The organism is Streptomyces sp. NPDC001220, assembly GCF_053597895.1.
Genome location: NZ_JBSFJE010000002.1, coordinates 401937 through 517279, shown reverse-complemented (window position 1 = coordinate 517279; position 115343 = coordinate 401937). Strand labels below are relative to the sequence as shown.

General features: G+C 71.2%; 100 protein-coding genes, 1 tRNA gene and 2 pseudogenes (1 of these 103 only partly in view). 48 read left to right on the top strand and 55 right to left on the bottom strand.

Annotation, left to right across the window (positions count from 1 at the left end; translation table 11 throughout):
* Positions 1–948, bottom strand: partial view of a hypothetical protein gene (locus tag ACWDGI_RS06880; protein WP_450756088.1) — the 5' portion only. 531 nt of this gene lie to the left of the window's left edge; 948 of the gene's 1479 nt are visible here — the first part of the coding sequence; the start codon lies at positions 946–948; its stop codon lies off the left edge, out of view.
* 255 nt (positions 949–1203) lie between these two features.
* Here ACWDGI_RS06880 and ACWDGI_RS06875 point away from each other — a divergent pair, with 255 nt between their 5' ends.
* Positions 1204–1608, top strand: coding sequence for a hypothetical protein (locus ACWDGI_RS06875; RefSeq protein ID WP_450756086.1), 405 nt, complete (start codon positions 1204–1206; stop codon positions 1606–1608).
* A gap of 36 nt (positions 1609–1644) precedes the next feature.
* Positions 1645–2517 (top strand): spermidine synthase, encoded by an 873-nt coding sequence (locus tag ACWDGI_RS06870; RefSeq protein WP_450756084.1) that lies wholly within the window; start codon positions 1645–1647, stop codon positions 2515–2517.
* An 87-nt stretch (positions 2518–2604) separates the two neighbouring features.
* Here ACWDGI_RS06870 and ACWDGI_RS06865 read toward each other — a convergent pair whose 3' ends face one another.
* Positions 2605–3123: a hypothetical protein gene (locus ACWDGI_RS06865; protein ID WP_450756082.1), complete on the bottom strand. Its 519-nt coding sequence runs from the start codon at positions 3121–3123 to the stop codon at positions 2605–2607.
* A 97-nt stretch (positions 3124–3220) separates the two neighbouring features.
* On the opposite strand from ACWDGI_RS06865, the gene ACWDGI_RS06860 reads away from it, so the two are divergent.
* From ACWDGI_RS06860 to ACWDGI_RS06850, 3 genes are all read left to right on the top strand, one after another.
* Complete coding sequence (locus tag ACWDGI_RS06860) at positions 3221–3931, top strand: response regulator transcription factor (RefSeq protein WP_362574096.1); 711 nt, start codon at positions 3221–3223, stop codon at positions 3929–3931.
* Complete coding sequence (locus tag ACWDGI_RS06855; protein WP_450756080.1) at positions 3928–5355, top strand: sensor histidine kinase; 1428 nt, start codon at positions 3928–3930, stop codon at positions 5353–5355. Before ACWDGI_RS06860 ends, ACWDGI_RS06855 begins: the two co-directional genes overlap by 4 nt.
* 130 nt (positions 5356–5485) lie before the next feature.
* On the top strand, positions 5486–6970 hold the full coding sequence (locus ACWDGI_RS06850; protein ID WP_450756078.1) for a glycoside hydrolase family 18 protein: 1485 nt from the start codon (positions 5486–5488) through the stop codon (positions 6968–6970).
* 116 nt (positions 6971–7086) lie between these two features.
* Here ACWDGI_RS06850 and ACWDGI_RS06845 read toward each other — a convergent pair whose 3' ends face one another.
* The 4 genes from ACWDGI_RS06845 to ACWDGI_RS06830 all read right to left on the bottom strand — a co-directional run bounded on the left by ACWDGI_RS06845 (position 7087) and on the right by ACWDGI_RS06830 (position 11895).
* Entirely contained in the window at positions 7087–8505 is a 1419-nt protein-coding gene (locus ACWDGI_RS06845) for a GH1 family beta-glucosidase (RefSeq protein WP_450756076.1), read from the bottom strand.
* A gap of 138 nt (positions 8506–8643) precedes the next feature.
* Positions 8644–9543 carry a carbohydrate ABC transporter permease gene (locus ACWDGI_RS06840; RefSeq protein ID WP_450756074.1) on the bottom strand — a complete coding sequence of 300 codons (900 nt, stop codon included), beginning with the start codon at positions 9541–9543 and terminating at the stop codon, positions 8644–8646.
* A gap of 10 nt (positions 9544–9553) precedes the next feature.
* Entirely contained in the window at positions 9554–10564 is a 1011-nt protein-coding gene (locus ACWDGI_RS06835) for a carbohydrate ABC transporter permease (RefSeq protein ID WP_450756511.1), read from the bottom strand.
* A gap of 5 nt (positions 10565–10569) precedes the next feature.
* Entirely contained in the window at positions 10570–11895 is a 1326-nt protein-coding gene (locus tag ACWDGI_RS06830) for an ABC transporter substrate-binding protein (RefSeq protein ID WP_450756072.1), read from the bottom strand.
* 509 nt (positions 11896–12404) lie between these two features.
* Between ACWDGI_RS06830 and ACWDGI_RS06825 the strand changes: the two genes are divergently transcribed.
* Positions 12405–13460: a LacI family DNA-binding transcriptional regulator gene (locus ACWDGI_RS06825; RefSeq protein WP_450756070.1), complete on the top strand. Its 1056-nt coding sequence runs from the start codon at positions 12405–12407 to the stop codon at positions 13458–13460.
* A 119-nt stretch (positions 13461–13579) separates the two neighbouring features.
* Here the strand turns inward: ACWDGI_RS06825 and ACWDGI_RS06820 are convergent.
* The 4 genes from ACWDGI_RS06820 to ACWDGI_RS06805 form a co-directional block, all read right to left on the bottom strand.
* A tRNA-His gene (locus ACWDGI_RS06820) sits at positions 13580–13652 on the bottom strand.
* A gap of 114 nt (positions 13653–13766) precedes the next feature.
* Entirely contained in the window at positions 13767–14369 is a 603-nt protein-coding gene (gene orn, locus ACWDGI_RS06815; protein WP_450756068.1) for an oligoribonuclease, read from the bottom strand.
* Between the two features lie 415 nt (positions 14370–14784).
* Positions 14785–15957: a helix-turn-helix domain-containing protein gene (locus tag ACWDGI_RS06810; protein ID WP_450756066.1), complete on the bottom strand. Its 1173-nt coding sequence runs from the start codon at positions 15955–15957 to the stop codon at positions 14785–14787.
* 377 nt (positions 15958–16334) lie between these two features.
* Positions 16335–16703 (bottom strand): hypothetical protein, encoded by a 369-nt coding sequence (locus tag ACWDGI_RS06805; protein WP_450756064.1) that lies wholly within the window; start codon positions 16701–16703, stop codon positions 16335–16337.
* Between the two features lie 363 nt (positions 16704–17066).
* On the opposite strand from ACWDGI_RS06805, the gene ACWDGI_RS06800 reads away from it, so the two are divergent.
* Complete coding sequence (locus tag ACWDGI_RS06800) at positions 17067–17594, top strand: universal stress protein (protein ID WP_384998628.1); 528 nt, start codon at positions 17067–17069, stop codon at positions 17592–17594.
* A 154-nt stretch (positions 17595–17748) separates the two neighbouring features.
* Positions 17749–18315 (top strand): GPR1/FUN34/YaaH family transporter, encoded by a 567-nt coding sequence (locus ACWDGI_RS06795; RefSeq protein ID WP_450756062.1) that lies wholly within the window; start codon positions 17749–17751, stop codon positions 18313–18315.
* 228 nt (positions 18316–18543) lie between these two features.
* Here the strand turns inward: ACWDGI_RS06795 and glmS are convergent, their stop codons facing one another.
* Positions 18544–20361: a glutamine--fructose-6-phosphate transaminase (isomerizing) gene (gene glmS, locus ACWDGI_RS06790; RefSeq protein WP_450756060.1), complete on the bottom strand. Its 1818-nt coding sequence runs from the start codon at positions 20359–20361 to the stop codon at positions 18544–18546.
* A 20-nt stretch (positions 20362–20381) separates the two neighbouring features.
* On the bottom strand, positions 20382–20639 hold the full coding sequence (locus ACWDGI_RS06785; RefSeq protein ID WP_362574145.1) for a hypothetical protein: 258 nt from the start codon (positions 20637–20639) through the stop codon (positions 20382–20384).
* 165 nt (positions 20640–20804) lie between these two features.
* Between ACWDGI_RS06785 and ACWDGI_RS06780 the strand changes: the two genes are divergently transcribed.
* Positions 20805–22370 (top strand): purple acid phosphatase family protein, encoded by a 1566-nt coding sequence (locus tag ACWDGI_RS06780; protein WP_450756058.1) that lies wholly within the window; start codon positions 20805–20807, stop codon positions 22368–22370.
* 22 nt (positions 22371–22392) lie between these two features.
* Here the strand turns inward: ACWDGI_RS06780 and ACWDGI_RS06775 are convergent, their stop codons facing one another.
* Positions 22393–23253: a DUF4429 domain-containing protein gene (locus tag ACWDGI_RS06775; RefSeq protein WP_450756056.1), complete on the bottom strand. Its 861-nt coding sequence runs from the start codon at positions 23251–23253 to the stop codon at positions 22393–22395.
* A 108-nt stretch (positions 23254–23361) separates the two neighbouring features.
* Here ACWDGI_RS06775 and ACWDGI_RS06770 point away from each other — a divergent pair, with 108 nt between their 5' ends.
* Positions 23362–24990: a beta-N-acetylhexosaminidase gene (locus ACWDGI_RS06770; protein WP_450756055.1), complete on the top strand. Its 1629-nt coding sequence runs from the start codon at positions 23362–23364 to the stop codon at positions 24988–24990.
* A 64-nt stretch (positions 24991–25054) separates the two neighbouring features.
* Here the strand turns inward: ACWDGI_RS06770 and ACWDGI_RS06765 are convergent, their stop codons facing one another.
* The 6 genes from ACWDGI_RS06765 to ACWDGI_RS06740 all read right to left on the bottom strand — a co-directional run bounded on the left by ACWDGI_RS06765 (position 25055) and on the right by ACWDGI_RS06740 (position 32123).
* On the bottom strand, positions 25055–26824 hold the full coding sequence (locus tag ACWDGI_RS06765; protein ID WP_450756054.1) for an IucA/IucC family protein: 1770 nt from the start codon (positions 26822–26824) through the stop codon (positions 25055–25057).
* Positions 26821–27363 (bottom strand): GNAT family N-acetyltransferase, encoded by a 543-nt coding sequence (locus tag ACWDGI_RS06760; RefSeq protein ID WP_450756052.1) that lies wholly within the window; start codon positions 27361–27363, stop codon positions 26821–26823. The genes ACWDGI_RS06765 and ACWDGI_RS06760 overlap by 4 nt, the downstream gene beginning before the upstream one ends.
* On the bottom strand, positions 27360–28637 hold the full coding sequence (locus ACWDGI_RS06755; protein WP_450756050.1) for a lysine N(6)-hydroxylase/L-ornithine N(5)-oxygenase family protein: 1278 nt from the start codon (positions 28635–28637) through the stop codon (positions 27360–27362). The genes ACWDGI_RS06760 and ACWDGI_RS06755 overlap by 4 nt, the downstream gene beginning before the upstream one ends.
* Positions 28621–30063, bottom strand: coding sequence for a lysine decarboxylase DesA (desA, locus tag ACWDGI_RS06750; RefSeq protein WP_450756048.1), 1443 nt, complete (start codon positions 30061–30063; stop codon positions 28621–28623). The genes ACWDGI_RS06755 and desA overlap by 17 nt, the downstream gene beginning before the upstream one ends.
* Positions 30064–30189: 126 nt before the next feature.
* Positions 30190–31023 (bottom strand): siderophore-interacting protein, encoded by an 834-nt coding sequence (locus tag ACWDGI_RS06745; RefSeq protein WP_450756046.1) that lies wholly within the window; start codon positions 31021–31023, stop codon positions 30190–30192.
* A 50-nt stretch (positions 31024–31073) separates the two neighbouring features.
* Positions 31074–32123, bottom strand: a complete 1050-nt coding sequence (locus tag ACWDGI_RS06740; RefSeq protein ID WP_450756044.1) for an ABC transporter substrate-binding protein — start codon at positions 32121–32123, stop codon at positions 31074–31076.
* A 190-nt stretch (positions 32124–32313) separates the two neighbouring features.
* On the opposite strand from ACWDGI_RS06740, the gene ACWDGI_RS06735 reads away from it, so the two are divergent.
* The gene (locus ACWDGI_RS06735; RefSeq protein WP_450756042.1) at positions 32314–32841 is read left to right on the top strand and encodes a tetratricopeptide repeat protein; all 528 of its coding nucleotides are present in this window, start codon (positions 32314–32316) and stop codon (positions 32839–32841) included.
* A gap of 110 nt (positions 32842–32951) precedes the next feature.
* On the opposite strand, the gene ACWDGI_RS06730 is transcribed toward ACWDGI_RS06735, so the two are convergent.
* The 6 genes from ACWDGI_RS06730 to ACWDGI_RS06705 all read right to left on the bottom strand — a co-directional run bounded on the left by ACWDGI_RS06730 (position 32952) and on the right by ACWDGI_RS06705 (position 41986).
* On the bottom strand, positions 32952–34289 hold the full coding sequence (locus ACWDGI_RS06730) for an NAD(P)/FAD-dependent oxidoreductase (protein WP_450756040.1): 1338 nt from the start codon (positions 34287–34289) through the stop codon (positions 32952–32954).
* Between the two features lie 520 nt (positions 34290–34809).
* The gene (gene snpA, locus ACWDGI_RS06725) at positions 34810–35778 is read right to left on the bottom strand and encodes a snapalysin (RefSeq protein WP_450756038.1); all 969 of its coding nucleotides are present in this window, start codon (positions 35776–35778) and stop codon (positions 34810–34812) included.
* 553 nt (positions 35779–36331) lie between these two features.
* Positions 36332–37492 carry an acyl-CoA dehydrogenase family protein gene (locus ACWDGI_RS06720; RefSeq protein WP_450756036.1) on the bottom strand — a complete coding sequence of 387 codons (1161 nt, stop codon included), beginning with the start codon at positions 37490–37492 and terminating at the stop codon, positions 36332–36334.
* 5 nt (positions 37493–37497) lie between these two features.
* Positions 37498–38442: a hydroxymethylglutaryl-CoA lyase gene (locus tag ACWDGI_RS06715; RefSeq protein WP_450756034.1), complete on the bottom strand. Its 945-nt coding sequence runs from the start codon at positions 38440–38442 to the stop codon at positions 37498–37500.
* The gene (locus ACWDGI_RS06710) at positions 38439–40358 is read right to left on the bottom strand and encodes an acetyl/propionyl/methylcrotonyl-CoA carboxylase subunit alpha (protein WP_450756032.1); all 1920 of its coding nucleotides are present in this window, start codon (positions 40356–40358) and stop codon (positions 38439–38441) included. Before ACWDGI_RS06710 ends, ACWDGI_RS06715 begins: the two co-directional genes overlap by 4 nt.
* 11 nt (positions 40359–40369) lie before the next feature.
* Complete coding sequence (locus ACWDGI_RS06705; RefSeq protein ID WP_450756030.1) at positions 40370–41986, bottom strand: carboxyl transferase domain-containing protein; 1617 nt, start codon at positions 41984–41986, stop codon at positions 40370–40372.
* An 87-nt stretch (positions 41987–42073) separates the two neighbouring features.
* Here ACWDGI_RS06705 and ACWDGI_RS06700 point away from each other — a divergent pair, with 87 nt between their 5' ends.
* From ACWDGI_RS06700 to ACWDGI_RS06680, 5 genes are all read left to right on the top strand, one after another.
* Positions 42074–42670 (top strand): SACE_7040 family transcriptional regulator, encoded by a 597-nt coding sequence (locus ACWDGI_RS06700; protein WP_450756028.1) that lies wholly within the window; start codon positions 42074–42076, stop codon positions 42668–42670.
* A 114-nt stretch (positions 42671–42784) separates the two neighbouring features.
* The gene (locus ACWDGI_RS06695; protein ID WP_450756026.1) at positions 42785–43942 is read left to right on the top strand and encodes an acyl-CoA dehydrogenase family protein; all 1158 of its coding nucleotides are present in this window, start codon (positions 42785–42787) and stop codon (positions 43940–43942) included.
* A 35-nt stretch (positions 43943–43977) separates the two neighbouring features.
* Positions 43978–44844 carry an acyl-CoA thioesterase gene (locus ACWDGI_RS06690; protein ID WP_450756024.1) on the top strand — a complete coding sequence of 289 codons (867 nt, stop codon included), beginning with the start codon at positions 43978–43980 and terminating at the stop codon, positions 44842–44844.
* A gap of 10 nt (positions 44845–44854) precedes the next feature.
* Positions 44855–45916 carry a cation diffusion facilitator family transporter gene (locus tag ACWDGI_RS06685; protein ID WP_450756022.1) on the top strand — a complete coding sequence of 354 codons (1062 nt, stop codon included), beginning with the start codon at positions 44855–44857 and terminating at the stop codon, positions 45914–45916.
* A gap of 123 nt (positions 45917–46039) precedes the next feature.
* Positions 46040–46378: a hypothetical protein gene (locus ACWDGI_RS06680; protein ID WP_450756020.1), complete on the top strand. Its 339-nt coding sequence runs from the start codon at positions 46040–46042 to the stop codon at positions 46376–46378.
* A gap of 103 nt (positions 46379–46481) precedes the next feature.
* Here the strand turns inward: ACWDGI_RS06680 and ACWDGI_RS06675 are convergent, their stop codons facing one another.
* Both ACWDGI_RS06675 and ACWDGI_RS06670 read right to left on the bottom strand, forming a co-directional pair.
* A complete protein-coding gene (locus ACWDGI_RS06675; RefSeq protein WP_450756018.1) occupies positions 46482–47270 on the bottom strand; it encodes a phosphatase in 789 nt (262 codons plus the stop codon).
* Positions 47271–47335: 65 nt separating this feature from the next.
* Positions 47336–48856, bottom strand: a complete 1521-nt coding sequence (locus tag ACWDGI_RS06670; protein WP_450756016.1) for a PucR family transcriptional regulator ligand-binding domain-containing protein — start codon at positions 48854–48856, stop codon at positions 47336–47338.
* Between the two features lie 124 nt (positions 48857–48980).
* Between ACWDGI_RS06670 and ACWDGI_RS06665 the strand changes: the two genes are divergently transcribed.
* From ACWDGI_RS06665 to ACWDGI_RS06655, 3 genes are read left to right on the top strand one after another with little or no spacing between them, the layout of a single operon-like run.
* Positions 48981–50438, top strand: a complete 1458-nt coding sequence (locus tag ACWDGI_RS06665) for a sodium:solute symporter (RefSeq protein ID WP_450756014.1) — start codon at positions 48981–48983, stop codon at positions 50436–50438.
* Between the two features lie 57 nt (positions 50439–50495).
* Positions 50496–51464 (top strand): agmatinase, encoded by a 969-nt coding sequence (gene speB, locus ACWDGI_RS06660; protein ID WP_351734961.1) that lies wholly within the window; start codon positions 50496–50498, stop codon positions 51462–51464.
* The gene (locus ACWDGI_RS06655) at positions 51461–53146 is read left to right on the top strand and encodes a thiamine pyrophosphate-binding protein (protein ID WP_450756012.1); all 1686 of its coding nucleotides are present in this window, start codon (positions 51461–51463) and stop codon (positions 53144–53146) included. The genes speB and ACWDGI_RS06655 overlap by 4 nt, the downstream gene beginning before the upstream one ends.
* Positions 53147–53205: 59 nt before the next feature.
* Here the strand turns inward: ACWDGI_RS06655 and ACWDGI_RS06650 are convergent, their stop codons facing one another.
* From ACWDGI_RS06650 to ACWDGI_RS06625, 6 genes and pseudogenes are all read right to left on the bottom strand, one after another.
* Complete coding sequence (locus ACWDGI_RS06650; RefSeq protein WP_450756010.1) at positions 53206–53562, bottom strand: peptidase inhibitor family I36 protein; 357 nt, start codon at positions 53560–53562, stop codon at positions 53206–53208.
* A 210-nt stretch (positions 53563–53772) separates the two neighbouring features.
* Positions 53773–53865 (bottom strand): annotated as a pseudogene (locus ACWDGI_RS06645) (ribonuclease); the annotation flags it as partial.
* Positions 53866–53904: 39 nt separating this feature from the next.
* Positions 53905–56214 (bottom strand): ArnT family glycosyltransferase, encoded by a 2310-nt coding sequence (locus tag ACWDGI_RS06640; protein ID WP_450756008.1) that lies wholly within the window; start codon positions 56212–56214, stop codon positions 53905–53907.
* Positions 56215–56399: 185 nt separating this feature from the next.
* A complete protein-coding gene (locus tag ACWDGI_RS06635; protein ID WP_450756006.1) occupies positions 56400–57245 on the bottom strand; it encodes a serine hydrolase in 846 nt (281 codons plus the stop codon).
* 125 nt (positions 57246–57370) lie between these two features.
* A complete protein-coding gene (locus tag ACWDGI_RS06630) occupies positions 57371–59083 on the bottom strand; it encodes an MOSC domain-containing protein (protein WP_450756004.1) in 1713 nt (570 codons plus the stop codon).
* An 87-nt stretch (positions 59084–59170) separates the two neighbouring features.
* Positions 59171–59629, bottom strand: coding sequence for a MarR family winged helix-turn-helix transcriptional regulator (locus ACWDGI_RS06625; RefSeq protein WP_450756003.1), 459 nt, complete (start codon positions 59627–59629; stop codon positions 59171–59173).
* A 219-nt stretch (positions 59630–59848) separates the two neighbouring features.
* On the opposite strand from ACWDGI_RS06625, the gene ACWDGI_RS06620 reads away from it, so the two are divergent.
* Positions 59849–63592, top strand: coding sequence for an ABC transporter ATP-binding protein (locus ACWDGI_RS06620; RefSeq protein WP_450756001.1), 3744 nt, complete (start codon positions 59849–59851; stop codon positions 63590–63592).
* Between the two features lie 146 nt (positions 63593–63738).
* Positions 63739–64131: a hypothetical protein gene (locus ACWDGI_RS06615; protein WP_450755999.1), complete on the top strand. Its 393-nt coding sequence runs from the start codon at positions 63739–63741 to the stop codon at positions 64129–64131.
* Positions 64132–64223: 92 nt separating this feature from the next.
* Here the strand turns inward: ACWDGI_RS06615 and ACWDGI_RS06610 are convergent, their stop codons facing one another.
* From ACWDGI_RS06610 to ACWDGI_RS06595, 4 genes are all read right to left on the bottom strand, one after another.
* Positions 64224–64841 carry a hypothetical protein gene (locus tag ACWDGI_RS06610; protein ID WP_450755997.1) on the bottom strand — a complete coding sequence of 206 codons (618 nt, stop codon included), beginning with the start codon at positions 64839–64841 and terminating at the stop codon, positions 64224–64226.
* Between the two features lie 101 nt (positions 64842–64942).
* Complete coding sequence (locus tag ACWDGI_RS06605) at positions 64943–66766, bottom strand: glycoside hydrolase family 3 protein (RefSeq protein WP_450755995.1); 1824 nt, start codon at positions 66764–66766, stop codon at positions 64943–64945.
* Between the two features lie 499 nt (positions 66767–67265).
* Positions 67266–68066, bottom strand: a complete 801-nt coding sequence (locus tag ACWDGI_RS06600; RefSeq protein ID WP_450755993.1) for a sugar phosphate isomerase/epimerase family protein — start codon at positions 68064–68066, stop codon at positions 67266–67268.
* Positions 68067–68083: 17 nt separating this feature from the next.
* Complete coding sequence (locus ACWDGI_RS06595; RefSeq protein ID WP_450755991.1) at positions 68084–69019, bottom strand: bifunctional helix-turn-helix transcriptional regulator/GNAT family N-acetyltransferase; 936 nt, start codon at positions 69017–69019, stop codon at positions 68084–68086.
* 361 nt (positions 69020–69380) lie between these two features.
* On the opposite strand from ACWDGI_RS06595, the gene ACWDGI_RS06590 reads away from it, so the two are divergent.
* Both ACWDGI_RS06590 and ACWDGI_RS06585 read left to right on the top strand, forming a co-directional pair.
* Positions 69381–69776 carry a hypothetical protein gene (locus ACWDGI_RS06590; protein ID WP_450755989.1) on the top strand — a complete coding sequence of 132 codons (396 nt, stop codon included), beginning with the start codon at positions 69381–69383 and terminating at the stop codon, positions 69774–69776.
* A 131-nt stretch (positions 69777–69907) separates the two neighbouring features.
* Positions 69908–71155, top strand: a complete 1248-nt coding sequence (locus ACWDGI_RS06585; protein WP_450755987.1) for an FAD-dependent monooxygenase — start codon at positions 69908–69910, stop codon at positions 71153–71155.
* Positions 71156–71762: 607 nt separating this feature from the next.
* On the opposite strand, the gene ACWDGI_RS06580 is transcribed toward ACWDGI_RS06585, so the two are convergent.
* Positions 71763–72809: a LacI family DNA-binding transcriptional regulator gene (locus tag ACWDGI_RS06580; RefSeq protein WP_450755985.1), complete on the bottom strand. Its 1047-nt coding sequence runs from the start codon at positions 72807–72809 to the stop codon at positions 71763–71765.
* 227 nt (positions 72810–73036) lie between these two features.
* On the opposite strand from ACWDGI_RS06580, the gene ACWDGI_RS06575 reads away from it, so the two are divergent.
* The 5 genes from ACWDGI_RS06575 to ACWDGI_RS06555 all read left to right on the top strand — a co-directional run bounded on the left by ACWDGI_RS06575 (position 73037) and on the right by ACWDGI_RS06555 (position 78424).
* Complete coding sequence (locus ACWDGI_RS06575; RefSeq protein WP_450755983.1) at positions 73037–74194, top strand: Gfo/Idh/MocA family protein; 1158 nt, start codon at positions 73037–73039, stop codon at positions 74192–74194.
* Positions 74191–75342, top strand: a complete 1152-nt coding sequence (locus ACWDGI_RS06570) for a dihydrodipicolinate synthase family protein (protein WP_450755981.1) — start codon at positions 74191–74193, stop codon at positions 75340–75342. The genes ACWDGI_RS06575 and ACWDGI_RS06570 overlap by 4 nt, the downstream gene beginning before the upstream one ends.
* Positions 75343–75374: 32 nt before the next feature.
* Positions 75375–76175, top strand: a complete 801-nt coding sequence (locus ACWDGI_RS06565; protein WP_450756509.1) for a sugar phosphate isomerase/epimerase family protein — start codon at positions 75375–75377, stop codon at positions 76173–76175.
* 90 nt (positions 76176–76265) lie between these two features.
* Positions 76266–77666 (top strand): AAA family ATPase, encoded by a 1401-nt coding sequence (locus ACWDGI_RS06560; protein WP_450755979.1) that lies wholly within the window; start codon positions 76266–76268, stop codon positions 77664–77666.
* Entirely contained in the window at positions 77663–78424 is a 762-nt protein-coding gene (locus ACWDGI_RS06555) for an HNH endonuclease (RefSeq protein WP_450755977.1), read from the top strand. Before ACWDGI_RS06560 ends, ACWDGI_RS06555 begins: the two co-directional genes overlap by 4 nt.
* Here the strand turns inward: ACWDGI_RS06555 and ACWDGI_RS06550 are convergent.
* Together ACWDGI_RS06550 and ACWDGI_RS06545 are read right to left on the bottom strand one after the other, a co-directional pair.
* Complete coding sequence (locus ACWDGI_RS06550; RefSeq protein ID WP_450755975.1) at positions 78414–78638, bottom strand: DUF397 domain-containing protein; 225 nt, start codon at positions 78636–78638, stop codon at positions 78414–78416. The genes ACWDGI_RS06555 and ACWDGI_RS06550 overlap by 11 nt on opposite strands.
* The gene (locus ACWDGI_RS06545) at positions 78625–79449 is read right to left on the bottom strand and encodes a helix-turn-helix domain-containing protein (protein ID WP_450755973.1); all 825 of its coding nucleotides are present in this window, start codon (positions 79447–79449) and stop codon (positions 78625–78627) included. Before ACWDGI_RS06545 ends, ACWDGI_RS06550 begins: the two co-directional genes overlap by 14 nt.
* A 129-nt stretch (positions 79450–79578) precedes the next feature.
* Between ACWDGI_RS06545 and ACWDGI_RS06540 the strand changes: the two genes are divergently transcribed.
* The 6 genes from ACWDGI_RS06540 (at position 79579) to ACWDGI_RS06515 (ending at position 83500) form a co-directional block, all read left to right on the top strand.
* Positions 79579–79782, top strand: a complete 204-nt coding sequence (locus ACWDGI_RS06540; RefSeq protein WP_450755971.1) for a hypothetical protein — start codon at positions 79579–79581, stop codon at positions 79780–79782.
* Entirely contained in the window at positions 79779–80054 is a 276-nt protein-coding gene (locus ACWDGI_RS06535) for a hypothetical protein (RefSeq protein ID WP_390632651.1), read from the top strand. Before ACWDGI_RS06540 ends, ACWDGI_RS06535 begins: the two co-directional genes overlap by 4 nt.
* Positions 80055–80114: 60 nt before the next feature.
* A complete protein-coding gene (locus ACWDGI_RS06530) occupies positions 80115–81197 on the top strand; it encodes a DNA polymerase III subunit beta family protein (RefSeq protein WP_450755969.1) in 1083 nt (360 codons plus the stop codon).
* 83 nt (positions 81198–81280) lie between these two features.
* Entirely contained in the window at positions 81281–81517 is a 237-nt protein-coding gene (locus ACWDGI_RS06525) for a hypothetical protein (protein WP_450755967.1), read from the top strand.
* Positions 81518–81572: 55 nt separating this feature from the next.
* Positions 81573–81983, top strand: coding sequence for a DUF7878 domain-containing protein (locus tag ACWDGI_RS06520; protein WP_450755965.1), 411 nt, complete (start codon positions 81573–81575; stop codon positions 81981–81983).
* Positions 81984–82504: 521 nt separating this feature from the next.
* A complete protein-coding gene (locus tag ACWDGI_RS06515) occupies positions 82505–83500 on the top strand; it encodes a DUF5937 family protein (RefSeq protein ID WP_450755963.1) in 996 nt (331 codons plus the stop codon).
* Here ACWDGI_RS06515 and ACWDGI_RS06510 read toward each other — a convergent pair.
* The 10 genes from ACWDGI_RS06510 to ACWDGI_RS06465 all read right to left on the bottom strand — a co-directional run bounded on the left by ACWDGI_RS06510 (position 83489) and on the right by ACWDGI_RS06465 (position 94476).
* Positions 83489–84475, bottom strand: a complete 987-nt coding sequence (locus tag ACWDGI_RS06510) for a hypothetical protein (protein WP_450755961.1) — start codon at positions 84473–84475, stop codon at positions 83489–83491. The two genes, ACWDGI_RS06515 and ACWDGI_RS06510, sit on opposite strands and share 12 nt — an antisense overlap.
* Before the next feature lie 39 nt (positions 84476–84514).
* Positions 84515–85033 carry a peptidase inhibitor family I36 protein gene (locus ACWDGI_RS06505; protein WP_450755959.1) on the bottom strand — a complete coding sequence of 173 codons (519 nt, stop codon included), beginning with the start codon at positions 85031–85033 and terminating at the stop codon, positions 84515–84517.
* A 130-nt stretch (positions 85034–85163) separates the two neighbouring features.
* A complete protein-coding gene (rbsD, locus tag ACWDGI_RS06500) occupies positions 85164–85553 on the bottom strand; it encodes a D-ribose pyranase (RefSeq protein WP_450755957.1) in 390 nt (129 codons plus the stop codon).
* Positions 85550–86452, bottom strand: coding sequence for a ribokinase (locus ACWDGI_RS06495; protein ID WP_450755955.1), 903 nt, complete (start codon positions 86450–86452; stop codon positions 85550–85552). The genes rbsD and ACWDGI_RS06495 overlap by 4 nt, the downstream gene beginning before the upstream one ends.
* A gap of 73 nt (positions 86453–86525) precedes the next feature.
* The gene (locus ACWDGI_RS06490; protein WP_450755952.1) at positions 86526–88472 is read right to left on the bottom strand and encodes an ABC transporter permease/substrate-binding protein; all 1947 of its coding nucleotides are present in this window, start codon (positions 88470–88472) and stop codon (positions 86526–86528) included.
* Positions 88462–89988, bottom strand: coding sequence for a sugar ABC transporter ATP-binding protein (locus tag ACWDGI_RS06485; protein WP_450755950.1), 1527 nt, complete (start codon positions 89986–89988; stop codon positions 88462–88464). The genes ACWDGI_RS06490 and ACWDGI_RS06485 overlap by 11 nt, the downstream gene beginning before the upstream one ends.
* On the bottom strand, positions 89985–91040 hold the full coding sequence (locus ACWDGI_RS06480; protein ID WP_450755948.1) for a LacI family DNA-binding transcriptional regulator: 1056 nt from the start codon (positions 91038–91040) through the stop codon (positions 89985–89987). Before ACWDGI_RS06480 ends, ACWDGI_RS06485 begins: the two co-directional genes overlap by 4 nt.
* A gap of 340 nt (positions 91041–91380) precedes the next feature.
* Positions 91381–92238 carry a PhzF family phenazine biosynthesis protein gene (locus ACWDGI_RS06475; protein ID WP_450755946.1) on the bottom strand — a complete coding sequence of 286 codons (858 nt, stop codon included), beginning with the start codon at positions 92236–92238 and terminating at the stop codon, positions 91381–91383.
* 199 nt (positions 92239–92437) lie between these two features.
* A complete protein-coding gene (locus tag ACWDGI_RS06470) occupies positions 92438–93220 on the bottom strand; it encodes a VOC family protein (protein WP_450755944.1) in 783 nt (260 codons plus the stop codon).
* A gap of 287 nt (positions 93221–93507) precedes the next feature.
* On the bottom strand, positions 93508–94476 hold the full coding sequence (locus tag ACWDGI_RS06465) for an SGNH/GDSL hydrolase family protein (protein ID WP_450755942.1): 969 nt from the start codon (positions 94474–94476) through the stop codon (positions 93508–93510).
* Positions 94477–94980: 504 nt separating this feature from the next.
* On the opposite strand from ACWDGI_RS06465, the gene ACWDGI_RS06460 reads away from it, so the two are divergent.
* Entirely contained in the window at positions 94981–95556 is a 576-nt protein-coding gene (locus ACWDGI_RS06460; RefSeq protein WP_450755940.1) for a VanZ family protein, read from the top strand.
* Positions 95557–95585: 29 nt separating this feature from the next.
* On the opposite strand, the gene ACWDGI_RS06455 is transcribed toward ACWDGI_RS06460, so the two are convergent.
* On the bottom strand, positions 95586–95990 hold the full coding sequence (locus ACWDGI_RS06455) for an ATP-binding protein (RefSeq protein WP_450755938.1): 405 nt from the start codon (positions 95988–95990) through the stop codon (positions 95586–95588).
* Between the two features lie 179 nt (positions 95991–96169).
* Between ACWDGI_RS06455 and ACWDGI_RS06450 the strand changes: the two genes are divergently transcribed.
* From ACWDGI_RS06450 to ACWDGI_RS06420, 7 genes and pseudogenes are all read left to right on the top strand, one after another.
* Positions 96170–97009, top strand: a complete 840-nt coding sequence (locus tag ACWDGI_RS06450) for a helix-turn-helix domain-containing protein (RefSeq protein ID WP_450755937.1) — start codon at positions 96170–96172, stop codon at positions 97007–97009.
* 8 nt (positions 97010–97017) lie between these two features.
* A pseudogene (locus tag ACWDGI_RS06445) lies at positions 97018–97170 on the top strand (DUF397 domain-containing protein); the annotation flags it as partial.
* Positions 97171–97371 carry a DUF397 domain-containing protein gene (locus ACWDGI_RS06440; RefSeq protein WP_450756507.1) on the top strand — a complete coding sequence of 67 codons (201 nt, stop codon included), beginning with the start codon at positions 97171–97173 and terminating at the stop codon, positions 97369–97371.
* A gap of 167 nt (positions 97372–97538) precedes the next feature.
* The gene (locus ACWDGI_RS06435) at positions 97539–98390 is read left to right on the top strand and encodes a methyltransferase domain-containing protein (RefSeq protein WP_450755935.1); all 852 of its coding nucleotides are present in this window, start codon (positions 97539–97541) and stop codon (positions 98388–98390) included.
* 173 nt (positions 98391–98563) lie between these two features.
* On the top strand, positions 98564–99112 hold the full coding sequence (locus ACWDGI_RS06430) for a hypothetical protein (RefSeq protein WP_450755933.1): 549 nt from the start codon (positions 98564–98566) through the stop codon (positions 99110–99112).
* A gap of 48 nt (positions 99113–99160) precedes the next feature.
* Complete coding sequence (gene recD2, locus ACWDGI_RS06425) at positions 99161–101419, top strand: SF1B family DNA helicase RecD2 (protein ID WP_450755931.1); 2259 nt, start codon at positions 99161–99163, stop codon at positions 101417–101419.
* A 238-nt stretch (positions 101420–101657) separates the two neighbouring features.
* Positions 101658–102947 (top strand): citrate synthase, encoded by a 1290-nt coding sequence (locus ACWDGI_RS06420; RefSeq protein ID WP_351690840.1) that lies wholly within the window; start codon positions 101658–101660, stop codon positions 102945–102947.
* Positions 102948–103610: 663 nt separating this feature from the next.
* Here ACWDGI_RS06420 and ACWDGI_RS06415 read toward each other — a convergent pair.
* From ACWDGI_RS06415 to ACWDGI_RS06405, 3 genes are all read right to left on the bottom strand, one after another.
* A complete protein-coding gene (locus tag ACWDGI_RS06415; RefSeq protein ID WP_450755929.1) occupies positions 103611–105890 on the bottom strand; it encodes a heavy metal translocating P-type ATPase in 2280 nt (759 codons plus the stop codon).
* A 130-nt stretch (positions 105891–106020) separates the two neighbouring features.
* The gene (locus tag ACWDGI_RS06410) at positions 106021–106260 is read right to left on the bottom strand and encodes a heavy-metal-associated domain-containing protein (RefSeq protein WP_450755927.1); all 240 of its coding nucleotides are present in this window, start codon (positions 106258–106260) and stop codon (positions 106021–106023) included.
* Positions 106261–106333: 73 nt separating this feature from the next.
* On the bottom strand, positions 106334–107284 hold the full coding sequence (locus ACWDGI_RS06405; protein WP_450755925.1) for a PrsW family intramembrane metalloprotease: 951 nt from the start codon (positions 107282–107284) through the stop codon (positions 106334–106336).
* Between the two features lie 224 nt (positions 107285–107508).
* Between ACWDGI_RS06405 and ACWDGI_RS06400 the strand changes: the two genes are divergently transcribed.
* Positions 107509–108552 (top strand): alcohol dehydrogenase catalytic domain-containing protein, encoded by a 1044-nt coding sequence (locus ACWDGI_RS06400; protein ID WP_450755923.1) that lies wholly within the window; start codon positions 107509–107511, stop codon positions 108550–108552.
* A gap of 19 nt (positions 108553–108571) precedes the next feature.
* Here ACWDGI_RS06400 and ACWDGI_RS06395 read toward each other — a convergent pair whose 3' ends face one another.
* Entirely contained in the window at positions 108572–108772 is a 201-nt protein-coding gene (locus tag ACWDGI_RS06395; RefSeq protein ID WP_365800935.1) for a helix-turn-helix transcriptional regulator, read from the bottom strand.
* A 388-nt stretch (positions 108773–109160) separates the two neighbouring features.
* On the opposite strand from ACWDGI_RS06395, the gene iolC reads away from it, so the two are divergent.
* Genes iolC through mmsA form a run of 5 tightly spaced genes read left to right on the top strand, consistent with a single transcriptional unit; the run spans position 109161 to position 115254 of the window.
* Positions 109161–110111, top strand: a complete 951-nt coding sequence (gene iolC / locus ACWDGI_RS06390; RefSeq protein WP_450755921.1) for a 5-dehydro-2-deoxygluconokinase — start codon at positions 109161–109163, stop codon at positions 110109–110111.
* Positions 110112–110170: 59 nt separating this feature from the next.
* Positions 110171–111046 (top strand): Cgl0159 family (beta/alpha)8-fold protein, encoded by an 876-nt coding sequence (locus tag ACWDGI_RS06385; protein WP_450756505.1) that lies wholly within the window; start codon positions 110171–110173, stop codon positions 111044–111046.
* A 7-nt stretch (positions 111047–111053) separates the two neighbouring features.
* Entirely contained in the window at positions 111054–111869 is an 816-nt protein-coding gene (gene iolB, locus ACWDGI_RS06380; protein ID WP_450755919.1) for a 5-deoxy-glucuronate isomerase, read from the top strand.
* A complete protein-coding gene (gene iolD, locus ACWDGI_RS06375; RefSeq protein WP_450755917.1) occupies positions 111866–113737 on the top strand; it encodes a 3D-(3,5/4)-trihydroxycyclohexane-1,2-dione acylhydrolase (decyclizing) in 1872 nt (623 codons plus the stop codon). Before iolB ends, iolD begins: the two co-directional genes overlap by 4 nt.
* Positions 113738–113751: 14 nt before the next feature.
* Positions 113752–115254 carry a CoA-acylating methylmalonate-semialdehyde dehydrogenase gene (gene mmsA, locus ACWDGI_RS06370; RefSeq protein WP_450755915.1) on the top strand — a complete coding sequence of 501 codons (1503 nt, stop codon included), beginning with the start codon at positions 113752–113754 and terminating at the stop codon, positions 115252–115254.
* Positions 115255–115343 lie beyond the last annotated feature (89 nt).

Genomic DNA, 115343 nt, shown 5'->3' with positions numbered 1-115343 from the left:
GGCCGCGCGCACCGCTTCCCGCGGCCGTCCCGCGTCCCGCGCCAGGAACGCCGTGTTGCAGAAGGCGTGTGCCTCCAGCCCCGGGTCTCCCGTCATCCGCGCCGTCGCCAGCGCCTCCGCGTAGTGCGAGCGGGCGTCGTCGAAGCGGCCGGAGTCATGGGCCAGCCAGCCCACCGAGATGGCCAGTTCACCGGCGCCCGAGTGCAGGCGGTCGGCGGTCGTCTGCCGGGTCGCGCCGGCGTCCAGCAGCGCGTACGCCGCGCGCAGCGGAGCCGCCGCGCGCCGGTACAGTCCGTCCGCGCCGTGCCGGTCGTCGAGCAGCCGGATCCGGCGTACGGCCTCCTCCAGGGCGGCCGCGTGCGAGGACCCGGCACGGTGTACCGGCCGGTTCGCCGCCACGGCGTCGATGGTGGACCCCAGGGGGCCCAGCGTGGCGGCGGCCACCGTGGCGCCTCCGCCGGTCATGAATAGGCGACGCAGCACGTCGCTCTCCTCGTAGTTGTCGTGCGTCTCGTACGTGTTGTGCGGGTGATGCGTGTCCTGCGGTTGAAACCTGTCCTGTGGCTGAATCCCGTCTTTCGGGTCATACGGCTCGATGGCCCCTTGCGTCTCACCTCTCACGAGTGCGAGGGGAGTGTCCTCGGGCGCTCGTGCCCCGCGTCCGCGGACGGACGAGCGGGGCGCGAAGCCGAGGTCGGCGAGTGTGCGACCGGGGAACATGTGCAGGAACACCCGTTCGTACGCATAGTTCGGGCAGCGGATCTCACCCGCCTCGACCCGGCCGATGTAGCGCGCGTCACAGCTCACCCGCTCGCCGATCTCGCGGGCGGCACGCCGTACCAGCGCGGCGAACTCGGCCGGCGAGTGCCGGCCGCGCAGCTGCCGGAAGGCGTGGTTCGGCCGTACCGGCCGCTCGGGCTGCGGAGAGGTCGTGGTTGACGACGCCATGGCCGGGTCCTCTCGTGCGAACCGTCGAACCATGCCGGACTCGTGGTGAGTTGTCCGAGTGGACCCCTGATTCCGGCGGGCAAGAACGTACCTGCTGTGTCGGACCCGTGACGCTGGGTTTAGCTACAAACCGGATATCTCATGCATGATCTGCCATGAACTGCCATCCTTTGCGGCTGACTTCCGCCGTAGCCGTTGACGCGGTGGCGCGTTGGACGTCATGGACTGCAAGAGGGCTGCGCGGTGGAGGCCGGGATGGAGACCAGCCAGAGCAACGATCCTTGTACGCCGTCGACGACTTCGGCGGCAGACGATGCGGGATGCGACCTCGTGACGGTGCCGGCCCGGCAGGGCCTGGAGGCGGTCGACATCCTGCGCCGGGGGACCGGGGACGCGGTGGGGCCGGTGCTCCACGACGACGGGGGCGGCACCCTCGGCTTCGTGGTGCCGGCCGGTACGGCGGCGGGCTGGGACGTGCCCGGCAGCACCTGCACCGGGACCGACGGGCGCGGCCTGCGGCTCAATCCCGAGCCGCCGGTCGAGGGCTCCGACTGGCTGCTGCCGCCCGGCGAGGCCGACCTCGCGACGGACCCGGCGGTGCTGCGCCGGGCGCTCGGGGAGGCGGCCCGGCTGATCGAGGTGGCCGACAGCTGCTGCTGAATTTCCGGTACGGCCGCCGCCTGCGAAAATGGCGGAATGGGCAAGTCCAGGAACTCACGGCGCCGGTCGGCTGCCGCCGCCGAGGCCGTTGTCGAGCCGGTCGACGGCGGCCTCGCCCAGCTCATACCCGACCCCGAGCGCGGCCGGGCCTGGACCCTGCTCATCGACGGCGCCCCCCAGTCGCACGTCGACCTCGACGACCCGGCGTACCTCTCCTTCGAGTACCAGCGCCGCCTCGGCCATGTGATCGACCTGGTCGCACCGCCGGGCAGGCCGGTGCAGGTGGTGCACCTCGGGGGCGGGGCGTTCACGCTGGCCCGGTATGTCGCGGCGACCCGGCCCCGGTCCACGCAGCAGATCGTCGAACGGGACGCGGCCCTCGTGCAACTGGTCCGGCGGGAGCTGCCGTTGGATCCGAACGCGCGGATACGGGTGCGCTCCGTGGACGCCCGGGAGGGGCTGGGCAAGGTGCCGGAGGGGTGGGCGGACCTGGTCATAGCGGATGTGTTCAGCGGGGCGCGCACACCCGCGCACCTGACGTCCACGGAGTTCCTGGACGAGGTCCGGAGAGTCCTGCGGCCGGGGGGTGCCTACGCGGCGAACCTCGCGGACGGGCCGCCGCTCGCGCACCTGAGGGGGCAGATCGCCACGGCGGCGGCGCGGTTCGCCGAGGTCGCGGTGGTGGCGGACGCGGGGGTGTGGCGGGGGAAGCGGTTCGGCAACGCGGTGCTGATGGCGGCCGACGTACCGCTGCCGGTCGGGGAGCTGACCCGGCGCTGTGCATCCGACTCTCACCCAGGGCGGGTCGAACACGGGCGGACGTTGCGGGACTTCACCGGTGGCGCGGTCGCCGTGACGGACGCGGTGGCCGTGGCTTCGCCCTCTCCACCGCCTTCGGTGTTTCGTTGAGTCCGCGGGCGGGTGGGGGCCGGTCGTGCCGCCGGGGCGGCACCGTGCGAGCGCCGGTGGGTGTCCCCACCCGCCCTCGGCCGACTCTCAGTACGTCTCGACCTGCACGTGCGGGGGGCCGTCGTGCCAGGTGCAGAACACCGACACCCGGTCCGTGCTCCTGCTGAACTCGATGCGGATCCAGGACTCCGTCTTCCAGACCTGCATCGACCAGCCCGTTCCCGGTGTCGCCGAGACGAGGGTCGCGCTCGTGTCGCCCAGGTCGAAGACCGCCCGGCCGCCGTCCGTGTCGTACGCCTTGACCTCGCCGGACGCGGTGGTGGACGGGGCCGGGGTGGCGGACGGGGTGCGGGAGGGCGTCGGAGTGGGGGTCGCCGACGGGCGGCGAGAGGCGGTGGGCGAGGGACTCGGTGGGCGGGACGTGGCCGGCGCCAGCGGTTTGGAACCCTGCGTCGTGGGGTCGTCGTCCGCCGCCGTGATGGGCAGGGCGCGCGGCGGGTCGTAGGCCGTGCCCGCCATCACCGTGTGGACGCCCCACCACGACAGCGTGACCGCCGCGCCCGTGGCGAGCAGCCAAGCCATTACGTGTACGAGTCCTCTGCGCATCGCGGCCATACTGCCCCAGGCGTACCGCCGTGCGCACTCGACCCGAGTTATCCACAGGCTCCGACCGGCGCCTGCCGCATGGCGTACGGTGCGGCGCATGGCAAGTGTGCTCGTGGTCGAGGACGACCAGTTCGTACGCTCGGCGCTCATCCGGCATCTCACCGACGCCTCGCACACCGTGCGCAGCGTCGGTACGGCACTGGAGGCGCTGCGCGAGGTCGCCCATTTCCGCTTCGACGTGGTCGTCCTGGACCTCGGACTGCCGGACCTGGACGGCTCCGAGGCCCTGAAGATGCTGCGCGGGATCACCGACGTGCCGGTGATCATCGCCACCGCCAGAGACGACGAGACGGAGATCGTCCGGCTGCTCAACGCCGGAGCGGACGACTACCTGACCAAGCCGTTCTCCGTCGAGCATCTGTCGGCGCGGATGTCCGCCGTGCTGCGCCGGGCGCGGTCGGGCGGGGGCGAGGTGGCGCCGTCCAGTGTGCTGCGGGTCGGCGGCCTGACCGTCGATCCGCTGCGCCGGCAGGCCGAGTTGGACGGGGCCCGGCTGGATCTCACCCGGCGCGAGTTCGATCTGCTGGCCTTCCTGGCCGGGCGGCCCGGGGTCGTCGTACCGCGCAAGGAGTTGCTGGCGGAGGTCTGGCAGCAGTCCTACGGGGACGACCAGACCATCGACGTGCATCTGTCGTGGCTGCGAAGGAAGTTGGGCGAGACGGCGGCCCGGCCGCGTTATCTGCACACACTTCGGGGAGTCGGTGTGAAGCTGGAGCCGCCGGGCGGGGAAGCGAGGCCGGTCGGATGAGATGGGCACTGGTCAAGGTCTGTCTGGCGGTCACCGCGATGGTCGTGGTCGCCTTCGCGGTGCCGCTCGGCCTGGTGGTCAAGGAGATGGCCCGGGACCGTGCCTTCTCCAACGCCGAGCGGGAGGCGGCCGCCGTCGCCCCCGCCCTGTCCATCACCACCGACCGGGACAAGCTGGAACGGGTGGTGGCCTCGGCCGGCGCCGACCGGGGCATGGCCGTGCACATACCCGCGTCCGGAGGCGGTGCCGCCGTCGACATCGGGCGGCAGCGCGCCGCCGACCGGGACATCGCGACCGTACGGAAGCTGGGGCGTGCCTCCACGACCGGGGTGGCGGGCGGCTCCACCCTGCTGCAGCCCGTGGCGCTCGGCTCCGGTGCCATCGCGGTCGTCGAGGTGTACGTCCCCGAGTCCGAGGTGACCAACGGCGTCTCCACGGCCTGGGCGGTGCTCGCCGCCGTAGGCCTGGCGCTGGTCGTCGGCTCGGTCGCCGTCGCCGACCGGCTCGGCGTACGGATGGTGCAGCCCGCCCAGCGGCTGGTCGAGGGCGCGCACGAACTGGGCGAGGGCAAGCTGGGGTCGCGGGTGCCCGAGGAAGGACCGACCGAACTGCGTCTGGCGGCGGCCGCGTTCAACTCGATGGCCGACCAGGTCGTACAACTGCTCGCGAACGAGAGGGAGCTGGCCGCCGATCTGTCGCACCGCCTGCGCACCCCGCTCACCGTGCTCCGCCTCAACGCGGCCTCGCTCGGGGACGGGCCGGCCGCCGAGCAGACCCGGGCCGCCGTCGCCCAGCTGGAGCGGGAGGTCGACACCATCATCCGGACCGCCCGGGAGGCCAAGCCGCAGACGGTGGCCGCCGGGCCGGGCGCCGGGTGCGACGCGGCCGAGGTGGTGCGGGAGCGGATGGGGTTCTGGTCGGCGCTCGCGGAGGACGAGGGGCGCAAGTGGCGGGTGGCCGGCGTCGACCGGCCGGTACGCATACCGGTGGCCCGCGCCGACCTGGCCGCGGCACTCGACGCACTGCTCGGCAATGTCTTCCGGCACACCGCCGAGGGCACCGCCTTCGCGGTCGACGTGCACAACGGGGACGACGCGGTCATCGTGCTGGTCTCCGACGCCGGGCAGGGCATCCGGGACCCGGAGGCGGCGATGGCCCGGGGGCGGGGCTCCGGGGCGGCCGGGTCGACCGGGCTCGGCCTGGACATCGTGCGCCGGCTCGCCGAGTCGACCGGCGGGGACGTACGGATCGGCTCGTCGGTGCTCGGCGGGACCGAGGTGCGGATCTGGATCCAGCTGGACGGTGGGAAGCCGGAGCGCAAGGGGCATCGGGGGTCGGTGCGCAGGCGCCGTTCACGCAGGCAGCCGGGGGAGGCGGCCAGACGAGGGAGCGGGGAGACCAAGAAAATTGGTCTCGACCTTTAATCGGTCCCGATCCCTTCCTTAAGCGCACCCTAAGATCCGCAACGCCCGTACCTATCAGGCCGTTTGTCCGAATCCCGCTCGCTAGCGTGCTGCCGCACCCCCCAATCGGCAGGCGAAGGCAGGCACGCGCATGAGCACGCACCGGCGCAGTATCAGTGGCAGGAACAAGGCGATAGGCGGTCTGGTCGCGGCGGCCGTGGTCGGTGGCGGGGCGATCCTGTTCACCGGTATCGCGCAGGCGGCCGGGGTCGGCGCCGCGTACACGAAGACCAGCGACTGGTCGACCGGGTACACCGCGCAGTACGTCGTGACGAACAACAGCGGTGCCACGGAGAAGGACTGGACGCTGGAGTTCGACCTGCCGGCCGGTGCGAAGATCAGCTCGCTGTGGAACGCCGAGTACACCGCCAGCGGTCAGCACGTCACCGTGAAGCCGCCGAAGTGGGACACGGACGGCCTCGCGGCAGACGAGTCGGTCACCGTCGGCTTCGTGGTCAACGGCAGCGGGGACCCGACCGGTTGCCGTATCGACAACGCGAGCTGTTCGGCGGACGGCACGGCGACCCCGGAGCCCAGCGGCCGCCCGACGCAGTCCACCCAGCCGACGGCGACCCCCACCGCCAAGGCCTCCGCCACCTCCACCCCCACCTCCGCCCCCACCGCGACGGCGACGGCGACCCCCACCGCGTCCCCCACCCAGAGCAGCGGCACCGGCACCACCACCGCCGCCGGCTTCGCCCCGTACGTCGACACCTCCCTCTACCCGGCGTTCGACCTCCTCGCCGCCGTCGACGCGACCGGTGTGAAGAACTACAACCTCGCCTTCGTCACCGACGGCGGCGGCTGCACGCCCAAGTGGGGCGGGGTGACGGACCTGGCAAGCGACGGCGTGGCGTCCCAGATCGGTGCCCTGCGCGCCAAGGGCGGTGACGTCCGGGTCTCCTTCGGCGGCGCCTCCGGCTCGGAACTCGCGACCACCTGCTCCTCGGCGGACGCGCTGGCCGCGGCGTACGGCAAGGCCGTGGACGCCTACAACCTGACCAAGGTCGACTTCGACGTGGAGGGCGGCGCGCTGCCCAACACCACGGCCAACACCAACCGCGCGAAGGCCATCGCCAGGCTCCAGGCGAGCCACCCGAACCTGGACGTCTCCTTCACCCTCCCGGTCATGCCCGAGGGCCTCACCCAGGACGGCGTGAACCTGCTCGCCGACGCCAAGGCCAACGGCGTGAAGATCAGCACCGTCAACATCATGGCGATGGACTACGGCCCCTCGTACAACGGCGACATGGGCACCTACGCCACCCAGGCCGCCACCGCCACCCAGGCCCAGGTCAAGAGCGTGCTCGGGCTCTCGGACCCGGCCGCCTGGAAGACGGTGGCCGTCACCCCCATGATCGGCGTCAACGACGTCTCCACCGAGGTCTTCAAGGTGGACGACGCCGGCCAGCTCGTCGACTTCGCCAAGTCCAAGGGCCTCGGCGGGCTGTCGATGTGGTCCGCCACCCGCGACAAGCAGTGCGCCGGCGGCACCAAGCCAACCGCCGACGCCACCTGCAGCTCGATCACCCAGGACAAGGACGCCTTCTCCAAGGCATTCGCAGCGATCGGCTGACGCGATCGTGAGAAGGCGAGGGGGCGCGGTACTCCCTGGACCGCGCCCCCGGTCTCAGGCCCCCGGGTCTTGAGACCCCGAGGTCTGAGGCTCTCGGATCTGAGGCCCCCCGGGTCTCAGGCCGCCGGCCGGGCCGGCGGCAGTGTGCTCGTGCGGGCCGCCTCCCCGTACCAGCGGGCGCTCGACTTCGGGGTGCGGGCGAGGGTCGCGTAGTCGACGTACACCGCGCCGAACCTCTTGCCGTAGCCGTACGCCCACTCGAAGTTGTCCATCAGGGACCACAGGTAGTAGCCGCGCACGTCCGCGCCGTCGGTGATCGCGCGGCGCACCGCCGAGAGGTGGCCGTGCAGATAGGCGATGCGCTCCGGGTCGTGGACCCGGCCGTCCGGGTCGGGCTTGTCGTCGTAGGCCGCGCCGTTCTCGGTGATGTAGAGGGGCAGGCCCGGGGCCTCGGCCGTGTACCGCATGATCAGGTCGTGCAGGCCGGTCGGGTCGATCGTCCAGCCCATCTCGGTGCGCTCGCCGGGGGTCTGGTGGAAGGCGACGTCGTCGGCGCCCGGCCAGGGGGAGTGGGTGCTCGCGCCGTGGCCGTCCGACCGCGGGCCGGTCACCGCGCCGGACGCCGCCGACACCAGGGTGGGCGTGTAGTAGTTCAGCCCGAGGGCGTCCAGCGGCTGGTGGATGGCGGCGAGGTCGCCGTCCTGGACGTACGACCAGTCGGTCACCGACGCCGTCGCCGCGAACAGCGACTGCGGGTACGAGCCGTGCAGGATCGGTCCGTGGAAGACGCCGTTGGCCAGGTCGTCGATGGTCCGCACCGCCACGAGGTCGGCCGGGTCCTGGGAAAGGGGCCGTACGACCGAGGAGTTGAGGCTGATCGCGATCTGGTTGCGGGCCGGCATCACCGAGCGCAGCGCCGAAGTGCCGAGGCCGTGCGCGAGGTTGAGGTGGTGGGCCGCGCGCAGGGTGGCCGCCGGGTCGGTACGGCCGGGGGCGTGCACCCCGGAGCCGTAGCCCAGGAAGGCGCTGCACCACGGCTCGTTGAGGGTGATCCACTGCTCGACGCGGTCGCCGAGCGCCTCGCCGAGGATCTGCGCGTACTCGGCGAACCGGTACGCCGTGTCCCGCTCCGGCCAGCCGCCCGCGTCCTCCAGCTCCTGCGGCAGGTCCCAGTGGTAGAGGGTCACGGCGGGCTTGATGCCCTTGGCCAGCAGCTCGTCGACCAGCCGGCGGTAGAAGTCCAGGCCGACCTGGACGGCCGGGCCGCGGCCGGTCGGCTGGACGCGCGACCAGGAGACCGAGAACCGGTAGGCGTTCAGCCCGAGGTCCGCCATCAGCGCGACGTCGTCGCGGTAGCGGTGGTAGTGGTCGACAGCGATGTCACCGGTCTCGCCGCCGGCCGTCTTGCCCGGCGTATGACTGAAGGTGTCCCAGATCGAGGGGGTGCGGCCGTCCTCCCGCACCGCCCCCTCGATCTGGTACGCGGAGGTCGCGGCGCCCCAGAGGAAGGCGGGAGGAAAGGTCACGGAAGTCATGGGTTCAGGCATGGAAGCGCTCCCATTGGAGGTCGTGGAGACCGACGGGTGGATCGGGTGGATGAGGAGAGAGGCAGGGGCGGGCGGGACGGGAGGGGCCGGGGCGGCGGTGGCCCGGCCCCCGTCGTCCGCGGGCGGTCAGCCCTTCACCGCGCCCTGCATGATGCCGCCCACGATCTGCTTGCCGAAGATCGCGAAGACGAGCAGCAGCGGCAGCGTGCCCAGCAGCGCGCCCGCCATGATCAGGGACTGGTCGGGGGTGTATCCGCGGCCCAGGCCCGCCAGGGCGACCTGCACGGTCGGGTTGCCGGTCTGCGTCAGGACCAGGAACGGCCACAGGAAGTCGTTCCAGGCCTGGACGAACATCAGCATGCCGAGCACCGCCATCGCCGGGCGCGCCGCGGGGAACACCACGTGCCACACCACCCGCCAGCTGCTGGCGCCGTCCACTCTGGCCGCCTCGATCAGCTCGTCCGGCAGCGCCTGGGTGAGGTACTGCCGCATGAAGAACACGCCGAACGCGCTCACCAGGGACGGGAAGATGACCGCCTGCAACTGGTCCGCCCAGTTCAGCTTGGCGACCATCATGTAGAGCGGGATGATGCTGAGCTGCGGCGGCACCATCATGGTGCCGATCACGGTCAGCATCAGGATGTTGCGGCCCCGGAAGCGCAGCTTGGCGAAGGCGAACCCGGCGATCGTCGACAGCACGACGATGGTCACCGCGGAGATCCCGGCCACGATGGTGGTGTTGAGGAACGCCTTGCCGAGGTTGGCCTCGGTCCAGGCCACGTCGAGGTTGTGGAAGAGGTTCCCGCCGAACCAGAACGGCGGCGGCGTCTCGGCCAGCCGGTTGTTGTTCCGGGACGCGGCGATCGCCGTCCACACCAGCGGGAACAGCGAGCCGATGGAGAACAGCACGAGGATCGTGTACGCGATCGGGCCCGCGTGCATGGTGCCGCCGGCGCGCGCGGACTTCGAGCGCCGCACACGCTTGGGCTCGACCACGGGAGAAGGTTTGCTCAGGGTCGTCGTCACGGCCGGTCTCCTAACTACTGGCGCGCAGCCGGCGCGAGATGACGTAGTTGACGAGCCCGATCACGATCAGGATCAGGAACATCGTCCAGGCGATGGCGGAGGCGCGGCCCAGGTGCTGGTTCACCCAGCCCTGCTCGTACAGGTACAGGCCGAGCGTCTGGAACTGGTGCTCCGCGCCGCCCGACGCCCCCTTGTTGGCGTCGAAGATCAGCGGCTCGCCGAACACCTGGCTCGCCCCGATGGTGGACACGACACAGGTGAACAGGATCGTCGGGCGCAGCTGCGGCAGCGTCACATGGAAGAACTGCTGCCAGCGCGAGGCGCCGTCCAGGGCCGCCGACTCGTACAGGTCCTGCGGGATCGCCTGCATCGCGGCCAGGTAGATCAGCGCGTTGTAGCCGGTCCAGCGCCAGATCACGATCGTCGACACCGCTATCTGGGACGGCCACTTGTCGTTCTGCCAGTCGATGCTGCCGACGCCGAAGAAGTGCAGCGCCCAGTTGATCATGCCGTAGTCCCGGCCGAACAGCAGCACGAAGACCAGGGAGGCGGCCGCGATCGACGTGGCGTACGGCGCCAGCATCACGACCCGGTAGAAGATCGAGGCTCGCAGCCTGTAGTTGAGGATGTGGGCGAGCCCCATCGCCATCAGCAGCTGCGGGACCGTCGAGATGATCCCGATGGTCAGGGTGTTCCTGGCCGCGTTCCAGAAGAAGTCGTCGCTGAAGATCCGGGTGTAGTTGTGCAGCCCCGCCCACTGCATGTCGGTGGGCGCGGTCAGCTCGACCGTGTGCAGCGAGGCCCAGCCCGTGTAGATCAGCGGGAAGAGCCCGAAGGCGACGAAGAGCAGGAAGAACGGTGAGATGAAGCCGTACGGGCTCCACTTGATGTCCCGCTGCCAGCGGCGCGAGAGACGGGCGCGGCGCCGCCGCTCCGCCTCGGTGGGAACGGCGGGCGGGCGGGCCGGGGCCGCGCCCCCCTCCTGTGCGAGGGGCGCGGCGGTGTCGTGCCGGGTGGCCATGGCGGTCACTTGTCCAGGCTGTTGTCGATGGTCTTGACGGCCGTGTTCCAGGCCTCCTCGGGCGACTTGCCCTTGGTGACGAGGACGACGCCGTTGTTGGCCAGACCGTCCTGGATGATCTGGTCCTTCGGGCCGATGACCTGCACCGGGCTGCTCTTGGCGGCCTCGGCGAAGATCGTGCCGATCGGGGCGTCACCGGTCATGTCGTTCTTGGCGCCGGTCACCGCCGCCGAGGTGTACGTCGACGGCGCGCTCGGGAAGGAGCCCTGCACGCTGAAGAGCTTGGCCTGCTGTTCGGGTGCGGTCAGCCAGGCGACCAGCTTCTCGGCCTCCGCGACGTTCTTGCCGCTCTTGGGCACGGTCAGGAAGGACCCGCCCCAGTTGCCGGCCTTCGGCGCCTGGGCCACGTCCCACTTGCCGGCCGCGTCCGCCTTCGACTGGCCCTTGATGTAGCCGAGCATCCACGGCGGGCAGGACATCGCCGCGAACTTGTTGTTGGCGATCGTGCTGTTCCAGGACGGCTGGAACTGGGTCTGCGCCTGGACCAGTCCTTCCTGCGCGGCCTTCGCGGTCTGGTCGAACGCGGTCTTCACGGCCGGGTTCGTCTTGTAGATGATCTTGCCGGAGGAGTCGTAGAACTTGGTGCTCTCACTGGACAGGATCGCGTTCAGGAGACCACCGGGGGAGTCCATGAAGGTGGTCCCGGAGGGTGCCTTCTTCTTGTACTGCTCGCCGGCCTGGACGAACTTGTCCCAGCTGCCCGCCCAGAGCTTGCTCACCGCGTCGCGGTCGGTGGGCAGGCCGGCCTTCTGGAAGAGGTCCTTCCGGTAGCAGATGCCGAGCGGACCGACGTCGGTGCCGAGTCCGATGGTCTGCCCACCGCTGGTCGTGGCCTGCTTCCACTTCCAGTCCAGCCAGTTGCTCTCCGAGACGCCGCCGACCTTGGACAGGTCCTCCAGCTTGTCCGCGAACGTGCTGGTGACCTCGGCGATGTTGCTGACTTCGACGGCCTGGACGTCCATCAGACCGCTGTTGGTGGTCAGATGGTTGACGAGTGCCGGGTAGTAGTTCGCGTTCTGCTCGACCGAGGTGTCCTTGATGACGATGTTGGGGTGGAGCTTCTCGTACTCCTTGTACAGCCCGGCCTCCTTGAAGCCGAACGTGCCGAACAGGCCGAGCGTGATCGTCGTCTTGCCCTTGCCGCCGCCGCTGGTGCCGTCACTGCCGCCACCACTGTCGTCGGCACAGCCGGCCAGCAACGCTCCTCCCAGCGACACGACTGCCGCCAGGACGACCGCCTTGCGGGAGGCGGTTCGGGTACGTGCTCGCATTACGTCCTCCTGTTGCCCTGACGTGCCGACCCCCCGGCCAACTGCATTGTTGGGCCCGTGTGTTTCTCGCTGCGGCTCGGGCGGGGAACGTGCGGGATGTGTATGTGTCAGGTACTGTGGGAGCGCTCCCACCGGTGATGTGTTGAAGGGTCGTCGGTTCGGGGCGGGGTGTCAAGGGAGTGGACGCGGAGGGATGTGTTCGGTTATCCGGCTGTTAGCTAACGGCGGTTGGAGGGCCCGGGGGACCCGGGGCGGCGGAGGCCCGACGGCCGGTCGCCACCCAGGACTCGGCCCGCGGGGTGTCCGCCGACGACCGCGTCCGGCCGCGCCCTCGGTCCGGACGGCGTCCGGTCCCGACGCCGCCCGGCCCGCCCGGTGCTGTGCGCCGAGGGCGTTCGGGCCGAAGCGGGGGGCCGGGAGAACGGCAGCCCCCGGCAGAGGTCATCCCGAAAGACGAGGCTGTTACATTCCAGGCCGGCAAGATGAACGCGGCGAGAAGGGCGGAGCCCATGGCAAGCCACGGAGCGCGGGGGCGTAGTGGTGGTCGGCCCACCCTCGAAGAAGTCGCCGCCCGGGCCGGGGTGGGGCGGGGAACCGTGTCGCGGGTGATCAACGGCTCGCCCCGGGTCAGCGACGCCACCCGGGCCGCCGTCGAGGCCGCGGTCGCCGAACTCGGCTATGTTCCGAACACCGCCGCCCGGGCCCTCGCGGCCAACCGCACCGACGCCATCGCCCTGGTGGTCCCCGAGCCGGAGACCCGGTTCTTCGCGGAACCGTACTTCTCGGACATGCTCCGCGGTGTCGGCGCCGAACTCTCCGAGACCGAGATGCAGTTGCTGCTGATCTTCGCGGGCAGCGACCGGGAGCGGGAACGGCTCGCCCAGTACCTCGCCGCCCACCGGGTGGACGGCGTCCTGCTCGTGTCCGTCCACGCCGACGACCCGCTGCCCGACCTCCTCGCCCAGCTGGAGATCCCCGCCGTGATCAGCGGCCCGCGCTCCGCCGCGGAGACGCTGACCTCGGTCGACTCCGACAACTACGGCGGCGGGCGCTCGGCGGTCGAGCACCTGCTGGCCGGCGGCCGCCGGACGATCGCGCACGTCACCGGCCGCCTGGACGTGTACGGCGCCCAGCGCCGCGTCGACGGCTACCGCGACGCTCTTCGGGACGCCGGCCGGGAGGTGGACGAACTCCTCGTCGTCCCCGGTGACTTCACCGAGGAGGGCGGCCGCCGGGCCATGTCCCTGCTGCTGGAGCGGCGCCCCGACCTGGACGCCGTCTTCGCCGGCTCGGACGTGATGGCGTCCGGCGCCCGCCAGGTGCTGCGCGAGCTGGGCCGCCGCATCCCCGACGACGTGGCGCTGGTCGGTTACGACGACTCGGCCATCGCCCGCCATATGGACCCGCCGCTCACCAGCGTCCGCCAGCCCATCGAGGAGATGGGCCGCGCGATGATCGACCTCCTCCTCGCGGAGATCGCCGACCGCCGCCCGGCCGTGTCCCGGGGCCTGGAGCGCCGGCACGCGGTACTGCCGACGGAACTGGTGACCCGGGCCTCCTCCTAGGATCTGCCCGGACGGCCACGCCCGTGCCCACGGGCGGCTGCCGGTCCGGTGTCGGTCCACCGATGACCGGAAACACCAAGGGTCGGCCTGCTTCCGCAGGCCGACCCTTGGTCGGTGAGGGTGAGTGACGGGACTCGAACCCGCGACATCCTGGACCACAACCAGGTGCTCTACCAGCTGAGCTACACCCACCACGACCGGCGGTGATTCTGTGGTTTCTCCGACCGGCCGAGAAAAAGTGTACAGGGTCCGAAGGGGTGCTCGCGCACGGCTTTACGGGAGCGCCCGCGGGGACCTCCCGAACGCCTATTCCGCAGGCAGGACGTGGCGGGCGGCGATCGTCCGCGCGGTGTCCGAGTCCGGGCCGGGCTGCGGTACGAAGATGGCCTCGCGGTAGTAGCGCAGTTCGGCGATCGACTCGCGGATGTCGGCGAGGGCGCGGTGGTTGCCGTTCTTCTCCGGGCTGTTGAAGTACGCCCGCGGGTACCAGCGCCGGGCCAGCTCCTTCACGCTGGACACGTCGACGATCCGGTAGTGGAGGTAGCCCTCCAGGTCCGGCATGTCCCGGGAGAGGAAGCCGCGGTCGGTGCCGACGGAGTTGCCGCACAGCGGGGCCTTGCCGGGTTCCTTCACGTGCTCCCGGACATAGGCCAGGACCTGCTCCTCGGCCTCGGCCAGCGTCGTGCCGCCGGCCAGCTCGTCGAGCAGGCCGGACGAGGTGTGCATCTGGCGCACCACCTCCGGCATCGTCTCCAGTGCCTTGGCCGGCGGACGGATGACGATGTCCACGCCCTCGCCGAGCACGTTCAGCTCGGAGTCGGTGACCAGTGCGGCCACCTCGATGAGCGCGTCGTCGGACAGCGAGAGGCCGGTCATCTCGCAGTCGATCCACACCATGCGATCGTTCATGCGACCACCCTAAAGCTGGCGCCGCCGTTTGGGGGCCCCGGGTGCGGCGCCGACGTCGCGGGGTCCCGGATGCGGAGCCGACGTCTGGAGCCCCCGGGTGCGGCGCCGGCGTCGCGGGGGTCCCGGGTGCGGCGCCGGCGTCACGGGGCTGCCGCCCCCGTACCTCCGCATCATCGGCCCACGGCCTCGTCCACGGACGCCGGACGGGCGGAAAGGGGTGGCCGAGCGCCGTCGCCTTCGACCGCCGGGCGGTCGGGGCGCGGTGGCTGGGCGCCGCCGTTCCTGGGCACCAGACGGCCGGAAGGGGCGGTTGAGAGCCGTCGTCGGCCCCACCCCTTGTCCTACCGGGTCGGGTGGCGGCCGGACGAAGGGCCGGGGCCTGCCCACCCGAGGGTGTCGGGTGGGCAGGCCTGCGTCAGCTGCCCGTGCGGGGCCCCGGCAGGCTGGCCGAGAGGCCTACCGCCGCTGTCCTGCGGGTCTGCATCGGGAGTACCCCCTCGGGGTACTGGACCGTCAGCGGGCCCGTCGGTGGCAACGGTGCCGGTTCCGGCGCGTCGGCACGCTCGGACTGCGGCCGCCTCGCCCGGTACGCCGCCCGGTACGCCGCCGGGGACGAACCCAGCTGGCGGCGGAAGTGACCGCGCAGGGCGACGGGGGAGCGGAAGCCGCAACGGCCCGCCACCTCGTCCACCGAGTAGTCGGACGTCTCCAGGAGACGCTGCGCCTGGAGGACCCGTTGCGTGATCAGCCACTGCAGCGGGGCACTGCCCGTCAGCGAGCGGAAGCGCCGGTCGAAGGTCCGGCGGCTCATGTACGCGCGTGCCGCCAGCGTCTCCACGTCGAACTGCTCGTGGAGGTGCTCCAGCGCCCAGGCGACGACCTCGGCGAGCGGGTCGGCGCCGATCTCCTCTGGTAAAGATCGATCGAGGTAGCGCTCCTGACCGCCCGAGCGGCGCGGGGGAACCACCAGGCGGCGGGCGAGCGCGCCGGCCGCCTCGTTGCCGTGGTCCGTCCGCACGATGTGGAGACAGAGGTCGATTCCGGCCGCCGTACCGGCGGACGTCAGGACGTCGCCGTCGTCCACGAAGAGTTCGCGTGGGTCGACGTGCACCGACGGATAGCGCTTGGCCAGCGTCGGCGCGTACATCCAGTGGGTGGTGGCCGGGCGGCCGTCCAGCAGTCCGGCGGCGGCCAGTACGAACGCGCCGGTGCACAGCCCGACTATGCGGGCCCCTTCTTCATGGGCGCGGCGCAGCGCGTCCAGTGCCTCTTCGGGCGGTGGCGCGGTGATCGATCGCCAGGCCGGTACGACGACCGTGCCGGCGCGTGAGATCGCCTCCAGGCCATGTGGCGCGGTGAGTTCCAGGCCCCCTGTGGTCCGCAGCGGGCCTTCCTCGCCTCCGCACACCAGTAGTCGGTAGCGCGGTACGCCGGCGTCCTGGCGGTCTATCCCGAACACCGACAGCGGTATGGAACTCTCGAAGATGGGGCCGCCGCTGAACAGCAGCACCGCGACGATCTCCTTGCGGCGTCGCCCGGAGAGTTTCCGGGCCGCGGCTTCCGGCGCGGCAGTGGAGTCGTGGCTCATACTGCTAAGCCCCCCTCGGTGGTCGCGGCTCCTCGGTTGTGTCGCTCCTGCACGTTTCCCCTCGGTCCTGCACGAGTCCCCCGCCGTAAGACGTCAAGATCGAATCTACTGGTTCCCGCGGTCTCGCGGTGACCAGTTCGACACGCCGTAGATTGTCGACATGACAACTTGGCGTGAAGCATTCGATCACGAAGCGTTGCACTCACGGGCCGTGCAGGGAAGTACGCCTCGTGGCAGTGGCCAAACCGCGTAGGGTGCGCAGGGTCCCCCGGACCCTTTCCGTGCAGGTGGAACGGGGGTTGGGGGGTGGTCGGGGCCCCTCTTGCACAGGGTCGGGAAGTTGGCTGAAAAGAAGCGTTCCCGTGCGCGGAAACCGGTCAGTCGACCGGTGTACCGCCCCTAGTGTGACGTCCGCCTCCCCGGACCGCTCCGCGGGGGGCCCGGTGCGGCGCCCGATGGGGGGCCCGGTGGGGCGCCCGGTGCGGTGTTCCGTGGGATTTGCCGGGGGGTTTTCCATGGGGTTTTCCATGGGGTGCCGTCCCGTGCTCCGAGCGGCGCAGCAGGTACCGGCAGGCGGCGGTGACGGCGGCCAGGCCGAGGGCGGTGCCGCCGGCGCCGGCCGGCGAGGTGCCGGACCAGAGGAGCACCACGGGGACGAGGACGCAGGAGAACGCGGCCCAGCGGACGACGTCACCCGCGGCGTCCTGGGTGGGGTGCGGGTCGGGTTTCGGGCGCGGTCCGGACATGTGCGTGTCTCCCTGGTCTCCCGGGCGGTGTGCCCCTGCCGCGGCTCCGTGGTGGTGCTGCCGCCGGGTTCAACGCGTGTTCGAGCGGTCGGTCACCGTGCGTGGACCCCGGGCCTGTCCGAATCCTGTGCAAACCGCCTGTACGGGGCAGCAACCATTGCGTTACGGGCGCGGCTCGTGCATGCTCCCTGGAACTCCTAACCGACTCCGGGGAAGGCCCCCTACGGAGCGTGCGCGGGATCTGGGCTGAGGAGGCGTGCCGCCGTACCCTTGGGGGTATGGGGTTGGGAAGATGTTTCCCGGACACAGCTCCGCCGCACACTGTCGTCCCCTCCCACAAAGGATCACAACTCCGAGACAGCCATGGCCGGTCACGAATTCTTCGATCCAGCGGACCGCAAGCGGCCGGTTGCCGACCCCACGGCGGCCGATGCGCTGGCGGCGGAAGAGCCACGCCCTTCCTGCGATCCCGCCTTCAAGCACGGAGTGGTCGTCGGCTTCGACGGCTCCACCTCCAGTGAGCGCGCCCTCGCCTATGCGATCGGGATGGCACATCGCTCCCGCGCCGGGCTGATCATCGTCCACGTCGCCAACCGACTGCCGACCACTGTGTGGGCCGGCTGCGAGCCACCCGTCTTCGTCGACGTGCCGGACCACCGCACCGAGGTGCTCGGTCTCGAACTCGCCTGCGCCGACTACCTGGCCGAGGTGCCCTGGATCCTCGTCGAGCGCGGCGGTGACATCTGCCACGAACTCGAAGAGGTGGGGCGGGAGTACGAGGCCGACGCGATCGTCGTGGGGTCGACCCACGGGATCGTCGGGCGGATCTTCGGCTCTGTCGCGGGCAGACTCGCCAAGCGGGCCAAGCGGCCCGTCGTTGTCATTCCGTAACTCCGCGTTCTCCCAGGTGAGATGCGCCGTGGGTACGGCTCGGCTCCCTTTGTGCGATGCGTAAATCTACTCGTGCGTAGAGGTGTTTGTGCCCTTGTGAAGGGCATATACCGGTCACCGCGCACAACTGCACAAAGCATGAAGGGAGCCCGCCGTGGACAACGACGTCTCTGCGGGAAGCGGAACCACTACCGTGGCCGGCCGACTCGCCCTGGGGATCACCCTGTTGGCGTTCGGCATCGGCACCACCGGCGTGATCGACGACGTCACCACGTCCGACGCCGTGTCAGTCGCCCACTATGTGGGCGGAGTCGCCCTCTTCCTCGTCGGCCTGCTGGCCTTCCGTGACCGTGACACCGTGAACGGCACGGGCTATGTGGCCCTCGGTGCCCTCTGGTTCACCTGGGCCGTCTCGACCGGCTCCAACGCCTCGGCCAACGCGACCGGGCTCTTCCTGCTCCTCTTCGCCCTGGTGGCACTGTCGTTGACCCTCGCGGGCGGTGACACGCTCGGACAGGGCATGCACGCGCTGCTGTTCCTGTCGATGCTGCTGCTCGCTGTCGCGAACTTCGCCGACAGCTCCTCGCTGGTCAAGGTGGGCGGCTGGGTCGCCGTGGCGGCGGGGGCGGTGGCCTGGTACGCCGCGACGGCCGCGCTCGCGCACTGGCCGACGGTTCTTCCGAGGCGGGCTGCCGGCCGGGGGGTGACGGCCACCGGCTGATAGGGCAGCCGACGCCGGGGAGTTGGGCGTCCCCGGCGACATATAGAGCGGACCCCCCGTGGCTTGGTGGCACACGCGGGGGTCCGTTCGGTTTCGTCGGCCCGTGCGGCTGCGTGGGGGTTGCTCGCGCAGTTCCCCGCGCCCCTGAAAAGACCAGGGGCAGGCGCCCCTTTAGAGGCGCGGGGAACTGCGCGACCAGCCCCCACCGGCCCGTGCGGGCAAACGGACCTACTCCACCGTCACCGACTTCGCCAGGTTGCGCGGCTTGTCGATGTCGCGGCCCAGCGCCTTCGCCGTGTGGTAGGCGAGGAGTTGGAGGGGGATGCCCATCAGGATGGGGTCGAGCTCGTCCTCGTTCTTCGGGACGACGATCGTGCGGTCCGCCTTCTCCTGGTGCTGGTGGGCCACCGCCAGGATCTTGCCGCTGCGGGCCTTGATCTCCTCCAGGGCCGCGCGGTTCTTCTCCAGGAGGTCGTCGTCGGGGACGATCGCCACCGTGGGGAGCGCCGGCTCGATCAGGGCCAGCGGGCCGTGCTTCAGCTCGGACGCCGGGTAGGCCTCCGCGTGGATGTAGGAGACCTCCTTGAGCTTCAGGGACGCCTCGCGGGCCACCGGATAGCCCCGGACGCGGCCGATGAAGAGCATCGAGCGGGCGTCGGCGTACTCCGCGGCCAGCTTCTCGATCTCCGCCTCCTGGGCGAGGATCTCCGAGATCTGGCCCGGCAGCTTGCGCAGACCGTCGATGATCCGCTTGCCGTCGCGGACCGAGAGGTCACGGGTGCGGCCCAGGTGCAGCGCCAGCAACGCGAACGCGACCGTCGTGTTCGTGAAGCACTTCGTCGAGACCACGCAGACCTCCGGCCCGGCGTGCACGTACATGCCGCCGTCCGCCTCGCGGGCGATCGCCGAGCCGACCACGTTCACCACGCCCAGCACCCGCGCGCCCTTGCGCTTCAGCTCCTGGACGGCGGCGAGCACGTCGTAGGTCTCACCGGACTGGGAGACCGCGATGTACAGGGTGTCGGGGTCGACGACCGGGTTGCGGTAGCGGAACTCGGAGGCCGGTTCGGCGTCCGCGGGGATCCGGGCCAGCTCCTCGATCATCTGGGCGCCGATCATGCCCGCGTGGTACGAGGTGCCGCAGCCGAGGATCTTCACCCTGCGCACGGCACGCGCGTCCCGGGCGTCGAGGTTGAGGCCGCCGAGGTGCACGGTGGAGAAGCGGTCGTCGATCCGGCCGCGCAGCACGCGGTCGACCGCGTCGGGCTGCTCGGAGATCTCCTTGTGCATGTAGGTGTCGTGGCCGCCCATGTCGTACGACTCGGCCTCCCACTCCACGGTGGTCGGCTCGGCGGTCGTGCGGGTGCCCTCGGTGGTGTAGGTCCGGAAGTCGTCGGCCTTGAGGGTGGCCATCTCGCCGTCGTCCAGGGTCACTATCTGGCGGGTGTGGGTGACCAGGGCCGCGATGTCGGAGGCGACGAACATCTCCTTGTCGCCGATGCCGAGGACGACCGGGGAGCCGTTGCGGGCCACCACGATGCGCTCGGGGAAGTCGGCGTGCATCACGGCGATGCCGTAGGTGCCCTCGATCAGGCGCAGCGCCTGGCGGACCCGCTCCTCCAGGGTCTCCGCCTGGGAGCGGGCGATGAGGTGGACGAGGACCTCGGTGTCGGTCTCGGAGAGGAACTCGACGCCGTCCGCCTCCAGCTTGCGGCGCAGGTCGGCGGCGTTGTCGATGATGCCGTTGTGGACGAGGGCGACCTTCTGGTCGGCGGACATGTGCGGGTGGGCGTTCACGTCGGAGGGCGCGCCGTGGGTGGCCCAGCGGGTGTGGGCGATACCGGCGGTGCCCTTGAAGCGCGCCGGGACCTTTGCCTCCAGGTCCCGGACCCGGCCCTTGGCCTTGACCATCTTCAGGCCGGCCGCCTTCGGGGAGGTGACGACGATGCCCGCCGAGTCGTAGCCGCGGTATTCCAGCCGCTGCAGACCCTCCAGGAGGAGGGGGGCCACGTCACGCTTACCGATGTATCCGACAATTCCGCACATATATAGGTGTTCCGTATTCCTCAGCCGTAGACCATGCGGCGCAGCTGCCGGAGCGTGAGCTCCGGCGGGGCGACCGCCCTGTACTTCAGATCCGCCTCGATCCGTTCGAAGATCTCCGCGTTCACCAGGCCCTCTGCCTGCAGTTCGCGGTGGCGGCGCCGGACGTAGTCCCCGGCCGTCTCGTCGAAGTAGGCGAGCACGTCCTGTATCACCCGCAGCGCCTCGCCCCGGCTCAGGGGCGTGGACCGCGTCAGATGATCAACAAGTTCGTCGTGCACCCGTAGATCCTGGAGTACGGGATGCTGGTTTAGCAAGAATCCTGCCCGATTCCGGGCAACGGCCTGTTGAATCTCTTATGGGGTTCTGTTCGCAGCCTGTCCATCCTGTGTCTTGCGCCACGTCGCTTGTGGAGACGAGTTTCAGACGCCATGGACATTCCTCGTATGGGCGTACCCGATGAGCTCGCCGAGCGCATGAGCATGGCCGAGCAGCACGAGTACCTCCGCGCCAGATTCTCCCGGCGCTCGATGATCAGAGGCGGCGCCGTGACGGTCGGCGCCGTCACGGGCGGCTCGTTCGTGCTGGGCGGTACCGCGCAGGCGGCCGTCCCCACCCAGTCCTCCGCCCCCGCCACCCAGTACGTCGACGGCGCCTACGTGGCGCCGTTCGGCCGGCACCTGGCCTTCGGCAACGACGCCAGCACGGAGATGACGATCTCCTGGCAGGTCCCGGTCGCGGTCAAGAAGCCCTTTGTCCGGATCGGCACCCACGCCTCGCACCTCTCGGTCAAGATCCCGGCCGAGATCCGCACCCTGTACACCCCGGCCGGCGTCGGCGCCAGCGGCGACCACACCCAGTACTACGTGCACGCGAAGCTGGCCAACCTCAAGCCGGGCCGCACCTACTTCTACGGCGTCGGCCACGAGGGCTTCGACCCGGCCGCCCCGCAGTACGCCAGCACCATCGGCACCTTCACCACCGCCCCCCGCAACAAGGAGGCGTTCACCTTCACGGCCTTCGGCGACCAGGGCGTCAGCTACCACGGCCTGGCCAACGACAGCCTGATCCTCGGCCAGAACCCCAGCTTCCACCTGCACGCCGGCGACATCGCCTACGCCGACCCGTCCGGCGCCGGCAAGACCGCCGACACCGGCTTCGACTCCCGCGTGTGGGACCAGTTCCTGGCCCAGACCGAGTCGGTCGCCAAGTCGGTGCCGTGGATGGTGTCCTACGGCAACCACGACATGGAGGCCTGGTACTCGCCGAACGGCTACGGCGGCGAGGAAGCCCGCTTCACCCTGCCCGACAACGGGCCGGACAAGAAGAACCTGCCGGGCGTCTACTCCTTCGTCCACGGCAACACGGCGATCATCTCGCTGGACCCGAACGACGTCTCCTTCGAGATCCCGGCGAACCTCGGCATCTCGGGCGGCACCCAGACCAAGTGGTTCGAGGCGCAGCTCAAGAAGTTCCGCGCCTCGAAGGACATCGACTTCATCGTCGTGTTCTTCCACCACTGCGCCTACTGCACCTCCACGGCGCACGCCTCGGAGGGGGGCGTGCGACAGGAGTGGGTGCCGCTGTTCGAGAAGTACACGGTGGACCTGGTCATCAACGGCCACAACCACCAGTACGAGCGCACCGACGTCATCAAGGGCGACAAGGTCGTCAAGAAGCTCCCGATCGGCGAGACGGCCTACTCCGAGACCGAGGGTGTCGTCTACGTCACGGCGGGCGCCGCGGGCCGCAGCCTGTACGCGTTCACCGCGCCGGACTCCTACGAGGGCCACCTGAACGAGGTCGACTCCGTCGCCTCCTTCATCAACACCAAGGACGGCAAGGTCAACGAGACCGTCGCCTGGTCCCGGGTGCGCTACCTCAACTACTCGTTCCTGCGCGTGGACGTCGAGCCGGCGCCGCGCGGCCAGTACGCCAAGCTGAAGGTGTCGGGCATCGCCGAGACCGGCGACCGCATCGACCACTTCACGGTGGCGCGCAAGGCCAAGTAGGCGGTCACCGGGCAGGCGGTCCTCACATGCGTTTGAGGACCGCCTGTTTGGCCAGTGCGAACTCCTCGTCCGTGAGCACGCCCTCGCGACGCAGCTCACCCAGCTCGCGCAGCCGGCGCAGCAGCGCGTCGTGATCGGCCTCGGGCTCCTGCGCCGCCTTGGACACCCCGGGCAGGGCCGCCGTCGACGGATGCGGCAGCCGCGCCTGCACCGCCGCCGCGACCAGTGCCATCAGCGGATCCCGCTTGAACCCCCACAGCTCCACCGCGTCGGGGTCGTACTTGGCCCGCGCCTTGGCCGGCGCACCCCGCACCCGGAACCGCAGATGGCCGTTCTCCAGTCCGGCGGACGGCTGCCACTCCACGGCCAGGATGTCCGCCAGGGCCAGCGTGCGGGGGCCGGCGGCGGCCTTCACGTCCTCCGCCTTCCAGTTCCACTCCAGGCGCACCCGCTCGCCGTCGAAGGCGGCCGTGCCGTCCCCGGCGGAGACCGACAGCGGCAGCTGCGGACCCGGCAGCAGATACCCGGTCACCGGCGTGCCCGGGACCTGCTCCAGCAGCAGCGCGTCGCGCACCTGGTCCGTGAAGTACTCGGCGACGCCGCACCGGTTGGGCTCCACGGTCAGCCGGTAGGGGTCGTGGGTCTCGGCGAGACGGCCGCCGGTGGCGTGCAGCAGCGGATCGGCGCCGTCCCGCAGCCGCAGCCTCAACCGCCCCGACCTGCGGCCCTGCTCGAACGAGACCCCCGCCAACGCGGCCAGCGGGACGACCAGTTCACCCAGCGTCCGGCGCAGCACACTGACGTTCCTGTCCCGCCCGGGAGTCAGCCGTAAGGCGTCTCCGTCGAAGGCCCAGGTGGCGTCCTTCTGGATGATTTCCGCCATGGGGGGATTGTTCCACCGGAAGTACGGCCGGGTGGTCTCGACCAATCCCGGTCGGTGGTGCATCCTCAGCCGAGTCCCCTGCACCGAGTTCCGCCGAAGGGAGCGCATGTGCGACCGCACCACAGAACGACTCCCCGTACTTTCCGTAGTCCCCGTACTCCCCGCCTGGCCCGCGTCCTCGGGTCCCTGCTGCTGGTCGCGGCGGCCGGCGCCTTCACGGTCGGCGCCACCCCGCCCACGCCGGGGCCCGTTCCGGCCCCGCTCGACCGGGTCGTCCCGGCGCCCGCCTCCGTCAAGGCCGGCGGAGCGCCGTACCGCATCACCCGTGACACCGCCATCCGCGTCGACGGCTCCCGGGAGGCCCGCCGGGTCGCCGAGTACCTCGCGGACCTGCTGCGGCCGTCCACCGGCTACCGGCTGCCCCTGACCACGCACGGCACCTCGGGTATCCGACTCCGCCTCGCCAAGGGCCCGTTCGGCGCCGAGGGGTACCGCCTCGACAGCGGCCGCGACGGCGTCACCATCACCGCCGCCGAACCCGCCGGCCTCTTCCACGGCGTCCAGACCCTGCGTCAGCTGCTCCCGGCGGCCGTCGAGAAGGACACCGCGCAGCCCGGCCCCTGGCTGGTCGCGGGCGGCACCATCACCGACCGCCCGCGCTACGCCTACCGGGGCGCGATGCTCGACGTCTCCCGGCACTTCTTCACCGTGGCCCAGGTCAAGCGGTACATCGACGAGCTGGCCCTCTACAAGATCAACGAACTGCATCTGCACCTCAGCGACGACCAGGGCTGGCGCATCGCCATCGACTCCTGGCCGCGGCTGGCGACCTACGGCGGCTCCACCCAGGTCGGCGGCGGCCCGGGCGGCCACTACACCAAGGCCCAGTACCAGGAGATCGTCCGGTACGCGGCCTCCCGCTACCTCGAGGTCGTCCCCGAGATCGACATGCCCGGCCACACCAACGCGGCCCTCGCCTCCTACGCCGACCTCAACTGCGACGGCACCGCACCGCCGCTGTACACCGGCACGGACGTCGGCTTCAGCTCGCTGTGCGTGTCGAAGCAGGTGACGTACGACTTCGTGGACGACGTCATCCGCGAGCTGGCCGCCCTCACCCCGGGCCGCTATCTCCACATCGGCGGCGACGAGGCCCACTCCACCAGCCACGAGGACTACGTGGCGTTCATGGACCGGGTGCAGCCGATCGTCGCGAAGTACGGCAAGACGGTGATCGGCTGGCACCAGCTGACCGGCGCGCATCCGGTACCGGGGGCGATCGCCCAGTACTGGGGGCTGGACGACACCGGCGCGGACGAGAAGGCCCAGGTGGCCAAGGCCGCGCAGAACGGCACCGGGCTGATCCTGTCGCCCGCCGACCGGCTCTACCTCGACATGAAGTACACCGAGGACACCCCGCTCGGCCAGGACTGGGCCGGTCTCGTGGAGGTGAAGCGGTCCTACGACTGGGATCCGGGCGACTACCTGCCGGGCGCGCCGAGTTCGGCGGTCCGCGGGGTCGAGGCGCCGCTGTGGTCCGAGACCCTCGTGACCAGCGCCGACATCGACTACATGGCCTTCCCGCGGCTGCCCGGGGTGGCGGAGCTGGGCTGGTCGCCGGCGTCCACGCACGACTGGGACGCCTACAAGGTGCGGCTCGCCGCGCAGGCGCCCCGCTGGGACGCCCTGGGCATCGGCTACTACCGCTCGCCGCAGGTGCCCTGGCCTGCGAAGTGAGCTGAACCGGAAAGACCGACGGGCTCCCCCGAGGACCGTACTCGGGGGAGCCCGTCCGCCTGGATCAGAACCCCGCGACGGGATTCTTCAGGGTTCCGACCAGCTGGAGGGCGCCCGACGGGTCCGCCAGGTCCACCATCTGCCTGTTGTTGCGCAGCTGGAGCCGGTTGAGGCAGGACAGCGCGAACTCGGGCGCGAACATGTCGTACTGCGCGAACCGGTCGGCGAGTTCGGGCGCCGACTCCTGGTACTCACGGGTGACCTCGGCGACCGTCCGCCAGAAGTCGTCCTCCGTGAGGACCCCTTCGGCCGCGAGGTTCGCGGCGAGGAAGCGGAAGAAGCAGTCGAAGACGTCCGTGAAGATCGACAGCAGCTTCTTGTCCTCGGGGACCTCGACGCGCAGCCGTTCGACCGCCGGCGGCAGCACCGCGTCCGGGTCCATGACCGCGATCTCCTCGGCGATGTCCTTGTAGACCGCCCGCTGCACCACGCCGTCCTTGAGGACCAGGACGACGTTCTCGCCGTGCGGCATGAACACCAGGTCGTAGGCGTAGAAGCTGTGCAGGAGCGGGGTGAAGTAGGCCTTCAGATAGGCCCGCAGCCAGTCCTTCGGGGTCAGTCCGCTCCGCTCGATCAGCGCGGTGGCGAAGGACGCGCCCTCGTGGTCCACGTGGACCAGGGAGGCCATCGTCGCGAGCGACTCGCCCTCCCGGAGGGACGGCACCGGGCTCTCCCGCCAGAGCGCGGCCAGCATCTTCCGGTACGGCGAGTAGCGGTCGGTCGCCTGCTCGTACTCCAGGTGCCGGTAGCCGACGGCCGCCCGCTCCCGGATGATCGACAGGCCGGTGGACTTCAGCACCGGGTCGTTGTCGATGAGCTGGGCCAGCCAGTCGTTGATCGCCGGGGTGGCTTCCATGTAGGCGGCCGAAAGACCGCGCATGAAGCCCATGTTGAGCACCGACAGGGCGGTCTTGACGTAGTGCTTCTCGGGGTGGGAGCTGTTGAAGAAGGTCCGGATGGACTGCTGGGCCAGGTACTCGTCGTCGCCCTCGCCCAGGCAGACGAGGTACCCGCGGGCGACCTCGGCGGCGAAGGTGACGGTGAGCTTGTTCCACCACTGCCAGGGGTGGACCGGGACGAAGAGGTAGTCGGCGGGGTCCAGGCCCTTCTCGCGCAGGACGCCGTGGAATCGCTCGACGGTCTGCTCGCCCAGTTCGTCCCGTACGAAGGACTCGTAGTCGATGCCCACGCCCGCCGTGAACGCGGCGCGGGACCTGTGGGCCGCCAGCCAGACCAGCCGGACCGGGCTCGCGGTCTCGGGGGCGTACGACAGGTACTCGTGGATGCCGAAGCCGAGCCGGCCGTTGTTGGCGACGAAACAGGGGTGGCCCTCGGTCATCCCGGTCTCGATCGCCTGGAAGCCGGCCCGGGCCAGCTCGGCGGCCGGGAGCTGCGGCTTGGTGAGCTTGTAGCAGGTGCCGGAGAGGGTGGCGGAGATCTCCTCCAGGTAGACCGGCAGGATCTCGTCGCTCAGGCCCAGCGAGTCCTTCAGCTCGATGAAGAAGTCGAGCGCGGTGAGCGGGAGTTCGGCGCCGTCGCGGACCCGGCCGATGGAGTCGGCGTCCACCTGCCAGTGGTCCAGCGCGCGGCGGACGGCGCTGAAGCGGTACCGGGTGAGCCCGTCGTCGCTGCGGACGACGTACGCCTGCCCGTCCTGCTCGGGGGTGATCAGGCGCTCGTGGGCGAACTCGGCGAGCGCCTTGCGTATCAGGAGCCGGTTGGCCTTCTCCCAGCGCTCGGGGGAGAGATGGGCGACCGCGTCCGCGAGGGTCATTCGGACACCGCCTTCTCGAACCGCTCCCGGGTGCAGAAGCTCAGCAACGCCGTTTTCTCCGGCTTCTGGATCTCGCCCACGGGCACGAACCCGACGGCCTCGTTCAGCGCGTGCACGGCCGTGTTGCGCACGTCCGGCTCGACGACGATCCGGCGGGCCGCCGGGTCCTCGAAGAGCTGCGCGACCACGGCGGTGATGACGGCCCTGGTGAACCCGTGCACGGGCGTGTCGGTCGCCGGGGTCAGGAAGTGCATCCCGACGTCCCCCGGCTCGGGCTCGTACAGCCCGACCAGCTCGCGGTGGGCGGGGTCGTACCTCTCCATGAGGAAGGCGGGCTCACCGTCCTCGCCGAGCCCCAGCAGCGCGTGGTGGTGCTCGTCGGCGGCGATCTCCATGTAGGCCCGCTCGACGTCCTCCAGTCTCGCGTCCTGCATCATCCAGTAGGCCGCCTTGGGGTGGGTCACCCAGCGGTGCAGCAGTTCGGCGTCCTCGAGCGGGTCGAGGGGCCGGAAGGTGAACGTCGTGGTCATCGTGGTCATACCGCAAACTCCTGGAAGGCGATCGTCTTCTCCACCGGGTAGTACTCCGAGCCGAGCAGCTCGCGGATGATGTACGCGTTCCGGTAGGGGCCCATGCCCAGGTCGGGGCTGGTGATGCTGTGGGTGTGGACGCCGGCGTTCTGCAGGAACACACCCCGGCCGGTGACGTCGACGGCGTAGTTGCGGGCCACGTCGAAGTTGCCGTGCGAGTCGTAGCGCAGCCGGTCCCGGACGGGCCTGAGGAACTCGGGCTCGGTGTACCGGTAGCCGGTGGCCAGGACCAGGCCCTGGGTCTCCAGCTGGTAGTCCTTGCCCTGTTCCTCCTGGCGCAGGGAGAGGGTGTAGGTGCCGTTGTCGTGGGCAGCCGCGTTCAGGCTGGAGTTGGTGAGCAGCCGGGTGGGGACCGGGCCGCCGAGGCTCTTCTGGTAGAGCAGGTCGAAGATCTCGTTGATCAGGTCGCCGTCGATCCCCTTGAACAAACCCTTCTGCTCGGCGGTGAGCCGGTAGCGGGTCTGCTCGGGCAGGGCGTGGTAGTAGTCGACGTACTCGGGGCTGGTCATCTCCAATGTGAGCTTGGTGTATTCGAGGGGGAAGAAGCGCGGGGAGCGGGTCACCCAGTTCAGGCGGTAGCCGTGGACGTCGATCTCGCCGAGCAGGTCGTGGTAGATCTCGGCGGCGGACTGGCCGCTGCCGACCAGCGTGATCGACTCCTTGGACTGGAGTTCCTGCTTGTGCCTCAGGTAGCGCGAGTTGTGGATGAAGTCCCCGCCGAGGCCCTGGCAGGCCTCCGGGACGTACGGCGGGGTGCCGGTGCCGAGGACCAGCCGGCGGGCGCGGTAGGTGTCGCCGGCGGCCGTGGCGACGACGTACAGCCCGTCGTCGTAGCGCACTTCCGTCACCGTGGTGCCGAAGCGGACGTTGGTCAGCTTGTTCGCGGCCCAGCGGCAGTAGTCGTCGTACTCCACCCGCAGCGGATAGAAGTTCTCGCGGATGTAGAACGAGTACAGCCGGCCTCTCTCCTTCAGGTAGTTGAGGAAGGAGTACGGCGAGGTGGGGTCGGCCAGGGTGACCAGGTCCGACATGAACGGGGTCTGCAGGTGGGCGCCGTCCAGGAACATGCCGGCGTGCCACTCGAAGTCGGGCTTCGAGTCCAGGAAGACGCCGTCCAGTTCGGCGATCGGCTCGGTCAGGCAGGCGAGGCCGAGGTTGAAGGGCCCGAGCCCGATCCCCACGAAGTCATGGGTCTTGGTCGGGTTTTCAGGACGCGCGGTCAAGGGGCTCTCCCAGGTACTGCTCGGCGTGGCCGGCGATCAGATCGAGGACGGCGGCGATGTCGGCCGTCGTGGTCTCGGGGTTGAGCAGGGTGAACTTGAGGTAGTGGCGGCCGCCCACCTTGGTGCCCGCGACCACCGCGTCGCCGGAGGCGAACAGGGCCTTGCGGGCGTACAGGTTGGCGCGGTCGATCTCGGCCGGGTCGGTGACGGCCGCCGGGATGTGGCGGAAGACGAGGGTGGACAGGGTCGGCTGGACGACGACGTCGAAGCGGGGGTCGGCGGCGAGCAGCCGCCAGCCCTCCGCGGCCAGGTCGCAGACCTCGTCGAAGAGCTGCCCGATGCCGTCGGCGCCCATGGTGCGCAGCGTCATCCACAGCTTGAGGGCGTCGAAGCGGCGGGTGGTCTGCAGGGACTTGTCGACCTGGTTGGGGATGCGCTCCTCGACCGTCCGGCGTGGGTTGAGGTACTCCGCGTGGTAGGTGGCGTGGCGCAGGGTCGCGGCGTCCCGGACCAGCACGGCGGACGAACTGACCGGCTGGAAGAAGGACTTGTGGTAGTCGACGGTGACCGAGTCGGCGCGCTCGATCCCGGCGATCCGGTCCCGGTGCTTCAGGGAGGCGAGCAGACCGCAGCCGTAGGCCGCGTCCACGTGCATCCAGACGCCGTACTGCTCGCACAGCTCGGCGATCTCCGGCAGCGGGTCGATGGAGCCGAAGTCGGTGGTGCCGGCGGTGGCGACGACCGCCATGGGCGCCAGGCCGTCGCTCTTGCAGCGTTCCAGCTCGCGGGCGAGGGCGACGGTCTGCATCCGCTTGTCCTGGCCGACGGGGACGGAGACCACCGCGTCCTGGCCGAGGCCGAGCAGTTTCGCCGACTTCTGCACGCTGAAGTGGCTGACCTCGGAGGCGAAGATCCGCAGTCGGGACAGGGCGTCGGTCTTCGCCTCCTCCCGGGCCAGCAGCAGCGCCTGGAGGTTGGACTGGGTGCCGCCCGAGGTGAACACGCCGTCGGCGGCCTCGCCGAGGCCGATGCGGGCGGTCGTCCAGTCGATCAGTTTCCGCTCGATGAGGGTGCCGCCGGCCGACTGGTCCCAGGTGTCCAGGGAGGAGTTGACGGCGGTGAGCACCGCTTCGCCGAGCACCGCCGGGATGACCACCGGGCAGTTGAGGTGGGCGAGGTAGCGGGGGTGGTGGAAGTAGACGGCGTCCCGGAGGTAGACGTCCTCCAGCTCGTCCAGGACCGCGGTGGTGTCGTGCAGCGGCCGGTCGAGGTCGATGCCGTCGATGAGAGGCGCGAGGGCGTCGACGGTGACACCCGTGAACGGCCGGTCGGTGGTGGCGAGTTTGGCCGCCACCCGCTCTACTCCTTCGGTCACGGAGCGGCGGTAGTGCTCCGCGGTCAGGTCATTGAGCAGGTGCGAGCGCATGTGGGGGTCCTCCGGGGACGATCCGAGCGGGGGAGGGAGCGATCCGCTCCACTTAGGTTAGCCTAACCTAAGTAACGCGAGGGGGGTGCTGCCCATCCCGTGACGGACGTCACTTCGGCTTCGTGACTACTCGCCCGCTTCCCGGAGCTGTTCCTCCGTCAGGCCCTGCCGCCAGTAGCCGACGAAGGTGACCCGGCGCCGGTCCACGCCCCGCTCCCCGACGAAGTGCCGGCGCAGTTCCCTGACCCGCCCGGACTCACCGGCGAGCCACGCGTACGGCCGCTCCGCCGACGGGAACCGGGCGCCGCGGACGGCCTCGGTGGCCGTGCCTCCCACCACCCAGTCGATCTCGGCGTCGGCGCGGGTCGCCACGTCCTGGACGTCCCCGGCGTCCGGCACCTCCAGCCAGGCCCGGACCCGGGTGCCGGCGGGGAGGGACTCGAGGATGGCGGTCGCCGCGGGTACGGCGGTCTCGTCGCCCCAGATCAGCACCAGATCGGTGTCCTCGGGCGGCCGGAAGCGGATCGCCCGGTTGTCGGCGACCGCGGGGCCGAGCAGGATCACCCGGTCGCCGGCGGCGGCCCGGGAGGCCCACCGGGAGGCGGGTCCGGCCGGGGTGGCGGGCCCCGGTCCGACCCCGTGCAGCACGAAGTCGATGTCGATCTCGTCCGGGCTGCGGCGCAGCTCCCGGAGCGTGTACGAGCGCATCACGGCCCGTACGTCGTCGGGGAGTTCACGCCAGCCCTGCCACCAGCCCTCGCCGAGCTCGATGGGCACGGCGGGTTCGGTGCGGCCCTCGGCCGGGATGAACAGGGAGAGGGACTGGTCGCGTCCGTCGGAGTGGAAGTGCGCCAGATCGGCGCCGGTGAAGGTGACCCGGACCAGAGACGGACCGAGCCGCCTCGTCCGTACGACCTGGAGGGAGAAGAAACGGAACGGGGCGGCTACGGCCGTCGTCATATGAGCTCCTGAGACTCAGGAAGTTGTGCGGGTGTGCTGCTCGGGCGGGGTCAGCTGACCTTCTTCGCCGTCTCCAGCGCCTTGGCGAGGTTCTCCACCATCGCGACGCACTTGTCGTAGGAGAAGATCGGCTCGGGGGAGCGGGCGATGACCTGGCCGGCCTTGACCGCGGGGAGCTTCTTCCAGGTGGCCTGGGTGATGTCGGCGGGCTGGATGGTCGCCGAGCGGTCGTCCATCATGATCACGTCGGCCTGGTACTTGTCGACGTTCTCCCAGCTCAAGTCCTCGTACCAGCCGCCGCTCTTCTTCAGTACGGACGCCGACGGTTCGACGAAGTTCACCCCGAGGGCCTTGAAGTACTCCAGGTCCACCGAGAGGTTGGTGCCGGAGACGTAGAACAGGTCCTGGGCGGCCGAGCCGGCCAGCACCTTGATGTCGGGGTGCGCCTTGGCGGCGGCGCGCAGCCGGGAGGAGGCCTCCTCGAAGCGCTTCTTGGCGTCCGTGACCTTGCTCGCCGTCATGTCCGCGCCGAGCGACTCGGCGAGGGCCCAGACGCGCTGGAGCGGGACGGTCAGCTGGCGGTCGTAGGCCGAGATGCCGACGCTCGGGGCGAGCTTGGCGATCTTGTCCTTGGACTCGTCCGGGACGTACCAGAGGGTGCCGGCGCCGTCGAACATCGTGGTGATGAGGGCCTGGGGGGCGAGGGCCGCGTACTTCTCGACGTTGAACTGGCCCCAGGTGTTGCCGAGGACGGTCACCTTGCTGATGTCCATGTCGCCGGCCTGGACGTCGGCCTTGCCGTCCTTGGTCTGCGTCGGGCCGAACACGCCCTTGACGTCGATGCCGTAGTCGTACAGCGCGGCGGCGACGCCGACGAAGGCGACGATGTCGGCCGGGACCTTGTCCAGCTTCACCGTGGTCCCGCGGTCGTCCTTGAAGGTCCAGGGGCCGGACCTGGCGGCCGTCGTCTCCTTGTCGGAGGAACCACCGCTTTTCGCGTCGTCGTCCCCGCAGGCGGCGAGCACGGCACCGAGGCCGAGGGCGCCACCGGCGGCGAGGATGCCGCGGCGAGTGAGGTGGGCTGCTCTGACGTTGGACATAGGTGTGGCTGCTTTCGGACGTGCGGAAACACCGCCGGACAAGTCGTTTCTTAGGTTAGCCTAACCTCAGATCTTGTCCTGGGCCACCCCTCGGACCTCCCGCGCGAGCCGGGTTCGCACATTCCAACTCGCGGACGAGCAACTGTCCTTGACCCTTGATGCCCGGTGGCCGACGTGCTGACCTTGTGCGGTGACCTACGGCTGGAGCAGGCGCTCGCTCGTGTCCCTCTTCGTCGTCTCGGCGGGGGTTCCGGTGGCGCTCGTCCTCGGAGCCGCCACGGGCTGGAGCCGTTCGGCGATCGGCACACCGGCCTGGGCGGCGTGGACGATCGCGGCCCTGGCGATCTGCGTCGGCTTCCCGCTCGCCTGGTTCTCCACCCCGCTGGGTACCAGAAGCGCCACCAGCCTTCTGCTCAAGGCCTATCGCCGCGAGGGGCTGGAGACCGCCGAACGGCAGCACCTGTCCAGGTTGAGTCCTTACCGGGCCGGGATCCAGTTGTGCAATCTCGGACTCGCCCTGGAGAAAGCGGGCGACCAGGACGGCGCCCTCGCCGTCTACCGGCGCGCGGCGGACCACGGGTCTCCGCCGGCCATGATCAATCTGGCGATCGGCCTGAGCCGGCGTGGTGAGGAGGAGGAGGCGCGGGAGTGGTACCGCCGTGCGGTGGAGGCCGGGTACACGCCTGTTCGCAAGCCGAGGCAGGTGGACGGTGAGTAGGAGACGGTGCGTTGCCGGATCGGGCCTCGCCCTCGCCCTCACCACCGCCTTCGCCGAGGCGGAGGCCACTGGTCCTCCGCTCGGCGTCTGCCGCGGTCCGGTGGGAGTGCTCAGCGTCCGCCGTGTCGCAAGGCCGAGAAGAGGACCGACGGAGCGAAGAGCCGCGTCGGCGGGGCACAGAGCGCCAGGACGTCCAGGAGGGCGTAATTGGCCGTCACGTCGGCCGTCGCCGCCCGTTGGACGCGGTCAAGGTAGGCGTGTTGCAGCCGGTGCAGCGGTGTCCGGTGCCCGCCCCTGGTCCCGGGATGCCGGAGGTCCTCGGCCTCTGCGATCTTCCACGGACCGGTGGCCTCCGCCGCGACAGCACGCTGCACACGCCTGGTGAAGCCGGGGCCCGTGCCATGGTCCGTGAGAACGCCACGTAGCGCCAGCGCCTGGCGCACCGCGACCGTCATCCCCTGCCCGTAGACGGGGTTGAAGGTGCACATGGCGTCGCCGACCACGACGAACCCCTCGGGCCTGCGGGCGGTCTGGTCGAAACGCCGGCGTCTGCTCCCCGGCGGGCGGAAGCCGCGCAGCGGCGAGTCGGCGACAGCACTCGCGAGGAACCCGGCAAGTGCAGGTGACGCAAGGGTGGCGGCGAACGCGGCGAAGCCCTCCTGATCCGTGGGGGGTTCGTGTCCGCGCAGGCCGCCGACCGCGACGATCCACCGGTCGCCCTCCACCGGCAGCGCGATGCCGAAGCGAGGCAGACTCGTGCCTGACACCTGGAGGTACACGCCCCTGGCAAGCCCGGGCACCGGGGCGGTCCGCCGGAAGAGGCCCGTGGTGTAGGCGATGGCAGCGTCCACCGTTTCCTCGGCGGGCGCCGGGAACCCGGCGTCGACCAGCCATGCGGGCGCCGCGGACGAGCGTCCCGAGGCATCCACGACCAGGGCGGCGGGGATCACTTCACTGGTGTCACCGCAGCGCAGTCGCAGTCCGGTGACCGCGCCCGCCGACGTCTCCAGTCCGATGGCACGGGCGCCCTCGCGGAACGAGATCCGCGGATCTCGCGACACCCTGCGTCGCACCGTCCAGTCGAGCACAGGCCGCGTGCAGCTGAGGACGGTGCGCCGTGAGGGGAAGCGTGGAATCACTCCCGCGGGGCCCACCCACTCCAGGTCGCCGGGGAGCCCGAGCGACACGGCGCCGGCCTCGCGAAGCTCGGACCGGATGCCGGGCAGCAGCTCCTCGACCCCGGTTTCGCCTTGCTCGAACAGCAGATGGGTGTGGTGGGCCTGAGGTATGCCGGGCCGGGCGTCGGGTCCGGCCGGAAGACGATCGCGTTCGACGACGGTGACGTCGTAATCGGCGCCGGCGAGTACCGAGGCGGCCAGCGAACCCGCCAGCCCGGCTCCCACGACGACGGCGTTGCGCGGTGTCGCTGAGCTGTCTTCCCCGCTCAAATGTCTTTCCCTCCCCGCCTCGTGGGCAGCCCGGCCCCCGGCTGGGCGCGCCTCGGCCATGCCGAGAACGATGCGTCCGGCTGGTCGACCGCGCGTCATGGCACCCGTCGAGCCCGCTTCTGTTGATTGGACCAGCCTCCCAGAAGTCGTTGTCCTTCCGGACGATCTGTCGGACAACGCCCGCGTGCCGACGGCCATCGAGGCGTGACCGAGCCCGGACGTGACGGAACGGCCCCGCTCTCCCGGAGGAGGGCGGGGCCGCGTGTTGTTCTACGGCTTCCGGCTTCCGGCTTCCGGCTTCCGGCAGGAGGCAGGAGGCAGGCGGCCGGCGGTCGGCGGAGGTCGTGGCGAGTGTGGCGCGGCCGAGTAGGCCGGTGGGGGCGGAGCCGGGGTCCGGTGCGCCGTCCCGCCGGCTGACGAGGGCGTCTGGGGCCCAGCTGGGTGCCTGGAGGTCGTAGCCGTCCGGGCGGCTGGGTCCGGCCGTCCTCGACGGCGAGCCGCTTCCCCCGTGGGAACGTGATCAGCTCCAGGGCGCGCCGGGAAGCGAACGCCACGGAATCTGGCCCGGTATCGCGGGTATAGCGGGCATTCCGGGCATTCCGGGCTGTGCCGGCATCCCGGGCTGCGCGGGCACTCCAGGCTGCGCGGGCATCCCGGGCTGCGCGGGCATCCCGGGCTGCGCGGGCATCCCGGGCTGTGCCGGCATCCCGGGCTGTGCCGGCATCCCGGGCTGCACCGGCTGGGTGGCTCCCGGCTGTGTGGCTCCCGGCTGGGTGGTGCCCGGCTGGGTGGCGGGCTGTTCCGCGGTGCCCGGGGCCTGTGCCGCGCCGTTGGCCCACAGCTGGTCGACGCGCGAGCGTTCGGCGGCGTCCGGCTGGCGGTTCTTGCAGGACGGGCCGGGGCCGCCGCCCGACATCAGCTCGCTGCACGGGCCGCTGTAGTCGTCCGGCAGGCCCAGCACGTGCCCGGTCTCGTGGGTGACGACGCGGATCGAGTCGTTCTGCCGGGCCTGCGTGTAGTCGATGAAGATGTAGCCGCTTCCGTGGCCGTTGGTGGAGGCGTGGGAGCCGCGCTGGTCGTTGCCCTCGTAGTAGGAGAAGTCTGCGCCGCTCGACGCCTTCTGGAGCTTGACGTTGGTCTCGGCGCTGTTCCAGATCGAGGCCGCGCTCGCTATCTGCGAACGGAAGCTCGGCGCGTGGGAGTCGTCGTAGGTGACGGTCACCGCCTGCGCGCCGGACTGGGCGGCGCCCTTCGCGGCGACCGACTTGAGCACGGCCGCGAAGAACGCCTTGTTGCCCGCGGACTCCTGGGCCGACCCGTCGTACCGGGCCGTGGAGGTGCCGGCGGCGGCCGGATCGGCGGCCGGGTCGCCGGCGGGGGCGGCGGCCGGTTCGGCACTCGCCGGCACCGCCGCGCTCAGCACGCCGGAGGCCAGGCCCAGGCCGAGAGCGAGGGTGAGGAGTCTCGCGGACGTTCGGGACGACTTCATGTGGGGGGGCTCCAAACTCACTCGGTGACGCCGAGCGCCCGGTGCGTTGTCGACTCTGCGAAAACACCGGTTCCGAGCTGCGGCGACGTCCTTGTGGGTCGACATTCTTAGAAGGGCCCCACAGAGAGCGCAAAGGGTCGCAAAGGGGTCCCGCCACTAAGCCGCTTCGTAGGTCCCGGGACCGCGCCGGGGCGGTGCGCGGGGCTCCGGTCCGCGGGCGGCGGCGGTCGGGAAAGCTGGCGAGGCGTCAGAAGCCTTGCGCCACAGGAAGTCGGGCATGCCAGCGGGCGGCCGAAATTCCGCGGCGCACGCCGGGATCGGCATTCCTCTCAAGACGGACAAACGGCCAAATGTCCACCGTGCTGCGTCTACTAAGCGCGACGGCGAAATGCCGACGATCTGTGAGGGACGTCATAGGGCGCCGGCGGAATCAGCTGTCCCGGACGCACCGCCCGGGCCTCCGCGCCCCGCACGCCGAGGCGCCCGCCCCGGTCGTCGGGACGGGCGCCTTCGTGCCGTACGGGAGGCCGCGGCTCGGAGGCCGCGGCTGGGGTCAGCCGACCAGCCCCAGCTCTCGTGCGATCAGCATCCGCTGGACCTCGCTCGTGCCCTCGCCGATCTCCAGGATCTTGGAGTCGCGCCACATGCGGGCCACCGGGTACTCGTTCATGAAGCCGTAGCCGCCGTGCACCTGGGTGGCGTCGCGGGCGTTGTCCACGGCGACGGTGGAGGAGTAGAGCTTGGCGAGGGCCGCCTCCTTCTTGAAGGGTTCCCCGGCGACCAGCCGCGAGGCCGCGTCGCGCCAGGCCAGGCGGGCCGTGTGGGCCTTCATCTCCATGTCGGCGATCTTGAACTGGATGGCCTGGTTGGCGCCGATCGGGCGGCCGAAGGCGTGCCGTTCCTTCGCGTACCGCACCGACTCGTCCACGCACCCCTGGGCCAGGCCGGTGCCCAGTGCCGCGATGGCGATGCGGCCCTCGTCCAGGATGCGGAGGAACTGGGCGTAGCCGCGGCCCGCCTCCCCGAGGAGGTTGGCGGCGGGGACCCGGACGTCGGCGAAGGACAGCTCACGGGTGTCGGAGGCGTTCCAGCCGACCTTGGAGTAGGGCGCGGCGACCGTGAAGCCGGGGGTGCCCGACGGGACGATGATCGAGGAGATCAGCGGCTTGCCGTCGGGCTTGCGGCCGGTGACCGCGGTGACGGTGACCAGGCCCGTGATGTCCGTGCCCGAGTTGGTGATGAAGCACTTGGTGCCGTTGATCACCCATTCGCCGGTGGCCTCGTCCAGCCGGGCCGTCGTACGGGTCGCGCCCGCGTCGCTGCCGCCGTCGGGTTCGGTGAGGCCGAACGCGCCGAGGATCTCGCCGGAGCAGAGGCGGGGCAGCCACTCGCGCTTCTGCTCCTCCGTGCCGAAGAGGTGGATGGGCATGGCGCCCAGGGAGACCCCGGCTTCGAGGGTGATCGCCACCGACGAGTCGACGCGGGCCAGTTCCTCCAGGGCGATGCCGAGCGCGAGGTAGTCGCCGCCCATTCCGCCGTACTCCTCGGGGAACGGCAGTCCGAACAGGCCCATGCGGCCCATCTCGCGGACGATCTCGTACGGGAACTCGTGCCGTTCGTAGAAGTCGCCGATCTTCGGCGCCACGACGTCGTGGGCGAACTCCTCCACCGTGCGGCGGAGTTCGTCCAGTTCGGGGGAGAGGCGGTGGTCCATGGTCGTCACTCCTGGTGGGAGAGGGCGCGGACGGTACGGGACGGGCTGGGTCGGCCCAGTTGTTCGGCCATCCACACGCTGGTGGCGGTGAGTCTGCCGAGGTCGACTCCGGTCTCGATGCCGAGGCCCTGGAGCATCCAGACCAGGTCCTCGGTGGCGAGGTTGCCGGTGGCGGACTTGGCGTACGGGCAGCCGCCGAGCCCGCCGGCGGACGCGTCGACCGTCGTCACGCCGTGTTCCAGGGCCGCGTACGTGTTCGCGAGCGCCTGGCCGTAGGTGTCGTGGAAGTGCACGCCGATGACGTTCGTCGGCACGCCTTCCTCGTTCAGCAGGGAGAGCAGTTCGAGGACGTGGCCGGGGGTGGCCACGCCGATCGTGTCGCCGAGGCTCAGCTCGTCGCAGCCCATGTCCCGCAGCGCCTGGCAGACCCGGACCACCTGGTGGAGCGGGACAGCGCCCTCCCAGGGGTCGCCGAAGCACATCGAGACGTAACCGCGGACATGGGCGCCGGCGTCCTTCGCCTGCCGGACGACCGGGTCGAAGACGGCCAGTGACTCGTCCACCGTGCGGTTGAGGTTGGCCTTGGCGAAGGACTCGGTGGCGCTGGCGAAGACGGCGACCCGGCGGGCGCCGAGGGCCAGCGCCCGGTCCAGGCCGCGCTGGTTGGGCACCAGGACCGGGAGGTCGGCCCCGAGATCGGTGACGAGGGGGAACAGGTCCTCAGCGTCGGCCAGTTGGGGCACCCACTTGGGGTGCACGAAGCTGGTCGCCTCGATCGTCGTCAGGCCCGCGTCGGCCAGGCGGCGGATGAACTCGGCCTTGACCTCCGTGGGGACCGTCGACTTCTCGTTCTGCAGCCCGTCGCGTGCGCCGACCTCGTGGATCCGGACGCGGGCGGGCAGGTCGGTCGCCGGTACGACCATGGGGAGGGCGCTCTCCGGGGTGGTCATGCGGTCTCCTCCTCGTGCGGGGCGATCACGGCCAGCACCTGGTCCATGGCGACCGTGGCGCCCGGTTTCACGTCGAGCTCGGCGACCGTGCCGGCGTGCGGGGCGGAGATGACGTGCTCCATCTTCATCGCCTCCACCACCAGCAGGCTCTGCCCTGCGGTGACGTCGTCCCCGACCGCGACCTTCACGACCGTCACCGTGCCCGGCATGGGTGCGGTGAGGGAGTCGGCTCCGGCGTGCGCGGTCCGGCTCAGGGACGCGGCGACCGGGTCGTGGTCGCGGACCTGCCAGGCGTCGCCGTCCCGGCCGATCCAGTCGGCGGTGTGCAGGAAGGTGTGGCGGACGCCGTCCAGGGTGACCGACACGCGGTCGGGGGCGACGGCGTGCGTGCCCTGCGGGACGTACTCCACCGGGTCCTGCACCCGCAGGTGGAAGCCGACCGGCCTGGCGGTACCGCCGAGCCGCCAGCCGCTCGGCACCGAGAACGGATCCGTCCACCCCGCACCGGCGGCGGGCTTCAGCGCCTCCAGCCGTACGGCCGCCGCCGCCTCGTACACCTCGTCCGGTACGTCGGTGGAGACCAGCTCGTCCACCACCCGCTCGACCAGGCCCGTGTCCAACTCGCCCGCCACCACGGCCGGATGGGCGAGGAGCCGGCGCAGGAACCCGGCGTTGGTCCCCACGCCCAGCGTGACCGTCTCCGCGAGGGCCCCGCGCAGCTTCCGGAGCGCGGTCTCCCGGTCCGGTCCGTACGCGATCACCTTGGACAGCATCGGGTCGTAGAGGCTGCCGACCTCGGTGCCCTCGCTGAGCCCGGAATCGGTGCGGACACCGTCCCCCGACGGCTCGTGCAGCAGCAGCACCGTGCCGCCGGTGGGCAGGAAGCCGCGCGCCGGGTCCTCGGCGCAGATCCGGGCCTCCACCGCGTGCCCGGTCAGCCGGACGTCCTGCTGCGCGAACCCGAGCCGCTCCCCGGCCGCCACCCGCAGCTGCCATTCCACCAGGTCGAGTCCGGTGACGAGTTCGGTCACCGGGTGCTCCACCTGGAGGCGGGTGTTCATCTCCATGAAGTAGTACGACGAAGGGTCGCCGCCCGGCACGATGAACTCCACCGTCCCCGCGCCCCGGTACCCGCAGGAGCGTGCCGCCTGCACCGCCGCCTCGCCCATCGCGGCCCGCGTCTGTTCGTCCAGCAGGACCGACGGCGCCTCCTCGATCACCTTCTGGTGCCGGCGCTGGAGCGAGCACTCGCGCTCGGCCAGGTGCACCACGTTCCCGTGGCCGTCGGCCAGTACCTGGATCTCGATGTGCCGGGGGCGGTCGACCCACCGCTCGACCAGGAGCGTGTCGTCGCCGAAGGAGGCGCGGGCCTCGCGGCGGGCGGCGGCGATCTCCTCGTCGAGCAGCGTCAGGTCCCGCACCAGCCGCATGCCCTTGCCGCCGCCGCCCGCGGAGGGCTTGAGCAGCACCGGTGCGCCCAGCGCGCGGGCGGCCTCGGCGAGTTCGGGATCACGGCCGCCGGGCACCACCGGCACCCCGGCCGCGCTCACCGTCTCCTTCGCGCGGATCTTGTCGCCCATCAGCGCGATCGCGTCGGCCGGCGGGCCGATGAACACCAGCCCCGCCTCCTCGCAGGCGCGCGCGAAGGCGGCGTTCTCGGCGAGGAAGCCGTACCCGGGGTGGACCGCCTGGGCACCGCTCACGGCGGCCGCCTTCAGCAGCCGCTCCACGGACAGATAGCTCTCGCCGGCCGGTGCCGGACCGAGCCGTACCGCCGTGTCGGCCTCCCGGACGTGCCGCGCGTCCGCGTCGGCGTCGGAGTACACCGCCACCGAGCGCACGCCCAGCGACCGCAGCGTACGGATGACCCGGACGGCGATCTCGCCCCGGTTGGCCACGAGTACGGTGTCGAACACGAGTCCCCTCCTCACATCCGGAAGACGCCGAACTGGGGGTCACCCAGCGGCGCGTTGCCACAGGCCGTCAGGGCCAGACCGAGCACCTGCCGGGTTTCGAGGGGGTCGATGACCCCGTCGTCCCAGAGCCGGGCGGTCGCGTAGTAGGCGTTCCCCTGGCGCTCGTACTGCGCGCGGACGGGCGCCCGGAAGGCCTCTTCGTCCTCGGCCGGCCAGTCCTCGCCGCGTGCCTCCAGCTGGTCCCGCTTCACCGTCGCGAGGACCGACGCGGCCTGTTCGCCGCCCATCACCGAGATCTTGGCGTTCGGCCACATCCACAGGAAGCGGGGGGAATAGGCCCGGCCGCACATGGAGTAGTTCCCGGCGCCGTACGAGCCGCCGACGACGACGGTCAGCTTCGGGACGCGGGTGCAGGCCACGGCCGTCACCATCTTCGCGCCGTGCTTGGCGATGCCGCCGGCCTCGTAGTCCTTGCCCACCATGAAGCCGGAGATGTTCTGCAGGAACACCAGCGGGATCCCGCGCTGGTCGCACAGCTCGATGAAGTGGGCGCCCTTCTGGGCGGACTCGGAGAAGAGGATGCCGTTGTTGCCGATGATCCCGACCGGGTGGCCGTGGATCCGGGCGAAGCCGGTGACCAGGGTCTGCCCGAACTCGCTCTTGAACTCGGCGAACCGGGAACCGTCGACGATCCGGGCGATGATCTCGCGGACGTCGTAGGGGGTGCGGGAGTCGACCGGGACGGCGCCGTAGAGGCCGTGGGGATCGACCTTCGGCTCGACGACCGGGGCGGCCTCCCAGGGCAGGTCGCGCCGGGCGGGGAGGGTGGCGACGATGTTCCGGACGATCCGCAGCGCGTGCGCGTCGTCCTCGGCGAGATGGTCGGTGACCCCGGAGACCCGGGAGTGCACCTCGCCGCCGCCCAGCTCCTCCGCCGTGACGACCTCACCGGTGGCGGCCTTCACCAGCGGCGGGCCGCCGAGGAAGATCGTGCCCTGGTTGCGGACGATCACCGCCTCGTCGCTCATCGCCGGTACGTACGCGCCGCCGGCGGTGCACGAACCGAGGACGGCGGCGATCTGCGGGATCCCCGCCCCCGACATCCGGGCCTGGTTGTAGAAGATCCGCCCGAAGTGGTCGCGGTCCGGGAAGACCTCGTCCTGCATGGGCAGGAAGGCGCCGCCGGAGTCCACCAGGTAGAGACAGGGGAGCCGGTTGTCGAGGGCCACCTCCTGGGCCCGCAGGTGCTTCTTCACGGTCATCGGGTAGTACGTGCCGCCCTTGACCGTGGCGTCGTTGGCGACGATCACGCACTCGCGCCCGCTGACCCGCCCGATCCCGGCGATCACACCGGCCGCCGGGGCCGCCCCCTCGTACATCCCCTCGGCGGCCAGCGGGGCCAGCTCCAGGAACGGCGAGCCGGGGTCAAGGAGCGTGTCCACCCGGTCCCTGGGCAGCAGTTTGCCGCGCGCGGTGTGCCGGGCCCGCGCCTTCTCGCCGCCGCCCAGCGCGGCCGCGGCGAGCTTGGCGTGCAGCTCCTCGACGAGGGCGCGGTGCGCCGCCTCGTTGGCCCGCCAGGCCTCCGACGCGGGGTCCGCCGCGCTCGTCAGCTCCGGTGCCTGGTCCATGCCCGCGATCCCCTCACTTTGTTAATGAGCGTTAACGCATTTCCTCCAGGTTAACGACCGCTAACCTCCCTGTCTAGAATTGCCCTCATGGTCACGAGAACCGATGCCCCGACCCGTCGCGAGCAGATCCTCAAGGAGGCCGCCCGGCTCTTCGCCGAGCGCGGCTTCCACGGTGTCGGCGTGGACGAGATAGGCGCCGCGGTCGGCATCAGCGGGCCCGGTCTCTACCGGCACTTCCCGGGCAAGGACGCGATGCTCGCGGAGCTGCTGGTGGGGATCAGCGGACAGCTGCTGACGGGCGCGAAGCGGCGGCTGGCGGAGGCCGACGGGGAGGGCGCGCCGTCGGCGGTCCTGGACTCCCTCATCGAGGGCCACATCGACTTCGCCCTCGACGACCGCCCGCTGATCACCCTGCACGACAGGGAGCTGGACCGGCTGCGCGACAGCGACCGCAAGCTGGTGCGCCAGCTCCAGCGCCAGTACGTCGAACTGTGGGTGGAGGTCCTCCGCGAGGTCTACCCGGCCCTGCCGGAACCCGCGGCCCGCTCGGCGGTCCACTCGGTCTTCGGCCTGCTGAACTCGACCCCGCACCTGGGCCGGCCGGGTTCCCTGCCGGGGCGCGGGACGACGGCGGTTCTCCTGCACCGGATGGCGAGGGGCGCCTTCGAGGCCGCGGCGGCGTGATGAGCGTTACCCCGGTCCCCCCGGCTCCGGCCCTGGACCCATCCGCCTACCCACCGGTACGGTGAAGTCTGAGCAAGCGCTTAGACATATGAACCGTGCCTGGAGGTGGCGGCCGTGCGCCGTACGTTGTTCAACGAGGATCACGAGGCGTTCCGGGAGACCCTCCGCGCCTTCATCGAGGCCGAGGTCGTACCCGCGTACGACGAGTGGTTCGCGGCCGGCCAGGCGCCCCGCGACTTCTACTACAAGCTCGCCGAGCTGGGCGTCTTCGGTATCCGCGTCGACGAGGAGTACGGCGGCGCCGGCATCGACTCCTACAAGTTCGAGGCCGTCCTGTACGAGGAGACCGCCCGCGCCGGTGTCTCCTTCGGCGGTTCCGGTGTGCACGTGCTGCTCGGCCTGCCGTACATAAAGCTGCTCGCCACCGACGAGCAGAAGAAGAAGTACCTGCCGAAGTTCGTCTCCGGCGAGGAGATGTGGGCCATCGCGATGACCGAGCCGGGCACCGGCTCCGACCTCGCGGGCATGAAGACCACCGCCAAGCTCTCCGAGGACGGCACCCACTACGTCCTCAACGGCGCCAAGACCTTCATCACCGGCGGTGTGCACGCCGACCGCATGATCGTCTGCGCCCGCACCTCCGCGCCCACCAAGGAGGACCGCCGCCACGGCATCTCCCTCTTCGTGGTCGACACCAAGGCCGAGGGCTACTCGGTCGGCCGCAAGCTCGACAAGCTGGGCCTGAAGACCTCCGACACCGCCGAGCTGGCGTTCGTCGACGTCAAGGTCCCCGTCGAGGACCTCCTCGGCGAGGAGAACAAGGGCTTCTACTACCTGGGCCACAACCTCGCCTCCGAGCGCTGGGGCATCGCCTTCGGCGCCTACGCGCAGGCCAAGGCCGCCGTCCGGTTCGCCAAGCAGTACGTGCAGGAGCGGGTGGTCTTCGGCCAGCCCGTCGCCGCCTTCCAGAACACCAAGTTCGAGCTCGCCGCCTGCCAGGCCGAGGTGGACGCGGCCGAGGCCGTCGTCGACCGCGCCACGGAGGCCCTCGACGCCGGTGAGCTGACCCCGGCCGAGGCCGCCAGCGCCAAGCTGTTCACCACCGAGGTCGCCCACCGCGTGATCGACCGCTGCCTCCAGCTGCACGGCGGCTACGGCTTCATGAACGAGTACCCGATCGCCCGCCTGTACGCGGACAACCGTGTCAACCGCATCTACGGTGGCACCAGCGAGATCATGAAGACGATCATCGCGAAGGACATGGGCCTGTAAGGTCCCCGCAATTACCGGCCAGTAGAAAAGGTGCCATGAACGAGGCACTGAACGATCTCCTCGATCTGCTCGACCTGGAGCAGATCGAGGAGAACATCTTCCGAGGCCAGTCCCGGTCCGCCGTGGTCCCGCGCGTGTTCGGCGGGCAGGTCGCGGCCCAGGCGCTGGTCGCCGCCGGGCGCACCGTCCCGGCGGACCGGCACGCCCACTCGCTGCACGCGTACTTCCTGCGCGCCGGCGACCCCGGCGCGCCCATCGTCTACAACGTCGAGCGGATCCGTGACGGCCGCTCGTTCACCACCCGGCGCGCGGTCGCCGTCCAGCACGGCAGGCCGATCTTCGCCCTGTCCGCCTCCTTCCAGGTGTACGAGGACGGCCTCGACCACCAGACCCCGATGCCGCCCGCGCCGGACCCGGAGACCCTGCCCACCTCGGCGCAGCGGCTGCGCGGCTACGACCACCTGCCCTCCACCGTGGTGGAGAAGTTCCTCGAGGCCCGCGAGGCGATCGACCTGCGGTACGTCGACGAGCCGCCGTTCGGGAAGTTCGGCGAGCCGCGCGAGCCGCACAGCCAGGTCTGGTTCCGGACCAACGGCAAACTCGACGACGATCCGCTGCTGCACGTCGTCCTCGCCACCTATGTCTCCGACATGACCCTGCTCGACTCGGTGCTGCTCGCACATGGCCGTGGCGGCTGGGCCGTCGGGGACGTGGTGGGGGCCTCGCTGGACCACGCCATGTGGTTCCACCGGCCGTTCCGCGCCGACGAGTGGCTGCTGTACGACCAGGAGTCCCCGTCGGCGTACGGCGGCCGCGGGCTCGGGCAGGCCCGGATCTACACCCAGGACGGTTCCCTGGCCATTTCCGTGATCCAGGAGGGTGTCGTCCGCGTCCCCAGGTAGAACTGGGGGCATGTCCGAAGCCGAACAGAGTGGCGGAGCCGACCAGAGCGCCGTAGCCGAGCAGGACGGCGGAGCCGACCGGAGCGGCGGGGTCGACAAGGGTGGCGGGGCCGACAAGGGTGGTGGGGCCGACAAGGGCGGTGGCGAGAGCACCGTCACGGTGCTCGTCGCCGCCGTCGCCAACCTCGGGATCGCCCTCGCCAAGGCGGTCGCCGGGGTGCTCAGCGGGTCCAGCGCGATGCTCTCCGAGGCGGCGCACTCGGTCGCCGACACCGTCACCGAGCTGCTGCTGCTCACCGCGCTCAAACGCAGCGAGAAACCCGCCGACGAGGAGCACCCGTTCGGATACGGCCCCGAGCGGTACATCTGGGCCATGCTGGCCGCCGTCGCCACCTTCGTCGGCGGCGCGGTCTTCTCCCTCTACGACGGCGTCCACACCCTGACCGCGGGCGAGGAGCTGGGCAACCCGCTGGTGTCGTACATCGTCCTCGCGGTCGCCTTCGTCCTGGAGGGGTTCTCCCTGCGTACGGGACTGAAGCAGGCGTACGGCGAGGCGGCCCGGTTCCGGGTGTCGTTCAAGCTGTATCTCCGGCGCACCCCCGACACCGCCGTGAAGGCCGTGGTGATGGAGGACTCGGCCGCGCTCGTCGGCCTGGTGCTCGCGGCCGGCGGCCTGCTCGGCGGGCAGCTCACCGGCTCCGGCGTCTGGGACGGCCTCGCCTCCCTGCTCATCGGCCTGCTGCTGCTGTACGTCGCCTGGGTGCTCGGCCGCTCGAACGCCGAGTTCCTCGTCGGGCGGCCGCTGCCGAAGGCGGTGCGGGAGCGGATCAGGGCGGAGCTGCTGGAGTCCGAGCACATCGTGGCCGTACTGGAGCTGACCACCCTGGTGCAGGGCCCGAACGAGGCGCTGGTCGCGGCCAAGGTGGACTTCCGGGACGTGTCGACGGCGGCCCAGATCGAGTGGGCCTGCGAACGGGCCGAACAGCGGCTGCGGGCCGCGTTCCCCATGATCGGCCGGGTCTACCTGGACCCCACTCCGGGGCCCGCGACCTCGGGCGATCACGGGCGGTGAGCGCCCGAAGTGCCGGGCGACTTGTCCGAGATTAAGCTCTATGAGTGAAATGCCGCACAGTGCATGTGCCGCATAGCGGACGTGCCGCGTAGCGGACGTAAGTCCGGCAGAAAGGTATTTCCCATGCGAGTACAGCGCGCGAGGCGCATCGCCGCGATGTCCGCCGCCGGCCTGATGCTGGCCGGTGGGGCCGCGATCGGCGCCGCGGGCACCGCCTCGGCGGCCCCCGCCTCCACTCACCAGAGCGTGGTCACCGGCGGCTTCGGCTGCAACTCCCGCTTCGGCGGCGGATTCAACAACTGCCGTGGTTACGGCGGCTACGGCTACGGCGGCTATGGCGGCTACGGCTACGCCCCCGTCGCGGTCGTCCCCGTCGTGGTCGTCCCCACCGTCGGGTACGGCGTCAGTGGCTTCGGCGGCTTCGGCTACGGCGGCTTCGGCTACGGCGGGCTCGGGTTCTGAGCCGACAGGACGCGAACAGACACCAAGCCAATACAGGATCTAGGCCAGGCCACGAGGTGCGGTTCCCGTGCGCGGGGGCCGCACCTCGCCCGGTCCGGTGCGGTTACGCCAGTCCCGCCTCCGAGAGCAGGTACGCGGTCATCGGGTCGTAGTACCGCGGGCTGAGCACGTGGTCGTCGAGCGGTACGGCCACCTGGAGGGTGCCCTCCGCCTCGGCGAGGAACAGCGCCGGGTCGTTGCAGTCGGCGTAACCGACGGAGTCCAGGCCCACCTGCGCCGCGTACCCCGCCCAGCCGTGGTCGGCGACGACCAGGTCGGGCGCCGGCCGCCCCGCGCGCTCGAGCCCGCCCAGGATCGCCTTCATCGGCTCACCGGAATGCGTGTGCCACAGCGTCGCCCCGTGCTCCAGGACGGCCACGTCGGCGAACTGCATGACATACCCCTCGTCCGTCTGCAGCCCGTCCGGGATGACCACCACCTCGCAGCCGGCGGCGCGCAGCGCGGCCGCCGTCGCCCGGTGCACGTCCAGCAGGCCGCCCGGGTGCCCGGTGGCGAACAGCACCCGCTGCCGCCCCTCGGCCGCCTTGCGCAGCCGCGCCGCCAGCCGGTTCAGGCCGTCCACGGTCAGCTCGGGGTCGATGGTGTCCTGGCCGTACCGGTACTCGGGGTCGTCGTTCACCCCGACCCGCTCGGCCATCACGGCCAGCACGTCCTGCTCGTCGGTCCAGCGGTCGCCGAGTTCCAGTCCGAGCCACCAGTTGCGCTCGCCGTTGGCCAGCTTGCGGTAGTGGAGCAGGTTGTTCTCGCGGGGCGTGGCGACATCGCCCGCGATACGGGTCTTCACAAGGTGCTCGACGAGCTCGACGCGGCTCGGTGTCCCGGGTATCGGCATGGCCCCATTGTGAAGCAGGGCGCTGCGCGATTCCCCTGCGTATCGCCCGCTGGGACGTGCGTCACTCACTCCTGCCGCAGCGCGAACCACAGCTCCATCCGGACGTCCGGGTCGTCGAGTTCGGTGTCGAGGAGCGCCGCGCAGCGGGCGATGCGCTGGCGCACGGTGTTGCGGTGCACGGAGAGGGCCACCGCCGTGCGGTCCCAACTGCCGTGCAGGGAGAGCCAGGTGCGCAGGGTCTCGGTGAGGGCGGGGTGCTCCGCGAGGGGGCCGAGGAGGGCGTGGGCGTGGGCCTGGGCCTCTTCCCTCGGGATCAGTTCGTCGAGGGCGGGGCGGGTGCTGTGGCCGACCAGGGGGGTGCGGGTCGCCCGGGCGCGGGCCAGGGCGCGGGTCGCTTGCGCGGCGGCGGCCGGGAGTTGGTGTGCGGGTGCGGGGGCGCTGACGCCGAGGGTCCAGCCGGGTTGTTGTGCGGGTTCTCGGTTGCTGGGGAGCAGGATGCGGATGACCTCCCCTAGGGGGTCGATGAGAGTCGAGCCGAGTGAGGCGCCTAGTGCGGTGGCGGCGAGGAGGTCGGGCGGGTGCGGGTGCTTCGTGGCTGGTCGCGCAGTTCCCCGCGCCCCTGGGTGGGGACGGTCGCGTTGGTCGTTAGTACAGGCATCTACGACGAACCAGATGTCGCCCCCGTCCAGCAGTGGCGCCACCTCCTCCGCCGTACCACCCACCAGGAGGCGCACGAGTGCCGCGTTGCGGGCTGCGCCCGAGCCGCTGTGCTGTTCGCCGGTGAGGAGGGTGAGGAGGACCGCGGCCACCGAGGCGATGGTGTGGTCGCCCGGTTCGCGGGCCGGGGTGGCCACTCCGAGGACGAAGCCGGTGCTGAGGGTGTAGGCCGCGAGGTGGGTGCCCGCCGTGGCGTGGGTCGCCGAGGTGGGGGTGCCGGGGCCGGACGGTCGTACCACCTCCGTCAGTTCGGCCAGCGAGCCGCGTACCGGTGTCTCCGGCTCCCGCCCCGCCGAGGCGGTCTCCGTCCCCTCCGGGCCGTACAGGGCCGTCCAGCCGCCCACCCGCTGGGCCAGCTGGCGCAGCACCGAGGGGACCGGGTCGGGACGGGCGGCGGCCGCCGCGAGGCTCTGCTGGGCCTCGGTGACCCGGCGCAGCTCGGCGAGGCGGGCCTGGGCCATCAGCTGCCAGACCGCGCGGGCGACGGCGGAGAAGGTGGTTCCCGGCGGGACCTCGAGCAGCGGGAGGTCGTACGCCTCGCAGGCCGCCACCAGGGCGCGCGGGACGGTGTCGTGGACGGGGGCCAGCCCGAAGCCGAGGGCCGCGCCGCCCGCCGCGACGATCCGGGACACGTAGTCGTCGAAGTAGGTGCCCGAGCCGGCCGCCTCCGGGATGTGCACCCCGGCGGTCAGCAGCAGCTCCCCGCCCAGCAGGTAGGGGTACGGGTCGGCCATCTCCGAGGTGTGCGCCCAGTGGACCACCAGCGACGGGTCGGACGGCCCGGCGATCTGGCGCAGGGCGAGGTCCTCGCGGGCCAGCAGGGCGGCGAGGGGCACCGGGGGCGTGGGGGGAACAGCGGGATCCGGCATGGTGTGCGTTCCCTCCGTCCAGCGGGCCTCGAATGGATGAAACGTACACTTCGCAGTCGCTTTCCGGCCACCTAGTGTCGATGACCGTCACCCAACGGCGAGACCCCCGGCGAAGGAGGGCCCTGTGGCCGTCGACTACGCAGTGATCGTGATCTATCTGGCCGGCATGCTGGCCATGGGCTGGTGGGGCATGCGCCGTGCCAGGTCCAAGAGCGACTTCCTGGTGGCGGGCCGCCGCCTGGGCCCCGCCATGTACTCCGGCACCATGGCCGCGATCGTCCTGGGCGGCGCGTCCACCATCGGCGGCGTGGGGCTCGGCTACCAGTACGGCCTCTCGGGTGCCTGGATGGTCTTCACCATCGGCCTCGGGCTGCTGGCCCTGTCGGTCTTCTTCTCGGCCCGGATCGCCCGCCTCAGGGTGTACACGGTCTCCGAGATGCTGGACCTGCGGTACGGCGGCCGGGCGGGCGTGATCTCCGGTGTCGTGATGTGGGCGTACACCCTGATGCTGGCCGTCACCTCGACCATCGCGTACGCCACGATCTTCGACGTCCTCTTCGACATGAACCGGACGCTCGCGATCGTCATCGGCGGCTCGATCGTCGTCGCCTACTCGACGCTCGGCGGCATGTGGTCGATCACGCTGACGGACATGGTGCAGTTCGTCGTCAAGACCATCGGCGTGCTGCTCCTGCTGCTGCCCATCGCCGTGGTCAAGGCCGGCGGCTTCGCCGAGATGAAGGCCAAGCTGCCCACGGCGTACTTCGACCCGCTGGGCATCGGCGGCGAGACGATCTTCACCTACGTGCTGATCTACACGTTCGGGATGCTCATCGGCCAGGACATCTGGCAGCGCGTGTTCACGGCCCGGGGCGACCGGACGGCGAAGTGGGGCGGCACCGTCGCCGGCACCTACTGCCTGGTGTACGCCCTCGCCGGTGCCGTGATCGGTACCGCCGCCAAGGTGCTGTACCCGAAGCTGGGCAGCCCGGACGACGCCTTCGCGACCATCGTCAAGGACGAACTCCCCATCGGGGTGCGGGGGCTGGTGCTGGCCGCCGCGCTGGCCGCGGTCATGTCGACCTCCTCCGGCGCGCTGATCGCCTGTGCGACCGTCGCCAACAACGACATCTGGTCGCGGATCCGGGGGAAGGCGAGGTCCGGTGACCACGACGAGGTGCGGGGCAACCGCGTCTTCATCCTGATCATGGGCGTCGGGGTGATCGGCACGGCCATCGCGCTCAACAACGTCGTCGAGGCACTGACGGTGGCCTACAACCTGCTGGTCGGCGGCCTCCTGGTGCCGATCCTCGGCGGACTGCTGTGGAAGCGCGGCACGGTCCAGGGCGCCCTCGCCGCCGTGACCGTCGGCGGCCTCGCGGTGATCGGCCTGATGGCGGGTTACGGCATCCTCGCCAACGAGCCCGTCTACTACGGGCTCCTCGCCTCCCTGGCCGCGTATGTCGCGGTCTCCCTGGCGACCAGGCCGACGGACGCGGCCGTGCTGGCCAACTGGCGGGAGCGGCTCGCGGGCCGTGCGGCTCCCGAACTCGTGTCCGAACCGGTCCCGGCCGCCCAGTAAAGTCGTAGACAGAAGCAGTACATACGCGACGAAGCGTAGGAAAGAAGGCTTGACCTCATGAGCAGCAACGAGACACCCCGCGGCCCCGTCGACTCCTCCCGCATCCCGCGGTACGCCGGTCCCGCGACCTTCGCCCGGCTGCCCCGCCTCGACGAGGTCGGCACCGCCGACGTCGCGGTGGTGGGCGTGCCGTTCGACTCCGGTGTCTCGTACCGGCCGGGCGCCCGCTTCGGCGGCAACGCGATCCGCGAGGCGTCCCGGCTGCTGCGCCCCTACAACCCGGCGCAGGACGCGTCCCCCTTCGCCCTGGCGCAGGTCGCGGACGGCGGGGACATCGCGGTGAACCCGTTCAACATCAACGAGGCCGTCGAGACCATCGAGGCCGCCGCCGACCAGCTGCTCGGCACCGGCGCCCGGCTGATGACCCTGGGCGGTGACCACACCATCGCGCTGCCCCTGCTCCGCTCGGTGGCCAGGAAGCACGGCCCGGTCGCGCTCCTCCACTTCGACGCCCACCTGGACACCTGGGACACCTACTTCGGCGCCGAGTACACCCACGGCACCCCGTTCCGGCGGGCGGTCGAGGAGGGCATCCTCGACACCTCGGCCCTCTCGCACGTCGGCACCCGCGGCCCGCTGTACGGCAAGCAGGACCTGACCGACGACGAGAAGATGGGCTTCGGCATCGTGACCTCGGCGGACATCTACCGCCGGGGCGCCGACGAGGTGGCCGACCAGCTCCGCCAGCGCATCGGCGACCGCCCGCTGTACATCTCGATCGACATCGACTGTCTGGACCCCGCTCACGCCCCGGGCACCGGCACGCCCGAGGCCGGTGGTATGACGTCCAGGGAACTGCTGGAGATCCTGCGCGGACTCTCCTCCTGCAACCTGGTGTCGGCGGACGTCGTCGAGGTGGCCCCCGCGTACGACCACGCGGAGATCACGTCGGTGGCGGCCTCGCACACCGCCTACGAACTGACCACGATCATGACCCGCCAGATTGCCGAGGCTCGTTCGAAGTGACCCACGACCACGACCTGGTACTCCGCCCGACGCAGGCGCAGACGGCCGCAGCCCTCGACCCGCCCGCCGGCCGCAACGGCGGGGACCTGGTCGTGGAGACGCTGGCCGGGCTCGGCGCGACGACGGTCTTCGGGCTGCCCGGCCAGCACGCCCTCGGCATGTTCGACGCCCTGCGCCGCTCGTCGCTGCGCTACGTCGGCCTGCGGGTGGAGAACAACGCGGGCTTCGCGGCGGACGCGTACGGCAGGATCACCGGCGAGGCCGCCCCGCTGCTGCTGTCGACCGGCCCCGGCGCGCTGACCTCACTGGCCGCGCTCCAGGAGGCGGCCTCGGCCTCCGCGCCCGTGCTGGCGATCAGCAGCCAGATCCCGACGGCCGGCCTCGGCGGCGGCCGCCACGGCTACCTGCACGAACTCCCGGACCAGTCGGCCTCCTTCCGGGGCGTGGTGAAGTCGGTGCACACCGTCCGCACCCAGTCGCAGATCCCGTCCGCGCTCGCGGCGGCCTGGAAGTCGGCCCTCTCCGCCCCCCACGGCCCGGTGTGGGTGGAGATCCCGCAGGACGTGCTGCTGGCTCCGACCCCGCTCCCGGTGGTGACGGCGATGGACGCCACCCCGGACGAGCTGCCGCCGCGTCCCGAACTGACCGCGGTGGCGGCCGACCTGCTGTCCCGCGCGGCCCGTCCGGCGATCATCGCGGGCGGCGGAGTGGTACGGGCGGACGCCTCGGGCAAGCTGCGGCAGCTGGCCGAGACGCTGAACGCGCCGGTCGTCACCACCTTCGGCGGCAAGGGCGCCTTCCCCTGGAACCACCCGCTCTCCCTCCAGTCCTGGCTGGAGGACCGCCACACCACGGACTTCCTGGAGGACGCGGACGTCCTGCTGGTCGTGGGCTCGGGCCTGGGCGAACTCTCCTCGAACTACCACACGTTCAAGCCCCGGGGCCGGGTCGTCCAGATCGAGGCGGACCTCGGCAAGCTGGAGTCCAACCACCCGGCGCTCGGCATCCACGCGGACGCCAGGCTCGGGCTCCAGGCGCTGCTGGAGACGGTGTCGCCGCGCGCGGACGACACGGCCGCAGGCCGGGTACGGGACGTGCTGTCCCGGGTCTCGGAGCGCATCGCCGCCCAGGAACTCACCCTGGAACAGGACGTGTTGGCGGCGGTCCGCCGGGCCCTCCCGCGGACGTCCCCCTCCTTCTGGGACATGACGATCCTGGCCTACTGGGCGTGGTCGGCGTTCGACCCGCAGGGCACGAACCTCATGCACTCGGCCCAGGGCGCCGGCGGTCTCGGCTACGGCTTCCCGGCGGCGCTCGGCGCGGCCGCGGCCGACCCGACCCGACCGGTCCTCGCGGTGTCCGGCGACGGCGGCGCCCTCTACTCCATCGCGGAACTGGCGACGGCGAGGCAGCACGACCTCCCGGTCACCTGGCTCATCGTGGACGACGGCGGCTACGGCATCCTGCGCGAGTACATGGCGGACTCCTTCGGCGAGGCCACGGCGACGGAACTGGCCCGCCCCGACTACGTGGCCCTGGCGGAGTCCTTCGGCGTCCCCGGCGTCCGCACGAACCCCGAGACCCTGGAGACGGACCTGGCGAAGGCCCTGTCCACCCCCGGGCCCTCGGTGGTCGTGCTGCCGGCGCTGCTGCGGATGTTCGCGCCGACACACCTGGGCTGAGCGCGAAGGACCCCGGGCAGGCAGGCCGCCCTGCCGGCCGGCCCGGGGCGATGACCGGTTCAGCAGGCGCCCGCGCCCACCCCGTCGATACGGCCGCCGAAGTCGCCGAGGTACTGGGAGCGCCAGTCGCCGTTGAAGACGTCGCGCTTCTCGGTCGGGGACCAGTTGACGAGGCAGGCGCGGGTGGAGGCGACGAAGGAGCCGACGTGGTCGTGGAGGTTCGGCGGCATGTCGCGGTAGCCGCTGCGGGCCGTCCACTCCCAGTAGTCGCCGCCGAAGCCCTCCCCGCTCCAGAAGCACACCGAGCCGTCGGGACAGGAGGGGGCGGCGGCCGCGTGCGCGGAGGCACTCTGCGCGGGCACCACCAGCGCGGTCAGCGCGAGCGCGGCGGCGAGGGACCAGGTGCGAAGCTTCACGGGACTCTCCGTAAAAGGGAGTTGGGGACACCCCGGCGGAACTGCCGGGGCGCCCCCATGCTCCTGGGCGGTCACACGGACACGCCCGAGCCCAAGATCGACTTCACCTGTGTGAGGTAAGTAGTACGACCGGCTCGCCTACCAGATCCCGTCCACCCACTCCGGGTGGTCGATGAACGGGTTCCGGTTGTGCCGGCAGGTGCTGCGCGAGATGCCCGAGTACGACAGCTTGGTGACGTTCGCGCTGATGATCGTGTGCAGGGACGACTTGAGGCTCGTCCCCGTCTTGCCGAGAGACCCCCGACCATGTGGTCGGGGGTCTCTCCGGGTGTCGGGGTTACGTCAGCCGACGTCCGACGGGTCCAGCCGGTAGAGCGTCGAGGTCGACGAAGCAGACGAAGAAGAGGACGAGTTGGAGGTCGAGGTCGAACTCTCCGTAGTGCTCTTGCTGTACGCGCTCTCCTTCACCGCCGTCCCGTTCTTCTGCACCCAGCTGGTCACCTCGGAGCTGAGCGTGTTGTTGCCGCCCATGCCCATACCGCCGCCGACCTGGATGTAGTGCAGCTTGCCCGCCTTCACCAGTTCCTTCAGCTTGGCGACGGTCATCGCCTTGTCGGATCCGGTGAAGCCCCACATGGAGATCACGGGTTCCTTGGCGCTCAGCTCGATCTGGGCCGCGGACTGGGAGTTGGAGACCGCGAGCAGCCAGGTGGCGCCGTCCATGTGCTTCTTCAGGTAGGCGATCAGGTCGCTGCTCACGCCGCCGCCCATACCGCCGCCCATGCCACCGCCGCCGAAGCCGCCGCGCTGACCGGTGCCGCCGGCCGCCTCGCCGGTGCCGTTCGGCGGGGTGCCGCCCGCCCCGCCGGTGCCACCGGTGCCGCCGGCCGCGCCGCCCGGCAGCTCGCCGTTCGTGCCGCCGGGGAAGCCGCCGCCCTGCTGAGTGCCGCCGGGCGCCTGGCCGTTGGTACCGCCAGGACCGCCGGTGCCGCCGGTCGCGCCCGTACCGCCGCCCGGCGCCTCGCCGTTCGTGCCGCCGGGGAAGCCGCCGCCCATCTCGCCGCCGGCCTCGGCGTTCTGCCTGCCCGGGAAGCCGCCCCGGCCCCCGCCGGCTCCGCCGCCGAAGCCGCCGCTGCCGGTCGAGGGGCCGGCCGTCGGGTTCGTACCGCCCATGCCACCGCCGCCGGAGCCGCCGAGCGGATCCGCCGCCGCATACGCCGTCGGGCCGGCCAGCGCCGCGATCACGGCCGTCGCCACCGAGGCCGTGAGGAGGCGGGCCCGGTTGCCGGACCGGAAGAGGATCATGCCCACGATGCCGGCCACCGTCAGGACGCCGATCGTCGGCCACAGCCAGGTGTTCCAGCCGGAGGCGCGGCGGAGCAGGACGACCGCCCAGATGCCGGTGACGCCGAAGGCGGCCGGGAGGACCCAGATCCACCGCCTGTCGGTGCGGAACGCGTGCAGCAGCATCACGCCACCGCCGCCGCACAGCGCCGCGATGCCCGGGGCCAGCGCGGTCGTGTAGTACGGGTGCATGGTGCCCTGCGCGGTCGCGAAGATCACGTAGTGCAGGAGGGTCCAGCCGCCCCACAGGACCAGCGCCATCCGGCGCAGGTCGGTGCGGGGAGCGCGGCCGCACAGCACCAGGCCGCCGATCAGGGCGATCGCGGAGAAGGGCAGCAGCCAGGAGATCTGGCCGCCGAGGATGTCGTTGAACATGCGGCCGAGACCGGCGGAGCCGGAGAAGCCGCCGCCGCCGCCCCCGCCGCCGGCGCCGTTGCCCTCGCCGCCGAAGACGCGGCCGAGGCCGTCGTACCCCATGATCAGGTCCCAGGCCGAGCCGTCCGTGGAGCCGCCGATGTACGGGCGGTCGGAGGCCGGGACCAGGGAGACGGCGATCGCCCACCAGAAGCTGGAGACGGCCAGCACGACCGCGGCGAGCGCCAGGTTGACGACCCGCTTCAGCCACGGGGCCTTCGACGCGTACAGGTAGAGCGCGAAGACGGCCGGGAGCGCGATCCAGCCCGCGAGCAGCTTGGTGTTGAAGGCGAGGCCGAAGCAGGCCGCCGAGCCGAGCAGCGGGAGCAGCCTCTCGTCACGGGTGGCGCGGAACGCCAGCGCCGCGCCCGCGACCATCAGGAAGACCAGGATCGTGTCGGGGTTGTTGTCACGGTTGATCGCGACGGTGATCGGGGTCAGGGCGAGCACCAGCGCGGCGACGGTCGCCGCGCCGTGGCCCCAGATCCGCTTCAGGTTGGCGTGCAGGATCCAGATCGTGCCGAGGCCGGCCGCGACCTGCGGAACCATCATCTGCCAGGTGCCGAAGCCGAAGATCCGGCAGGACAGGCTCATGACCATGGTCGCGAACGGCGGTTTGTCGACGGTCAGGAAGTTGCCCGGGTCCAGCGAACCGAAGAACCAGGCCTTCCAGCTCTTCGTACCGGCCCAGATGGCGCCGCTGTAGAAGGTGTTCATGCTGGAACCGGAGAGGCTCCAGGAGTAGAGCACCGCCGCCAGGATCAGGATCGCGATCAGCGCGGGCAGCGACCAGCGCGGTGCCTTGTCCGGCAGGGGAGCCGCGGGGGTCGCCGTGGGCGGCGCCCAGTCGGGGGACACGGTCGTGGGGGGAATGGGATCGGTGGCAGATGTCACCAGCCCACCATGCAGACGGCCGATGGGTGAGGGCTGTGCCGATCCTGGGCGCAGGCTGTGGGTGCGTGAGATATGGGTAAGAGGCGGACGGTGTTGCCGACGCCGGAGGTGAACCCGCGCTCCAGGACGAGGAGGCGGCGGTCGGGTCATGGCCGGAGCGCGCTCCCGCCATGGCCCGAGCGGGCTCAACTCGCCGCCAGGTCCTTGTGGATGACCTTCGCGATGCCCTGGATCGTGGTGATCCCGTAGTTCATGGTGCTGTTGTCGTGGGTCAGCACGGTCATCATGTAGTCGTGGCCGCCGCCCTTGAAGGTGCCGAGGCTGTGGACCCGCCAGCCGTGCGTGGAGCGTGACAGCCAGCCGTTCTTGACGTGCACGGAGACGCCGGAGGGGACGCCGTACGGGGTGCCCCAGCGCTGGGACGAGATGACCTGCCCCATCAACTTCTGGATGTAGGCCCGTGAGTTGTCGCTCAGGACCGTGTTCTTGGCGGTGATCAGGGTGAGCAGCCGCTGCTCGTCGTGGACGTCGATCTGGGTGAGACCCCAGTAGCCGTTGGCGCCCGGGGTGGTCTGGGTCATCCCGGCGGCGGTGAGGAACCCCTTGATCTTCGTCAGGCCGAGCTGCTTCCACAGTTTCGTGGTCGCGTCGTTGTCCGACTTGGTGATCATGGCCTTGGTCAGCGAGGCCTCGGTGCTCGTCAGATAGCGGTTGTGCTTCTTGGCGTCCCACAGCAGCGTGGCCAGCACGGTCACCTTCACGGTGCTCGCCGAGTCGTAGTGCGTGGTGGCACGGAGCGTGCAAGTGGTCTTCGTGGAACGGTCGTAGAGGCCGACGGCGATGGTCCCCCTGCGGTTCGCCATCGCCGCCGTGATGTCCTTCTTCAGCTTCGTGGCCAGGCCCGCCTTCGCGGACGTGCAGCTGACGGTGGGAGCGGCTGCCGAGGCGGGTGCGGCCACCCCCGCGGTGAACGCGGCCCCGCCTGCGACAGCCACCAGCACCCTGGCGCGTCTGGATATCCGGTGAGTCATACCCGGATTGACTCGCGAGTTCGCACGAATGGTTGTACGGGCGGGGCAGGGTTTGACTAGTCGTTACCGGCACGGCGGCGACGGGGATGCCGGTCCCCGCGGCCGCCGCGGCCGTGCCGCCCGGGTCAGAGGTCGAGGACGGCCTCGGTGGCCGGGGCGCTGCAGCAGACGAGGACGGTGCCGGGCTCGGGGAGTTCGAGCGGCGCCGTGGTGTACACGACGTCGCCTGTCACCAGCGGGGTGACACAGGTGTGGCAGACGCCGGTGCGGCACGACCAGCGGGTCGGGACGTCGCAGGCCTCGGCGAGCTCGAGGAGCGAGCCGTGGGCGGGGGACCACGGGGTGGTGACGCCGCTGCGGGCGAAGGTGACGAGGGGGCCGGTGCCGGGGGGACCGGACGGCTGGTGCGGCCGGACCGCGGCGGTGCGGGTGACGCCGGGGTTGACGGCGGCGAGCGCGCTGAACCGTTCCGTGTGGATCCGCTCGGGGCGCAGACCGTGAGCGCGCAGCAGGTCGCCGAAGTCGTCCATGAAGGCGGTGGGCCCGCAGAGATAGGCGTCGGCATCGGCCGGGACGCCCAGGGCGGTGAGCGACGCGGCGGTCGGGCGGCCCCGGGTGACGCGGTCCTCGCCGGGGCGTGGGCCGTCGGCCGTGTAGTAGACGTGCTCGTGGGCGTCGGGGAGCCGCGCGAGGAGGGCCCGGGCCTCGGCCGCGAAGGCGTGGTGGGCGCGGTCGTGGGCGGTGTGGAGCCACCAGAGGGGGCGTGGGTCCCGGGCGGCGGCGAGCCGGTGCAGCATGGCGAGCACGGGGGTGGCACCGATGCCGGCGGAGGCGAGGACGACCGGGCCGGTGCCTGCGCCGAGGACGAACGTGCCGCGCGGGGCGGCGACGTCCACGAGGTCCCCGGCGCGGAGCCCGGTGTGGAGGTAGCCGCTGACCCTCCCGTGGGGTTCGTGTTTGACGCTGATGCGGTAGCCGCCGGCCGCGGGCCCCGAGGACAGGGAGTAGCTGCGCACCTCGTGGGCGGCCTCGCCGGCGGTGAGGCGGACGGAGAGGTACTGGCCCGGGCGGGCCTCCGGTAGGGGGGTGCCGTCGGTGGCGGCGAAGTAGACGGAGGAGATGTCGGCGGTCTCGCGGACGATACGGGCGACCCGCAGGGGCCGGAAGCCCGGCCATCCGGGCTGGTCTCCGGGCTGTCCGGCGGCGGCGAGTTCCCGGAAGGACTGCTGCCAGCCGGGGCTGAGGGCGGGGATGTCCAGAGCGGTGCGCAGCTTCGCGGGGTCGCGGCCGGGGAGGTAGAGCAGCGCGTCGGTGTCGGCGACGCTGAGCTCTCCCGGCCCCCTGCGGGTGAGGGTGATCTCGTCGCCCGCCCCGACGTGTCCCTCGGTGAGCACCCGCAGGTAGAAGCCGGGGCGGTGATGCGCGACCAGGAGGGCGGCCATGGTGGGCTCGCCCAGGCGCATGCCGACGCGGTAGCAGGTGACCCGTGGCTGGGTGACCTCGAACTCCGCCTCGCCGATCCGGTACCGGTCGCCGATGCACACCTCGTCGTCGGGCAGGCCGTCGACGGTGAAGTTCTCCCCGAAGATCCCGAAGCTCAGGTCGTCGCGGCCGAGCTGCTTGCGCCAGTACCGGTAGGACTCCAGCTGGTAGACGAGCACGGCCCGGATCTCGCCGCCGTGCCCGGCCAGGTCGCCCTGGCCGTCCCCGTCGACGTTCAGCCGCCGCACCATACGACGGCCGGACACGGGCGCCTTCCAGGCCCCGGTGCGCACGGTCCGCCCCTGCCAGGGCACGTCCTTCGGCAGCCCCACGTTGACGGACAGCAACGTCCCCATGGCGACCTCCCGCGGGTGACCGGCCGGCGGCCCCAGTCTGCTGCCTTCGCCGGGCTCCCGCGAACGGAGGAGCCGTCCGGACAGGCCCTAGTGGTGCCAGGCGCTCCCGCCCGTGTTGTGGATGAAGCGCTGCAGCACCTTGAGGGTGGTCAGGTACTCCTCGTCGGAGATGCCCGCGTGGCGCTCCGCCTGCAGCTCGGCCTGGACGGCCGCGGCCTTGCCGAAGAAGGCCCGGCCTTCTTCCGTGAGGCTCAGGAGGCCGCCCGGGGTCTCGGTGATCCACCCGTGGGCGATGGTGCTGTCGATCTCCTCCTCCATGCCTTCGGGGCCGGTGTCGAGGTAGCCCCGGAGGATGCGGGACACCTCGTCCCGTGTCCCGGCGCCGTCGGCCCGGGCGACCTGGGCCAGGACCCACCACTGCGGCTGGGTGGTGCCGATCTCCGCGAGGGCGGCCCGGGCGCGGGTGACGACGGCCTTGTGGGCGGCCCAGCTCCAGTAGCCGATGGGCTGGTGGATCAGTTCGGCGTCGCTGTGCGAGTACTCCACGGCCGGTACCTCCGTCTGTGCCTGAGCGGTTCGACACGACCGACCGTAAAAACTCGACCGCACTTGAGGTCAAGCCCCGCCCGCCGGAGCGGGGGCGGCCCAGGTCCATGGGCCCAGCCCCTCTGCGACCATCGCCCGAGAATTGTTGCGGAGGGATGAAATCCGGTTCCATCCGTGTTGTGGCCATGCGGAAGATCAGGGCGAACGGAGGGCGGCCGCGTGGCAGGGCAACAGGGGGAGCGGCAGGGCTGGGCGCGCAGGCTGGCGGGGTATGCCTGGCGGCATCCCAAGGACGTCGTCCTGGCGCTCGGGTCCTCCTTGGCGGGTATGGCCGTACTGGCCGTCGTACCCCTGATCACCAAGGTGATCATCGATGACGTGATCGGCGATCACAGCCGGGCCATGGGGCCCTGGGCCGGCGCCCTGATCGGCGCCGCCGTGCTCGTCTACGCGGCCACCTACGTCCGCCGCTACTACGGCGGCCGGCTCGCCCTCGACGTCCAGCACGACCTGCGGACCGAGATGTACGGCACCATCACCCGGCTCGACGGACGGCAGCAGGACGAGCTGTCCACCGGCCAGGTGGTCGGGCGGGCCACCAGCGACCTCCAGCTGATCCAGGGCCTGCTCTTCATGCTGCCGATGACCATCGGCAACGTCCTCCTCTTCCTGATCTCCCTCGGCATCATGGCCTGGCTGTCGCCGCCGCTCACCCTGGTCGCCCTGGCCGTCGCCCCGGCCCTGTACTGGATCGCCAAGCGCAGCCGCAGCAAGCTCCACCCCGCCACCTGGTACGCCCAGGCCCAGGCCGCGGCGGTCGCCGGCGTGGTCGACGGCGCCGTGAGCGGTGTCCGCGTGGTGAAGGGCTTCGGGCAGGAGGACCAGGAGACCGGCAAGCTCCGGGAGGTCGGCCGCAGGCTCTTCGCCGGGCGGCTGCGCACCATCCGGCTGAACAGCAGGTTCACCCCGGCCCTGCAGTCCGTCCCGGCCCTCGGCCAGGTCGCCATGCTGGCGCTCGGCGGCTGGCTGGCCGTCCGCGGCCACATCACCCTCGGCACCTTCGTCGCCTTCTCCTCCTACCTGGCCCAGCTGGTCGGCCCGGTCCGGATGCTCGCCGTGGTCCTCACCGTCGGCCAGCAGGCCCGCGCCGGCACCGAGCGCGTCCTGGAGCTGATCGACACCGAGCCGACCCTGAAGGAGGGCACGAAGACCCTCCCCGCCGACGCGCCCGCGACCGTCGAGTTCGACGACGTGTCCTTCGGATACCACCACGACCGCCCGGTCCTGAGGGGGCTGAGCTTCGAGATCCGGCCGGGCGAGACCCTCGCCGTCGTCGGCTCCTCCGGCTCCGGCAAGTCCACGGTCTCCCTGCTCCTGCCGCGCTTCTACGAGGTGACCCACGGCGCCGTCCTGGTCGGCGGCCACGACGTCCGCGAGCTGACCTTCGACTCGCTGCGGTCGGCCATCGGCCTGGTCCCGGAGGACTCCTTCCTCTTCTCCGACACGGTCCGCGCCAACATCGCCTACGGCCGCCCCGACGCGACCGACGAGGAGATCCACGAGGCCGCCCGCGCCGCCCAGGCGGACCGTTTCATCGCCGAACTGCCCGAGGGGTACGCCACCAAGGTCGGCGAGCACGGCCTCACCCTCTCCGGCGGCCAGCGCCAGCGCGTCGCCCTCGCCCGCGCCCTGCTCACCGACCCCCGGCTGCTGGTCCTCGACGACGCCACCTCGGCGGTCGACGCCCGCGTGGAGCACGAGATCCACGAGGCGCTCAAACACGTCATGCGCGGCCGGACGACCCTCCTCATCGCGCACCGCCGCTCCACCCTCAACCTCGCCGACCGCATCGCCGTCCTCGACGGCGGGCGGCTCGCCGCCATCGGCACCCACGAGGAGCTCCAGGAGCGGTCCGCCCTCTACCGCCGGCTGCTCACCGACCCCGACGAGCTGGGCGGCGTCTCCCCGGGCCACGCCCTGCCCGCCGTCCCGCACGAGGACACGTCCGTCAGAGACGAACTGGACGCCGAGTTCGACGCCGAGCGCGGCGTGACCCCGCGCCTGTGGACCGGTGACCGTACGCCCAGGGACCTCGCCCTCGCCGGCACCCCGGCCACCCGCGAGCTCCTCGCCCAGGTCGACGCGCTGCCCCCGGCCACCGACACCCCCGACATCGACGAGGGCCGGGCCGTACGCCCCGAGGACTCCTACGGTCTGCGCCGACTGCTGCGCGGCTTCGGCCGCCCCCTGCTCGTCAGCCTCGCCCTGGTCGCCGTGGACGCCGGCATGGGCCTGCTGCTGCCGGTGCTGATCCGGCACGGCATCGACCAGGGCGTCACCAAGATGGCGCTCGGCGCGGTCTGGGCGGCCTCGCTGCTCGGGCTGTTCGCGGTACTGGCCCAGTGGGCGGCCCAGATCGGCGAGACCCGGATGACCGGCCGCACCGGCGAACGCGTCCTGTACTCCCTCAGACTGAAGATCTTCGCCCAGCTCCAGCGGCTCGGACTCGACTACTACGAGCGTGAGCTGACCGGCCGGATCATGACGAGGATGACGACGGACGTCGACGCCCTCTCCACGTTCCTGCAGACCGGCCTGGTCACCGCCTTCGTCTCCGTCGTCACCTTCTTCGGCATCATGGTCGCCCTGCTGGTGATCGACGTACAGCTCGCGCTGGTCGTCTTCGCCACCCTGCCGCCGCTGATCGTCGCGACCTTCTTCTTCCGCCGGGCCAGCGTGAAGGCCTACGAACTCGCCCGTGAGCGGGTGTCGGTGGTCAACGCCGACCTCCAGGAGTCGGTGTCGGGCCTCAGGATCGTGCAGGCCTTCCGGCGCGAGCAGGACAGCGGCCGCCGCTTCACCGAGCGCAGCGAGAGCTATCGCGCGGCCCGTCGCAGGGGCCAGTTGCTGATCTCGGTGTACTTCCCGTTCGTGCAGCTGCTGTCGTCGGTGGCCGCGGCGAGCGTCCTGATCGCGGGCGCCCACCGCGTCGAGGCGGCGACGCTGACGACCGGCGCGCTGGTCGCCTACCTCCTCTACATCGACCTGTTCTTCGCCCCCGTGCAGCAGCTCTCCCAGGTCTTCGACGGCTACCAGCAGGCCACCGTCTCCCTCGGCCGCATCCAGGAACTGCTCCGCGAGCGGACGTCGACACAGGCGGCCGACCAGCCGCGGGAGGTGCCCGAACTCCGGGGCGAGATCGCCTTCGAGGACGTGCACTTCGCGTACGGCCCCGCCGAAGACGGCGACGCGGCCCTGGGCGGCATCGACCTGACCATCCCCGCCGGGCAGACGGTCGCCTTCGTCGGTGAGACCGGCGCCGGCAAGTCCACCCTGGTCAAGCTGGTCGCGCGGTTCTACGACCCGACGGGCGGCCGGGTGACGGTCGACGGCAGGGATCTGCGCACCCTGGACCTCACCGCGTACCGCCATCGCCTCGGGGTCGTTCCACAGGAGGCCTACCTCTTCCAGGGGACCGTCCGGGACGCCATCGCCTACGGCCGCCCGGACGCCACCGACGCCGAGGTGGAGGCGGCGGCCCGCGCGGTCGGCGCCCACGAGATGATCGCCACCCTGGACGGCGGCTACCTCCACGAGGTGGCCGAACGCGGTCGCAACCTCTCGGCCGGCCAGCGCCAGCTGATCGCGCTGGCCCGCGCGGAACTCGTCGACCCCGACGTCCTGCTCCTCGACGAGGCGACGGCGGCCCTGGACCTGGCTACGGAGGCCCAGGTGAACCTGGCCACCGACCGCCTCGCGGGCCGTCGTACGACCCTGGTGGTGGCCCACCGGCTGACCACGGCCGCCCGCGCCGACCGGGTGGTGGTCATGGACCACGGCCGGGTCGTCGAGGACGGCACCCACGACGAACTCCTCGCCCGCGACGGCCGCTACGCCGACCTGTGGCGCACCTTCATCGGCCAGTCCGAGGAACCGGAGGAACCGGTCGGCGCCACCCGCTGAGCCGCCGACGTCGTGACCTGCCGTGATCCAGGGCGGGTCGGTCGGTCCCCGACGGTCGTGCAACCATCCGACATATGTCGTGCGTCCGTACATCAGTACGGTCATGGCTGGGGCACAGCTGCGGTGCGGTGCGGGAGGGGACGACTGTGGACAGTGGTGCGATACGGCGGCGGCTGGCGCTCGGCGCTGCGGTGCTGGCCGCCTCCGGGGCGCTCGCCCTCGTGGCGCCGGCCCAGGCCCAGGCCGTGACGGCGGCCGACTGCGCCGGACGTCAGGTGCGGACCCTGCCCTTCGCCACCGGCACCGTGCACATCTACCGGCAGGGCGGCTACGTCTGCGCGATCACGCTCCCCAGGGCGTCCGGCGGCAAACGCATGATGTCCGTCAGCGTCCAGGCCCGCGGCAACCGCCCGGTCGTCGACAAGGGCAAGTACCAGTTCCACGCGGGCCCGGTGACCGTGCACGCCGGGCACCGGTGCGTCTGGGTCAAGGGCGCGGTGGGCCGCTCCTCGGCGAGCTCGGGGTGGATCCTCTGCTGAGGCCGTGACCGGTCTGCATCCGCTCCTTCCGCTCCTTCCGCTCCTTCCTCAGGCGGTGAACCCCGGCCGTGGCCGAGGCCGGCGTGGAGCGTTCACACCCGGCGGGCGCAGCCCACCGGCCGGTCGCCGCCGAGCTGGACGTACAGGGCCGTCGACGCCGGGCACCGGTCCCGCGCGGTCACCGCCCGCACCACCTCGTACTGCGGCTTCCGCTTTCCCGAGCCGTCGCAGGCGGTCTCCCGGACCTGGCCGTGGCCCGAGCCGTAGACGCAGTCGCCGACGATCGTGCGCGGTCCACCGCCCCCGCCGGGGTCCCCGGGGTGCGGCGGCTCCAGGTTGCGCATGCAGGCGTAGCCCTGAGGGATCGTTCCGTCACCGTCCACGTCGCCGCCTGTGCGCTGGGCGCTGATGTGCAGCACGAAGTCGGTGGTGGCCGGGCACGCCGGGCCGGCGGCGACCGTCCCGTCGTACCGGGCGACGACCCGGGCCGCCGCCCGTTCGCCGGCGCAGGGCACCTCGGTGAAACTGGCGGTCCCGAACGAGCTGCACTCGTCGACCGCGAGGAACCGGGCGCCGTACCCGGAGGCCGCCGCACTCGCCGCCGGCCGCGCGCTGCCCGCCGGTTCCCCCGACGAGGACAGCCGGCACCCGGCCGACAGCAGGGCGACGGCGAGCGTCACCAGCACCCCCGCGAAACGTCTGCTCCTCATACCAACCCCCCTGCCAGCGTGGCCCGCGATCACGGCCCACGCCAGCTGTGCGGGATGCTTTCCGCCCGTTGGGGGTGTTACGCCCGATCCGTTACGTACGTCTAGTACGTCAGCCCGTGGCCGATCGGGTACAGCACCTGCGCCGGATCGTCCGCCCGCGGCACCGGCACCGGCAGCCTGCCGCGCGGCGCGACCCGGCCGGCGATCACCCGGGCCGCGGCCCGCAGTTCGACGTCCGTCCAGGAGTAGGACGCCAGGCAGGCCCGCACGGCGGGCAGTTGGGCGATGTCGTACGGGTTGCGCACGGCCACCGCCACCACCGGCCGGCCGGTCGCGAGCAACTGCTCCACCAGGCGCCGCTGTCCGCTCTCCGCCGTCACGTTGTACGTCCCGACGACCACCGCGTCCACCCCCTGGGCCGCCGCGACCGCCTTGTCGATCGTCGCCGCGGAAGGTTCCGTACCGGTGGCCAACGCGGTGGCGGTGAAGCCGAGTTCGGTGAGGGCGGCGGCGAGCACGCCGGTGGGCGGCCCCGTCGTACCGGACGGGGAGGCCGGGTCGGCGCCCACCACCAGCACCCTGCCGTGCGTGCGGCGGGACAGCGGCAGCAGGCCGTCCTCGTTGACCAGCAGGGTGGTGGTGCGCTCGGCGATCCGGTCGGCGGTGGCGAGGTGGCGGGCCGTGCCCACCACCCGGCCGACGTCCTTGGCGTTCACGTACGGCCGGTCCAGCAGCCCCAGCCGGTTCTTCAGCCGCAGGATGCGCAGGATCGACTCGTCCAGCCGCGCCTCGGTCAGCTCCCCGTCCTGGACGGCCTTCAGGACGGCGTTCCAGGCCACCTCCAGGGTGGGCGGGTTGAGGAGCTGGTCGACCCCGGCCTTCAGGGCGAGCACCGGGACCCGGTCGTCGCCGTACTTGGTCCGCACGCCCTCCATGCCCAGTGAGTCGGTCACCACGACCCCGTCGTAGCCGAGTTCACCGCGCAGGATGCCGGTGAGGACCGGGTGCGAGAGGGTCGCCGGGTCGCCGGAGCCGTCCAGCGCCGGGAACTGGATGTGCGCGGTCATGATCGAGTCGATGCCCGCCCGCACCGCCGCCCGGAAGGGGACCGCGTCCAGCTTCTCCCACAGCTCCCGGCTGTGCGTGATCACCGGGAAGCCGGTGTGGCTGTCGACGGCGGTGTCGCCGTGGCCCGGGAAGTGCTTGGCGGTGGCCGCGACCCCGGCGTCCTGGTACCCCTGCACCTCGGCGGCGACCAGCGCGCCGACCGCGTCCGGGTCGGCCCCGAAGGACCGTACGCCGATGATGGGGTTGGCCGGGTTCACGTTGACGTCGGCGTCGGGGGAGTAGTCCTGCCGGACGCCCATCGCCCGCAGCTCGGCGCCGGAGATCCGCCCGAGGGTACGGGCGTCGGCGGCCGAGCCGCCCGCTCCCATGGCCATCGCGCCCGGGAAGAGGGCCGCGGGCGTGCCGATCCGGCACACGGCGCCGTGCTCCTGGTCGGTGGCGATGAGCACGGGGAGGCCGCGCGGCTGGTCCAGGGAGGCCTGCTGGATCCCGTTCGACAGTTCGGCGATCTGCCGCGGGTCCCGGGTGTTGTGCGCCCAGGTGAAGTAGATGATCCCGCCGACGCGGTACCGGGCGATCAGCTCGGCGGCCGTGCGGACGCCGATCTCCTTGAGGTTGGCATCGATGTCGGCCTGGTCGGGGGCGGTGGCGGAGTGGCCGTAGACCCGCATCACGAACAGCTGGCCGACCTTCTCCTCGAGGGTCATGCGGGAGAGGAGTGAGCGGAGCTTCTTGTCGTCGGCGCTCCGGTGGCCGGCGTTCCTGCCGTCGGGGCCGAAGGCGTACGCGCTGTTGCCGACGGTCAGTCCCGCGGTGACGCCCGCGGTCGCGGCGAGGACGGTGCGTCTGGAGGGCACGTGCGCTCCTTCCGGTGGAGAACCGGCTGAAGGAAACTTCCGTAGGCACACCAATATTCGGGAAGTTTCTTTCCGTCAAGGGAAAGCACAGTACCCAGAAGGGGGCCGCCATCGGCGCATTGGAGGGGGGCACGTCGATGGCGGCGGGCCGGCGGCCGTGGTGCGGCGGAGAGGGTAGGTCGGGCATCGCAGCCAGCAGCGAGGGCCGACACCGCACCACGGAGACTCTTCCGACAGCCTGTGTGTTGGACGGACCGGAAGGGGGCAGGGTTCCCGACTCCGGGAAGTCGGGACGGAAGGTGCGTAAGGGAGTGGGGAGCCCCCTGCGACGACGACGGCACGTGACCTGGGCACTGCGACCGTGGCGCCCTGACCTGGGCGTTCCGGCCCCGGCGCCTGACCTGGGCGCTGTGACCCCGGCGCCTGACCCCGGCGCCCTGACCTGGACGCTGGGACCCCGGCGCGGGGGCCTACCTCTCGCGGCGGGCGGTCGCTCCGTTCACGCCGACTCGTTGAGCAGGCGTGCCAGGTGGTCCCGGCCCGCCGTCAGCAGGCCGGGCAGCGGGGCCGCCGCCTCGTACCAGCGCTTCTCGTACTCCCAGCACAGCCAGCCGTCCCAGCCGTGCCGGGAGAGCACCTCGACGCACTCGGACAGGGGCAGGACCCCGGCACCGAGCGGCAGCGGGGTGGTGTCCTCGGCCGAGGCGATGTCCTTGACCTGGACATAGCCGAGGTGCGGGGCGAGCGCCGCGTAGGTCTCGGACGGCTGCTCGCCGCCCAGCCAGGTGTGCATGACGTCCCAGAGGGAGCCGACCATGAGGTGGCCGACCGGGCCGAGGACGCGGATCGCGGCGGCCCCGGTGCCGTGCGAGTCGTGCGTCTCCAGCAGGACCCGGACACCGAGCGCGGCGGCGTCCTCGGCGACCGTGCCGAGCCGCCGGGCGGCGATCGCGTCGGACTCGGCGGCGGGCAGCGCCGGGTCGGCGCCGGGGAGGACACGGACGAAGGAGGCACCCAAGTCATGCGCCAGCTGCAGGAGTTGACGCACCTCGTCGAGGACCGGGGCGTCCTCGCCGGGGGCCGCGAGGCGCGCGTACCCGGCGATGCCCAGGACCTCCACCCCGGCCGCCTTGAACTCGGCGGCCACGTCGGCCCGCGCGGCCGGGCCCAGGCCGGGATGCACCGGCTCCTCCGGATGGGCACGCAGCTCGACGCCGTGGTAGCCGTGGGCGGTGGCGAGCGCCAGCACGTCCGGCACCGGCAGACCGGGAACCCCGAGGGTGGAGAAGGCGAACCTCATGTCAACCAACCTACTTCTCAGCCACCGGTTCCGTGCAGGTCCAGTCGCCAGTCCTGTCCGACCAGGTCCTTGCCGAAGGAGCGGTGCGGCCTCTCGGCGCTGAGGACGAAACCGTGCCGCTGGTAGAGGCGGCGGGCGGCGGCGAGGACGTCGTTGGTCCACAGCACCAGGTCGCGGTAGCCGACCCCGCGCGCGAAGTCGATCACGGCGGTGACCAGCCGGTCCCCGATGCCGAGCCCCCGCGCCTCCGGTTCGACGAGCAGCAGCCGCAGCCGTGCGGTGCCCGGGGCGTCGTCCCGTACGCACATCACGCACCCCATGGGCCGTCCCGCCCGCTCGGCGATCCAGACCCGCTCCAGGTGCGGGTCGTGATCCTCGGCGTAGTCGGCGACGATCCGGGCCACCAGGCCCTCGTAGTCGGTGTTCCAGCCGTACTCGGCCGCGTACAGCGCGGCGTTGCGCTGCACGATCCAGCCCAGGTCGCCGGGGTGCGGCTCGCGCAGCACGACCTCGCCGGCGCCGTCCGGGGTGTGCGCGTCGCCGAGGATCGTACGGATGGTGCGCATCGCCTCGGCGAGCCGTGGCCGGGCGCCGGGGTCGACGGCGCCCAGCAGCGAGCCGACCGAGTCCCTGGCGCGCTCGTCGAGCAGCTCGGCGGCGGACCGGCCGTCCGCGGTGAGCGACACCCGCCGCCGTCGCGGGTCCTTCTCGGAGGGCGAGCGCTCGACCAGGCCGGCCTCCTCGAACTTGTTGAGGATCCGGCTCAAGTACCCGGCGTCCAGCGCGAGATCGGTGCGCAGGTCGGCCGCGTCGGTGTCGGCGGAGTGCGCGAGCTCGTACAGCACGCGGGCCTCGGTGAGGGTGTACGGGGCGTACAGGTGGCGGCCGTAGTCGAGGGCGCCGATGACGTTGGTGTAGAAGCGGTTGAAGGCACGCATGTCCTGGACGGTCATGGCTGGACCCCGATGGTTGACTGAGTCAGAGATGCCGCGGCTCCGAGGCTATCCCGCCATCCGGTCCGGCCGGAAGGTGTCGGTCTGAACGGCCGTGCGGCGGGCTTTACTTGTTCTTGCTTGCTTGGGTTCGTTCCTGCTTTTGACTTCGTCGCGCCCGAGTCGTAGGTTTATACACGAACGTCACTAATGTCCGTTTCAACCTGGGACGTGACGTGGTCCGCCGGAGAGCCCGTGCGGTGCGGAGAACCGGCATCAGGGGCGGCGGACGCGCTCAGAGCTGCGCGCAGGCTCTGGAGCGCACGCAGGGCGGCTGTGAAGCGGTCGCCGTAACACACCACACCCTCGGAGAGGGGTAATCATGCGCGCGCACACCACACGTATGAAGAGGGTCGCCATCGCTGCGATCTCGGCACCCATCCTGGCGCTCGCCGCCGGAGCCGGAGTCGCCAGCGCGGCCACCCACGCGGCACCTGACCACGTTGTCGCCTACCAGGACAACGGCGGTGGCGGAGGCCACGGCGGCGGTGGCGGCGGCCACGGCGGTGGCGGAGGCCACGGCGGCGGCGGCGGCCACGGCGGCGGCGGTTACGGCGGCGGCGGCGACCACGGCGGCGGCGGTTACGGCGGCGGCGGCTGGGGCGGCGGCGGCTGGGGCGGTGGCCACGGCGGCTGGGGCGGCTGGGGCGACGACTACGGCGGCTGGGGCGGCGGCGGCTGGGGCGGCGGTGGCTGGGGCGGCGGTGGCTGGGACTGAGTCCAGTCGCAGTGGTTGACGCTCCCTGACAACAAAGGAATGGGTCCGGGTGCCCGGTCTTCGGGCACCCGGACCCATGCATCAAAACCCTGCGGGCCCCCGGGCCCGGCGGCCTTGGAGGCGGTGACGGGATGAGGATCGTCTGTGTGGGCGGAGGCCCGGCCGGGCTGTACTTCTCGATCTCGGCGAAGCTGCGGGACGCCGGGCACGAGATCATCGTTCTGGAGGCGGACCCGCCCGAGGCCACCTACGGCTGGGGCGTCGTCTACTGGAGCGATCTGCTGGACATCCTGCACCGCAACGACCCCGAGAGCGCACGGGCGGTGAGCGCAGGCTCCGTGCTCTGGCAGCAGCAGGACATCCGCGTGCACGGCAACCGGTACGACGGCACCGCGCACTTCGGCGGCTACGGCTACAGCATGGGCCGCGCGGCCCTCCTCGACGTCCTGGCCCGGCGCGCGCGCTCCCTCGGCGTCGACGTACGGCACGAGCGCCTCGCCGACCCCGCCGACCTGCCCGACGCCGACCTGGTCCTGGCCGTCGACGGCGCGGGCAGCCGGATCCGGCAGAGCCGTGCCGAGCACTTCGGCCCGCACCTGGAGACCGGCCGCAACCAGTACATCTGGCTCGGCACCGACCGGCAGTTCGACAGTTTCGTGTTCGCCTTCGAGGAGACCGAGGCGGGCTGGATCTGGTTCCACGCCTATCCGTCGTTCAAGGGGATCAGCACCTGCATCGTGGAGTGCTCGCCCGAGACCTGGCAGGGCCTCGGCCTCGACACGCTGGACGAGGACGACGCCGTACCCCTGCTGGAGAAGATCTTCCACCGCGCCCTGGACGGCCACTCCCTGATCAGCAGGTCACGGGGTGCGCCGGCGAAGTGGCAGCGGTTCACGCACATCACCAACGAGACCTGGGTCGACGGCACCGACGAGGGCCGGCCCGTCGTGCTGGCCGGCGACTCGGCCCACACCACGCACTTCACGCTGGGCTCCGGCACCCGGCTCGCCATGATCGACGCGATCGTGCTGGCGTACGCCCTGAAGGAGTTCCCGGATCCGCGGGTGGCGCTGCGCGAGTACGACCAGCACCGCCGCGCGGAACTGCACGCCGTGCAGGCGGCGGCGCGCACCAGCATGGCCTGGTTCGAGCAGCTCGACGACTACCTGGACCGCGACCCGGTCGACTTCGCCTACGCGATGGCGGTCCGCCAGGGCCGCCAGTCCCCCTGGCACTACCAGGCCCACCTCGCCACCCAGCTGGCACCGGTACGCCACGCCCGACGGGCCTACGACTCGGGCCTGCGCTGGTACCAGGACCGCAAGCGGGGCGAGGCCCCGCTGCCGCTGCTGGGCCGGTCCCTGCGGGGCGCCCGCTGACCGCGGCGCGGGGCCGACCGCGGCGCGGGGCGCTACGACTCGGGCCTGCGCTGGTACCAGGCCAGGACCGCAAGCGGGGCGAGGCACCGCTGCCGCTGCTGGGCCGGTCCCTGCGGGGCGCCCGCTGACCGCGGCGCGGGGCCGACCGCGGCGCGGGGCCTACCTGGACGCGGCGCCTATCGGGACGCGGCGCCTTCCGCGGCGCGGGGCCGCTGTCAGCGGGCGCGCGGCGCCGACCGCGCGCGAGCGCCCTCGTGAGCACTATGAGGAACCGTTTCTGCTGGGCGAGTGCCTCGCGATCCCAGTTCGGACCGGCCACCACCCGCCGCACGGCGGCCACCCGTCAGGCCTGCGGCCCACCTGCTCGACCCGCGATCCACCTGCTCAAGCCCGCGGCCTGCCTGCCCACACCCGCGATCCGTCAGCCCACACCCGCGATCCACCTGCTCAAGCCCGCGGCCTGCCTGCTCACGCCCGCGATCCGTCAGCCCACACCCGCGATCCGTCAGCCCAGCCCCACGGCAGCCCGCCCCGGCGTCGTACTCACCCGCCGTCCCGGGCCGGTGGCCCGGCTGTGTCGGGCGTACGTGTCGGGCGTACGTCCCGCTCAGCTCCGCGGTACCCCCGATGACCCCCGTACCATCAGCTCCCCCCGGACCGTCGCGATGCCGCCCGGCGGGGGCTCCTCGCGGCCCATGGCGATGCGGCCGGCCCGGGCGCCGGCCTCCGCCAGCGGCAGCCGTACCGTCGTCAGCGACGGCACCGCGTCGATGCTGAACGGCAGGTCGTCGAAGCCGGCCACCGACACGTCCGCCGGGATCCGCAGCCCCGACTCCCGCAGCGCCGCGCACGCCCCCAGCGCCACCGAGTCGTTCGCGGCCACCACCGCCGTCAGCGACGGGTCGCGGCGCAGGAGTTCGAGCGTCGCCTCGTACCCCGCCCGCCGGTCGTAGCGCCCGTGCACGGTCCAGCGCGGGTCCTCCTCGATGCCCGCGTCGGCCAGCGCGGCCCGGTGGCCCTCCAGGCGGTGCCGGGTGGTGGTCCGCTCCTCGGGGCCCGCGATGTAGCCCAGCCGCCGGTGGCCCAGCCCGATGAGATGCTCGGTCAGCTGCCGGCCGCCGCCGCGGTTGTCGAAGGTCAGGGCCACCGCGTCGGTGTCCGGCGCCGGCGGCCGCCCGCACAGCACCACCCGGGTCCCCGCGTCCGCCAGCTTGCGCAGTTTCGACGCCACCGCCGCCGCGTGCGGCGCGTTCTCCATCGCGCCGCCGGTCAGGATGACCGCCGCCGCCCGCTGCCGTTGCAGCAGGGTCAGATAGGTCAGTTCCCGCTCCGGTGACCCCCCGGTGTTGCAGACCACCGCCAGCCGCTCGCCGCCGGCGCGGCCGCCCGGGCCGCCGATCTCCGCCTGGATCGCGCTCGCCATGATCCCGAAGAACGGGTCGGCGATGTCGTTGACGAGGATGCCCACCAGGTCGGAGGTGGCCGCCGCGAGCGCGCTCGCCGGCCCGTTGAGGACGTAGTCCAGCTCGTCCACCGCCCGCAGCACCCGCTCCCGCGTGGACGCCGCCACGGGGTAGTTGCCGTTCAGTACGCGCGACACCGTCGCGGGCGAGACCTGGGCGCGGGCCGCCACGTCCGCCAGGGTCACCGTCATCTCGTCGTCCTCCGGTCGCGCGTCTCTTCGTACGCCGTCGTACACAGCCTGATCAAAGGAAGCCCCCTTGCCGTGCAGACCATAAGGCCATTCACTCCTGTTGTTCGCCCCCTCGAACAACTCGACCCCATCACGGTCTTGTACAGACCAGTGGTCAAAGGCTAGCTTCAGACCATGTAGAAAGCGCTTGCTGCATTAGTGAGACGCATGCGGACGAAGGGAATCACGTGACACGCAAGACGGTGCGTATCGCCATGAACGGCGTGACCGGGCGCATGGGCTACCGCCAGCACCTCGTCCGCTCGATCCTCGCGCTGCGCGAGCAGGGCGGTCTCGACCTCGGCGACGGCACCGTGCTGTGGCCGGAACCGATCCTCGTCGGCCGCCGGGAGCACGCGCTCCGCGACATCGCCGGCCGGCACGGCCTGTCCGACGAGCACATCTCCACCGACCTGGAGTCCGTGCTCGCCGACCCGACCGTGGACCTCTACTTCGACTCCCAGGTCACCTCCGCCCGCGAGGAGGCCCTCCGGCAGGCCATCGCCGCCGGAAAGCACATCTACACCGAGAAGCCGACCGCGACCGGCCTGGCGGGTGCCCTGGAACTGGCCCGGCTGGCGGACGCGAAGGGCATCAAGCACGGCGTCGTCCAGGACAAGATCTTCCTGCCCGGCCTGCTGAAGCTGAAGCGGCTCATCGACGGCGGCTTCTTCGGCCGGATCCTGTCGGTCCGCGGCGAGTTCGGCTACTGGGTCTTCGAGGGCGACTGGCAGCCCGCCCAGCGCCCGTCCTGGAACTACCGCGCGGAGGACGGCGGCGGCATCGTCGTCGACATGTTCCCGCACTGGGAGTACGTGCTGCACGAGCTGTTCGGCCGGGTGAAGTCCGTCCAGGCCCTCACCGCCACCCACATCCCGCAGCGCTGGGACGAGAACGGCAAGCCCTACGACGCCACCGCCGACGACGCCGCCTACGGCATCTTCGAACTCGACGGCGGCGCCGTCGCCCAGATCAACTCCTCCTGGGCGGTCCGCGTCAACCGCGACGAACTGGTCGAGTTCCAGGTCGACGGCACCGAGGGCTCCGCGGTCGCCGGGCTGCGCAACTGCCGCGCCCAGCACCGCGGCGCGACCCCCAAGCCGGTGTGGAACCCGGACATCCCGGCCACCGAGGTCTTCCGCGACCAGTGGCAGGAGGTCCCGGACAACGGCGAGTTCGACAACGGCTTCAAGGCCCAGTGGGAGCTCTTCCTCAAGCACGTCTACGCCGACGCCCCCTACCACTGGGACCTGCTGGCCGGCGCCCGCGGTGTACAGCTCGCCGAGCTGGGCCTGAAGTCCTCGGCGGAGGGCCGCCGCATCGACGTACCGGAGATCTCCCTGTGACCATCCAGCTCCCGGGCGCCGGCGGGGCGCTGCGGACCTACGAGCCGCGTACCGAGCCGCTCGCCGTCACCCCCGGCACCCCCTTCACCTCCCGTACGGTCTTCTCGGCGGCCCATGTCGTCGCCGACCCGTTCGCCGACGTCTCCCCGGACTCGCCCGCCGCCATCGACTGGGACGCCACCCTCGCCTTCCGCCGCCACCTGTGGTCGCACGGCCTGGGCGTCGCCGAGGCGATGGACACCGCCCAGCGCGGCATGGGCCTGGACTGGGCGGGCGCCGCCGAGCTGATCCGCCGCAGCGCCGCCGAGGCGAAGGCGGTCGGCGGCCGCATCGCCTGCGGGGTCGGCACCGACCAGATCACCGACGGCTCCCTCGCCGAGATCCGGGCCGCGTACGAGGAGCAGCTGGCGCTCGTCGAGGAGTCGGGCGCCCAGGCCATCCTGATGGCCTCCCGGGCGCTCGCGGCGGCCGCCACCGGCCCCGAGGACTACCTGGAGGTCTACGGCCACCTCCTGCGCCAGGCCGCCGAGCCGGTGGTCCTGCACTGGCTGGGCCCGATGTTCGACCCGGCGCTGGCGGGCTACTGGGGGTCGGCCGACCTGGACGCGGCCACCGACACCTTCCTTGAGGTCATCGCCGCCCACCCCGACAAGGTCGACGGCATCAAGGTCTCCCTGCTGGACGCCCAGCGCGAGATCGACCTGCGTCGCCGCCTCCCGCAGGGCGTCCGCTGCTACACCGGCGACGACTTCAACTACCCCGAGCTGATCGCCGGCGACGACCAGGGTTTCAGCCACGCCCTGCTCGGCATCTTCGACCCGCTGGGACCGCTGGCGGCGCAGGCGGTACGGATCCTGGACACGGGCGACACGGCGGGCTTCCGCGCCCTCCTCGACCCCACCGTCGAACTCTCCCGCCACCTCTTCCAGACCCCCACCCGCTTCTACAAGACGGGTGTGGTGTTCCTGGCCTGGCTGGCCGGCCACCAGGCGCACTTCACCATGGTCGGCGGCCTGCAGTCGGCCCGTTCCCTGCCGCACTTCGCCCGCGCCTACGAACTCGCCGACGGCCTGGGCCTGTTCCCCGACCCGAAGCTCGCCGAGGACCGGATGAAGACCCTCCTCGCCCTGTACGGAGTGACCCGGTGACCGGCGACCTGTCCCGTTTCTCGATCAACCAGATGACGGTGAAGCAGCTGTCACTGCCCGAACTGGCCGACGCCTGCCTGGAACTGGGCGTGCCCGCCGTCGGCCTGTGGCGGGAGCCGGTCCAGTCCTACGGAGTGGAGGCGACCGCCAAGCTGGTCCGCGAGGCGGGCCTGACCGTCACCACCCTGTGCCGGGGCGGCTTCCTCACCGCGATCGACCCCGGGGCGCGGGCGGCGGCCCTCGCCGACAACCGGCGGGCGGTCGAGGAGGCGGCGGCCCTCGGCACCGACACCCTCGTGCTGGTCTCCGGCGGCCTGCCGGCGGGCTCCCGGGACCTGCGCGGGGCCCGGGAGCGGATCGCGGACGCGCTCGCCGAACTCGGCCCGTACGCCGAACAGCACGGCGTCCGGCTGGCCATCGAGCCGCTGCACCCGATGTACGCCTCCGACCGGTGCGTGGTCTCCACCCTCGCCCAGGCCCTGGACCTCGCGGAACGCTTCCCCGCACACCAGGTCGGCGTCGCCGTGGACACGTACCACATCTGGTGGGACGACCAGGCGCCCGCCGGGATCGCCCGGGCCGGCGCGGGCGGCCGTATCCACACCTTCCAGCTCGCCGACTGGACCACCCCGTTGCCCGAGGGCGTCCTCAACGGCCGCGGCCAGATCGGCGACGGCGCGATCGACATGCGGGAGTGGCGGGAATACGTGGAGGCGGCCGGCTACACCGGTGCCATCGAGGTCGAGCTGTTCAACGAGGCGCTCTGGGCGAGGGACGGGCGTGAGGTGCTCGCGGAGACGGCGAGCCGGTTCGTGGCGCACACGGCTGACTGACGGGTCGGTGGCCTGCCCGCATCCCGTGATGACGGGCAGGCCACGCCCCTAAGATCGGGGTGACACCCGAACGAACGGACGCCGACGCCCATGTACGTCAGCCGGATCATCGTGAAGGACATCAAGTCCTTTTACGGCCCTCGCGAAGTCGACCTCACGCTGACCCGCCCCGACGGAAGTCACGCCGGGTGGACGGTGCTCGCCGGGCGCAACGGCTCGGGCAAGACGACGCTGCTGCGGGCCATGGCGCTGGCGCTCACCGGGCCGGGGGTGGCCCGCAGTCTGGTGCCTCAGTTCGAGAACTGGGTGACGGAAGAGCGTACGGCGGGTCAGGCCGAGGTCGAGATCAGCCGTGACACGCAACACGACCGGTTCTCCCAGGGCCGCCCGCCCGCCGGTGCCTTCCGGGCCGGGCTTCGCTGGAAGACGCCCCGCGACGGCACGGCAGGCAGGGTTCCGGTCCGCCGGGGCGTCCTGTCCGGGCTCGACGAGATCAGGTACACCAAGGCACAGACGAGCATCGCCCGTCGTGGTCCCTGGGCGGACAGTCCCGCGGGCTGGTTCTCCGCGGCCTACGGGCCGTTCCGGCGGATGGCCGGCGGCTCGGGCGAGGTGCAGCGGCTGATGCTGGCGTCCGGGCCCGTGGCGAGGCACACGAGCCTCTTCCACGAGGACGCCTCACTCGCCGAGGGGGTCACCTGGCTGATCGAGCAGCATCTTCGCGCGCTGGAAGGCAGACTGGGCGCCCAGGGGCTGAAGGCATTCGCACTGGCCCTGCTCGGCGACGGGCTGCTGCCGGACGGGTACCGGATCAACGACGTCGACTCCGAGGGTTTGTGGGTCGAGCGGCACGACAGCCGCTTCCCGCTGCGGGAGATGAGCGACGGGTTCCGTACGGTGGCAGCGCTGGCGGTTGACATCCTCAAACAACTGCACGATGTGTTCGGCGACGACCTGTGGAAGTCCGGCCCCTGGGAGGCCAGAGGCAATTCGATCGCGCTGATGACACCCGGTGTCGTCATCATCGACGAGATCGACGCCCATCTGCACGTCTCCTGGCAGCGCCGGATCGGCCCCTGGCTGACCGCCCACTTCCCTCGCATCCAGTTCATCGTCACCACGCACAGTCCCTACATCTGCCAGTCGGCCGACCCCGGCGGCCTCATCAGGCTGCCCGGCGTGGACGAGGCGCGTCCGCCCGAGGTCATCGACCAGGACCTGTACGACCGGGTGGTGTACGGCAGCGGTGACGACGCCGTGCTCTCCGACCTCTTCGGTCTCGACACGCCCTACTCCGAGCGGGCCGAGCGGGCGAGGGCCGAGTTCGTGGAGTTGGAGGCGGACATCTACGAGGGGGCCTCGTCACGGGAGTCGCTCGCCCGCTACCAGGAACTCAAGGAGCGGCTTGCCAGCTCGCCGTCGGCCCGCGTGGACGAGGTGGGCGCGCACCTCCGACGGATCGCGGAGGAGATCAAGGACGAAGCGGAGTGATCCGGCTCCGGCGTGCCGTCCTGTCGGCAGACACGGTGGAACGGTTGGGGCACTACACCGACGACATCCGGCAGCAGGCCACGGAGAAGGAACGCAAGGACAGGGCGAAGGACCTCTGGGAGAACCGTCGGCGGGTCCGCCCCGCACTTCTCAGGGGGCTCGCGGAGATGGCTCCCGGCCACGAACGCTGCATGTACTGCGGTGACAGCCAGGGCACGGACATCGACCACTTCGAGCCGAAGAGCCTCGCTCCGGTGCGTACCTTCGACTGGCTCAACCATCTGCTCGCCTGCTCGTTCTGCAACAGCAACCAGAAGCGGAGCCTCTTCCCCACCGCGGTCGACGGCAGTCCCCTGCTCGTCGACCCGACGGTCGATGACCCCTTGGACCACCTACGGCTGGTGCTCCCGCTCGGTACGTACCGGGGCCTGACCGACCGGGGACGGGCCTGTATCGAGGTGTTCGGCCTCAACGCGAGAGCGGTCCTGGTCAAGGGACGCACGGACGCCTACGCGACGGCCAGGCACTCCATCGAACTGTGGCGCATAGCCATGGACAAGGGGCAACGTGACAAGGCGAGGGAGATCGTCCGAGTCTCCTGGAACCGCCCCCTCATCGACGTACTGGTCGCCACGTTCCACCAGTCCGGCCATCCGGCGGCCGATGCCCTGTTCGTGGGGGAGGAAGAGATCCTCGACCTCCTCCGCGACTCCGAACTGCGCACCGCGTTCCTGCACTTCCGGGGCGTCAGCTACTGATACGACCGTCCAGCACGGCCCTGACGAACGCGGTCCAGCCGGTCGCCGAGAAGACCAAGGCCGGGCCGGTCGCGGCCTTGCTGTCGCGGACGGGGACGCCGGAGTGGCCACGGGCTATTTCGAGACATTCGCCCTGGTCACCGCCGCTGTAGCTGGACTTGTACCAACCGCTGAGCGCGGACGAGTCGTGGACGGTGTGCTCATTGCTGAACATGTGCGTGTTCCTCTGCTGCCGCCCTGACAAGGGCCAGTGACTCCTGGCGCGACAACGCGTCGCTCAGGGCCAGAGCGTAGGCGGTGTGGCAGGCGCTCACCAGGGCCGGATCATCCATCAGGTTGCCGGTCAGGAAGCCCTCGACGTAGGCGACCGGCGCGGAGTCCGCGAAAGTCATGAGGGTGAGCAGGCTCTGCATGAGTGCGTGCGCGCCAACGCCGTACGGCAGTACATGCAGCCGCACCCTTCCGGTCTCGGCCAAGTCGGCCATCGTGCGCAGCTGTTCGGCCATGACCTGCGGTCCGCCGACGCGGCGTCGCAGCACGGACTCGTCGAGCAGCGTCCAGATGACCGGCTTCAACGGTCCGTCGAGGATGCGGCGGCGCTTTGTTCGAATGACAACGAACTCGTCAAGTTCCTCGGGGGCGTAGTTCGGCCGGTAGGCGCAGAAGAGGGCGCGTGCGTAGTCGTCCGTCTGGAGTACGCCGGGAACCAGTGACAGCGCGAACTGGTTGATATGAGTGGCCTGTTGTTCCAGTTCGGCGACCGCGGCGAAATGATCGGTGTACTTCGACCCCAGATCCTCCAGCCACCGCTCGAAGAACCCGTCCGTCTTCAGGGCCCGGTCGATCCGGCGCGCGTCATCCGGCTTCGGCAGCCGCCTCCCCGCCTCGAAGTGGCTGATCAGTGTGGGCGAGCACACGACCAACTCGCCCAGTTCCTCCTGGGTGAGACCGGCGGCGACGCGCCGCAGCCTCAGCTCCTCTCCGTACCTCTCCCGTTGCGTTCGAGGCTTCAGGCGCTCGCTCATGCGGCCAACTCCCGTTCCTGACAAAGGCTCTGTCAAGTCCCCGCCCCTAGAAGCGTAGCCAGTCCCGACCCCACTCTGTGAGGGAATCGCAACACAGCGAAGTCATCGCAGTTGAGAGAGCAGGTCGGCATGACGTATCTCCTGGCCCGGCTGGTCGAGCCGCTGCTCCGGCTCTTCCTGCCCGCTCGTGGGCGGCGGCGCCGCAGGCCGGTCGTACCGTTCGCGTACACGTATCCGTACTCGTGCCCGTACGTCGGCCGTGAAGCACCCTTGCGTGGCGAGGACAGCCCGCTCGTCCGCCCTTATCTCGACCTCGTGGAGACCTACGTATGAGCGGGCGCCTGCTTCCCTGGACCGGCGCGGACGGCAAGCCCGGTTACCTCGTGGGCGACGGGACGGGATACGTCTCACGGCTCGCCGACCACATCGAGAGCATGCACCTCGGCATGGCGGGCGACCTGCTCGACCACGCGGCCGAACTCCTCGCCGAGCAGCGGCTGAGTCGCGACGAACTCCACTACCTCGCCCGGCGGTTGAGTGAATCTCTGAAGGACGTCAAGCGGGTCGCCGAGAGCAGGGGCGCACGGTTGCCGCGTGCTGACTGACCTGCCCGGGTTGACCCTCGACCTTGTGCAGGGCACAGAGTGCCGGACGTGGAGAACGACATGCGCAGCATCGGGGAGCTGGCCCGCGACAGCGGCCTGGGCGTGAGCGCCCTGCGGTTCTACGACCGTGCCGGTGTGCTGGTCCCTGCCTGGGTGGATCCGGTGAGCGGCTACCGCTGGTACGAGCCCGAGCAGCTGGCAGAGGCCCGGCTGCTGGCCTGCCTGCGCCGGGCCGGGATGCCGATGGCGGACATCCGGCTGGCGCTGGCCGGCTGGTCCGGCCCGGACACCGATCTGGTCCGGGAACTGCTCAGGGCACACCTGCGCCGACTCGAACAGGGGTTGTCCGATGCCCGTGGTGAGTTCTCCGCGCTCCGAGCGCTACTCGATCACCGGGAGAATGTCATGACTTCGCTTCGCATCGCCGATGTCCGCCTGTCCGTCGCCGCGCCGGAGCTGGCAGCCGTGCTGGACACGGTTCGCTTCGCGGCGAGCACCGACCCCGAGCTGCCGATGCTCGGCGGGGTCCTGTTCGACATCGAGGGCGAGAGCCTGCACGTCGTGGCCACCGACCGCTATCGGATGGCGCTCGCGCGGGTCGGTGTCGCCGGGCACGAGGGAGGCCGGGTGCAGGTCATCGTGCCCGCTCCGCTCGCCGACGCGATGCGTGCGCTGTTGGACGGTGAGGGGCCTGCGCGACTCTCTCTCGACGGTGACCGCGTGACCCTGGAGGCCGGGGACCGGCAGGCGGCCGGCCGGTGCCTCGACCACGACTTCCCCGACTACCGTCGTCTCCTGCCCCGGGCCGGCGGACGCCGCACCGTCGTCGAGGTGGCGGCTTTCCGGCACGCTCTGGAGACGGGTCCGGTCCGCTCCGGCGAGGCCGGGGCACCCGACCTCAGCGTGCTCAGGGTGGCGGACGGCGGCGCGGTGGTCCTCTGCGCCGATGCCGACGGAGCCGATGTCGACGAGGACCCGAACCGCGTCGCCGTCAACCGTGAGTTCCTGCTGGCCGCGCTGGTCGCCGGGGCCCGCGACCGACTGATTCTGGAGTTCGGCGCGCCCACGGCGCCGATCACGATCCGTCGGCCCGACGACGAGGGCGCCTTCTCGCTCCTGATGCCGGTCAGGCTGGAGAACTGACGGTACAGGCGGAGTTCTCCGTCGACTACGCCCGTACCTCGGCCTCTCGGGCCGCGGAGGCGTGGGACCAGGCGAAGGCCGACGTGCTCGACGCGGGCAAGAGCGCCGACCAGGCCGACAAGGAAGCCACCGCCGCGTGGAAGGACGTCGTCACGAAGCGCGAGGCCGAGGCGGCCGAAGCGCGTCGCGTCGCCGCAGAACGGGAGAAGGAGCAGGCGAGCAAGCCCAAGTGCTACATCCCGGTCATTCGACATGATCGTCGACCTCGGAAGGACCGTCGGGACCAGGGGCGAGACAGGCATCAGAATCATGGTGGGTGAGGACGGGGTGGTCTTCAACTGCTTCCCCGAGAGAATTCACTAGAAGGACAAGGCCATGCTCATCTCCTATTCGAACTTCACCACCCAGGATCTTCGCGGTACCAGTCTGGAACAGCTCTACACCAACATCGAAGCCGACCTGCGGGTCGCCGACGGTGATCTGCTGATCTACAGCGAGGTCCTCTTCCCGGTGGCCGAACTCGCGTCCGAGCTGATGAATTGGATCCGCAAGACGGAGTCGGAGCGTCCCGATTTCACACTCGACTCGATGTCCTTCGCCGAGGAAGGGGTTGTCAGCATCACCCGGACCTCGGGCGGTTGGCGGATCGGATCGGTTCTCTCGCCAGGAATCAGCAGCGGGGTTATCGACGAGTCCTCGCTGCTCCATGAGATCCGACGGTTCGCCGGTCTCGTACAGCGTGACGTGGCCGCCGCCGGTATCAATCCCGCGCCCCTGTTCCCATAGCGAGGGAACAGCCGCCATTGCTCCGCCCCTCCTGCATCACCCCGTCAGGACGGGCGGAGCAGCGGATGTACGACGGTTCGGCAACGGTGGGCACCTGCTGTGTGACGGCGGTAGTTGACGGCAACGTCAGCGGATGGGGCCGACGCTGGGTGGCGGTTCATCGACGCCGCCGATGGCAGTCCTCTCGGTGTTCGCCGGCACGTGGCTCGACGCGGCCGAACTGTCGCTGACAGCGGGCCCGGTCGGCGGTGCCCGGAAAAAATCTCCCGCAGCCGTACAACCATCCCCCCGACCGGCCGGTCGTACCCGGCGTCAGAGCTTTCGGAGGGGGATCCGGGGGGATCGCGGGGGTTCTGACCGGAGGGGGTAGGCCGAGGGGGTTCGATCGACGGATCGGGCCCCCTCGAAGCATGTCCGGCACCGCCCGGGGCGTCCGGCTGGTTCCTGTGTTGTTCGAGGGGGCCTCGTGCCCCAGGCTGCTGCTGAACGGGACGACTTGTCCGACTCGGGGGGCGGCTCTCGTGCTGCGTATTCACTTCACGCCTCAGGACCTGGCCCGCGTCCGGGTGGCGAGCGCCCCGGACCCGCTCTGGGAGATCACCTGCAGCCTGCACCGGTTACAGACCTCGCGGGGCCGCTGGGCCTACGCCGACTGGTACCGGGAGACCCGCGTCACCCTCGTCGGGACCCAGCTCGGGGCGGCCGTCCGGCGGCTGCTGGTCCCGGTGCTGCCCCGGGCCCGCTACCTGCCCGACTTCCTCACCCCGCACGCTGGCGCCGACGGCCTGGACCGCGGGCTCGCGGCGATCGTCGACACCCCGCCCGACCGGGTCGACCTGGAGATACGGACCCTGGACCGGATCACCGGCGCCCCCGACTGGGCGCCCCGGCTGCGGGAACGCGAGGCCCGCGAGGACCTCACCGGACTCCTGCGCGCCTACCACGAAGCGGTCATCGCGCCCCACGAGAGCCGCATTCACGCCACGATCGCAGCGGAGCGCGCCCTGCGGGGCCGGGACGCCCTCGCGACCGGGCTCGACGGACTGCTCGCCGGCCTGTCACCCGCCGTCCGCTGGCAGCCGCCGGTCCTCCACGTCGACTACGTCGAGGACCGGGACCTGCGCCTCGACGGCCGCGGACTGCGGCTGATCCCGTCCTACTTCTGCTGGCAGTCACCGATCTCGATGGCCGACGACACCCTTCAGCCGGTGCTGGTCTACCCGGTGCACGGCCTCCGCGCGCCCGCCCCCGAACGGCCGCCCGAGGTCTCGCTCGCCGCGCTGCTCGGCCGTACCCGCGCGGCCGCGCTGCGGTCCCTCGCACTGGGCGCGACCACCTCCGAACTGGCCGGGGTCCTGGGCGTGTCGGTGCCCACGGCCTCCCACCACACCACCGTGCTGCGCGACGCCGGGCTGGTCTTCAGCCACCGCCACCACAACACGGTGCTGCACACCCTCACGCCACTCGGCGCCGCGCTGCTCAGACCGACGAGCGACGCCGGGGCGTCATCCGGATGAGCCCCGGTCGTCCTGGCCGAGCAGGGCCGCGGCCCGCGTCAGGGCCTGCCGGCGGTGCTGCCAGACCTCCTCCAGACGGGCCCGGGTCCGTGCGGGCTGCCGCCGCAGGAAGACCTCACGCTGGTCGGCGCCGGTGCGGCGCAGGCCGCTCACGCCGTCGCAGTGCTGATCGGCCGTGGCGGCGGCGCGCTGCTCCCGCGCCAGCTTCGAGGCGCTCGCTCCCCGGACGGCCTCGGCCCGCAGCGACTCGATCAGCGCGGCGGGCGTCTTCGCCGGCCGGCCGGCGTCGGCCATGCAGCGCTGCCAGCGCCCCAGGGCCTGCTGGTAGCCGGGGGCGGTGGCCAGGAACCGCTGGAGGAGCTGGTCGACGTCCTGCGGTACGAGGGTGTCCTCCAGGGCGGCCCGTACGGTGCCGTACAACCCGGCACGCGCGCGGGCCGTGCAGCCGCCCGTGGCGTAGGTCCCGCTCGCCCCGCTGGGCAGGGTCAGTGGCGCCGACTGGCCGGCCGGCCCGTCGAGTGCGGCGGAGTAGCGGGTCTGTGCGGTGGCGGACAGGGAGCGAACGTACCGGTCCTGGGCCGTGGGGCCCTTGTTCATGCTGCCCAGCGCCGTGGAGACGCCGTAGCCGGGTGCCGAGCGGGAACCGATCGACTCGGCCGTGGTCGCCCCGGCGGGTGGCCGCGGGCCCGCGCTCGTGACCAGGAAACGCAGTCCCCGGTCGCGCATGCAGCGCTGGGTGAGGAGCTGCGAGGCGCCGAAGAGCTGCCAGCGCTGACGCAGCGTGGTGGCGTCGTTGGTGAGGACGGCGGCGGCGTGACCGGACTCCCGCGCCGCCGGGTCCGCCTCGGCCGAGGCGGCCGTGCCCGGTCCGGTGCACGCGGTCGCGGCCGTGCAGACCAGGGTCACGACGAGGAGCAGCAGGGGCAGCAGGCGTGCCGGTGCGTGCGCGGCACGGCGGTGCGGGAGCTCTGTCATGGGTGATCGCCCGTCATCCGGTGGCCGGTCAGGGCCCGGTCAGCAGTTGGAGGTCCAGAAGTTGCTGCTGATCGAGTCGTTGAAGCTGGTCGAGGTGCCGGGCCAGACGAGGTTCGCGAAGTTGTTGTTGGACCAGTCCTTGGGCAGGCAGGCGGACAGGCCGGAGTAGTTGATGTCGCGCCACACCTCGACACCCAGGCCGCTCGTCCCGTGGTTGTACCCCGAGGAGGCGCAGTCGTTCCAGGTACCGGTGGAGCAGCCGGAGTGGGAGTAGGCGCCCCAGTTGGTGTTGGCGCCGGAGAACTTGCCCGGACCGTCGTTGTAGCCCGAGTTGACCCAGAAACAGAAGTAGGTGCTCGGGCAGTCCCCGATGGCCTGCGGAGAGACCGCGGCGGAAGCGGTCGTCCCGTGTACCGCCTGCGGGGCGGCGGCGGCCGGCTTGGCGGCCGGGGCGGCGGAGTGCCCGTCGGCGGCGGCCGCGCTGCCGGGAAGGGTGAGGCCGATGAAGGCGGCCAGGGCGGTGGCGGCGAGCGCCGCGGCTAAACGGAAGGATCTCACGTGAATTCCCTCTTTCTCGGACTGTTCGTACGTGTGGGCGATATTGCCAACCGGGGCACAGGCTGGCCATCACGTTTCACGGGGATGAAAAGTCCCAGGTGCGGAGGGGGAGTCCGGTGCTCCGTATGCGCTAGAAGTACACCCCGCACCGCAGCAGCACGTTCGCGTACGGCCGGGCCTCGCCGGTGCGGACCACCAGGTGGGCGCCCTCCGACAGCTCCTTCAGCCGTTCGTGCGGGACCAGGGCCAGGTCGGGAAAGTGCCCGTCCAGCAGCCCGGCCGCGGCCGGATTGGCCCCGCGTATCTCGGTCGCCGCCGTGGCGCCCTCCACGACCAGCTCGGACAGCAGCCCCTCCAGTACCTCGGCGAAGGACGGCACCCCGGCCCGGAAGGCCAGGTCCACGACCCGTGGCCCGCGCGGGACCGGCATCCCGGCATCGCAGACCAGCACCCCGTGCCCGTGCCCCAGCTCCGCCAGCGCTCCGGCGAGATGCCGGTTGAGGATCCCCGTCTTCTTCACAGTGCCTCGACCTCCGCCGCCGTCGGGTACGAGTCCTGCGCGCCCCGCCTCGTCACCGCCGCCGCCCCGACCCGGGCCGCGTACGCCGCCGCCTCGGCGAGCGACGCGCCCGCCCCGAGCCGTATCGCGAGGGCCGCGGTGAACGCGTCCCCGGCGCCCGTGGTGTCCACCGCGTCCACCGTCACCGAGGGGACCGGCTCGACCCCGTGCCCGTCGGCGACCAGCGCGCCCGCCGCGCCCAGCGTCACCACCACCGACTTCGGGCCCCGGGCGAGCAGGAGCCGTGCCCAGTCGGCCGGCTCCTCGCTCACGCAGGCCTCGCCGAGGAGCACCTTCGCCTCGTGCTCGTTCACGATCAGCGGGTCGCAGGCCGCGAGGACCTCGTCCGGAAGGGGCCGCGGCGGCGACGGGTTGAGCACGAACCGGCTGCCGGGGGCCAGGTTCCGTACCACCTCCACCACCGTCTCCAGCGGGATCTCCAGCTGCGCGGAGACCACCCGGGCGGCCTGGAGGAGGCTGCCCGCGGCCCGTACGTCGGCGGGTGCGAGCCGGCCGTTCGCGCCCGGCGAGACCACGATGCTGTTGTCACCGGAGGGATCCACGGTGATCAGCGCGACGCCCGTCGGCGCCCCGCCCGCCAGCACGCCCGCCGTGTCCACCCCGGCCGCCCGCTGCGAGTCCAGCAGCAGCCTGCCGTGCGCGTCGTCGCCGACCCGGGCCAGCAGGGCGGTGCGGGCACCGAGCCGGGCGGCCGCGACCGCCTGGTTGGCGCCCTTGCCGCCGGGGTGCGTGGCGAGGTCGCCGCCGAGCACGGTCTCACCGGCGGCCGGCCGCCGCTCGACCCCGATCACCAGGTCGGCGTTGGCGGATCCCACGACCAGGAGGTCGTAGTCGTACATGAAGTGACTCCCTAAGAGAACGAGTTGAGGCGGCCGGGCTCGACAGGTGTCGCCCGGCCGCCTCCTTGGTACCTCAGCCCGTGAACCCGGCCACGTTCTCCTTCGTGACCACCTTCACCGGCACCTTGATCGTCGACTCGACCTTCTTGTCCTGGATCGCCTTGAGCGCGTTGTCCACGGCGATCTTCCCGAGCTGGGAGGGCTGCTGGGCGACCGACGCGTACAGCGTGCCGTTCTTGACCGCCGTCAGGCCGTCCGGGGTGCCGTCGAAGCCGACCACCGACACCGACTTGCCGGCCTTGGAGCCGAGCGCCTTGATCGCGCCGAGGGCCATCTCGTCGTTGGCGGCGATGACGCCCTGGACGTCCGGGTGCGCCTGGAGCAGGTTCGACATCACGTCGAGGCCCTTGGTGCGGTCGAAGTCGGCCGGCTGCTGGGCCACCACCTGGATGCCGGGGAAGGCCTTCAGGCCGTTGGCGAAGCCCTGCGCACGCTCGCGGGCGGCGGAGGTGCCGGCCTGGCCCTGGAGGATCACGATCTTGCCGTGGCCGCCGAGCTTGTCGCCGATCGTCTTGGCGGCCAGCTCGCCGCCGGCGACGTTGTCGGAGGCGACCAGCGCGTCGGTCCTGGCGTTGTTGACGCCCCGGTCGACGGCGATGACCGGGATGTCGGCCTTGTCGGCGGCCTTCACGGAGTTGCTCGCCGCGTCCGAGTCCACCGGGTTGACGATGATCGCGCCCAGTCCCGAACTGGTGAAGTTCTGGAGCTGGTTGGCCTGCTGCGAGGCGTCGTTCTGGGCGTCCGTGACGGTCAGGTCGACGCCCAGCTTCTTCGCCTCGGCCTGGGCGCCGGACCGGATCTGCACGAAGAAGGGGTTGTTCAGGGTGGACAGGGACAGGCCCATCTTCGGGTTGCCGGAGGAGGAGCCGGTGTGCAGCAGGGAGGTCGCGGCGACCAGTCCGACGGTGACGACGGCCGCGAGCGCGTACGTCCCCGCCTGCTTGCCCCTGTTGCCCCCGGTGCCGGCGGCCACCGGGGTCGCCCCGGCCTTGCGGCGCACGGTGTCGAGGAGCACGGCGAGGGCGATGACGACACCGATCACGACCTGCTGCCAGAACGCGGAGACGTTCAGCAGGTTGAGGCCGTTGCGCAGCACCGCCAGGATCAGCGCGCCGATCAGCGTGCCGGAGGCCTTGCCGGTTCCGCCGGCCAGCGACGCGCCGCCGATCACGACGGCCGCGATGGCGTCCAGTTCGTAGCCGTTGGCGGCCTGCGGCTGCGCCGAGGAGAGCCGGGAGGCCAGCACGATGCCGGCGACGGCCGCGAACAGCCCGGACAGCGCGTAGATGGCGAGCTTCTGCTTGGAGACCCGCAGCCCGGAGAGCCGGGCGGCCTCCTCGTTGCCGCCGATCGCGTACATGGAGCGCCCGATGTACGTCCGGCCGAGCACGAAGGCGGCGATCAGGCCCATGAGGACCATGACGAGGACCGGCACCGGCAGCCAGCCGCCGAGCGTGTCACCGAGGTGCGAGACCGAGCCGGGGAAGGCGATCGGGGAGCCCTCGGAGATCACCAGCGACAGGCCGCGGGCCACCGACAGCATGGCCAGGGTGGCGATGAACGGCGGCAGCTTGCCGTAGGCGATCAGGAAGCCGTTGACGAGACCGGCCACTATGCCGGTGGCGACGGCCAGTACCACGGCCAGGAAGACCGGCACCCCGTGCGAGGTGGCGCTCCAGGCCAGCACCGTGGCCGACAGGGCCGCGACCGAGCCGACCGACAGGTCGATGCCCGCCGCGACGATCACGAACGTGACACCGAAGGCGAGGATGGCCGTCACGGCCGCCTGGACGCCGACGTTCAGCAGGTTGTCGGTGGTGAGGAAGTCCCCCGACAGCGCCGACATGGCGATGACGAGGACGATCAGCGCGGTCAGCGCACCGTTGTCGAGGAGCAGCCGGCGTACGCCGGAGACGCCACCGGCGCCCGCGTTCCCGCTCTTGAGGGTGTCAGTGGCCACGTCCGGCCTCCTTGTCGGTTGTGGTGGTGGGGGTGGAGACGGCGAGGGCCATCACGGAGTCCTGGGTGGCCTGGTCGGCGGAGAGCTCGCCCGCGATCCGGCCCTGCGCCATCACCAGCACCCGGTCGCTCATCCCGAGGACCTCCGGCAGATCGCTGGAGATCATCAGGACGGCGGCTCCGGCGGCCGTCAGCTCGTTGATCAGCTGGTAGATCTCGACCTTGGCGCCGACGTCGATACCGCGCGTCGGCTCGTCGAGGATCAGCACCTTGGTGTCGGCGAGGAGCCACTTGCCGATGACGACCTTCTGCTGGTTGCCGCCGGAGAGCGTGCGCACGTGCTGACCGAGCCCGGCCATCCGCACGCCCAGCTGCCCGGCGATCCGCTCGGCGGCGACGTGCTGCGCCTTGAGGTCGACGATCCCGGCCCGGGTGGCCCGGCGCAGCGTCACCAGGCCGAGGTTCTCCTCGACGGAGGCGTCGAGGACCAGCCCCTGACCCTTGCGGTCCTCGGGGACGAGCCCGATCCCGGCGGCCATGGCCGCGTTGACGTCGTGCCGCTTCAGCGCCGTACCGGAGACCTGCACGGCCCCCTTGTCGTACGGGTCGGCGCCGAACACGGCCCGCACGACCTCCGTGCGGCCGGCGCCCACCAGGCCCGCGATGCCGACGACCTCCCCCGCGTGCACCGCGAAGCTGACGTCGTGGAAGACCCCGTCCCGGGTCAGCCCTTCGACGGACAGCAGTGCGGCACCGGTCTCGGCCCGTTCCCGCGGGTACTGCTGCTCGATGGACCGTCCGACCATGAGCCGGACCAGCTCGTCCTGCGGGGTGGTGGCGGGCACCTGCCCGACGGACTTCCCGTCGCGGATCACCGTCACCCGGTCCCCGAGAGCGGCGATCTCCTCCAGGTGGTGCGTGATGAAGACGACCCCCACCCCGTCCGCCCGCAACTGCCGCACGATCGTGAAGAGCTTCTCCACCTCCTCGGAGGTGAGCACGGCGGTCGGCTCGTCCATGATGAGCACCCGCGCGTCCAGGCTGAGCGCCTTGGCGATCTCGACCATCTGGAGACGGGCGATACCGAGTTCACGCACCCGCGCGCGGGGCGGGACGTTCACCCCGACCCGCTTGAGCAGGGTCTCGGCGTCGGCCTCCATCCGCTTCCGGTCGATCATCCCGAAGCGGCGCGGCTGCCGGCCCAGGAAGATGTTCTCGGCGACCGTGAGATCGGGTACGAGGTTGAACTCCTGGTAGATGGTGGCGATCCCGAGACGCTCGGAGTCCTGCGCACCATGGATGCGCACCTCCTCGCCGGCGGCCAGGATCCGCCCCTCGTCGGGCGTGTAGGCGCCGGAGAGCATCTTGATGAGGGTGCTCTTGCCCGCGCCGTTCTCACCGAGGAGTACGTGCACCTCGCCCCGGCGCAGATCGAAGTCGACGCCGTCGAGCGCGACCACGCCGGGGAAGGACTTCCGTATGCCCTCGATGCGCAGCAACTCGTCCGGGTTGCTCACGACGTGCTCCTTTGCACAGGGGTCTGGTTCTCGCCACGGTTCGAGCCGTGGCTCCCGTCGTGGTGCGCGCCGCACGAGCGGCGTACGACGAGCCGAGCGGGGAGGGTGACGGACTGCGGAGGCCGCCCCTCGATACGGTCGATCAGCGCGCGCACGGCGGCGCGTCCCAGCTCGCCGGTCGGCTGGGCGATCGCCGTGACCGGCGGATCGGTGTGCACGAACCACCGGATGTCGTCGAACGCGACGAGCGCGATGTCGTCCGGCACCCGCAGGCCGCGTGCGCGTACGGCGTCGAGCGCGCCGAGCGCCATCAGGTTGTCGGCGGCGAAGACGACCTCGGGCGGCTCGGGCAGGTCGAGGAACCCCTCGGTGGCCCGCCGCCCGCTCTCGGCCTGGAAGTCGCCCTGGCCTATGTAGGCGTCGGGGAGGGGCACGCCGTACTCGGCGAGCGCCTCCCGGAAGGCCCGCACACGCTCACTGCCGGTGGTGGTGGCCGCGGGGCCCGCGATGATCGCGAGCCGCCGGTGCCCCAGCCCGTGCAGATGCGCGACGAGGTCCCGGATGGCGGCCTGTCCGTCCGCGCGCACCACGGGCACGTCGACGCCCGGGATCCAACGGTCGACGAACACCATCGGTGTCCCGCCGCGCGCCGCCTCCAGCATCAGCGGGGAGCCGCCGTCGGTGGGGGAGACGAGCAGCCCGTCGATGCGTCGGTCGAGCAGCGTCCGCACGTGGTGGTCCTGCAGCTCGGGCCGCTCGTCGGCGTTGCCGATGATCACGCTGTAGCCGTGCGCGCGGGCCTCTTCCTCGACCGAGCGGGCCAGTTCCGTGAAGTACGGGTTGAGTACGTCGCTGATGACCAGGCCGAGGGTGCGGGTCTGGTCGGTGCGCAGGGAGCGGGCGACGGCGTTCGGGCGGTAGCCCAGCGTCTCGACGGCGGCCAGCACACGGGTTCGGGCGTCGGCGCTGACCGACGGATGGTCGTTCAGGACACGGGACACCGTGGCGACGGATACGCCCGCCGCGGCGGCCACGTCCTTGATGCTCGCCATCGCCGCTCCACCTCCTCGTGGAACTCATGGAATCGATTACACGCACTGCGTACCGAGGATTGGAATCGATTACACGGTGGCTGGGCAAGGGGTGCGGGATGGCCGAAACCGAATCGTGACCCCAGGGGACGCGGCGCGGGAGGACGTGGGTCCGTCGTCGGCTGCGGGTGCGTCGGGGCCGGTCGCGCAGTTCCCCGCGCCCCTTGCAGGGCGCTTCACCGCAGCGTCCCGAAGGGGCGCGGGGAACTGCGCGACCAGCCCCCACCGGCCCGCACCCGACCACGGCCTCCTCGGCTCCGCTGCGCGCGGTGTCCGGCGGCGGGCCGGCCCTTGGTGCCGGTCAGCCGATGCGGGTTCCCGTGCCGCTGACGCGGACGCGCGGGTCGCCCGCGTACAGGGTCACCGTGAGTTCGCCGGGGCGGCCCAGGTCCTCGCCCTGGTGCAGGGTGAGGACGGCGTCCTCGGCGACCAGGCCCAGCTCACGGGCGTACGCGCCGAACGCGGCGGCCGCGGCACCGGTCGCCGGGTCCTCGACGACGCCCCCGACGGGGAACGGGTCGCGGACGTGGAACACGGTGGCCGACTCCCGCCACACCAACTGCACCGTGGTCAGGTCCAGGCGGTGCATCAGCGCTTCCAGGCGCGCGAAGTCGTACGCGAGATCCGCGAGGCGCGCCCGGGTCGCCGCCGCGAGCACGAGGTGACGGGCACCGGCGAACGCGATCCGGGGCGGGAACGCCGGGTCGAGATCGGCGGCCGGCCAGCCGAGCGCGGCGAGCGCCTCCGCGAGGTCGGCGCCGGCGACCTCCTCGACGTGCGGCTCGACGCTGGTGAGGGTGGCCCTGACCGTCCCGCCCTCGTCGGTCACCGTCACCGGCACGGTGCCGGCGCGCGTCGCGAACTCCAGCTCGCCGGGGCCGATCCGCTCGGCGAGTGCGATCGCGGTCGCGATGGTGGCGTGGCCGCAGAACGGCACCTCGGCCTTGGGACTGAAGTAGCGGACGGTGTACGACCGTTCCTGTCCGGCCGGGGTCAGGAAAGCGGACTCCGAGTACCCGAGGTCGGCGGCGATCGCCAGCATGCCGGCGTCGTCCAGGCCGCTGGCGTCCAGCACGACACCGGCGGGGTTCCCGCCCTCGGGCCGGCCGGAGAAGGCGGTGTATCGCAGTACCTCGGGGTGCGGCGCATTCGTCGTCATGGTCGCGCAACGCGGGTCGGCCGCACGCCTATTCCGGCTGCTCCCTTTCCCCTGCCCTTTCTCCTTCCCCATCTCCTTCCCCATCTCCTTCCTCCCTTCCGTACGCCGGTCACCAGGGTGCCCCGGGCCGTACGGAAGGCGAGGCGGAAGCGGGCCGGAACCGGTGCCTCCGGTGAGCTGTCGGGCTGCTGACGGGGTGTCACATCGGCTTCGGCTTGAAGACCGCGAAGGTCGCGCCCTGCGGGTCGGCGACCACCGACATCCGGCCGGCCATCATCTCGAACGGCGGTGCGAGCACCGTTCCGTTCCGCTTGACCAGGGCGTCCACGGTGGAGTCGACGTCGTCCACCGCGAAGTACGTCAGCCAGTGCGGCGGAACGCCGGGCCGGTCGTCCCCGAGCCGGGCGGCACCGCCGACGCCCTTGCCGCCGATGTTCAGCGACCAGTAGTCCCCGTCGGCGCCCTCCATCGGCTGGATCTCGATACCGAAGGACTCGCCGTAGAAGCCGGTGGCGCCGAGTACGTCGTTGGTGTTCAGCTCGTTCCAGATCAGCGTGCCCGGCTCGTTGACCAGCCCGGCGCCGTGGAACTCGCCCGGCTGCCACACCCCGAACACCGCGCCCTGCGGGTCGGCGGCGATCAGCATCCGGCCGAGTCCGCCGACGTCCATCACCGGGGCCAGCAGGGTGCCGCCCGCCGAGACGATCGCGTCCTGGGTGGCCGGCGCGTCGGTGCTTGCGAGGTAGGTGGTCCAGACGGTCGGCGGCTCCGGCTGTCCCTCGGGCGCCATGGCGGGACCGATGCCGGCCACCGGCTTGCCCCGCAGCGTGCAGACCGCGTACCCGCCGAACTCGCCCGGGCCGACCTCGCCCTGCCAGCCGAACAGGTCACGGTAGAAGTCCAGCGCGGCCTGCTGGTCCTGCGCCATCAGGTCGACCCAGCACGGGGTGCCGGTCGCGTACGGAGTGGTGATCTCGGGCATCTCAGGTTCTCCCTGCGCGCGAAAAAGTTCCCGCCGCCCACCTTCACCGCCCACCGCGGATCCCGCCACCCGGGCCGCGAGGGGAAATTACTTTCGTAGGCCGAGGAGTGCGGTGCCGGCTCGGCACCCCCGGCAGTACCGGCTTGGTGGACCACCGCGGACCCGGGGGCCACAGGGGCCGGCACCCGGGGGCCCTCCATCGCGTGACGCGAGCCGGTCCCGCGGCCTGTTTCGACCGACAGCCCGCCCCCCTCGATCGTCGCCCGGGGGGCGTGCTGGGGTGCGGGTCAGTCCGGGCTGATGGCGTTCAGGATCGCCGACGCGACGTGATCGGCGGCGTTGCGGTGACCCTTGGCGTTGGGGTGGACGAGAGCCGGCCGGTGGTCGTGGTCGAGGACGCCCTCGACCCACTTGCCGGTGTCACAGACGCTGTGGTTCCGGGAGGAGTCGGAGAGGTTGACGAAGGACGCGTCGTGGTCGCCGGCCGACTTCTCGATCGCGGTGTTGAGGGGGGTGAGGACGTCCCTGCGCAGCCAGTCCAGGTCGCCCTGGGTGATCGAGGCGAACTGCTGTAGATCGTTGTAGCGGCACTTGGAGGTGTCCTCGGGGATGACCGTGGGGTAGCCGACGGCCAGGACCTTGGCGTGCGGTGCCTTCTCGTGGAGCTTGGCGAGCATGTCGCCGTACTCCTTGCCCACCTTGGCGAGCCGGGCGGGGATGCCGCCGGCCAGTCCGTCCCGGCACGGTGTGCCGACGCCTCCGCTGCCCGAACCCAGTTCCAGGCATTTGAAGAGGACGTCGGCGAACCCGAGGGTGTTGCCGCCCACGCCGACGGTGACCACGTCGGTACCGGACCCCACGGCCTCGGACTGGGGAGGCACGGGCGGGAACGGGTAGTCCGGGTCCTCGGGGAAGCCCGGCACGTTGCGGCCGATCGGCTCCTGGGCCCTGAAGGTGACGTCCTCGATCGTGGCGGCGCCGCAGCTGATGTTGGTCAGGTCGATGAGCGAGCCGAGGTCGCGGTCGATGACCTGCGGGTACGACTGGTCGGTGCGCTCGCACCCGTCACGGGGGTACTCGAAGGTGTCGCCCGCTGCCGGGATGACCCCGGCGGTGTAGGAGTCGCCAAGGGCAACCCACTGGTAGTCCGCCGCGGCGGCGGGCTGCGCCCCGGCGAGTTGCGCGGGAGCGAGGGCGCCCGCGGCGAGAGCGGCTGTCGATCCCAGTAGTGCCAGGTGCTTGCGGAAACGAGCCATGAGTTCTCCTGGTCTACGGCGTTGATGCCGCTACGACCATATGGAGGTGGTAACTTTCCGCACTAGATCCAATACGGACGGTTATCTAAGGAATATGAGATGTCCACCGCGAGCGAGTCGGTTCGGCGTGCCGACCGGTCGGGTCCGTTGCCTGACCGACTTGGCAAAGCAATTGCCCTATGTGCGCGAGAAGTTCGACCGAGTCGCACAGCCCCGGCTCGGCGCACGGCTTCCGGGGCTGTCCTGTTCTCGATCGCGGGCCACCGGAGTTGTCCCTGCGCGTGCCGGGTATCTCGGACACATGCGGACGGCGCGAGGGGCCGGTCCGTCCCGCCGTCGTGGCTCTCGGGCGCGACGGCGCTGAACTCTCCCGCACGGGTCCCGGTGACGGCCTGGACACGTACACCTGGGCGCGGTTGAGGGGCGAGCTGTAGTCTGCCCGCTTCGTGGGCCGGCCGGGTGGTGGACTTCGTCCGGCCGCAAGGAGCCGTCGAAAGTGTGCGCATGTGGCAGTTGGTCCTCTACATAACACCTGCCACTGTCGCGCTGGGGACCGCGACATGTCTTCTCGCCTGCGTGATCGGCGCCGGACTGCGGCGAACCAACGGCGAGGGTTTCACGCGCGGAGTCCGGATTCTGCTGTACCTCGCCGTCGGGGTCGTGCTGCTCGCCACGATCACCCCTGACCAGTCGATCGGCTCGGGAGACGGCATGGTCTGGGTCGTTCCCGGGGAGAGCCTTTTCTCCAACCCGGCGATGGGGGACCTGGAACGGTCCATGTATCTACGTCAGCAGGTCGCCAACGCGGCGATGTTCGTGCCTCTGTCGATCCTGTTCCGGTTCTCCTTCCCGGTCGTGTCGGCTCCGCTCACCGTTCTCGCCGGATGCGCCCTGAGCGTGGCGATCGAGTTCGTTCAGTGGCTGATGCGGGCCGGCCGAGTGGCCGACATCGATGACGTGATCGTGAACACGGGCGGTGCGGCCATCGGTGTTCTGCTGTACCTGCTCGGCTACCACCTCGCCGCGATCGGGCCGAGAAGGCGCGAGCGCCCTCGCCGGGTTCACGGGGTGCGGCGGTAGGAAGCGGCATGCGGGCGGTGGACCGCCTTTCACGCCGCGGCCAGTTCGCACCACACGTACTTGCCCCGGTTGCCGAACCTGGACAGCGGCTGCCAGCCCCACAGATCCGAACAGGCCCGCACCAGCGCCAGCCCCCGCCCCTCCTCCGACTCCGCGAGCCCCGCCAACGGCACGGGGGGCTCGGGCGGTTCGGGGTCCGCGTCCCACGCGCCGATCCGCAGTGTCCCGGGCGGCGACCACCGCACCCGTAGGGCCGCGGGCCCCTTCGTATGCCGTACGGCGTTGGAGACCAGCTCGGTGGCGAGCAACTCGGCGACATCGAGGAAGCGGGTCAGCCCGTGCGCGGTGAGGACCAGCCGAAGGGTGTGCCGGCTGACGGTGACGGCACGGAGGTCGTTGGGGATGGTGAGCGTGTACTCCCAGGCTTCGGGCATGCGTCAGCAACTCCGGTGCTTGTGGGGGAATTTCACGCACGGTGGCATTGCCGCGCCGTCGTGGCAGGACGAAGCGGTGCGCTTCCGCTGCGTGTGCGTTGCGTCACCGACGGTATGGGTAATCTGTTACCCGTGGCAAGCTGATCGCGTGATCCGTCACCGAAAGAAGAGGGCAACTCATGGTCCAGCGGCGCGAACCAACGGCACGTCAGGTGCGCCTAGGGACTGAGCTGCGCAGGCTCCGCGAGGCGGTCGGCATGAACGCCGCGCAGGCGGCGGCGCTTCTCGGGGCGAACAGGGTCCAGATCAGCCATATCGAGTTGGGGCTGACGGGCGTAAGTGAGGAGAGGGTGCGCCGACTGGCATCCCACTACGCCTGTACGGACTCGGAGTTCGTCGAAGCGCTGGTCGCGATGGCCACCGATCGGACACCGGGCTGGTGGGAGGAGTACCGGGGGCTTTTGCCCACGTCGTTCATGGACCTCTCGGAGCTCGACCACCATGCCGTGTTCCAGAAGGATGTAGCCATCCTGTACGTACCCGGTCTGCTTCAGACGGAGGACTATGCCCGCGCGGTCTTCTCCTCCCGTCTGCCAGAACTGACCAATGGGGAACTCGAATTGCGGGTCAGCCACCGCATGACACGCCAGACCAAGGTCAGCTTCCCGCACGAGGTTGTGATCCACGAGGCTGCTCTACGCATCAGGGTCGGCGATCGTGTCTCCGCTCAGGCCCAGCTCACCCGGCTCCTGGAACTGTCCGAGGCGGATCACATCACGTTGCGGGTCATCCCCTTCGACCTGGATGGCTTTGCCGTGGCGTCGAGCGCGATGACGTACGTGGGCGGCCCCGTCCCCAAGCTCGACACGGTCTCGCGTGACGCCCCACATGGCTCGCTTCTCCTCGATTCCGAGGCTCAACTCAGTACTTATCGAACGCGCTTCCATAGAGTAGAAGGGGTCTCGCTGGGACCGGATCGGTCGCGCGAGTTCATCCATACGCTGGTGAAGGAGCTGTGAGGGGTTCTATGGGCAACTGGCGGAAGTCGTCCTACTCAGGAGAGGGCGACGGCAACAACTGCGTGGAGATAGCGGTCACTCCCACCCACACGGCTGTCCGAGATTCCAAGGCCCCGGCCTGCGCCGTCCTGGCCTTCCCGGCCGGAGCCTTCACCGCCTTCATGCAGGGCCTCGTAACAGCCGATTGGCGGAAGTCGTCGTACTCCGGCGGCGGTGACGGCAACGAGTGCGTCGAGATAGCCACCACCCCCACCCACACCGCCGTCCGAGACTCCAAGGCCCCCGCTCGCGCCACCCTGACCTTCCCGGCCGAGGCCTTCACGACCTTCCTCGGCGCCCTGAAGAAGCACCCCCGCCCGTAGACTCCCGGCGTGGCATTCATGAGCACCCCGCACTGCTGCTTCCTGTGATCGGAAGGCGCTGAGGGCGAGGCCGGACGGCGTCGCCCTCCTTGGTGTGCCTGTTGCGCCGGTCATCGCACGCGCGTGCAGGCACGGTCCCTTCCCTTCGGCTCTGCCAGGAGTGCCTCGTGCCCGTGTTGCTTCCCCCTGCCCTCCGACTCTCCCTCGACCTGTTGCGCTGCCCGACGTGCCGCGTGCGCCGTCTGCACCCCGAACCCGGCGCACTGCGCTGTGTGGCGGGCCATGCCTTCGACATCGCCCGGCACGGCTATGCCGGTCTCCTCACGGGCGGCCGGGCCACCAGCGGCGACGACGGTGCCATGGTCCGGGCCCGGGACCGCTTCCTGGCCACCGGCGGCTACGCCCCCATCCGGCAGGCCGTCGCCCGCCTGGCGGCAGACTCGGCCCCGCGGCGGGGCGCGGTCGTGGACGTCGGGTGCGGGACGGGCTACTACCTGGCCGGTGTTCTGGACCGGTTGCCCGGCGCCCACGGCCTGGGCCTGGACACGTCGGTGCGCGCGCTGCGCTCGGCGGCCCGGGCCCACGAGCGAGGCGCCGCGGTGGCCTGGGACGTCTTCCGTCGCTTCCCGCTCGCCGACGGGGCGGCCGACGTGGTCCTCGACGTGTTCGCCCCGCGCAATCCGGCCGAGTTCCACCGGGTACTCCGCCCGGCCGGCCGGCTGATCGTGGTCCGTCCCACCACGCGGCACCTGGGCGAGCTGTACGGCCGGGTGCCCGGAACGATCACCGTCGACCCGGCCAAGGAGCAGCGGCTGCACCGGGCGCTGGCCCCCTGCTTCGAGGCCGTCGTCACGGAGCGGGTCGAGTACCCCGTGGCCCTGTCCGGGCGGCAGGCCCTGGACCTGGTGGGGATGACGCCGAGCGCACGCCATGTGAACGGTGCGGACCTGACCGGGGACGGCCTCCTGCCGGACCGGGTCACCGTCTCCGTGCTGGCCACCGCCTATCGGCCTCGATGACCACGACGGGCGCATGCGCCCGCTGACCGGCCGGGTGCGGGCACGCCCGTGTGCCCGCACCCGGCCGCCTGTTACCGAATGCGGACAGACCCGGGTGAACGGCGCCTGTCCCGGGGCCATCTCATGGGGTGTCGCGAAACAGCCGTACCGGCAGCCCCTGAGGAGCCTTCATCATGACCACCAACCGTGCCCGCCGTACCGCCCGTTCCGCCGGTCTGCTGGCGGTCGTCGCCGCGGCGGCACTGTCGCTGACCGCCTTCCACGGCGTGGGCAAGGACACCGTCGCCGCAGCGACCAAGGCGGCGGCATCCCCCGTCCGCACCCAGCCCCTGCCCGACGGCAGCAAGGCCGAGATCTACAAGCTCGGTGCCCGGCACTACCGGCTCAAGATGGTCCACCACGGTGACGTGCTGGCCACGATGGAGGCGAACCGCCACGACGCCGGGCTCGACGCCAACGACATGTTCATCGTGCTCACGCCGGACGGCCGGGTGCAGTCCTGGATGGGCGGCGGACACGAGGGGCCGGGCACCTTCCGGCTCATGGGCGGCTGGACGGCCAAGGTCACCAAGGCCGGTGAGGGTCACTACCGCGCCCGGATCCTCGGTGACGCCGGCGGCGTGTCCGCCACGCTGGACGCGAACGAGCACGACGCCGGTGTCGAGGTGGACCGTGTCTACGTCGTCCTCAGTGCCGGCGGTGTGATCAGCGCCCACGCGTAACCGCCGACGGCCGCCGCCCCTGTCAGTCCCCACCGGTACCGTCGGTTCATGGCTCAGCAGACGGGGACCCCCACCGGTGAACGACGGCTCGCCACCGTCGAAGGCGTACTCGAACGGATCACCTACGCCAACGAGGAGAACGGCTACACGGTCGCCCGCGTCGACACCGGCAGAGGCGCCGGTGATCTCCTCACCGTCGTCGGCGCGCTGCTCGGCGCGCAGGTGGGGGAGTCGCTGCGGATGGAGGGCCGCTGGGGGTCGCACCCCCAGTACGGCAAGCAGTTCACCGTGGAGAACTACACCACCGTGCTGCCGGCCACGGTGCAGGGGATACGGCGGTATCTCGGCTCGGGCCTCGTCAAGGGGATCGGACCGGTGTTCGCCGACCGGATCACCCAGCACTTCGGGGTGGACACCCTCCGGATCATCGAGGAGGAGCCGAAGCGGCTCGTCGAGGTGCCGGGGCTCGGACCGAAGCGGACGAAGAAGATCGCCGACGCCTGGGAGGAGCAGAAGGCGATCAAGGAGGTCATGCTGTTCCTCCAGACCGTCGAGGTGTCGACGTCGATCGCCGTGCGGATCTACAAGAAGTACGGGGACGCGTCGATCTCCGTCGTGAAGAACCAGCCCTACCGGCTCGCCGCCGACGTCTGGGGCATCGGGTTCCTCACCGCCGACAAGATCGCCCAGTCCGTGGGGATTCCCCATGACAGTCCGGAGCGGGTGAAGGCGGGGTTGCAGTACGCCCTGTCACAGTCCGCCGACCAGGGGCACTGCTATCTCCCCGAGGAGCGGCTGATCGCCGACGCGGTCAAGCTGCTCCAGGTCGACACCGGGCTCGTCATCGACTGTCTCGCCGAACTGGCCGCACCGCCCGAGGACGGGGAGGACCCCGGTGTCGTACGGGAGAAGCTGCCCGGGCCCGCCCCCGACGCCGAACCCGTCACCGCGGTCTACCTCGTTCCCTTCCACCGCGCCGAAGTGGCGCTCGCCGCCCAGCTGCTGCGGCTGCTGCGCACCGGCGACGACCGGATGCCGTCGTTCAAGGACGTCGCCTGGGACAAGGCACTCGCCTGGCTGAAGGACCGCACCGGCGCCGACCTCGCCCCCGAGCAGGAGGCCGCCGTCCGGCTGGCGCTGACCGAGAAGGTCGCCGTGCTGACCGGCGGGCCGGGCTGCGGCAAGTCGTTCACCGTCAGGTCGATCGTGGAGCTGGCGCGGGCCAGGCGGGCCAAGGTGGTGCTCGCCGCCCCGACCGGCCGTGCCGCCAAGCGGCTCGCCGAGCTGACCGGTGCGGACGCCTCGACCGTGCACCGCCTGCTGGAGCTGAAGCCCGGCGGTGACGCGGCCTACGACCGGGACCGGCCGCTGGACGCCGACCTGGTGGTGGTCGACGAGGCGTCGATGCTGGACCTGCTCCTCGCCAACAAGCTGGTGAAGGCCGTACCGCCCGGTGCGCACCTGCTGTTCGTCGGGGACGTCGACCAACTGCCCAGCGTCGGGGCGGGGGAGGTGCTCCGGGACCTGCTCGCCGAGGACAGTCCGCTCCCCGCCGTCCGTCTCACCCGGGTCTTCCGGCAGGCCCAGCAGTCGGGGGTGGTCACCAACGCGCACCGGATCAATGCGGGGCAGACCCCCGTCACCGAGGGGATGAAGGACTTCTTCCTGTTCGTCGAGGACGAGACGGAGGAGGCCGGGCGGCTCACCGTCGACGTCGCGGCCCGCCGCATCCCGGCCCGGTTCGGGCTCGATCCGCGCCGGGACGTGCAGGTGCTCGCGCCCATGCACCGGGGGCCGGCGGGCGCGGGCGCGCTCAACGGTCTGTTGCAGCAGGCCATCACACCCGGCCGTCCCGACCTCGCCGAGAAGCGGTTCGGCGGGCGGGTCTTCCGGGTCGGCGACAAGGTCACCCAGATCCGCAACAATTACGAGAAGGGCAAGAACGGTGTCTTCAACGGCACCGTGGGCGTGGTCACCTCGCTCGACCCGGTCGACCAGCGCCTCACGGTGCTGACCGACGAGGACGAGGAGGTTCCGTACGAGTTCGACGAACTGGACGAACTGGCGCACGCCTACGCGGTGACCATCCACCGTTCGCAGGGAAGTGAATATCCCGCCGTGGTGATCCCGGTCACCACCGGTGCCTGGATGATGCTCCAACGGAACCTGCTCTACACGGCGGTCACCCGGGCCAAGCAGCTCGTCGTCCTCGTCGGTTCACGCAAGGCGATCGGTCAGGCGGTGCGCACGGTGTCGGCAGGCCGGCGCTGTACGGCACTGGACTTCCGGCTCCGGGGCGGTTCATAGGGGCTCATAGGTGACATGCCGAGGGCCATCACAAAAAATGATCGATCAAACGAGTCGTGAAGGTCACAGACCACTTCCAGATGGCGAGACGAGGGGGCAGGATGAGCAGGTTGGCGGCACTGAGTGCCGTCGATGGGCCTAATGGTCGACCCCGAGTGCACTCTCCTGAGCCAAATGGGGGATGGTAGAGACAGTCAGGGCACCTCGAAGATGAGGCACTACGTCGGTGAGGGAAGACGTGAGCGACAACTCTGTAGTACTGCGGTACGGCGACGGCGAGTACACCTACCCGGTGGTCGACAGCACCGTCGGCGACAAGGGCTTCGACATCGGGAAGCTCCGCGCCCAGACCGGTCTGGTGACCCTGGACAGCGGGTACGGCAACACTGCCGCCTACAAATCCGCCATTACCTACCTCGACGGTGAGGCGGGCATCCTTCGGTACCGCGGCTACCCGATCGAGCAGCTGGCGGAGCGCTCCACCTTCCTGGAGGTGGCGTACCTGCTGATCAACGGTGAGCTGCCGACCGTGGACGAGCTGACCACGTTCAAGAACGAGATCACGCGGCACACCCTGCTGCACGAGGACGTCAAGAACTTCTACCGGGGCTTCCCGCGCGACGCCCACCCGATGGCCATGCTGTCGTCGGTGGTGTCGGCGCTGTCCACCTTCTACCAGGACAGCCACAACCCGTTCGACGCGAAGCAGCGCGACCTCTCCACCATCCGTCTGCTCGCCAAGCTCCCGACGATCGCCGCGTACGCGTACAAGAAGTCGGTCGGCCACCCGTTCGTCTACCCGCGCAACGACCTCTCCTACGTGGAGAACTTCCTGCGCATGACGTTCTCGGTGCCGGCGCAGGACTACGAGCTGGACCCGGTCGTCGTCTCGGCGCTGGACAAGCTGCTGATCCTGCACGCCGACCACGAGCAGAACTGTTCGACGTCGACGGTCCGCCTGGTCGGCTCGTCGCAGGCGAACATGTTCGCGTCGATCTCGGCCGGCATCTCCGCCCTGTGGGGCCCCCTGCACGGTGGCGCCAACCAGTCCGTGCTGGAGATGCTGGAGGGCATCCAGGCCAACGGCGGTGACGTCGACTCCTTCATCCGCAAGGTGAAGAACAAGGAGGACGGCGTCCGCCTGATGGGCTTCGGCCACCGGGTCTACAAGTCCTTCGACCCGCGCGCCAAGATCATCAAGTCCGCCGCGCACGACGTCCTCTCCGCGCTCGGCAAGTCCGACGAGCTGCTGGACATCGCGCTGAAGCTGGAGGAGCACGCGCTCTCCGACGACTACTTCGTCTCGCGCAACCTCTACCCGAACGTCGACTTCTACACCGGCCTGATCTACCGCGCGATGGGCTTCCCGACCGAGATGTTCACGGTCCTGTTCGCCCTCGGCCGGCTGCCGGGCTGGATCGCCCAGTGGCAGGAAATGATCAAGGAGCCGGGCTCCCGCATCGGCCGCCCGCGCCAGATCTACACGGGCGTCGTCGAGCGCGACTTCGTGCCGGTCGAGGAGCGCTGACCCCAGCCGTCACCGGTCAGGGGGCACCGCCGTCATCGGTGCCCCCGCCGCACGGACACGGCGGAACGCGGCGGAGGTCGTACGGTCACGGCTGAAAACCGCACACGCACAGCAGAAGGCGCCCTGGAGCGCCGGTCCCCCCACGGGCCGGCGACCAGGGCGCCTTCCCGTGTCCCGGTGCGGATTCCCCCCACGGGATCCGGCCGGGCGCTCGGTATGGCAGCGCCTGAATTCGCTGCTTTGAGCACAACGAGCAGAACTCGCCGTACTGCACGCCGTACTGCGTGTCGTGCTCCAGTGATGCGGTGCGATCTGCCGGGACCCGTACCGCACGGGAGGGCCGCTCAAAGCTTCCCGTCGTACGTGTCCCGGCAACGCATCTCTGAGGAAGTCCCCCAAGACATCCCCAGATGCCAGGTCAGCGCCCCCCAAGACGCCGGTCTGACATCGCCAACTTAGACCTTCGAACCCCTTCGATGGTTACGTTCACATCACTGTGATCTGCGTCTCTTGCATATGTCCGTTAGATGCGCAAGAGCCCCGATACGGCGATCGGAGCTCAAGCGTAAGGATGATGCGCGAGCCTTGTGAAGAGCTTATGTGAGGTGCGCGTTGGACTCCAGGGGGACTTCCGCATCGACTGCCGCGAACCGGCGGTAACTTTCAGCGGAAGGTGCGCAGCCGCAGGCTGTTGGTCACCACGAACACGGAGGAGAAGGCCATCGCGGCCCCCGCGATCATCGGATTGAGCAGTCCGGCGGCGGCCAGCGGGAGCGCGGCCACGTTGTAGCCGAAGGCCCACACGAGGTTGCCCTTGATGGTGGCGAGGGTCCGCCGGGAGAGCCGGATCGCGTCCGCCGCCACCCGCAGGTCGCCGCGGACCAGGGTCAGGTCGCCGGCCTCGATCGCCGCGTCCGTCCCCGTGCCCATGGCCAGCCCCAGATCGGCGGTGGCCAGTGCGGCCGCGTCGTTGACGCCGTCGCCGACCATGGCGACCGTGCGCCCCTCGCGCTGCAGCCGTCGTACGACGTCGGCCTTCTCCTCGGGCAGCACCTCGGCGATCACGTCCTGGGGGTCGATCCCGACCGCCCGGGCGACCGCCTCGGCCACCGCCCGGTTGTCCCCGGTCAGCAGCACCGGCGTCAGCCCGAGGCCCCGCAGTTCGCGCACCGCCTCGGCGCTGGTCTCCTTGACCGTGTCCGCGACGGCGAGAACGGCGCGGGCTTCGCCGCCCCAGCCGGCCAGGACGGCCGTACGGCCCTCCTCCTCGGCCCGGGAGCGGGCATCGGCCAACTCCTGCGGTGCGGCGTCGAAGAGGCGCCCCACGGCCACCTCGCGGCCGTCCACGCGCCCGCGTACGCCCCGCCCGGGGACGTTCTCGAAGTGTTCGGCCGCGGGCAGGGCCCCGACCCGCTCCTCGGCCCCCGCGGCGATCGCGCGCGCCACCGGATGCTCCGAGGCGTGTTCGAGGGCACCCGCGAGCCGCAGCACCTCGTCCTTGTCGGTGCCGTCGGCGACGTGGACCTCCTGAAGGCTCATCCGTCCGGTGGTCACCGTCCCGGTCTTGTCGAGCACGACGGTGTCGGCCCGGCGCGTGGACTCCAGCACCTCCGGGCCCTTGATGAGGATGCCGAGCTGCGCGCCCCGCCCGGTGCCGACCATCAGCGCGGTCGGCGTGGCCAGGCCCAGGGCGCACGGGCAGGCGATGATCAGCACGGCGACGGCGGCCGTGAACGCGGCGGCGGTGTCACCGGTGACACCGAGCCAGACCCCGAAGGTCGCGAGCGCGATCAGGATGACGGCGGGCACGAAGACGGCGGAGATCCGGTCGGCGAGCCGCTGCACCTCGGCCTTGCCGTTCTGCGCGTCCTCCACCAGCCGCGCCATCCGCGCGAGCTGGGTGTCGGCCCCGACCCGGCCGGCCTCGACGACCAGCCGCCCGCCCGCGTTGACGGTCGCGCCCGTGACGGCGTCGCCCACGCTCACGTCCACCGGCACCGACTCGCCGGTCAGCATCGAGGCGTCCACCGCCGAGACGCCCTCGACCACGGTCCCGTCGGTCGCGATCTTCTCCCCGGGCCGTACGACGAACCGGTCGCCGACCACCAGCGACGCCACCGGGACCCGGACCTCACGTCCGGCCCGCAGCACCGCCACGTCCCTGGCGCCCAGCTCCATCAGCGCCCGCAGGGCCGCCCCCGCCCGCCGCTTGGAGCGGGCCTCCAGATAGCGGCCGAGCAGGATCAGCGCCACGACCCCGGAGGCGACCTCGAGGTAGATCGAGGACGCGCCCCCCATGCCCCCGTCCGCCCGCGAGACGGTGAACCGGAACTCGTCGTGCATGCCGGCCATGCCCGCGTCACCGAAGAACAGCGCCCACAGCGACCAGCCGAACGCGGCCAGCGTGCCGACCGAGACCAGGGTGTCCATGGTGGCCGCGCCGTGCCGGGCGTTGGTCCAGGCGGCCCGGTGGAACGGCAGGCCGCCCCAGACGACGACCGGAGCGGCGAGCGTCAGCGACAGCCACTGCCAGTTGTCGAACTGCCACGCCGGAACCATGGCGAGCAGCACCACCGGCGCGGCCAGCAGGGCGGAGACGACCAGGCGATGGCGGAGGGCGGCGAGTTCGGGATCCCGCTCGGGCCGGTCCTGCGGTTCCGGTTCCCGTGCCGGCTCCGGGGGCGCGGGCTCCTCGGCGGTGTACCCGGTCTTCACGACCGTGGCGATCAGGTCGGCGACCTCAACCCCCCCGGGGTATGTGGCCTTCGCCTTCCCGGTCGCGTAGTTCACCGTGGCGGTGACACCGTCCATGCGGTTGAGCTTCTTCTCGACCCGGGCCGCGCAGGAGGCGCAGGTCATTCCGCCGATGAGCAGCTCGACCTCGGCCGTCGGGCCGGGGGCCGGCTCGGCTATCCGTGTCTCTGCGGTGGTGGTGCTGGTCATGTCCGGACTCCAGACAACGGACCGGACCGCACGGAGCCAGTATCAGCTGGTCGGCACGGCCCGGCGGAGAGATACGTTTCCGTCGTACGTACTGCGGGTGCTGCGTGTGTCGGCCGCGGCTTCGACGGGGTCAGACCCTGCCGACGAGTTCGAAGCCCGCCTCGTCGACGGCCGCGCGGACCGCCTCCTCGTCGAGCGGGCCCGCGGAGACGACCGTGACCTCACCGCTGGACGCGACTGCCTGTACCGAGCTGACGCCGGGCAGCCCGGAGATCTCGGCGGAGACGGAACCCTCGCAGTGTCCGCAGCTCATGCCGGTCACCTTGTAGACGGCGGTCACGGAACCCTGAGTGTCGGTCTGGGCGGTCATGTCGTTCTCCTCGTGGAGGCGTGTGGGGCCGGTGGGGCCCGCGAGGGAACCCCACTGTTTTCACACTATACCCCTAGGGGGTATTTCTCCAAGAGGGGTCCCGGCGCGCCAGCGACCGCACCCAGGCGATGCCGAGCAGTGCGACGAGCACCAGCAGACCGACCGAGAACAGGGTGAAGAGGTGCTCCTGCGCGGCCGTGGGGCGCGGGATGTACCCCTCGGCGAACAGCCGCCGGTCCAGTCCGGTACCCGCCAGCTGGGCCACCAGCCAGATCGCGATGCCGTGCGTGGAGTCCCACAGGGCGTGCAGCAGGGCGACACCGAGGAAGGTGACCACGACCGGGGTGGTGATCCGGAAGCGGCCGTTCGGACGGCGGCAGGAGAGCAGGACCCCGCCCGCGATCGCCGTCCACAGACCGTGCCCGAAGGGGGCGAGCACCCCGCGCAGGATCTCCGTCTCGATCAACGCCCGCAGGTCGATGCCCTCGGTGGAGACCGCCGCGTTGAAGGCGTAGCCGGCGCTCTCCAGGGCCGCGAACCCGAAGCCGACGGCGGCGCCGAGCACCAGCCCGGCCCGCAGGCCCCGGATCCCGGGTAGCCGGCGCAGCACGAACATCAGCGCGCCGAGCTTCACCGCCTCCTCGATCAGGCCGACGGCGACGAACATCCCCCAGGAGGGGCGGACGAGGTAGGACTCCATCACCGAGGCGCCCAGCACCCCGAGCGTGCCACCGGTCAGGAAGCAGCCGAGGATCGCGCTGACGCCGAGGTCGCGGCCGTGCCGCTCGTACGCCCACAGCACGAAGGCGACCGGGACGAGGAAGCTGCCGAGCAGGATGAGCGTCGGCAGCAGCGTGGTGTTCCTCGTCGCGTACGTCACCACCGCGGTCAGCGCCCACAGGGCGAGCCCGCCGCCGAGGCAGCGCTTCCACAGGCCGGTGCGGATGCGGGGGTACGGCGGTGGCGGCTGCTGCGGACCGGGGATACGGGCCTGCGGCCGACGGGGCGACGGAGAGTGGGTCACGGCGGGGTCCCCCTGGGTGCTCCTGCGGGCGCGGGCGGCGCATGGCGGATCGGGGCTGGCGGAACGGGAGTGAGGCGATTACCCGCACTCTAGGCATATGCGCCGAATGTCGCAGTCCGGAGAGGGTGTGGGGACACCCGGCCGCGGCGAGCCCGGAACCGGTGCTGCACCGCGGCCCTCATGCCGCTTAGCCTGCGCGGAGCCCCCGGAAGGAGCACCCGCCCATGCGAGCAGTCGTCTTCGACCACTACGGCGGCCCCGCCGAGGTACGGGACGTGCCGGACCCCCGCCCGGCCCCGCACGGAGTGGTGGTCCGGGTCGAGGCCACCGGCCTGTGCCGGAGCGACTGGCACGGCTGGGCGGGCCACGACCCGGACATCACGCTTCCGCACGTGCCCGGCCATGAACTCGCCGGTGTGGTCGAGGAGACGGGCGCCGCCGTGACCGGCTGGCGCCCCGGCGACCGGGTCACCGTCCCCTTCGTCTGCGCCTGCGGCGGCTGCCCCTCGTGCGCGGCCGGCGACCAGCAGGTCTGCGAACGCCAGACCCAGCCCGGCTTCACGCACTGGGGCTCCTTCGCCCAGTACGTGGCCCTGGACCACGCCGACGTGAACCTGGTGGCGATCCCGGAGGGCATGTCGTACGCGACGGCCGCCTCGCTGGGCTGCCGCTTCGCGACGGCGTTCCGCGCGGTGGTGCAGCGCGGCAGGGTCGCGGCGGGGGAGTGGGTGTCGGTGTACGGCTGCGGAGGCGTGGGCCTGTCGGCGGTGATGATCGCGGCGGCGGCCGGGGCGCGGGTGGTCGCGGTCGACGTGTCGGCCCAAGCCCTGGCCCTGGCAGGGAGGTTCGGCGCGGCGCACTGCGTGGACGCGGGGCACGGCGACGACCCGGCGGCGACGGTCCGCGAACTGACCGCCGGCGGCAGCCACCTCTCCCTGGACGCCCTCGGCTCACCGCCCACCGCCGCCGCCTCGGTCAACTCCCTGCGCCGCCGCGGGCGTCACGTCCAGGTGGGCCTGCTGCCGTCCCCGGACGGCACCACCCCCGTACCGCTGGCGCGTGCGCTCGCCCTGGAACTGGAACTCCTCGGCAGCCACGGCATGGCGGCGCACGCCTACCCCGCCATGCTCGAACTGGTTCGCGCCGGCACCCTCCGCCCCGACCTCCTGGTGACCTCGACGATCCCCCTGGACGCGGCGCCGCGGGCCCTGGCGGCGATGGGCGGGGCCCCGGGGGCCGGGGTGACGGTCATCGAGCCGTGGGCCTGAGCACCCCGCCGGCCGCGGTTCAGGCGTCTCTGCGGTTTCTGTTGCCTGGCCGGGAGGCGACCCAGGCGCGGACCGTGTCGGCGTACCAGTAGGGCTTGCCGCCCTCGACGTGGTCGGGTGGCGGGAGCAGCCCGTGTTTGCGGTAGGAGCGGACGGTGTCGGGCTGCACCCGGATGTGTGCCGCGATCTCCTTGTAGGACCAGAGCCGTCGGTCGGTCATGAGATGCACCTCCCTGCGCGCACCGCGGGGGCGACCGGAGGCGGTCGTCGGGGGAGCCGGGCGCTGCGCTGGCGATCACAAAGCCTGTGCCCGGTCAACGACGGAGAGTGACTGTGGGCAAGCGGCTGTGGGCCTGGTGTGACCGAGAACCCGCGTAGGCGCGACATGTGTGACACAAGAGAGGTGTTTGTGACACAGCTGGGGCACAGACGCGCGCCGGTGTGTCAGCGGGGCGCGTTGACATGTGGGGGCCGGTGTGGACGGGCCGCCTCCGCCGCTCCGGATCCGTCTTGTCGGCATCGTCTCGTCCGAATGTCCGGACAAACCATTGACACGACCTCCTGTCCAGGACTACAAACCGGGGGAGAGCCGTGACGAAGGGAAACCGATGGCGTACGACCTGATCACCATGGGGCGGATCGGGGTGGATCTCTATCCGCTCCAGACCGGTGTCCCGCTCGCCCAGGTGTCGTCCTTCGGCAAGTTCCTCGGCGGGTCGGCGACGAACGTGGCCGTGGCCGCCGCCCGCCTGGGCCGGAACACCGCCGTCATCAGCCGCACCGGTCAGGACGCCTTCGGCGGCTACCTGCACGAGGCACTGCGCGACTTCGGGGTGGACGACCGCTGGGTCACCGCCGTGCCCGGACTGAACACCCCGGTCACCTTCTGCGAGGTCTTCCCGCCGGACGACTTCCCGCTGTACTTCTACCGGCAGCCCAAGGCCCCGGACCTGGAGATCGACGCCCACGACCTGGACCTCGACGCCGTCCGCGACGCCCGGATCTTCTGGGTCACCGGCACCGGCCTGAGCGAGGAGCCCAGCCGTACGGCGACCCTCGCGGCCCTCGCCCACCGCGCCAAGGCCGGGACCACCGTCTTCGACCTCGACTGGCGGCCGATGTTCTGGAGCGACCCGGAGTCGGCCCGCCCCTTCTACGCCGAGGCCCTCAGGCACACCACCGTCGCCGTCGGCAACCTCGACGAGGTCGAGGTGGCGACCGGCGTGCGCGAGCCGCAGGCCGCCGCCCAGGCGCTGCTCGACGCCGGGGTCGAGATCGCCGTCGTCAAGCAGGGGCCCAAGGGCGTCCTCGCCGTCAACCGCGACGGCGACTCCGCCGAGGTGCCGCCGCTGCCCGTCCACGTCCTCAACGGACTGGGCGCCGGTGACGCCTTCGGCGGTTCCCTCTGCCACGGCCTCCTCGAAGGCTGGGACCTGGAGAAGATCATGCGGCACGCCAACGCGGCCGGCGCCATCGTGGCCTCCCGCCTGGAGTGCTCCTCCGCCATGCCGACCCGCGACGAGATCGCGGCCGCGCTCGCCGCCGGAGCGGTGCTGTGAGGGCCGGCCGCGTCGCGGGCGCGCACCACGACGCCGCAGCCCCCGCCAAGCAGCCTGGCGTGGACATCGCGGCCCTGGTCCACACCCGTACCCATCACCCCGAGGCCATCGCCGAGGCGGCCGCGCGACGAAGCCGCCGTCCGCTCCTCGACGAGGACGGCCGGCTGATGATCGTCGCCGCCGACCACCCGGCCCGCGGCGCCCTCGGCGTGGGCGGCGACAGGCTCGCCATGGCCAACCGGGCCGAACTGCTGGAGCGGCTCTGCCTGGCGCTGTCCCGGCCCGGCGTCGACGGCGTCCTGGCCACCGCCGACATCCTCGACGACCTGCTGCTGCTCGGCGTCCTCGACGGCAAGGTCGTCATGGGCTCGATGAACCGCGGCGGACTGCAGGGCGCCCGCTTCGAACTCGACGACCGGTTCACCGGCCACCGCGCCGAGGACATACAGCGCCTCGGGTTCGACGCCGGCAAGCTGCTGCTGCGGATCGACTACGACGACCCGGGCTCGCTGACCACCCTGGAGTCCACCGCCCGCGCCATCGACGACATGGCCGCACACCGGCTGCCGGTCTTCGTCGAGCCGTTCATCAGCGGCCGCACCCCCGAGGGCAAGGTCAGGAACGACCTGTCCGCCGAGGCGGTCACCCGGTCCATCGCCATCGCCTCGGGCCTCGGCGGGAGTTCGGCCTACACCTGGCTCAAGGTGCCGGTCACCGACAACCCCGACGACATGGCCCAGGTCATGGAGACGTCCACACTCCCCGCCGTGCTGCTCGGCGGCGAAGTGGGCGATGACCAGGACGGTGCGTACGAGAAGTGGCGCAGCGCCCTCCGACTCCCCACCGTGCGCGGCCTGGTGGTCGGCCGCTCGCTGCTGTACCCGGCGGACGGCGACGTGGCCGCCGCCGTGGACACCGCCGTAGGACTGCTGTGAGGCCCTGATGACGACGAACGAGCTGCACCTGAGCAAGGGTTCGACCGCCAACGCACAGTACGTGCTCGACATCGACCCGAAGCGGGCCGGCTGGGCGCACAGCAGCCTCCGGATCGTCGAACTGCCGCCCGGTGGCAGCCACTTGTTCACCACGGGGGACAGTGAGTGGATCGTGCTTCCGCTGGCAGGCGGTTGTACGGTGCGAACGGAGGGAACAGAGTTCCAGATCCTGGGCCGGGGGAGCGTGTTCGCCGGAGTCTCCGACTTCGTCTACGTGCCCCGGGACGCCCAGGTCCAGATCGCCTCCGGCGCGGGAGGCCGCTTCGCCCTGGCAGGAGCGAAGTGCGAGCGACGACTCCCCGCCCGCTACGGCCCCGCGCCGGAGGTTCCCGTCGAAGACCGCGGCAGCGGCACCAGCGCCCGGCAGGTGCGCAACTTCGCCTCCGCGGACTCGTTCGACTGCGACAAGCTCATCGCCGTGGAAGTCGTCACCCCGGGCGGCAACTGGTCCTCGTACCCGTCGCACAAGCACGACGAGTACCGGCCCGGCGAGGAGTCGGAGCTGGAGGAGATCTACTACTTCGAGATCGACGGACCGAACGGTTTCGGCTATCAGCGCGTATTCCCCTCCCGTGAGGGCGGTACGGACGTCCTCGCCGAGGTCCGCTCCGGCGACGTCGTGCTGGTCCCCGACGGATGGCACGGCCCGTCGATCGCGCAGCCCGGGCACGACATGTACTACCTGAACGTCATGGCGGGGCCGGGTGAGACGCGGGAGTGGCGGATCTGCTTCCACCCGGATCACACCGAGGGGTATCGATGACGATACGGCTCACCGTCGCGCAAGCGCTTGTCCGCTTCCTCGCCGCCCAGTACACCGAACGCGACGGCGAGCGCCACCGCCTGATCGGCGCCACCTGGGGCATCTTCGGCCACGGCAACGTGGCCGGCCTCGGCCAGGCCCTCGTCGAGTACGCGGACGAGATGCCGTACCACCAGGGCCGCAACGAACAGGCCATGGTGCACGCGGCCGTCGGCTACGCGCGTCAGTCGAACCGTCTCGCCACGCACGCCGTCACCACCTCCATCGGCCCCGGCGCCACCAACCTGGTCACCGGCGCCGCCCTCGCGACGATCAACCACCTCCCGGTGCTGCTCCTGCCCGGCGACGTCTTCGCGACCCGCCCCGCCGACCCGGTCCTCCAGCAGCTCGAAGTCCCGCACGCCGCCGACGTGTCGGTCAACGACACCCTGCGCCCGGTGTCGAGGTTCTTCGACCGGATCACCCGCCCCGAGCAGCTGATCCCGTCGGCCCTCGCCGCCATGCGCGTGCTCACCGACCCCGTCGAGACCGGCGCCGTGACCCTCGCGCTCCCGCAGGACGTCCAGGCCGAGGCGTACGACTGGCCCGAGGAGTTCTTCGCGGAGCGGGTGTGGACGGTACGACGGCCGGGCGCCGACCCGGTCGAACTCGCCGCCGCCGCAGGGGCGATCAGGAGCGCCCGCCGCCCCCTGGTCATCGCCGGCGGCGGGGTCCACCACAGCCGCGCCGAAGCCGTCCTCGCCGAGTTCGCCGAAGCCACCCGCATCCCGGTCGCGTCCACGCAGGCCGGCAAGGGCTCGCTGTGCTGGGACCACCCGCAGGACGTCGGCGGCGTCGGCCACACCGGCACCGCCACCGCCGACGAACTCGCCCGCACCGCCGACCTGGTGATCGGCGTCGGCACCCGCTACACCGACTTCACCACGGCCTCCGGCACCCTCTTCGAGAACCCGGACGTCCGCTTCCTCAACCTCAACATCGCGCCCCACGACGGCCACAAGCTGGCCGGCCTGCCCCTGGTCGCCGACGCCCGCAGTGCCCTCGGGCAACTGCGCCGGGCGCTGGACGGCCACCGCGCCGCCGATGCGTACGTCACCGAGTACACCGACGACAAGGAGCGGTGGGAACAGCGCGTCGACGCCTGCTACGAGGCCGAGGAGCCGGACATCCGGCCGACCCAGCCGCAGGTCCTCGGCGCCCTGGACGCGCTCGTCGACGAGAGCGACGTCCTGGTCAACGCGGCCGGCTCGCTCCCCGGCGACCTGCACCGGATGTGGCGGACCCGGTCGCGGGACCAGTACCACCTGGAGTACGGCTACTCGTGCATGGGCTACGAGATCCCGGCCGCCATCGGGGTGAAACTCGCCGCGCCGGAGCGGAACGTCTGGGCGCTGGTCGGCGACGGCACGTATCTGATGATGCCGACCGAGATAGTCACCGCCGTCCAGGAGGGGATCGCCATCAAGGTGCTGCTGGTGCAGAACCACGGCTACGCCTCCATCGGCGGACTCTCCGAGTCGGTGGGCGGCGAGCGGTTCGGCACCGCGTACCGCTTCCCCACGGCGGACGGCACCTTCACGGGCGCCCCGCTCCCCGTCGACCTGGCCGCCAACGCGGCCAGCCTCGGCATGCGCGTCCTGCGCGCCAAGACCGTCCGTGACCTGCGCTCGGCGCTCGTCGAGGCGCGGGCCGCCGACACTCCCACATGTGTCTACGTGGAGACCGAAACGGCCGACACTGTGTCGGGCCCGCCTCCCGCGCAGGCCTGGTGGGATGTACCTGTGGCCGAGACCGCGACCCGAGCGTCCGCGGTCAAGGCACGTGAGCTGTACGAACGGCACGTCTCTACCCGACGCCGCCATCTGTGAAGGAGTAACCGGTCATGACGAAGATCGTCAACCACTGGATCGGCGGCAAGACCGTCGAAGGCGCGTCGGGCACGTACGGGCCGGTCACCGACCCCGCGACCGGCGCCGTCACCACCAAGGTCGCGTTCGCCTCGGTCGACGAGGTCGACGCGGCGGTCCAGGCCGCCAAGGAGGCCTACGCGACCTGGGGCCAGTCCTCGCTGGCCAGGCGCACGGAGATCCTGTTCCGTTTCCGCGCCCTGCTGGACGCCAACCGGGACGCCATCGCCGAGCTGATCACCGCCGAGCACGGCAAGGTGCACTCGGACGCGCTCGGCGAGGTCGCCCGCGGCCTGGAGATCGTGGACCTGGCCTGCGGCATCAACGTGCAGCTGAAGGGCGAGCTGTCGACGCAGGTCGCCAGCCGCGTGGACGTCTCCTCGATCCGCCAGCCGCTGGGCGTGGTCGCGGGCATCACGCCGTTCAACTTCCCGGCGATGGTCCCGATGTGGATGTTCCCGATCGCCATCGCGACCGGCAACACCTTCGTCCTCAAGCCGTCCGAGAAGGACCCCTCCGCCTCCATCAAGATCGCCGAACTGCTGGCCGAGGCCGGCCTGCCGGACGGTGTCTTCAACGTCGTGCACGGCGACAAGGCGGCCGTGGACCGCCTCCTGGAGCACCCGGACGTCAAGGCCGTCTCCTTCGTCGGCTCGACCCCGATCGCCCGCCACATCCACACCACCGCCTCGGCCAACCACAAGCGCGTGCAGGCCCTGGGCGGCGCCAAGAACCACATGCTGGTCCTCCCGGACGCCGACCTGGACGCGGCGGCCGACGCGGCCGTCTCCGCGGCCTACGGCTCGGCGGGCGAGCGCTGCATGGCCATCTCGGCCGTCGTCGCGGTCGGCTCCATCGGCGACGAACTGGTGGCGAAGATCCGTGAGCGCGCCGAGAAGATCAAGATCGGCCCCGGCAACGACCCGACGTCGGAGATGGGCCCGCTGATCACGGCGGTCCACCGCGACAAGGTGGCCTCCTACGTCGAGGGCGCGGCCGCCGAGGGCTGCGAGGTCGTCCTGGACGGCACCGGCTACACGGTGGACGGCTTCGAGGACGGCCACTGGATCGGCATCTCGCTGCTCGACAAGGTGCCCACGTCCGCGAAGGCCTACCAGGACGAGATCTTCGGCCCGGTGCTGTGCGTGCTGCGCGTGGACACCTACGAGGACGGTGTGGCGCTCATCAACGCCTCGCCGTTCGGCAACGGCACCGCGATCTTCACCCGGGACGGCGGCGCCGCCCGCCGCTTCCAGCTGGAGATCGAGGCCGGCATGGTCGGCGTGAACGTCCCGATCCCGGTCCCCGTCGGCTACCACAGCTTCGGCGGCTGGAAGGACTCGCTCTTCGGCGACCACCACATCTACGGCAACGACGGCACGCACTTCTACACCCGCGGCAAGGTCGTCACGACCCGCTGGCCGGACCCGTCCGAGGCCCCGGCCGGTGTCGACCTGGGCTTCCCGCGCAACCACTGAGAGTGACCGACTGACCCAGTCGAGGCCGTCCGGATACCGGACGGCCTCGACTTTTTTTGTCGGCCGGGCTGCGGTTCCCGTGTGGACGG

Coding starts and splice junctions, on each gene's coding strand:
- ACWDGI_RS06875 (WP_450756086.1), top strand. CDS start 1,204: ATGGAGACCAGCCAGAGCAACGATCCTTGTACGCCGTCGACGACTTCG.
- ACWDGI_RS06870 (WP_450756084.1), top strand. CDS start 1,645: ATGGGCAAGTCCAGGAACTCACGGCGCCGGTCGGCTGCCGCCGCCGAG.
- ACWDGI_RS06865 (WP_450756082.1), bottom strand. CDS start 3,123: ATGCGCAGAGGACTCGTACACGTAATGGCTTGGCTGCTCGCCACGGGC.
- ACWDGI_RS06860 (WP_362574096.1), top strand. CDS start 3,221: ATGGCAAGTGTGCTCGTGGTCGAGGACGACCAGTTCGTACGCTCGGCG.
- ACWDGI_RS06855 (WP_450756080.1), top strand. CDS start 3,928: ATGAGATGGGCACTGGTCAAGGTCTGTCTGGCGGTCACCGCGATGGTC.
- ACWDGI_RS06850 (WP_450756078.1), top strand. CDS start 5,486: ATGAGCACGCACCGGCGCAGTATCAGTGGCAGGAACAAGGCGATAGGC.
- ACWDGI_RS06845 (WP_450756076.1), bottom strand. CDS start 8,505: ATGACTTCCGTGACCTTTCCTCCCGCCTTCCTCTGGGGCGCCGCGACC.
- ACWDGI_RS06835 (WP_450756511.1), bottom strand. CDS start 10,564: ATGGCCACCCGGCACGACACCGCCGCGCCCCTCGCACAGGAGGGGGGC.
- ACWDGI_RS06830 (WP_450756072.1), bottom strand. CDS start 11,895: ATGCGAGCACGTACCCGAACCGCCTCCCGCAAGGCGGTCGTCCTGGCG.
- ACWDGI_RS06825 (WP_450756070.1), top strand. CDS start 12,405: ATGGCAAGCCACGGAGCGCGGGGGCGTAGTGGTGGTCGGCCCACCCTC.
- orn (WP_450756068.1), bottom strand. CDS start 14,369: ATGAACGATCGCATGGTGTGGATCGACTGCGAGATGACCGGCCTCTCG.
- ACWDGI_RS06810 (WP_450756066.1), bottom strand. CDS start 15,957: ATGAGCCACGACTCCACTGCCGCGCCGGAAGCCGCGGCCCGGAAACTC.
- ACWDGI_RS06805 (WP_450756064.1), bottom strand. CDS start 16,703: ATGTCCGGACCGCGCCCGAAACCCGACCCGCACCCCACCCAGGACGCC.
- ACWDGI_RS06800 (WP_384998628.1), top strand. CDS start 17,067: ATGGCCGGTCACGAATTCTTCGATCCAGCGGACCGCAAGCGGCCGGTT.
- glmS (WP_450756060.1), bottom strand. CDS start 20,361: ATGTGCGGAATTGTCGGATACATCGGTAAGCGTGACGTGGCCCCCCTC.
- ACWDGI_RS06780 (WP_450756058.1), top strand. CDS start 20,805: ATGGGCGTACCCGATGAGCTCGCCGAGCGCATGAGCATGGCCGAGCAG.
- ACWDGI_RS06775 (WP_450756056.1), bottom strand. CDS start 23,253: ATGGCGGAAATCATCCAGAAGGACGCCACCTGGGCCTTCGACGGAGAC.
- ACWDGI_RS06765 (WP_450756054.1), bottom strand. CDS start 26,824: ATGACCCTCGCGGACGCGGTCGCCCATCTCTCCCCCGAGCGCTGGGAG.
- ACWDGI_RS06760 (WP_450756052.1), bottom strand. CDS start 27,363: ATGACCACGATGACCACGACGTTCACCTTCCGGCCCCTCGACCCGCTC.
- desA (WP_450756048.1), bottom strand. CDS start 30,063: ATGCGCTCGCACCTGCTCAATGACCTGACCGCGGAGCACTACCGCCGC.
- ACWDGI_RS06745 (WP_450756046.1), bottom strand. CDS start 31,023: ATGACGACGGCCGTAGCCGCCCCGTTCCGTTTCTTCTCCCTCCAGGTC.
- ACWDGI_RS06740 (WP_450756044.1), bottom strand. CDS start 32,123: ATGTCCAACGTCAGAGCAGCCCACCTCACTCGCCGCGGCATCCTCGCC.
- snpA (WP_450756038.1), bottom strand. CDS start 35,778: ATGAAGTCGTCCCGAACGTCCGCGAGACTCCTCACCCTCGCTCTCGGC.
- ACWDGI_RS06720 (WP_450756036.1), bottom strand. CDS start 37,492: ATGGACCACCGCCTCTCCCCCGAACTGGACGAACTCCGCCGCACGGTG.
- ACWDGI_RS06715 (WP_450756034.1), bottom strand. CDS start 38,442: ATGACCACCCCGGAGAGCGCCCTCCCCATGGTCGTACCGGCGACCGAC.
- ACWDGI_RS06705 (WP_450756030.1), bottom strand. CDS start 41,986: ATGGACCAGGCACCGGAGCTGACGAGCGCGGCGGACCCCGCGTCGGAG.
- ACWDGI_RS06700 (WP_450756028.1), top strand. CDS start 42,074: ATGGTCACGAGAACCGATGCCCCGACCCGTCGCGAGCAGATCCTCAAG.
- ACWDGI_RS06690 (WP_450756024.1), top strand. CDS start 43,978: ATGAACGAGGCACTGAACGATCTCCTCGATCTGCTCGACCTGGAGCAG.
- ACWDGI_RS06685 (WP_450756022.1), top strand. CDS start 44,855: ATGTCCGAAGCCGAACAGAGTGGCGGAGCCGACCAGAGCGCCGTAGCC.
- ACWDGI_RS06680 (WP_450756020.1), top strand. CDS start 46,040: ATGCGAGTACAGCGCGCGAGGCGCATCGCCGCGATGTCCGCCGCCGGC.
- ACWDGI_RS06675 (WP_450756018.1), bottom strand. CDS start 47,270: ATGCCGATACCCGGGACACCGAGCCGCGTCGAGCTCGTCGAGCACCTT.
- ACWDGI_RS06670 (WP_450756016.1), bottom strand. CDS start 48,856: ATGCCGGATCCCGCTGTTCCCCCCACGCCCCCGGTGCCCCTCGCCGCC.
- speB (WP_351734961.1), top strand. CDS start 50,496: ATGAGCAGCAACGAGACACCCCGCGGCCCCGTCGACTCCTCCCGCATC.
- ACWDGI_RS06635 (WP_450756006.1), bottom strand. CDS start 57,245: ATGACTCACCGGATATCCAGACGCGCCAGGGTGCTGGTGGCTGTCGCA.
- ACWDGI_RS06630 (WP_450756004.1), bottom strand. CDS start 59,083: ATGGGGACGTTGCTGTCCGTCAACGTGGGGCTGCCGAAGGACGTGCCC.
- ACWDGI_RS06610 (WP_450755997.1), bottom strand. CDS start 64,841: ATGAGGAGCAGACGTTTCGCGGGGGTGCTGGTGACGCTCGCCGTCGCC.
- ACWDGI_RS06600 (WP_450755993.1), bottom strand. CDS start 68,066: ATGAGGTTCGCCTTCTCCACCCTCGGGGTTCCCGGTCTGCCGGTGCCG.
- ACWDGI_RS06595 (WP_450755991.1), bottom strand. CDS start 69,019: ATGACCGTCCAGGACATGCGTGCCTTCAACCGCTTCTACACCAACGTC.
- ACWDGI_RS06590 (WP_450755989.1), top strand. CDS start 69,381: ATGCGCGCGCACACCACACGTATGAAGAGGGTCGCCATCGCTGCGATC.
- ACWDGI_RS06585 (WP_450755987.1), top strand. CDS start 69,908: ATGAGGATCGTCTGTGTGGGCGGAGGCCCGGCCGGGCTGTACTTCTCG.
- ACWDGI_RS06580 (WP_450755985.1), bottom strand. CDS start 72,809: ATGACGGTGACCCTGGCGGACGTGGCGGCCCGCGCCCAGGTCTCGCCC.
- ACWDGI_RS06565 (WP_450756509.1), top strand. CDS start 75,375: ATGACGGTGAAGCAGCTGTCACTGCCCGAACTGGCCGACGCCTGCCTG.
- ACWDGI_RS06560 (WP_450755979.1), top strand. CDS start 76,266: ATGTACGTCAGCCGGATCATCGTGAAGGACATCAAGTCCTTTTACGGC.
- ACWDGI_RS06550 (WP_450755975.1), bottom strand. CDS start 78,638: ATGTTCAGCAATGAGCACACCGTCCACGACTCGTCCGCGCTCAGCGGT.
- ACWDGI_RS06545 (WP_450755973.1), bottom strand. CDS start 79,449: ATGAGCGAGCGCCTGAAGCCTCGAACGCAACGGGAGAGGTACGGAGAG.
- ACWDGI_RS06540 (WP_450755971.1), top strand. CDS start 79,579: ATGACGTATCTCCTGGCCCGGCTGGTCGAGCCGCTGCTCCGGCTCTTC.
- ACWDGI_RS06535 (WP_390632651.1), top strand. CDS start 79,779: ATGAGCGGGCGCCTGCTTCCCTGGACCGGCGCGGACGGCAAGCCCGGT.
- ACWDGI_RS06530 (WP_450755969.1), top strand. CDS start 80,115: ATGCGCAGCATCGGGGAGCTGGCCCGCGACAGCGGCCTGGGCGTGAGC.
- ACWDGI_RS06520 (WP_450755965.1), top strand. CDS start 81,573: ATGCTCATCTCCTATTCGAACTTCACCACCCAGGATCTTCGCGGTACC.
- ACWDGI_RS06510 (WP_450755961.1), bottom strand. CDS start 84,475: ATGACAGAGCTCCCGCACCGCCGTGCCGCGCACGCACCGGCACGCCTG.
- ACWDGI_RS06495 (WP_450755955.1), bottom strand. CDS start 86,452: ATGTACGACTACGACCTCCTGGTCGTGGGATCCGCCAACGCCGACCTG.
- ACWDGI_RS06480 (WP_450755948.1), bottom strand. CDS start 91,040: ATGGCGAGCATCAAGGACGTGGCCGCCGCGGCGGGCGTATCCGTCGCC.
- ACWDGI_RS06475 (WP_450755946.1), bottom strand. CDS start 92,238: ATGACGACGAATGCGCCGCACCCCGAGGTACTGCGATACACCGCCTTC.
- ACWDGI_RS06470 (WP_450755944.1), bottom strand. CDS start 93,220: ATGCCCGAGATCACCACTCCGTACGCGACCGGCACCCCGTGCTGGGTC.
- ACWDGI_RS06465 (WP_450755942.1), bottom strand. CDS start 94,476: ATGGCTCGTTTCCGCAAGCACCTGGCACTACTGGGATCGACAGCCGCT.
- ACWDGI_RS06460 (WP_450755940.1), top strand. CDS start 94,981: ATGTGGCAGTTGGTCCTCTACATAACACCTGCCACTGTCGCGCTGGGG.
- ACWDGI_RS06455 (WP_450755938.1), bottom strand. CDS start 95,990: ATGCCCGAAGCCTGGGAGTACACGCTCACCATCCCCAACGACCTCCGT.
- ACWDGI_RS06450 (WP_450755937.1), top strand. CDS start 96,170: ATGGTCCAGCGGCGCGAACCAACGGCACGTCAGGTGCGCCTAGGGACT.
- ACWDGI_RS06440 (WP_450756507.1), top strand. CDS start 97,171: ATGCAGGGCCTCGTAACAGCCGATTGGCGGAAGTCGTCGTACTCCGGC.
- ACWDGI_RS06430 (WP_450755933.1), top strand. CDS start 98,564: ATGACCACCAACCGTGCCCGCCGTACCGCCCGTTCCGCCGGTCTGCTG.
- recD2 (WP_450755931.1), top strand. CDS start 99,161: ATGGCTCAGCAGACGGGGACCCCCACCGGTGAACGACGGCTCGCCACC.
- ACWDGI_RS06415 (WP_450755929.1), bottom strand. CDS start 105,890: ATGACCAGCACCACCACCGCAGAGACACGGATAGCCGAGCCGGCCCCC.
- ACWDGI_RS06410 (WP_450755927.1), bottom strand. CDS start 106,260: ATGACCGCCCAGACCGACACTCAGGGTTCCGTGACCGCCGTCTACAAG.
- ACWDGI_RS06400 (WP_450755923.1), top strand. CDS start 107,509: ATGCGAGCAGTCGTCTTCGACCACTACGGCGGCCCCGCCGAGGTACGG.
- ACWDGI_RS06395 (WP_365800935.1), bottom strand. CDS start 108,772: ATGACCGACCGACGGCTCTGGTCCTACAAGGAGATCGCGGCACACATC.
- iolC (WP_450755921.1), top strand. CDS start 109,161: ATGGCGTACGACCTGATCACCATGGGGCGGATCGGGGTGGATCTCTAT.
- iolB (WP_450755919.1), top strand. CDS start 111,054: ATGACGACGAACGAGCTGCACCTGAGCAAGGGTTCGACCGCCAACGCA.
- iolD (WP_450755917.1), top strand. CDS start 111,866: ATGACGATACGGCTCACCGTCGCGCAAGCGCTTGTCCGCTTCCTCGCC.
- mmsA (WP_450755915.1), top strand. CDS start 113,752: ATGACGAAGATCGTCAACCACTGGATCGGCGGCAAGACCGTCGAAGGC.